Source organism: Grimontia sp. THUN1695, assembly GCF_059704325.2.
The window spans coordinates 2,595,216-2,710,558 of record NZ_AP046577.1 but is presented as its reverse complement, the minus strand read 5'-3'; the positions used below and the strand labels follow the sequence as shown (position 1 = coordinate 2,710,558).

Here is a 115,343-nt window from a genome sequence, read left to right as displayed (position 1 = left end):
GAAGATGGGGGCGGCTAACAACACTAAACCGAAGAACGTTTTAACCTTGTTCATCCAGGCTCCCGCCTTTGGCAGCAACCGGTTGCCAAACATTGCCGCGATAATCAGTGGAATACCCATCCCCAGTGCCAGTGCATAGAGGGTCACTGCTCCGGTTATAAGATCGCCACTTTGTGCCACATACAAAAGTGCGCCAGATAGCGGCGCTGTAGTACAGGGTGAGCAAATCAGGCCTGAAATCGCCCCCATGGTGAACACGCCAAGGTTGCTGCCCCCTTTCTGCTGGTTGCTGATTTCACTCAGCCTGGTTTGCAGGTTTGCCGGTAGCTGGAGATTAAACGCGCCAAACATCGACAGCGCCAGCAACACAAACAGCGCACTCAGGCCAATCAGCACATAAGGGTGTTGGAAGGCTGCCTGAAACTGCAAACCGGCTGACGCCACCACCAGCCCCAGCAGGGTGTAAGTCAGCGCCATGCCCTGCACGTAAAGCATGGAAAGGCGGAAGGTCTGGCTGTGGGTTTTCTTGCCCCCACCCAGCACAATACCGGTCAGGATCGGATACATTGGCAGCACACACGGTGTAAAAGCAAGGCCAATGCCCAGCCCTAAAAATAATAAGGGTTGCCACCAGTTTTCAGCAAGGCTGCCAACCTTGGTTGAGCTGCTGTTGCTGCCGGAAGACGGGGTCTTTACCGGCTCTGTAGAGGCAGGCAATGCAGGCGTTGACTGGCTTGGCGCGATTGCGGTGGCAGAGCCCTCTGACACTGCAATTAAAGGAACCGTAACCGTTTCCGGTGGATAACAAAACCCTGCTTCTGCGCAGCCTTGATAAGTCACCCTCAGGATAGACGCATCGGTTGCTGCAAGAATCGGTACTGTCACGGTCAGTGGCTTTTTGAAAATTGAAACCTGACCAAAAAATTCATCGTTATAAGGCTGTCCCCGGCGCATTTCCAATGCACCGATTTTTGCGTCATCACTGGGCACCACCTCAATCTTGTCTTCATAGAGGTAGTAGCCCGGTGTCACCTGCCAATCGAGATAAACCCGGTTACCTTGTTGGGTGAAATTAAACGGAAATGCTTGATCGACGGGAACAAACGCCGGGGCATTACCTGCTGCCGGAACCGGGGAATTGAAAAGGGTGAATTCTGCCTTGGCGGGCAGGGCGCTCATCAGCGCCAAGGTAAAAACCGTAAAAAGTCGTGAGCCTATATTCAACATGGCCTTCATCAATCAGGTGGATTTGTGAACAATATTCGAACTATACCACTGAGACTGGGAAAGCCGGAATTCGTTTCAAAAACAAAAAGGGGCGCCGAAGCGCCCCAGTCGTTAATTCAATGGCTTACAGCACAATGCCGCCAACCACAAAACCCAGTGCAACCGAAGTGAAGATGGTCACTACACCTGGGATAAAGAAGGGGTGGTTGAATACCAGGTTACCGATGCGGGTTGAACCGGTATCGTCCATTTCCACGGCTGCCAGCAGTGTTGGATACGTTGGCAGGACAAACAGTGCACTGACAGCAGCAAAAGAGGCAATCGCGGTCAGCGGTGCAACACCAATTGCCAGCGCTGCCGGCATCAGTGCTACTGTGGTTGCGCCTTGTGAGTAAAGCAGCATAGAGGCAAAGAAGAGTACCAATGCTAGCATCCATGGATAGTCTGACAGCAGGGTGCCCGCTACTTCCTTGATGCCTTCAACGTGCGCGTTAACGAAGGTAGAACCTAACCAGGCTACACCCAGCACACATACACACGCTGTCATGCCTGAGCGGAACGTCGGTGCTGACGGGATTTTGGATGCGTCGATTTTGGTGGTTGCCACAATCAATGCCGCTGCCGCCAGCATAAAGGTCATGATCGCTTCGTTACGGCCAAGGGCTGGATTTTCAATCAGGCCAATAGAGCCAGAGATTGCCGCTGCGTAGGCCACCACCAGTAAAATTGCTCCGAGGAAAATGTAGGTGGCGGTTTTCGCTGTTGGCGCGATTTCGCGTTTTTCTGTGCCTTTCAGCTTGATCAGACCTTTTGCTAAACGTTCCTGGTAAATTGGGTCATCTTTCAGTTCACAACCCATGAAATTAGCGATAAATGCACCGATCATACAGGCTGTAAACGTGGTTGGGATACAGATTGCCAGCAGGGTCAGATAGCCAATGCCCAAGGGTTCGAGGATACCGGAGAAGAACACCACCGCCGCAGAGATTGGTGACGCTGTGATTGCAATTTGGGATGCAACTACCGCGATAGAGAGTGGGCGTGATGGGCGGATGCCTTGCTCCTTCGCCACTTCTGCAATCACCGGCAGGGTTGAGAATGCGGTGTGACCCGTACCCGCCATCAGGGTCATCAGGTAGGTAACAATAGGGGCATAGAATGTAATTTGCTTCGGATTTTTACGTAGAAAGTCTTCGGCTTTTTCAACCAACCAGTCCATACCACCTGCCACTTGCATGGCAGCGATGGCGGTGATCACAGACATGATGATAAGGATCACGTCGATAGGGATGTAACTTTGGTTGGTGGGCATGCCCAAAAACAATGAAAGGGCGATTACGCCCGCACCACCGGCTAAGCCGATACCAATACCGCCAATCCGTGCGCCCAGATAGATAAACGCAAGAACGACGAACAACTCTACTGCTACCATGGGTAACTCCTGTTCTCAAGACTCATTTCAAAAAACCAAACGGAGTCACTGTCTCGATGTGCTTATTACCTTTTCAAACAGGGCATTAAGGCGCAGTGAGTGGTGAAAAAGTCCCTTCGTTTGGGCTTTAAAGACCAGATGTGGAAAACATCCAGGTAAAAACCAGAAAAGGGTACCCTAACGGGTACCCATTCTGACGGATCAGTTATAGCGTTTTGCTTTGTATTGTGGGTGCATCAGGTTTTCGACAGAGAAAATATCGTCGAGCTGCTCTTCGGTCAGCAAACCACGCTCCAGCACAACTTCACGCACGCTCTTGCCGGTTTCTGCACAAATCTTACCAACGATGTCACCTTCGTGGTGGCCGATGAACGGGTTCAGGTAGGTCACGATACCGATAGAGTTGTAAACGAACGCTTCACAGATTTCTTTGTTCACAGTGATGCCGTTCACGCACTTCTCGCCCAGATTCACACAGGCGTTAGACAGGATTTCGATAGACTCGAACAGCGCCTGACCAATCACTGGCTCCATCACGTTCAGCTGCAGCTGGCCTGCTTCTGCTGCGAAAGTCACAGTGGTGTCGTTACCGATGACTTTAAAGCACACCTGGTTCACCACTTCTGGAATTACCGGGTTAACTTTTGCTGGCATGATAGAAGAACCCGCTTGCATTTCTGGCAGGTTGATTTCGTTCAGACCTGCACGAGGGCCGGATGACAGCAGGCGCAGGTCGTTACAGATCTTAGACAGTTTCACTGCCAGACGTTTCAGGGCGCCGTGAACCATCACGTATGCACCGCAGTCAGAAGTCGCTTCGATCAGGTCTTCAGCTGGGGTGCAGTTCAGGCCAGTGACTTCTGCCAGACGTTGTACTGCCAGTTGCTGGTAGCCTGCCGCTGCGTTCAGGCCAGTACCGATCGCGGTCGCGCCCAAGTTCACTTCCAGCAACAGTTCAGAGGTGTATTTCAGGTTTTTGATTTCTTCTTTCAGCAGCACAGCGAACGCATGGAATTCCTGACCCACAGTCATTGGTACTGCGTCCTGAAGCTGGGTACGGCCCATTTTCAGAATGCCTTTGAACTCGGTCGCTTTCGCGTCAAATTCGTTTTGCAGGTACTCGATAGACTCGATCAGCTTCATGATGCTGTTGTATACCGCAATACGGAAACCGGTTGGGTATGCACAGTTGGTGGACTGGCTCTTGTTCACGTGGTCGTTCGGGTTGATAACGTCGTATTCACCCTTTTCTTTACCCATCAGTTCCAGTGCCAGGTTCGCGATCACTTCGTTCGCGTTCATGTTCACAGAAGTGCCTGCACCGCCCTGATAAACGTCAGACGGGAACTGGTCCATGCATTTGCCGGTTTCCAGAATCACATCACACGCTTTGATGATGTAATCACCGATTTCCGCTGGAATGACCCCCAGTTCTTTGTTCGCCATTGCTGCTGCTTTTTTGGTAAACACCATGCCGCGAACAAACTCTGGCACATCGGAAATCGTGGTACGGGAGATATTGAAGTTTTCGATCGCACGAAGAGTATGAATGCCGTAATACGCGTCAGCCGGCACCTGGCGTTGGCCAAGCAGATCTTCTTCGATACGGGTTGCTAGATGAGAGGTAGTCAAGTTATTTTCTAAATCAATCGTCTGAGACATGATTTGGCCCTAAATGAAATATGCATTGGTTATTCTGTAGCCAATAATTTCGCTGTAGAGTCCATTCATCAGAGATTATGGCTGGGTGAGTGGTGTTTTACACCCTGTTTATGCTGAATGATTTTACCCGTCCTCTCTGGCAAAAACATGAGAAAGATCACCAATCAAAGCAAAGGGGGACGATTTGCATAAAACTGTGATAAGGATCGTCAGAGTTCTTATTTGTCTTTGTTTCTTATTGGGTTAATCAGCCAGGTTACTTGAGTATCTATCTTCCTGCGCGTTAACGAAGGGAAATACCCACCCTGTCGAGCGCATCGTATACCAGAAGTGTTACCATGTTACTTCGACACCACTATGAGGTTTTGTTGTGTTTCCAATCTTGTTGTTGATGTTCATTACCGTGCCCGTTATCGAAATCGCCCTGTTTATCCAGGTGGGTGGTGTATTGGGGCTTTGGCCGACGGTGGCATTGATTATATTAACTGCTGTGATCGGGGCGTCACTGGTGCGCAGCCAGGGCTTGCAGACCCTGTTGACCGTGCAACAGCGATTGAATCAGGGAGAATTGCCAGCACAACAAATCATTGAAGGGGTGATGTTGGCGGTGGCGGGTGTCCTTCTGTTAACGCCGGGTTTTATGACCGATGCCATGGGCATGATGGTGCTTCTGCCCTGGTCGCGTGCGTGGCTGGCCAAACAGTTTATGGGCCGGATTAAAGTGAGTGGATTCCGGCGCGGGTTTGGTGGTCAGCAAGGCCCATTCGGGCAAGACCCGTTCAACCGCGGCCCACACCAAGGATCGGGTGACAGTGGAAATACCTTTGAAGGGGAATTCCAGCGTAAAGATGAAGACCGCGATCGCCTGAACTGAGTCATACATCACCAAACGCCATCCACTGGGGTGGCGTTTGGCATTCTGTGCCCGGGGTTATTCCTGAAGCTCGGGGCGTGCTTTGTATTGTTCCAGCGAGCCAGGATTATCCAACGTACTGAGCTGGGCGACGGCCCGGCCATGCACCACATCACGCACGGCCAGCTCTGCCAGTTTTCCGGATTTGGTGCGTGGTATGTCGGTGACACGCAGGATCTTTGCTGGCACGTGGCGAGGGGTGCAGCTGGTACGGATAGTATTGCGGATTTTCCGCGCCAGATTATCGGTAAGCTCGACGTCTGGCCTGAGTTTCACAAACAGCACGACACGCACATCGTTTAGCCATTCTTGCCCTATTACCACCGCATCGAGCACGTCATCCATCTGGTTAACATGACGATATATTTCTGCCGTGCCAATGCGCACCCCTCCCGGGTTTAGAATGGCATCTGATCGCCCGAAGAAGATCATGCCACCTTCAGGCGTGAGTTCGACATAGTCGCCGTGGAACCAGATATCCTCAATCTTGTCCCAGTAGGCTTTGTAGTAGCGGGTGCCATCAGCATCATTCCAAAATCCGGCTGGCTGGTTTGGGAAACTGTTGCAACAGACCAGTTCACCTTTCTCTTCCTGTACCGGATGGCCCTGATTGTCGAACACGTTCACATCCATACCCAATCCACGGACCTGACTCTGAGCGCGATAGACTGGCGAGATGGGACTGCCCAGCACAAAGCAGCCACAGATGTCAGTACCGCCGGCAATGGAACTGAGTTGCATGTCCTGTTTTATATGGTTGTAGACCCAGTCGAACTGTTCTGGCGCCAGTACTGAACCGGTCGAGCAGAGTGCGCGGAGTGACGACAGGTTGTGGGTGTCCATTGGGCTGTATTGGTGTTTTTCCAGAGCTTCAATATATTTGGCGGACGTGCCAAACAGTGTGACCTGCTGTGCATCCGTTAAACGCCAGAGCACACCGGCATCCGGGTAAAACGGTGAGCCATCAAACAGCACCAGCGTTGCGCCGCTCAGCAGGCCACTGACAAGCCAGTTCCACATCATCCAGCCACAGGTAGTGAAATAGAACATGCGGTCACCACATTTCACATCAGAATGTAGCTGGTGCTCTTTAAGGTGATTCAGCAGCATACCGCCGACACTGTGGATAATGCATTTGGGTTTGCCTGTGGTGCCGGAAGAGTAAAGCACGTACATGGGGTCGTTAAACCTGACACGGGTAAAGGTCAGGGGCTCAGCCGGTCTGGAAATGATGGCATTCCAGCAGGTTTCATCACTGTTTGGTGCGATGCCACCCACATAAGGGATCACCACCATATGAGTGATGTTTTCCACGCCGTCACGTATCGCACGCGCTTTGGTGAGGTTGTCGTGAGTTTTGCCGTTATAGCGGTAACCGTCTGTGGTGAAGAGCACTTTCGGTTGGGTCTGACCGAAGCGGTCAAGTACGCTGTCGATCCCGAAATCTGGCGAGGTGGACGTCCATATTGCGCCAAGTGACGATGTGGCGAGCATGGCGATCACGGTTTCTGCGATGTTGGGCAAGTAACCTGCCACCACATCGCCTTTTTTAACTCCACACGCTTTCAGGTACGCGGAGATGGCACTGACTTGACGCTCGAGCTCCCCCCAGGACAGATGGGTGGCGGATTCCTCTTCGCCGGAAAACACGATGGCGTCCTGGCACTGCATTTCTTTCGCCCATCGCATCACGTTTTCGGCAAAGTTGATGCTGGCATCCGGGAACCAGACACTGTTTTTGTTAGGTTCTCGCTCTGGACGGGCGATCATGCGGTTTCCTCGCTCACCAACCACAGAGGAAAAATCCCACAGGGCCTCCCAGAATGCCTCCGAGTGTTTTACTGACCAGTCATAAAGCTGGCTGTAATCGGTTAGGTTTAGCGCATATTGCTGGTTCACTTTTTTGATGAAGTGGGTGAGGTTGGCGTTGGCGATGCGTGATGCGCTGGGTTGCCAAAGAAGATGCTGCGACATACTGTCTCCTACACATTGTCCGGGTGCGCGCGCTCGAAGGCAGGTAATGCCTGACAGCGCTGTTCTATTTCTGTCAGTGTGGGGTAAGGCGTCAGATCGAGTGAAAAGCGGCGGGCGTTAAACAACTGGGGGACCAGACAAATATCGGCAAGGGTGGGGGTGCTGTCACAACAAAAAGCGGTGTGTCCGCTTACCAGTTTTTTTTCGAGCGACGCCAACCCGGTTTTCAGCCAGTGCAGGTACCACGCCAGTTTTTCATCCTCACTGTGGCTCAGGGAGCCGGTGAGGTGTTTGAGTACCCGCAGGTTGTTGAGCGGGTGGATGTCGCAGGCGATGTCGAGGGCAAGTGCACGGCATGTTGCCCGGGCCACGTGGCTGGCAGGTAAGAGTGCCGGAGAAGGATAAACCTCCTCCAGATACTCGATGATAGCCAGCGACTGGGTCAGGACCTTACCGTTATCAATCAGCGTGGGAACCAGTCCTGTTGGGTTCAGGACCAGGTACGCGTCATCACGTTGATCGCCATCCAGCAAGGAGATGGCATGCGACTGATACGCCAGCCCCTTGAGGTTCAGCGCAATGCGCACACGGTACGACGCCGAAGATTTACTGTAGTCATAGAGCTTCACAGCACATGCTTCCTTCATTTCCGATACGGGACAACCCGCTGGTCAATCCTGCCAAAGATTGACCGACCTTCCTTGTCATGCATCTCGATACTGACCCTATCACCATAGAGCAGAAACGGGGTTTTCGGTGCCCCAAGATCCAGAATTTCCAACATTCGTCTCTCAGCGATGCAGCACGAGCCCTTGGAACGGTCGAGGTTTGATACTGTGCCGGAGCCGATAATGGTGCCTGCGCCTAAATGGCGGCTTTTGGCCGCATGAGCGACCAGCGCGGCAAAATCAAACGTCATGTCGACGCCTGCGTTTGGGGCGCCGAACTGTTCGTTGTTTAAGAAGACGGTAAGTGGCAGGTGCACTTTGTGGTCCTGCCAGCTGTCACCGAGTTCGTCAGGTGTGACGGCAACTGGGGAAAAAGAAGAGGCCGGTTTGGACTGGAAGAAACCAAAGCCTTTGGCCAGCTCATCCGGAATGAGGTTTCTCAGCGAGACATCGTTGACCAGCATCAGCAGTTTGATATGGCTGCCGGCGCACTCACTGGGGGTGGCCATGGCAACATCGTCGGTGATGACGGCAACTTCGGCCTCAAAATCACAGCCCCAGGCTTCGTCGCAAAGCGCGATGTCTTCGTAAGGGCCGATAAAATTGTCTGAAACGCCCTGATACATCAGGGGATCGGTCCAGAAACTTTCCGGCATCTCAGCCCCGCGCGCTTTGCGCACCAGTTCGACATGATTGACATAAGCACTGCCATCTGCCCATTGGAAAGCGCGTGGCAACGGCGATTCACACTCTGCCGGGTTAAAGGCAAAACGCCCGGCAACACTGTCTTCATTCAGTGCCGTATAACGGGCATCCAACAGTGGCGAAAGCGTGTTCCAGTCATCCAGTGCATCCTGCAGGGAAGGGGCAATATCTGAGGCGTCCACCGCCTGTCTGAGATCGCGTGAGACCAGAATCAGTTTGCCGTCGCGGCGGTGTTTCAGGGAAGCCAGTTTCATCATTTTCTCCTTGTGGTGTTATCCGCGCGGCGGGGTGCGCCAGGATTGTACGTAGTCATCCAGCTCTGTCTGTTTGGCCGCTTCGCCCAAATCCAGTGGCATGCGGGTATCAATCATCACCGCCACTTCATCGGTTTCAGCTCTGGCAGCCTTTTCCCCCGTTGTAAATGCTTTCGGATGCGGGCCATGGGGAAAGCCGCAAGGGTGCAGCGTCACCATACCGGGGTGGATATTGTCGCGACTGAAGAACTCACCCCGGTGATAGAAGATCACTTCATCATAGTCGTCATTGTTGTGATAGAAGGGCACCTTGAGCGCACCGGGATCGGACTCAATCGGACGGGGAACAAAGGTGCAAATCACAAAGCCATTGGCAACAAAGGTTATGTGCGCCGAAGGTGGCAGGTGATAGCGATGGCTCATCAATGGGCGGATATCACGCCAGTTCAGACGGAAAACGGTGAGATTGCCTTTCCAGCCCACTGCATCCAGCGGATTGAACGGGTAGGAAATGCGGTTTAATGCATCACGTGATTTAAGGTAAACCTGCCACGGTTTATCTCCTGTTTGTTGTGCCGTAAATGCATCATCGATCTTCGGATATTCCAATACCGCCGGATCGAAGATGGCGTGATCGCCGACGATCCCGCGCTTGGCCGACATGTAGGAGCCATAAGTCGCTTCGATCATCAACATCGTGACCGGGGAATCCTGTTCGATGCGCCAGTTGGTGGACCGGGGCAGGATCAGGTAATCCCCGTCACGGAAGCGAAGATGACCGTAATCACAGTAAAGGGAACCGGATCCCTGATGGATAAACAGGCATTCGTCACCATCGCCGTTCCTGACCAGATATTCCATCGCAGCATCGCAGCGCCACAAGCGGACTTTGACATTGGCGTTAGACATCAACAACGGGGCCGTTAACGGATTATCCCCAACGGCCGTAATTTTATTGGTATCAAAAGCATGGGGACGAAGGTCACCTTCCCAATCTGTCCAGCCGGTCGGGGCATGCCGGTGGTACATATGGGTGGCTGGGCCGAAAAAGCCTTCCTTACCACATTCACGCTCGTACGTGCCCTCGGGCAAATCACAGTGTGCCTGCCTTGAGGCTTTCCCTTCGATGATGGGAAATGAAAACCACTTACGCATAACTTACTCCTGAGTATGGGATGAATCGAAATGCCAGTTTGTTTCAAATGAAACCATATTGTGGTTTTTAGTATCGCCATAATTACCCGCATTGCAACAATAATTTTGCGTTAATGTTAAAAATATGCTGCCGGCAGTGTGTCTTTGTGCTTCTATTTCAAAGGTGCACGGCGTTCGAATGCATTGAAGAAAGGACACGTCAATGCAACTTTTTGGTTGCATGTGAAACAAATATGGAGTCGTTAACATGCGGAAATGTGAAGCAATTTTCTGGTCTCTGGCCGCTGCCGTTTTTAGCTTTTCCCTCACTCTTCAGGCTGCCGAGACAACCCTTCGTATCAGCTCTTGGGCCTCGCCAAATCACGGTATTAACGCGATGGTCTGGCCGACGTGGGGCCAATGGGTTGAAGAAGCCACCGATGGAAGGGTGGACGTCAAGGTGGAATACAATATGGGACCGCCACCGGCTCAGGCTGATCTGGTTTTGGATGGTGTGGCAGATGTCACCTGGTTCTTTCATGGTTTTAAGCCAGGCCGTTTTGCGCTCACTAAACTCCCTGAGATCCCAACGTTTGACAATACGCTGTCGTCAGAAGAGGCGTCAGTGGCTTACTGGCGTACATTCGATAAACACCTGAAAAAAGGCAAGGAACATAGAGGACTGGAGGTGTTGGCGGTGGGTGTGCATGGCCCCGGAGCCATTATATCCCGCGTGCCCATTCACAGCTTTGCTGATCTTAAAGGAAAAAAAATGCGGGTCGCCGGGGATGTGATGACTACACTGGCCGAGCGCATGGGCGTTGTGCCAGTCGCATTGCCACCCAACAAGGTTTATGAAGCACTGTCGCAAGGGGTTGTTGACGGTGCTTTCTTTACGCTCGAGACGCTGAAAAGCTTTCGCCTCAATGAAGTGGCACCTTACACCGTCACGTTTCCGGGCGGCTTATACCGCGGCAGTTTCAGTATTTTGATGAACCGGGACACTTTGGATGGATTGTCTGAGCAAGACAGGGAAGCCATTCTGGACGTATCTGGAGAAAAACTCTCCCGGCTGTTTGGTCAGATGATGGACGATGCCGATGCCGCCGGTGTTGCCGATAACCTCGCCAAAGGCACTCCTGTGGTTGATGCTGACATACAAATGGTGTCTGATGCCAAAGCACTGGCTGTCGGCATTGAAGCGCAATGGCTGAAACAGGCGGAAGACCGTATCAAGGATCCCGGTGCTGCTCTTGACTATTACCGCGAACAAGTCGCGGCATTTAGCGGGCAGTGATCGTTATGGCTGTCGGGTGGACGACACTTGTTGCCAAGTGTCGTCTCCCTAAGAACCGTACGTGCAACTTTCACTGCATACGGCTCAAGCCTCCACAAAGGCATCGTTTGATACCCAGCAACTTATAACGCAGCCAGAGCAGGATCGTTCCAAGTGTTGCGAACTAGCCTTTTGGACTTTCTCTTTGCCAAGTATTCTTGGTATTCAGGGTCAAAAGGTGTTGCTGCACTTCGGATTTTCACATGTCTCTCGATAGGCACTTTGGCTATTTGGAAGAGATTGAACTGGCAATCCATACCTGAGATCTTCTGCCAACCGTGAAATTGCCACTGGCCTTTCCGATTGATGAAGTATTTAAGCGCGATCCACGTTTTAGATTTTGTTGGATGACGCCTTTTTGCCCAGTGCCATAGCGCATGGAATAGTTTACAGCCTACATATCCGAACACCTGTTTCGCGACGCAGTGCCGATAGTAATTCGACCACCCCCTGAGCTTCGGATTTATCAGTTTGATAAGATTATTCACAGGTAGAGTTACGTGCGTTTTGATGAGTTCGCGCAGATTACTTAAGAACAACAGCGTATTGGATTTGCTCGGTTTAATGAGCAGTTTTCCTTTGTACTTCCGATGGTTAAAACCCAAGAAGTCAAAGCCATCGTTGATGTGAGTGATGTGCGTTTTCTCTTCGGATAGCGTTAAGCCCCTTGCCGCCAAGAAGTCAGCAATCAACGGTTTTATATCGTTCTCCAGCACTTCCTTTGAAGCGCAAGTGACGACAAAATCGTCGGCGTACCCAATAAAGTTGGCTCTAGCTCCCCTTTTAAGGGCAGTGGATTTGATGAGCTGCTCAAGACCTGCGAGCGTCATTAACATCAGGGTGGGGGAGATGATCCCGCCTTGCGGTGTGCCCTCGTCGGTACGATAAAACAGCCCTTTATCCATAAAGCCAGACTTTAGCCATTGTTCCAACATCCGCTTGTCTACGGCGATGTTATCAAGAAGCCACTGATGACCGATTTTGTCAAAACAGGCTTTGATATCGCCTTCGAGCACCCATTGGGCTGATCTCTTTAGCGCCAGACACTTGAAGCACTGATCGACAGCGTCAGTCGTGCTGCGGTTTGGTCTAAATCCATAGCTGTTGGGGTCGGCAAGTGTTTCTGACACGGGCTCCAGTGCAAGTAGGTGGAGTGCTTGCTGCGCTCTGTCTATCACCAGCGGTCGAAGTTTACCGTTCTTTTTGGGGATGTAGATACGCTTGAGCGGCTTAGCTGTGTATGCCTTTCTGCTTAACTGATTGACGGCTTTCATGCGGCGAGCATCTGTGTTCCAGATGATGCCGTCTATTCCAGGCGTTTTGCTGCCTTTGTTTTTCGACACTCTTTTCACAGCAAGGAGTTTTGCTGAACGAGAGTGCGTCAGTAACCATTGCAGGGCTTTCGCCTTGCCGTGCTTACCTTCCCTCATTGCCTTTGCAATACGCATCTGAAGCTTTAATACGTGCGCTTCAACGGATTTCCAGTCGATTGACTGCCATTGAGCACTGTCAGGAGAGGCACTAATCTCTTTTGAAATCATCATTTGCGTTTCTCCTTGAATAAAGTTCTTCGAATTCTCTCGCAACGGGAGACCAGTCGGAAGTGGGCGCACTTTCGTGCTCAGACATGAGTCTGTATCTGCATCATTACAATGCAGCTTTGGCTTTTTCCGACCTCCTCTACCTGCATCACTATCGGCTATGTAGGCTTTCCCAGAGGGAGTGATACAGGCTTACCGTGTTCCGTATGTCGCGCAATGTCAGGTTAGATGCCCGCTATAGTGCGGAGAGTGCAATGATCACGAAAGAGCATGGGGCAATCTCTTTCCGACTCTCGTGCCTTTTGGCTACAGCGTGTTAACCACTTCCGCTGTTTCATCGAATAACGCACCTTGCGCGGATTCACTTACATTCATCATACTGACTACCTAGCACTCACCCAATTTGTGGTTATCAGGAGGATCATCCCCTCGCGGTTCCTATCCCGATTGGTCTATGACCACTCTTCGTTACATTGTCAGAGCCGCTACTTTATTCAGGCTCCTAGGTTCATCTGGTGATACAGATGGTTCACTCGTTAAGCGGTGAACAGCGCTTCATACGACTTCACGTCGCACGCCCTGTTTCAAATTAGTGGCCGTGTGCTGGAAGGCATCGTGGCGTTGTCGCTGATGTTGATGATGACCGTTACGACAGTCGACGTTGTCGGTCGTTATTTTTTTAATGCCCCACTCAGTGGCGGGATTGAAATCATAGAGTTGACGCTGGCAGTGGTTGTGTTTGGTGCCTACCCTCTTGTGACCTGGCGCCGGGCACATATTTGTGTTGACCTGCTTGACGATCATGTGCCGGTGTCATGGGTTCACCTGAGAGAAATAGTGATTAATCTCGTCAGCGCTTCAGCACTTGGGCTGGTGGCGCATAAAGTGTGGCAACTGGCGGAGCGTGCACTGAGCTACGGTGATGAAACCGATGTGTTGGCCATGCCCACTGCTTACCTTGTTTATTTCGTTTCAGTCATGAGCTGGCTGTCTATGGCTGCGGCATTGGGGCTGGTTGTCGCCTTGCTGTTTCGCCATCCTGCTATTTCCCCTTCACCTTCGGAGCATCACTGATGATGGAAACCCTGATTGGATTTGCAGTCCTGCTTTTATTGGTGCTTGTGCGGGTTCCACTTGCCTACAGTATGGGGATCGTAGGGTTTGTCGGTTTCGCGTGGCTGATTGATTTTAACTGGAACGCCACGTTATCTATGGCTGCACGCCGTATTGTGGATACCGGGCAGGACTATAGCCTGTCAGTGATCCCACTTTTCATCCTGATGGGGAATCTGGTGAACAAGGCGGGGATCTCCAGTGAGCTCTACCGGGCATCCAATGCGTTTGTAGGGCATCGCAAGGGGGGCTTATCAATGGCGACTATCCTTGCATGTGGCGGTTTTTCTGCGATTTGCGGTTCCAGCCTTGCAACGGCGGCCACGATGTCAAAAGTGGCGATGCCGCCGATGCGTCAATACGGTTACCGTGATTCTCTGGCTTCGGCTTCCATTGCAGCGGGCGGCACGCTGGGTATCCTCATTCCCCCGAGTGTGATGCTGGTGGTGTATGGGCTGTTAACGGAAAGCAGTATCCGCGAGCTCTTTGCTGCTGGTTTAATTCCGGGATTGCTTGGTGTGATCCTTTATTTGCTGGCGGTGCGGTGGGCGGTATCCCGCGATCCGGAAAGTGCACCGCCATTACAGGCATTGAGCTGGCCGGAGCGATTTGATGCACTCAAAGGTGTGTTATCTACACTGGCGTTGTTTGTTCTGGTGATGGGCGGTATCTATGCCGGTGTTTTTACGCCGACAGAAGCGGCGGGAATTGGTGCGGCGGGGGCGTTTGTGATTGCCTTGTTCAAACGCCAGCTCAGCATGCCAGTTCTGAAAGAAGTATTGGTAGAGACCGCAATCACATCTTCCGTGCTGTTCAGTGTGGTGATTTCGGCGCTGATATTCTCCAATTTTATCAACCGTGCCGGGTTTACGGATGCACTCTTGATGTGGGTAACCGGCATGGCGCTTTCCCCGCTTGCCGTGATGGCGATCATTGTGCTGGTTTATTTGTTGCTGGGCTGTGTGTTTGAAAGTATGTCAATGTTATTGCTCACCGTGCCTATTTTCTTTCCCTTGGTGCAAAGCCTTGGTTTTGATCTGATTTGGTTTGGCATTCTGGTGGTCGTGGTGACGGAAATCAGCCTTATTACCCCGCCGGTAGGCATGAATGTGTTTGTGCTCTCAGGGGTGATAAAGGATATCAATACGAAAACCGTCTTTCGTGGTATCGTCCCATTTTGGGTTGCGGACATGGTGCGGCTGGCGCTCATCGCCTTTATTCCGGCCATTTCGCTGGCACTTCCGCACTGGCTTTATGCCTGACGAAGCATTTATGCAGTAAAAGGATTCTCAATTTACATGGTTAGGCCTGATCTCTCTCTCGACAACTTCCTCCCTTATAAGTTAGTGCAAACCGCGGAAAAAGTGGCGGACAGTATGGCGGCAATCTATGAAAACGCGTTTGGTATCTCGCGGCCGGAATGGCGCATTATTGCGTCGCTGGGGGCCCGCGATGGTGTGATGTCGAGAGATCTGGCCCGTGAAACCAGTCTGGATAAGGTCAAAGTTTCCCGTATTTTGTCCAAGCTGGAAGCGCGTGGCTGGGTAGTACGTGTCGCCCATGCCACTGATCAGCGTGCCGCACTGGTCAGGTTGACTGACGATGGCAAGGCGCTTTATGACAGCATTGTACCGCGGGTACTGGAATGGGAGCGTGCCATGCTGGATGGCCTGACAGGATCCCAATACCGCGATTTGTATCAGGCTCTTGATGCACTTCAGCAACGAACCCGCGAGTTAGCAGATCTGGGCGAGGATGGCTGAAGCGGCTATTGGGCAGGGAGCGGAATGCTGCGTCGTAGGAAAAGGGCATACAGATAAGCCAGCACTCCCGCGATGCTGTTTGCAACGGCAATACCGATAAACAGGCCTTCTGCACCGTCAAAGTAACGGCCAATCCAGGCCATGGGCAGCAGTAGTACAAAAAGGCGTACCATGTTGATGGCAAATGCCTGTATCGGCTTTTTCATCGCATTTAATGCGCTGACCAGCATCATCATGACACCTTGCATGCCATAACTGGCTGGCACGACAATCAGGTAGTGCCACAGTTTATCCTGCACTGCAGGTTCCTGGCTGAACAAGGCGGCAATGGGCAGGCTGAGCGGCACCATAGCGATAAACACCATGAACTGAAATAAGATAGAAAAGCGCATCGCCCGAAACAGTGCTTCAAAGGAACGGGCAGGGTGATTGGCTCCGAAATTCTGCGCCATCAATGGTGTCAGTGCGGATGTCAGCGCCATCATCACAATCAGCAGTAACGACTCCACACGCTGCGCCGCACCGTAGGCTGCGACGGCTGCCGTGCCCTGTGTGGCAAGCATTGCCATGAGTATTGCACCGGAAATCGGGTTTAAGGCATTGGACAGTGCCGCTGGCGTGCCGATAGCGAGGATATCTTTCCAGTCCTGCCACAGCTTGGCGGGTGACGGCCAGGCAAGCAGCTTCTCCCTTTTTATCAGCACATAGAGTGCGCAGACCAATGCGCCAGCCCAGCTGATTGCACTCGCGATAGCAGCCCCTTTGACACCCAGCGCAGGTAAAGGTCCAAGGCCAAAAATCAACAGCGGGTCGAGCAGGCCATTAATAAAGCCAGCCACAATCATGATTTTTGCCGGGGTTTTGGTATCGCCGGTTGCACGGATAGCAGAATTTCCTGCCATGGGAATCACAAGCAGCGGAATAGTGAGATACCACACCGACATATAGTCGTTTATCAGCGGCAATAAACTCTCATGTGCACCTAATGCACGAAACAGGGGATGGATGGTGGAAAGCCCCACAGCACTTGCTGCCATCACCAATATTACTGCTAGGGTCAGGCCGTGCCCGGAAAGCCTGGCGGCATCGGTCTGGGCGTTTCGTCCCAGCAAACGGGCCACCCCGGTTGAAATCCCTACCCCGATGCCCATGGTGATGCAGTTCACTCCAAACGTGATTGGGAATGTAAAACTTACTGCTGCCAGGGCGTCTGTCCCCAACAGGGAAATAAAGAGGGTATCAACAAGGTTAAATGCCAGGATCGCCACCAGCCCAAACACCATAGGAATGGTCATATTTTTCAGGGTTTGGTCGATGGGGCCGGAAAGCAGGCCGTGTTTATCCTTCATGCCAATCTCTGCTATGCCAAATCGGGACAAGGCCAATGGATAAGGTTGCGTATTGCTTTTTCGGTATCGTATGGAAAAAGCAGGGCTACCCTAATAGATAGAATGTGATGGAGCAAAGGGTATTGAGTAAAAAACAAAAAAAATTGCATTTTGCCCCTTGGGATCGATGTTACCCATCCCCACTCTTATATACGAACCAACTTGAGCCTTGATGCGACCTGTGTCCATCAGGGATCGACAATCGGAACCTGCATTGTGTGGCAGTTTCCTATTCCCTAATCACATGGATCACTACATTTATTCAGGAGACGACCGATGAACATTCGTCCACTACATGATCGAGTAATCGTTGAACGCCAGGAAGTTGAATCAAAATCTGCTGGTGGCATCGTTTTGACGGGTTCAGCTGCAGAAAAATCTACCCGTGGTGTTGTGCTGGCGGTAGGCAAAGGCCGTATTCTTGAAAACGGCAACGTGCAGCCACTGGACGTTAAAGTTGGCGACACTGTTATCTTCTCAGAACCTTACGGCACTAAAACCGAAAAAATTGATGGTAAAGAAGTCCTGATCCTGTCTGAAAACGACATCATGGCTATCGTTGAGTAATGACTATTTCACTGAAGAAAATACGATAAAGGAAGAGAGAAATGGCAGCTAAAGACGTAAAATTTGGCAATGATGCACGCACTAAAATGCTGGAAGGTGTGAACGTTCTGGCAAACGCGGTAAAAGTGACTCTGGGCCCTAAAGGCCGTAATGTGGTTCTGGACAAATCTTTCGGTGCACCAACCATCACCAAAGATGGTGTATCTGTTGCGCGTGAAATTGAGCTGGAAGACAAATTCCAGAACATGGGCGCACAAATGGTGAAAGAAGTTGCGTCTAAAGCAAATGACGCAGCGGGTGATGGTACGACAACCGCAACTGTACTGGCACAGGCTATCGTAAGCGAAGGTCTGAAAGCGGTTGCTGCCGGCATGAACCCAATGGACCTGAAGCGTGGTATTGATAAAGCGGTTGCTGCTGCTGTTGAGCAACTGAAAACGCTGTCTGTTGAGTGTAATGACACCAAAGCGATTGCTCAGGTAGGTACTATTTCTGCAAACTCTGATGAAACCGTAGGTAACATCATTGCAGAAGCGATGGAAAAAGTAGGCCGCGACGGTGTTATCACTGTTGAAGAAGGTCAGTCTCTGCAAGATGAGCTGGATGTGGTTGAAGGTATGCAGTTTGACCGCGGCTACCTGTCTCCATACTTCATCAACAACCAAGAGTCTGGTTCAGTTGATCTGGAAAACCCATTCATCCTGCTGGTTGACAAAAAAGTATCAAACATCCGCGAACTGCTACCTACTCTGGAAGCTGTCGCGAAATCTTCACGTCCACTGCTGATCATCGCTGAAGACGTAGAAGGTGAAGCACTGGCAACGCTGGTTGTAAACAACATGCGTGGCATCGTAAAAGTGGCTGCAGTTAAAGCCCCAGGCTTTGGCGACCGTCGTAAAGCAATGCTGCAAGACATCGCAACCCTGACAGCAGGTACCGTTATCTCAGAAGAGATTGGTATGGAGCTGGAAAAAGTGACCCTGGAAGATCTGGGCCAGGCGAAGCGTGTTGCGATTACAAAAGAAAACACCACTATCATTGATGGCGCAGGTGACGAAGCGTCTATCCAAGGCCGCGTTGCTCAAATCCGTCAGCAAATCGAAGATGCAACTTCAGACTACGACAAAGAGAAACTGCAAGAGCGCGTTGCGAAACTGGCAGGCGGTGTTGCAGTCATCAAAGTTGGCGCAGCAACTGAAGTTGAAATGAAAGAGAAGAAAGATCGCGTAGAAGATGCACTGCACGCGACCCGCGCAGCTGTTGAAGAAGGCGTGGTTGCAGGTGGTGGTGTCGCACTGATCCGCGCAGCAAGCAAAGTGGCTGACCTGAAAGGTGACAACGAAGAACAAAACGTGGGTATCCGTGTTGCACTGCGTGCAATGGAAGCGCCTATCCGTCAAATCGCCCTGAACGCAGGCGATGAAGACTCAGTCGTTGCGAACCAGGTTAAATCTGGTGAAGGTAACTATGGCTACAACGCAGCAACCGGTGAATACGGCGACATGATTGAAATGGGTATCTTGGATCCAACCAAAGTGACCCGTTCAGCACTTCAGTTTGCAGCATCTGTAGCTGGTCTGATGATCACCACTGAAGCAATGGTTACTGAACTGCCAAAACAAGATGGCCCTGCAATGCCTGACATGGGCGGCATGGGTGGCATGGGTATGATGTAATCATCCCGTTTCCATGTGAAACAGAATAAAGCCCGCGAAAGCGGGCTTTTTTATGCCTAAAGAAACTTTTAACACATTCTACGTTTTGTCTGACCTTCTGATAGCTGGCATAACGGAGCAAAAGAAGCGTGAGGATATGCCAAAATACGCTTTACTCTATAGCCTTGCAGTAGGCATACAGTCATCAGAACGATATATTGTCTCGAAATAGGGATACTAGCCTCTAATCCAGAGCATCAAAGGAAAGACCAGTGAATGACTGTATTTATTTTAATCAAAATGGTTGTTTTTGGGCGATATTTGGACATTTGAGCGCGAGAGTGTGATTTTTTTCAAAAAAGTACTTGCGATAAAATTCTAATTCCCTATACTGCGCCACATCGACACGGCAAGCGGCTAATAAAGCAGGTAAGTCGGTCAACGTTCTTTAACAATTTGACCTATGCAATCTGTGTGGGCACTCGTCATTGATAGACAAAAGATTTATCGATGAAACTGAGTGACCAAAACGAAAGCTCTTCGGGGTTATCGGCACAGTCAATTTATACAGTATTTCATCGAGCCGCCTTTGTTCACTTTTTCAAAGTGAGGAAGGGCAGAAAAGATTCTAATTGAAGAGTTTGATCATGGCTCAGATTGAACGCTGGCGGCAGGCCTAACACATGCAAGTCGAGCGGCAGCGACAATAAAGATTCTTCGGATGATTTATTGGGCGGCGAGCGGCGGACGGGTGAGTAAAGGCTGGGAACCTGCCCTGACGAGGGGGATAACCACTGGAAACGGTGGCTAATACCGCATAATGTCTTCGGACCAAAGAGGGGGACCTTCGGGCCTCTCGCGTCAGGATGGGCCCAGTTGGGATTAGCTGGTTGGTGAGGTAAAGGCTCACCAAGGCGACGATCCCTAGCTGGTTTGAGAGGATGATCAGCCACACTGGAACTGAGACACGGTCCAGACTCCTACGGGAGGCAGCAGTGGGGAATATTGCACAATGGGCGCAAGCCTGATGCAGCCATGCCGCGTGTGTGAAGAAGGCCTTCGGGTTGTAAAGCACTTTCAGCCGTGAGGAAGGTTACGTAGTTAATAGCTGCGTAATTTGACGTTAGCGGCAGAAGAAGCACCGGCTAACTCCGTGCCAGCAGCCGCGGTAATACGGAGGGTGCGAGCGTTAATCGGAATTACTGGGCGTAAAGCGCATGCAGGCGGTCTGTTAAGCAAGATGTGAAAGCCCCGGGCTTAACCTGGGAGTGGCATTTTGAACTGGCAGGCTAGAGTCTTGTAGAGGGGGGTAGAATTTCAGGTGTAGCGGTGAAATGCGTAGAGATCTGAAGGAATACCGGTGGCGAAGGCGGCCCCCTGGACAAAGACTGACGCTCAGATGCGAAAGCGTGGGGAGCAAACAGGATTAGATACCCTGGTAGTCCACGCTGTAAACGATGTCTACTTGGAGGCTGTTGTCTAGAACAGTGGCTTTCGGAGCTAACGCGTTAAGTAGACCGCCTGGGGAGTACGGTCGCAAGATTAAAACTCAAATGAATTGACGGGGGCCCGCACAAGCGGTGGAGCATGTGGTTTAATTCGATGCAACGCGAAGAACCTTACCTACTCTTGACATCCAGAGAACTTTCCAGAGATGGATTGGTGCCTTCGGGAGCTCTGAGACAGGTGCTGCATGGCTGTCGTCAGCTCGTGTTGTGAAATGTTGGGTTAAGTCCCGCAACGAGCGCAACCCTTATCCTTGTTTGCCAGCACTTCGGGTGGGAACTCCAGGGAGACTGCCGGTGATAAACCGGAGGAAGGTGGGGACGACGTCAAGTCATCATGGCCCTTACGAGTAGGGCTACACACGTGCTACAATGGTGCATACAGAGGGCAGCGAGACCGCGAGGTGGAGCGAATCCCAGAAAGTGCATCGTAGTCCGGATTGGAGTCTGCAACTCGACTCCATGAAGTCGGAATCGCTAGTAATCGTGGATCAGAATGCCACGGTGAATACGTTCCCGGGCCTTGTACACACCGCCCGTCACACCATGGGAGTGGGCTGCACCAGAAGTAGATAGCTTAACCTTCGGGAGGGCGTTTACCACGGTGTGGTTCATGACTGGGGTGAAGTCGTAACAAGGTAGCCCTAGGGGAACCTGGGGCTGGATCACCTCCTTAACGATACTATGAATGTGAGTGTCCACACAGATTGCTGCGGTCAAATATGTAAAAGACAGATGTGTCCCATTCGTCTAGAGGCCTAGGACATCGCCCTTTCACGGCGGTAACAGGGGTTCGACTCCCCTATGGGACGCCATTTTTAATCGCACTTTAGAGTGTTGTTAGAAATGGTGCTTCGAAAGAACATCAATGCTCTTTAACAATCTGGAAAGCTGACTAAACAACTTTGTTTCGAAAGAGATAAAGCTTGTTTGTAAAAGTTCTCAAATGTTGACTCTTAAGAGTTAACACCAAACACATTCAAGTGTTCTTGGAATTTGAGTCCGGCGAAATCGTCATCGAACGATGACAAACCTTGGTTGTTTAAAGCTACGAAACCTCTTGGGGTTGTAGGGTTAAGTGACTAAGCGTACACGGTGGATGCCTAGGCAGTCAGAGGCGAAGAAGGACGTGCTAACCTGCGATAAGCCGAGAGAAGACGGTAAGAGTCACGATACTCTCGGATTTCCGAATGGGGAAACCCACTGGCATAAGCCAGTATCATTAACTGAATCCATAGGTTAATGAGGCGAACTCGGGGAACTGAAACATCTAAGTACCCGAAGGAAAAGAAATCAATTGAGATTCCGGCAGTAGCGGCGAGCGACCCCGGACCAGCCCTTAAGCTGATTGTGCGTTAGTGGAAGCCTCTGGAAAGTGGCGCGATACAGGGTGATAGCCCCGTACACGACAACGCACAGTGAGTGAAAACGAGTAAGACGGGACACGTGTTATCTTGTCTGAAGATGGGGGGACCATCCTCCAAGGCTAAATACTCCTGACTGACCGATAGTGAACCAGTACCGTGAGGGAAAGGCGAAAAGAACCCCTGTGAGGGGAGTGAAATAGAACCTGAAACCGTGTACGTACAAGCAGTGGGAGCCCCATCACTAAGTTACTGAGACTTAGTGGTCCAGGTACCTTACTTGAAAGGCGGTTAACAACGCGACGCGTTGGTCAACCTCCCCAATCAAGCAGAGGTGGCTTAGTGATGGGGTGACTGCGTACCTTTTGTATAATGGGTCAGCGACTTACGTTATGTAGCAAGGTTAACCGTATAGGGGAGCCGTAGGGAAACCGAGTCTTAACTGGGCGTTCAGTTGCATGACGTAGACCCGAAACCGGGTGATCTAGCCATGGGCAGGTTGAAGATTGAGTAACATCAATTGGAGGACCGAACCGACTAATGTTGAAAAATTAGCGGATGACTTGTGGCTAGGGGTGAAAGGCCAATCAAACCCGGAGATAGCTGGTTCTCCCCGAAAGCTATTTAGGTAGCGCCTCGGACGAATACTACTGGGGGTAGAGCACTGTTAAGGCTAGGGGGTCATCCCGACTTACCAACCCTTTGCAAACTCCGAATACCAGTAAGTAGTATCCGGGAGACACACGGCGGGTGCTAACGTCCGTCGTGGAGAGGGAAACAACCCAGACCGCCAGCTAAGGTCCCCAAGTTATCGCTAAGTGGGAAACGATGTGGGAAGGCTCAGACAGCCAGGATGTTGGCTTAGAAGCAGCCATCATTTAAAGAAAGCGTAATAGCTCACTGGTCGAGTCGGCCTGCGCGGAAGATGTAACGGGGCTAAGCGATACACCGAAGCTGCGGCAGTGTGTTTAGGCACATTGGGTAGGGGAGCGTTCTGTAAGCGGTTGAAGGTGTGCTGTAAGGCATGCTGGACGTATCAGAAGTGCGAATGCTGACATGAGTAACGATAAAGGGGGTGAAAAACCTCCTCGCCGGAAGACCAAGGGTTCCTGTCCAACGTTAATCGGGGCAGGGTAAGTCGGCCCCTAAGGCGAGGCCGAAAGGCGTAGTCGATGGGAAACGGGTTAATATTCCCGTACTGCTGATAACTGCGATGGGGGGACGGAGAAGGCTAGGTGGGCCAGGCGACGGTTGTCCTGGTTCAAGTGCGTAGGTGGGCGAGTTAGGCAAATCCGGCTTGCTATACACTGAGACACGATGTCGAGCTACTACGGTAGTGAAGTCATTGATGCCCTGCTTCCGGGAAAAGCCTCTAAGCTTCAGGTTATCAGTAACCGTACCCCAAACCGACACAGGTGGTCGGGTAGAGAATACCAAGGCGCTTGAGAGAACTCGGGTGAAGGAACTAGGCAAAATGGTACCGTAACTTCGGGAGAAGGTACGCTGCCCGCGGTGAAGTCCCTGGCGGATGGAGCTATGGGCAGTCGCAGATACCAGGTGGCTGCAACTGTTTATTAAAAACATAGCACTGTGCAAACTCGAAAGAGGACGTATACGGTGTGACGCCTGCCCGGTGCTGGAAGGTTAATTGATGGGGTTATCCTTAGGGAGAAGCTCTTGATCGAAGCCCCAGTAAACGGCGGCCGTAACTATAACGGTCCTAAGGTAGCGAAATTCCTTGTCGGGTAAGTTCCGACCTGCACGAATGGCGTAATGATGGCCACGCTGTCTCCACCCGAGACTCAGTGAAATTGAAATCGCAGTGAAGATGCTGTGTACCCGCGGCTAGACGGAAAGACCCCGTGAACCTTTACTACAGCTTGGCACTGAACATTGAGCCTACATGTGTAGGATAGGTGGGAGGCTAAGAAGCGGTGACGCCAGTTGCCGTGGAGCCATCCTTGAAATACCACCCTTGTATGTTTGATGTTCTAACTTGGCCCCATAATCTGGGGTGAGGACAGTGTCTGGTGGGTAGTTTGACTGGGGCGGTCTCCTCCCAAAGCGTAACGGAGGAGCACGAAGGTGGGCTAATCACGGTCGGACATCGTGAGGTTAGTGCAATGGCAAAAGCCCGCTTGACTGCGAGAATGACGGTTCGAGCAGGTGCGAAAGCAGGTCATAGTGATCCGGTGGTTCTGAATGGAAGGGCCATCGCTCAACGGATAAAAGGTACTCCGGGGATAACAGGCTGATACCGCCCAAGAGTTCATATCGACGGCGGTGTTTGGCACCTCGATGTCGGCTCATCACATCCTGGGGCTGAAGTCGGTCCCAAGGGTATGGCTGTTCGCCATTTAAAGTGGTACGCGAGCTGGGTTTAGAACGTCGTGAGACAGTTCGGTCCCTATCTGCCGTGGGCGTTGGAGAATTGAGAGGGGCTGCTCCTAGTACGAGAGGACCGGAGTGGACGAACCTCTGGTGTTCGGGTTGTCACGCCAGTGGCATTGCCCGGTAGCTAAGTTCGGAATTGATAACCGCTGAAAGCATCTAAGCGGGAAGCGAGCCTCGAGATGAGTTCTCCCTGATACTTAAAGTATCCTGAAGGGTTGTTGGAGACGACGACGTAGATAGGCAGGGTGTGTAAGCGCTGTGAGGCGTTGAGCTAACCTGTACTAATTGCCCGAGAGGCTTAACCCTACAACACCCAAGGGGTTTTGGCGGACTCAAACAGAACATTGAATGTGTTGAGAACAGACAGCTTTCCAAGATTTTAATGGGTGTTCCCAGGGCCGAGTTACCCAGGACCGAGAACCCCAATAAAGAATTTGCTTGGCGACCATAGCGTTATGGACCCACCTGACTCCATGCCGAACTCAGAAGTGAAACGTAACAGCGCCGATGGTAGTGTGGGGTCTCCCCATGTGAGAGTAGGACATCGCCAGGCTTCCAATACTGTCAAAAAGGCCATCCGTAAGGATGGCTTTTTTGCGTTTCTGTCATCCTAAGTTTACCTTCGTTCCTGTTTTTGAATCTCTGGCACCGACAACCGGAGCACTCGCTTATACACTGTTAGCTACGGGTTAACAGACAGGAGTCAAAACCATGCCATCACAGCGTTCTAAACGATTGAGAAAAAAGCTCTATTTGGATGAATTTGCGGTATTTGGCTTTGTAGTTACGCTTAAACTGAACACAGAAAGCGATGAAGCATTGGATGCTTTCATCGAATCGTTGGCTGATTTTGCAGAATCCCGTCATTTACTCGTTGGTGGCGGTGGCTTGAACAACATTGAGCTCGTGATTGGTTCAGCGACAGAGAAGGACAGAGAATCAATCAGAACTTGGATTGAAGAGCGCAATGAAGTGGAATTATTAGAGCTAGGCCCGCTTATTGATTTGCACCAACTGGAATTTAGCCACTAACAAATAAAAGATCCATTCGCCGGATCTTTTATTTTTAATATTTAGTGCCTAAACGCTTAGCGGACAATAATGCCAAGTAAAATGCCTGCTACATCAAAATCCTGGTTATTGAAGTCAATGAACTTATCCCGGATGCGATTGACTTGAATAGATTGAGGCAGCCCGAGCTTGATGCGCTGGTCTGCAGCCATGAAAGTATTGCGCTTGGAGTATTGTTTGAATGTCATAAATAAGTGGTGAGAGTGCCACATGCACTGGCAGTGAGCTGTCTGGATGGAAGCGAGTCTTGTCAAGAGTGTTACCCGTCATTGACATCTATTAACGTGGATTACACCGAGATGGGAAAGAAAGCGGCTCATTTGTTGTTAGCTAGATTAAGTGGCCAGCCACTCGACGATGAGCACGAAACGCTTACTTTCACCCTCATCGCCAGAAACAGCAGTTAATCAGATTTTCATCATTGCCTGCAACCGATTGTCAAGCAAGCAGTTTTTTGTTGGTGATTTCTTACTCAAGATGAAGGTCGAGTGGCGTTTTGCTATCACGCCCGCCAATTTCCCGGGTAAGGCGGGGAACCAGATAGCCGGAAACTTCTTTAATGAGCCCAGACATCAGGTTTCTTGCGGTTTCATCATCCACCAGAAAGTGCGCCGCTCCTTTCACCTTATCCAGAACATGCAGATAATACGGCAGGATACCGGCATCAAACAGACGGTTGCTCAGGTTTTTCAGCGCTTCGACAGAATCATTCACACCGCGAAGCAGCACACCTTGGTTCAAGAGGGTGACACCGGCACGTTTCAGGGTTGCCATTGCTGCCCGCAATTCGTCGTCAATTTCGTTGGCGTGGTTGATATGGGTAACCAGTACGATACTCAATATCGATGCTTCGAGCATATTCGCCAGTGCTAACGTCACCCGTGAAGGGATCACAACAGGTAAGCGGGTGTGGATACGAAGGCGTTTGATGTGCGGCACTGATTCGATCGCTTCAATCAGCCACTGCAGTTCGTGGTCTTTTGCCATCAGGGGATCGCCTCCGGATAAGATAACTTCATCCACTTCAGGATGCTGTTGCAAGTAAGCGATCGCTTCGCGCCAGGTGCTTTTCCCACCTTTGTTGTCCTGGTATGGGAAGTGGCGGCGGAAACAATACCTGCAGTTGATCGCGCAGCCGCCTTTAACAATCATCAATACCCGGTTTTTGTATTTGTGCAGCAGGCCGGGAACGTCATTGCCTTGCTCTTCAAGGGGATCAGTGGAGAAACCGGGTACCTCATCAAACTCTTCGATCACCGGCAGCACCTGACGCAACAGTGGATCGTCCGGGTTGCCTTTTTCCATACGCTTGATAAAGCTCTTTGGCACGCGCTGTGCGAACAGGTTGCGTGCAGAAAAGCCAGACGTCCACGAGGAAGGGTCGATATCAAGCTGTTGCAGCAGAATTTGAGGATCTGAGACAGCATTTGCCAGCTCTTTAAGCCAGTTTTGCTCAACAGATGGCGCTTTTCGGGTTATTATGTCCGGCATTTATGACAACTTCGAAGATGTTAAGAGGATAGACATGGCGTCTTTTAGCACCAATGAATTCCGCGGCGGAATGAAAATTATGCTCGATAACGAGCCTTGTGTCATTATCGAAAACGAGTTCGTGAAGCCAGGTAAAGGCCAGGCGTTCAACCGCGTGAAAATCCGTAAACTGCTTTCAGGCAAAGTGCTGGAGAAGACTTTCAAATCCGGTGACACTGTTGAAGCTGCTGACGTAATCGATATGGAGCTGGACTACCTGTACACCGACGGTGAATTCTGGCATTTCATGAACGCAGAAACCTTTGAGCAGATCGCAGCAGACGAAAAAGCCGTTGCTGACAACATCAAGTGGCTGAAAGAGAACGATCGCTGCACTCTGACTCTGTGGAACGGTAACCCAATTGCGGTGACACCACCAAACTTTGTTGAGCTGGAAGTGACAGAAACTGACCCTGGCCTGAAAGGTGATACCCAAGGCACAGGCGGTAAACCTGCAACCCTGAGTACAGGCGCTGTAGTGCGTGTACCTCTGTTCATCCAAATCGGTGAAGTGATCAAAGTAGACACCCGCTCAGGTGAATACGTAAGCCGCGTGAAGTAATTCGATACTTCCCACGAGTAGAGCGCCCTTCGGGGCGCTTTTGCGTTATGCCGCCAGAAACCAAAAAAGCACCCGAAGGTGCTTTTTTGAACGCTTGCTGTGATTAGATCATGAAAATGAAAATCACAGACAGGGCAGTTACCAGAAAGGCTGTCGCATAACACGCCACTTTACCTGCGGTGCCCGTGTGGAATTTCAGGTCATGCATACCGTGGTGAAGACGGTGCATGGCATGCCACATTGGCAGGGAAAGGGTACCGATAGTGAACAGCGCACCGATAAAGCTGGTAACAAAGCCGGTTACGCGCTCATAGCTCAGTGCTTCTGCATCCAGCATGCCCAATGGTGCCATGATACCCAGAACCAGAATGGTTACTGGAGTGATCATTGCAAACCATGAGCCACCTGCACCAAACAGACCCCACCATACCGGTTCGTCAGAACGTTTTGGATTCAAATCGACCACGTTAAATCTCCTCAGATGTCGGGGTTAAACCAGAAACAGGATTACAGCAGAAATCACTGCGACAGCAGCCCACTGCGCCAAGACAACGACTTTCTTGTCCAGCAACTTGCCACCGATGCGAATAGGCATCACCTGCGGCATCATGCTGAAGAACGTTTGTGCGTGGAACAGGCTACCTGCCAGTGCAACGATGTTGATTGCGATAACGACAGGGTTTGCCATGAACGACAGCCAGCTATTCCAAGCGGCTTCGCCGAGCACCAGGCTACCTAAACCGAAAGTCAGGCACAGGGTGAAGAAAATCAGCGGAAGCACAGTGGCTTCACGCACCATGTACATGCGGTAGAAAGGATGGTCTTTCCACCAGGTACGTTTCATTTCGCGAACGTAAGGTTTACGGTTAGACATCCTTAAGCCTCCACTTTCTTAGAGCCATCTGGCTTGAGCATTGCGATCACGAAGTCCTGGGACGATGCAATCTTGCCCTGGTTAACGGCTGCAGCCGGATCAACATTCTTCGGACACACTTCAGAACAGTAACCCACGAAGGTACAACCCCATGCGCCGTTTTCACCGTTGATAAGCTTCATACGCTCTTCAGCGCCGTTGTCACGGCTGTCGAGGTTATAACGGTGTGCCAGCGTCAGTGCTGCCGGGCCAATAAATTCAGGGTTCAGGCCAAACTGTGGGCATGCGGCATAGCAAAGACCACAGTTGATGCAACCTGCGAATTGCTTGTAGCGTGCCAGCTGTTCTGGCGTTTGGTTGTTCGGACCATCTTCCGGTGTACGGTCATTGCCAATGATATAAGGCTTGATGGCTTCCAGACGCTCGATAAATGGCGTCATGTCGACAATCAGGTCTTTCTCGATTGGGAAGTTCGCCAGTGGCTCAATGGTGACGCCATCCGGGTAATCACGCAGGAAAGCTTTACAGGCCAGCTTTGGCACCTTGTTGACCATGATGCCGCACGAACCACAGATCGCCATGCGGCAAGACCAGCGGTAAGAGAGATCCTTGTCCAGATGATCTTTGATGTAACCCAGTGCATCAAGGACAGACATGGTTTCATCAAACGGCACGTCAAACGTTTGTAGATGTGGCTCGTCATCTTTCGATGGGTCATAGCGAAGAATGCTGACTTTCTGAATGCGGTTTGCTGACATTATGCCTGCTCCTTCTGTGCTTTCTTAGCCGCTGCCTCTGCTTCTTCTGCAGCAGCACCGTAAAGACGTGCTTTAGGCTGAGACTTGGTAATCTTCACGTCACTGTACTTGATGGTTGGTGCACCTTCAGGGTTGTAGAACGCCAGTGAGTGCTTCAGGAAGTTCTCATCATCACGCTCGGTACAGCCTTCATCCAGACGCTGGTGAGCACCGCGTGATTCGCGACGCAGGATTGCTGAGTGCGCCATAGCTTCCGCAACATCCAGACCTGAACCCACTTCAATGGCGTACAGCAGGTCAGTGTTAAATACTTTACCTTTGTCTTTAATGCTGATGCGCTTGTAACGCTCTTTCAGCTCAGCCAGTTTGTCGATGGTGGTTTGCATCAAATCTTCACGGCGGTAGATACCACAGCCTGCTTCCATGGTATGACCCATTTCGGTACGGATATCTGCCCAGTTTTCATCACCCTCCTGAGACATCAGGGTAGCAATACGGTTTTCAACCGCTTTGACTTGACGGTCGATTTCAGCATCGTTCCAGCCCGTGAATTCTGCTGCGCGTTCAGCCGCACCTTCACCTGCTACGCGGCCGAAGACCACCAGTTCTGCCAGAGAGTTAGAACCCAGACGGTTCGCACCATGCAGGCCGACAGATGAACATTCACCCACTGCAAACAGGCCTTTGATGCTGGTTTCAGTACGCGCGTTCGTTTCAATACCACCCATGGTGTAGTGTACGGTTGGACGGATTGGGATTGGCTCTTTCGCTGGGTCTACGTTCACGTAGGCTTTTGCCAGCTCACAGATAAATGGCAGGCGCTCTTTGAGGTATTCTTCACCCAAATGGCGAAGGTCAAGGTGAACCACATCGCCCAGAGGGTGCTTGATAGTGTTGCCTTTTTGCTGCTCGTGCCAGAATGCCTGGGACACTTTGTCTCGTGGGCCCAGTTCCATGTATTTGTTCTTTGGCTTGCCAACGGGCGTTTCCGGACCCATGCCGTAATCTTGCAGGTAGCGGTAACCGTGCTTGTTAACAATGATACCGCCTTCGCCACGGCAACCTTCTGTCATCAGGATACCGGTGCCTGGCAGACCGGTTGGGTGATACTGAACGAACTCCATGTCGCGCAGTGCCACACCGTGGCGGAATGCCATCGCCATGCCGTCGCCGGTCACGATACCGCCGTTGGTGTTGCAGTTATATACGCGACCAGCACCACCGGTTGCCAGTACCACAGATTTTGCTTTAATGCAGACCAGTTCGCCTTCTGCCATATGAATGGCAATCAGACCCTGGACCTGGTTATCGACAACCAGCAGGTCTACAACAAAGTACTCGTCGAGACGTTTGATTTGTGGGTATTTGATTGATGTCTGGAACAGGGTATGCAGCATGTGGAAGCCGGTTTTGTCTGCAGCAAACCAAGTACGTTCTACTTTCATACCCCCGAAGCGGCGTACGTTGACATCACCGTTTTCCTTGCGGCTCCAAGGACAACCCCATTGTTCCAACTGGATCATTTCGCGGGTTGCGTTCTCGACAAAGTATTCAACAACATCCTGTTCACATAGCCAGTCACCACCGCCAACGGTATCGTTGAAATGGTTATCAAGACTATCCTCATCCTTGATGACAGCGGCGGAGCCACCTTCTGCGGCCACCGTGTGGGAGCGCATAGGGTAGACTTTGGAAACCAGCGCGATTTCCAGTTTTGGGTTTGCTTCAGCAGCAGCAATTGCAGTGCGAAGACCTGCACCGCCCGCGCCAATAACAGCGATATCTGTGGTAATGGTTTTCACAGCTATCCTCCGGAGGATTGTTAAAAATTTAAAGATGCCAATTGCGCATCTGACTCAAAAACTGCCTCCATCTTAGTAAAGTTAAATCCCGTAAAATTTGACCTGAGAGGGTATTTTTTCCGAGTTTTTGCCTGTTGGTGCATCAGAACAGTAGATTTGTGATCTATGTCTTGAGGCGGTAAGGAATCACCTTGTTAATCAGAGGTTGCAAGTCTCTTTTCTTTGTTTCTAACACGTAAAATTTGCCCAATAACAGTATATGCTAACTTACTATTTTAAATGACTTTTCTATGAAAATGAGAATGATTAACAATAAATCATTTTGTGGTTTTATTGCGTTACTTCATATGATTGAGCCAATGGGATAAAAAGACATGTCTCTTATCCGGTAGAGGCTGGGTTTCTATCACTCTGCCTCAAGGTTAAAATATTGCCAATCCATCCAACACTTGAGTAACCGTAATGACCCTTGAATGGCGCCCTACCGCTGAGATTGAAACCCTGAAGGCACGGGCCAGATTGGTTAATGATATTCGCCGTTTTTTTGCCGAACGGGATGTATGGGAAGTGGATACACCGGCAATGAGCCAGGCAACGGTAACGGATGTACATCTGCACACGTTTCAAACCGATTTTGTTGGCCCAGGCTTTGCTAAAGGGATCCCTTTGTACATGATGACCAGTCCGGAGTTTCACATGAAACGCCTGTTAGCGGCAGGCAGCGGTGCCATCTACCAAATCAACAAGGCCTTTCGCAATGAGGAAGCAGGACGCAATCACAACCCGGAATTCACCATGCTGGAATGGTACCGTCCGGGCTTCGACCACCATGCACTGATGGATGAAATGGACGCGTTATTGCAACGTGTTCTCGGTGTCGAAAACGCAGAGCGAATGACCTATCAGGAAGCGTTTATCAAGGTGTTAGGCGTTTGTCCGCTCGAAGGCTCGATGGATGAACTAAAAGCGGCTGCTGCACCGCTTGGTCTGTCTGATATTGCTGAGCAGGAAGAGGATCGCGATACCCTGTTGCAATTGCTGTTCAGTGTCGGGGTGGAAGCACAGATTGGTCAAACCGTTCCAGCCTTTGTTTACAACTTCCCGGTGTCACAGGCGGCGTTGGCAAGAGTGTGCGAAAACGATAACCGCGTCGCAGCGCGCTTTGAGGTGTATTTTAAAGGAATTGAACTCGCAAACGGCTTTTATGAACTTGATGATGCGGACGAGCAACGGGCGCGCTTTGAAGAAGATAACCGCAAGCGTGAAAAAATGGGACTGCAACCCCAACCGATAGACCATCATCTGATTGACGCCCTGCGCCATGGGCTGCCGGAGTGTGCCGGTGTTGCGCTGGGGGTCGATCGCCTGATCATGCTGGCGCTGGATAAAGCGCACATTGATGATGTGATTGCCTTCCCGGTAGGGCGTGCGTAACCCTGTTGAAATAACAATGCCGCTCAGGAGAAGCGGCATTTTTTTACGGTGGAATGCGTCAGTTGCTGGTCACGATAAGGCCAGCGCCAATCACTGCCAGCGCAGCACCCAGCCAGGCACTGGGGGCAGGGCGCACTTTGGTAAACAGCCAAATCAAAGGCAGGATCATCACCGGCGTTGTCGATGACAACAAGGCCACCATGCCCACGTCACCCCATTGCAGCGCGTACATAATCAGGGTCATGCCGACGGCCATTGCCAGAAAGCCATTCACCACCACCATGCCGAAAATTCGCCAGTTAATCGGGTTAACCGGTTTTGCTGCCCGCACCTGCAGGAAAATCAGGGCACCATGGGCAAGGAATGCCGTAATCATCCGGATTGCAGATGCCGCGATAGGATCAACGCCCTGGTTCAGTACAGGTTTAGCAATCACCCCGCCCAGAGACTGGCAAAGTGCCGCTGTCAGGCCAAGGCCAACGGCCACCCAAATATTGCCTTTGGTGTCTTCCCATTGGTGCGCGTTGCTGCTTTGGCGGAAGAAGACGGCAATCATCACACCGGAGAATACCAACATGGCACCGAGCAGGCGGAGGCCTTCCAGCGTTTCTCCAAATAGCCAGATACCGAGCAGCGAAGAAAAGGCGGCATGACAGGAATACAAAAGGCCAGAGCGGCGTGGACCAATTCGGTTCATGCAGCCAAACAGGGCCGTATCGCCGATAAAAATGCCGACAAGGCCAGACAGTGCCATCGGCCAGAGAATATCTGATGAGATGGTGGCCCAGCCACCGGTGAACAGTGCCAGTGATGTCAGCATCACCGACACGCAGGCCATCCGCCAGCGGCTATAGGCAAAACTGCCCAGGTGGCGTGCAGGCGTGACAGAAATCAGGCTGGAAATACCCCACAGGAAGGCAGCACCAAGTGCGAGCCATTCGTAACCCAAAATGACACCTTTTATTGAAAAAACGGAATGGACCGCGAGTGTATCTGCTCAACGATGACGGGGAAAGCGTCCAAGACACTTTCCCCGTCAATATGTCCAAACTGGCAGTACCTTTCGATTGTTCTGGTATCAGTTCAGGATCACAAGGGCACTATAGACAATCGTAAGGCCGACCAGACCGACGATAATCCCAGTTTTGGCCATATCTTTACTTTCAATCAGGCCGGTGGAATAGGCCAGACTGTTTGGTGGGGTAGAGACGGGCAGGATCATACCCAGTGACGCTGAGAACGCCACAACCACCAGAAGCCCCTGGATCCCGCCTACAGCCGCAAGGCTTTCCATCGACATAGCCACGGCGGCAGCAATAGGCATTAACAGGTTGGCCGTAGCCGTGTTGGACATAAAATTCGCCATCAGCCAGCAAATCAAGGACAGGGTCAGAACAACCGAAAGTGGGGTGAGGGCGTCGTAATCGACCGCATGGGCCAGCGAGACAGCAAGTCCGGTTTTATCCAGTGCCAGACCAATAGCGATCCCTCCCGCGACCAGCCAGAGCACATCCCAGTTAATCAGCCTGATCTCCTCTTTGCCCATGATACCTGTCAGGGTAAACACAGCCAGTGGAAGAATGGCAACCACATAGGTGTTCATGCCATGTAGGCTGGTGGTCATCCAAAGTAGGATGGTGGCAGCAAACGTGACATAAACGGTATAGGCTTGCCAGCTTTTCTGGAAATGGCCATTGAGCTTCAGCTTCATTTCCTGTTGCTGGGTTGGGAAAAGCCGTTGTAACAGCCACCAGGCGAAAGTGAGTTGTACCATCACAAACGGAAGCCCCATGGCCATCCATTCCAGAAAACTGATGGCGTTTTCACCGGTGAGGTATTGCAGCGCAATCGCGTTGGGTGGGGTACCAATCGGGGTCGCAATACCACCGGTATTGGCCGCGATCGGAATGCACAGCACCAGCGCCTTAATACCGTTGTCTCCCTTTGGCACAGAGGCGACTATCGGGGCCAGCAACGCCAGCATCATGACGGTTGTTGCGGTGTTGGACATAAACATCGAAAACACCGCTGTGATCAGCATCAGCCCCAGCATGATAAAGCGTGGTTGGGTACCAAAAGGCCTGAGCAGGACGCGAGCAAGGTTGTTATCGAGCTCGTATTTGGAGGCGGCGATGGCCAGCGCAAAGCCGCCCATAAACAGGATAATGATCGGCGATGAGAACGCACTGAATATGTCGGTGTATTTGAGCAGTTCTCCAAAATGCTGCTCTGTCGTGGCATTACGAAATAGCGACAGGCCTTTATCGGAGATCATGATGAGTTCAAGGGCAATGATCAGGATTGAGGTGGCAAACACTGGAACAGGTTCAAGCACCCACAGCAGGGCAGCCAGCAGGAAGATGGCAAGCAGTCGATGCTGGATCACCGTAAGATCATCCAGCGGGATCCAGTCAATGGGCATCATCAATACGCCCAAAGGCACGCCAAGCGCCACTAAAAACTTGATGATATTGGCACGGGAAAGGTTTGGCATACAGCAGAGTTCCATTTACAGAAAATATAAAACAGAAAAGAGCAGCCAATCATTTATTTGATAATTCATTATCTTGGCTACTCAGTACGGCCTACAGCATACGGTCTTAAAAAGAAAATACTCTGTGCTTGTCTAAATTTCGGAGACAAAAAAAGGGCATTGCTGCCCTTTTTGCTACAGGTCACAGTTTGTTTATTCTGAGTCCTGTGTCTCATTGGATTCTGTTTCGACAGGGGCTGGCACGCCATTCTGGCGGGCATACACATCCCCCATGCGGGTCGGTTTGCCGGGGATAATGGCCTCATCAAACGTGATTGCGCCTTTCGGGAACAGGTTGATCACAGTAGACCCCAGCTTGAAGCGGCCCATCTCTTGGCCTTTTTTCAGACGGATAGCCTGCTCACCTTTTGTCGGGTAATCCCAGCGACGGATACTTTGACCGGTAGGTGGCGTAACCGTGCCGGACCACACGGTTTCAATGCTGCCAACAATAGTTGCGCCTACCAGAATGTGTGCCATAGGGCCGAAAGCGGTCTCGAAAATACACACCACACGTTCATTACGCGCGAACAGGTTTGGCACGTTTTCAGCAGTCAGTGGGTTTACCGAAAACAGATCGCCTGGCACATAAATCATCTGGCGCAGTGTGCCGTCACAGGGCATGTGTACGCGGTGATAATCACGTGGTGACAGGTAAAGGGTGGCAAAGTCACCACCGGCAAATTCCTCAGCCAGTTTGGCATCGCCGCCGAGCAGCTCGCAGGCATCAAAAGTATGGCCTTTGGCCTGGATCAGACGGCCTTTTTCAATGGGGCCCGCCTGGCTGACGCAGGCATCGGCCGGATGGGCGATCACGTTTGCGTCATCATTGACTGGACGCGCGCCTTCTTTCAATTCACGTACAAAGAAGTCGTTAAAGGTTGGATAGCTTTTCGGATCCGGATTTTTCGCTTCGCCCATTTCCACCTTGTATTGGCGGATAAACCATTTGATCACAGCCGTGGTCAGAAAGCCGGCTTTCGCCGCGGCCAGTTTGCCAACCAGACGGGTTAGCAGGTGTTTTGGCATGCAATATTGCAGGCCAATTTTTAAATCGTTAGACACGGTTATTTTCCTAACTCGTATGCGCCCGAAAGCGGGCCTGGAATTTTAAAAAACGGCTCAGTTTACAAAATTAACAGGCCGCTAACCAGTTAGTGCCCAGTGAGAGTCGTTGTCAGTTCTCTTTATTGCGGGAGAACTGACGGTTAGCTTTCACTTCAGACATGCTGTCGATAATTTTGTGGTAACTCTCGAAACGCTCAATGCTTATCTTGCCATCTTCCACAGCCTCCCGTAGCAAGCAACCGGGATCGTCTTTGTGTTTGCAGTCGCGGAACTTGCAACCACCAAGGTAGTCACGGAATTCCTTAAAGCCTTGGGTGACCTCTTCAGGCTCAAGGTGCCACAAACCGAACTCTCGCACCCCTGGGCTGTCAATCAGATCGCCGCCATCGGGGAAATGATACAAGCGTGCTGTCGTCGTCGTGTGCTGGCCAAGACCTGAGTTTTCAGAGACCTCCCCGGTATCAGCATTAACTTCAGGAAGCAGCGCATTCACCAGACTGGACTTACCGACACCTGACTGGCCAACAAAAATGCTGGTACTGCCAGCAAGGTATGCCTTGAGATCGTCAATCCCTTCACCGGTCTTCTGGCTCACCATCAAGACGTCATAGCCAATATCGGTATACAAAGAGAGAATATCTTTAACCCTTTCAATGCCTTCATCATCCAACAAATCAATCTTGTTGATGACGATAAGCGGTTTGAAGCCAACCTGTTCGGTGGCGATCAGGTAACGGTCTATAATGTTTGTAGACAATTCGGGTAATATTGCGGAAACGATCACCACCTGATCCACATTGGCTGCGACCGGTTTGACGCCGTCGTAATAGTCTGGACGGGTAAGCACAGAGTGGCGTTCATGCACAGCTTCAACAACGCCTGCAATGCCTTGTAGTGACTCTACGCCAGGACGCCAGACGACGTTGTCTCCGGTCACCAAACTTTCGATAGAGCGGCGAAGGTTGCAGCGGTGAATGACACCGGTTTGGCTGTCTTCGATATCAGCATGCTGGCCAAATCGGGTGATCACAACCCCTTCACGGGCGGCTTCAAGCAGGGAGTCGTCCCAGTGGACGTCTTGCTGTTGGCGATTGATTCGTTTTTTCTGGTTTGTTCGTACTCGGCGCAACTGGCCTTTTGTGAGCTTTTTCTTTTTTGCCACGAGAATGTCGCTAGTTTAGTTGGCTTTCATGTCAGGCTAAGTATGATACATGGTTTACTTGTAAAATAGGCAATTTGGATGTCTTTCAGCGATAAGAATTTAATCTGGATTGATCTTGAAATGACTGGGCTAGACCCGGAAGTGCATAAAGTCATTGAGATCGCGACCATAGTGACAGATGCTGAACTGAAGGTGTTGGCTGAAGGGCCTGTTTTAGCCATTCACCAGTCAGACGAAGAACTGGCGAAAATGGATGAGTGGTGCACGAAGACCCACACCCGCAGCGGGCTGGTGGAACGTGTGAAAGCAAGTACCATTAACGAAGCGCAAGCGGTCAAAGAAACGATCGCGTTTTTGCAAGAGTGGGTACCTGCGGGTGTATCACCGATCTGCGGCAACAGTGTTGGGCAGGATCGTCGATTCCTGTACAAACATATGCCTGATCTGGAGCGTTTTTTCCATTATCGCACGGTGGATGTCAGCACGATCAAAGAGTTGGTTCGCCGTTGGCAGCCTGATGTTCTGTCAGGGTTCAAAAAACAAGGGGCGCATTTGGCGCTGGATGATATCCGGGAGTCAATTGAGGAACTGCGCTATTACCGGAGTAAGATCTTCACGATCTGACGGCAAAATAATCAATGCGAAGAAAAATCAAAAATTATGGATTTAGAGTCTTGCATCCCGGATTTTTCTTCGTATAATTCGCAGCCCTGACAGAGACAAATGTCTTTGATAAAGCGACACTAGCTCAGCTGGTAGAGCGCAACCTTGCCAAGGTTGAGGTCACGGGTTCGAACCCCGTGTGTCGCTCCAAAATTCAGTATGATCCGATGGATTGTCGGGTGATCATGCGACATTAGCTCAGCTGGTAGAGCGCAACCTTGCCAAGGTTGAGGTCACGAGTTCGAACCTCGTATGTCGCTCCAAATTAGTTTCTCCTTTTGAGAAACGCGAGTACAAGGAACCTTACCAAGGTTGAGGTCACGCCTAAGCCTTGAAGATCGGGAACCTCGTATATCGCTACAAAATTTAAAAAGTCCGGTTTTATCCGGTACTGTGATGCGACACTAGCTCAGCTGGTAGAGCGCAACCTTGCCAAGGTTGAGGTCACGGGTTCGAACCCCGTGTGTCGCTCCAAAAAATACAAAATTTCTGATGAATGTCAGGAAAAAGAATGCGACATTAGCTCAGCTGGTAGAGCGCAACCTTGCCAAGGTTGAGGTCACGAGTTCGAACCTCGTATGTCGCTCCAAATTAATTTCTCTTTTTGAGAAATGCGAATGCAAGGAATCTTGCCAAGGTTGAGGTCACGCCTAAGCCTTGGAGATCGGGAACCTCGTATATCGCTCCAAATTTTTCCGAAGTTTTTCGGACGCTCTTTGAATGCGACACTAGCTCAGCTGGTAGAGCGCAACCTTGCCAAGGTTGAGGTCACGGGTTCGAACCCCGTGTGTCGCTCCAAGTTTCTTACAGAATGTCATCTGTAAGCACCAACACTCCGCAAAGCATGTATCAAGCAGTAATGGATGCAGCGGATCGTTGTCTTTAATGCTGTGAAGCATTATCTCCGGGCATGCTCTAGCCCAAACACAATCAGAACATTGTTTGCACTTATTACGTAATTGCAGTAGCTTTAACGCTATTTTTTGGTGTTTTTCAACAGAGTTATCCACAAAGTATTGCTTGTGGGTAAAGCCGTTGATGAATATCAGAAGATGTGATGTTACTCAGAGTTATTTGTGCGGATGTTGCTCAGTGGAAAACTCATGCTTGTGCATGAATCTTTTCTCAATTAATTGTTTTTAATTGCATTTTTCTTTGTGAAAGTTGTCTTTTCAAACGTTTATCCCCAGCTTTATCACCTTTCGTGATTTCTATCTGAATTTATTCACAGAGTGTGTTTAACTTTGTGTGTGTGCACTGTTTTATGGCGTACTGAAAAGGTTTTCCACATTTCGCAGCAGAAGTGAATCTAGGTCTTGTTTTTGCATGTATTTAGCGCCGGTTAGAGGGTGGTAGTGCACAGTACCGGTTGCTAAGCATCCCGGGGTAACCCTTTTTTCACGATTCTCACCAGTCGTTTTGTCGATGCAGGCAAGACATCTACTGCGTTTTCATTGCGGCGCTTGATTTGTTGCTCCAGTGCCCAGTCAAGATGCTGATCAAGCATAGCAGAGAATCCTTTGGCCGATTCAAGAAGTTCAACAATTTCAGGGTCATAAGGAGCATTACCCATTGCCACCGATAGGTTTCTGCGCCATTTTTCATGGCCTATGCGGCGAATCGCTGACCCTTCAGTCTCTTGTAAAAAAGTGGTTTCATCCCAACTAAACAACACTTTTAAAGGTTTCTGGACCAGACTGTTCCGGCTATAGAAATCAGGTTCAGTGGTGAGTTCTGCTTCCCTGTTGTAAGGACAAACTAACTGGCAATCGTCACACCCATAGATGCGGTTGCCTATGGCTTTGCGAAATGCTTCTGGTATTTCCCCATCCAGTTCTATCGTCAGGTAAGAGATGCAACGTCTTGCGTCGACAACGGTTTCATTCACAATGGCGCCGGTTGGACAGGAGGTCATGCAGGCGACACATTTACCGCAATCGCCCTGAGAGGGTTTATCGATAGGCAGGGGAAGATCAATCAGTAGCTCACCGAGGAAAAACCAGGAGCCGACGTCTTGGCTTAAAAGCAGAGAATGCTTGCCTGTCCAGCCAAGCCCGGCTTTTTCTGCCAATGGGCGCTCCAGCACAGGAGCAGAGTCGACAAACGGGCGATAACCAAATTTCCCCACTTCCTCTTCGATGCGCTGTGCCAGCTTTTTCAGCCGGTTGCGGATGAGCTTATGGTAGTCGCGTCCCAGGGCGTAACGACTGATATAGGCAAGGGAAGGGTTGTCCAGTGTTTTGGCAAATCCGGCATCTGGTGGCAGGTAATTCATCCGTGCGCTGATCACGCGCACAGTGCCTTCTACCAGTTCCTGAGGACGTGCGCGCATCATACCATGGCGTGCCATCCAATCCATTTCGCCGTGATAGCCGTTATCCAGCCAGCGTTGTAATTGTGCTTCGTGCTGACGAAGATCGACATCGGTGATCCCAATATGCTGAAATCCTAGTTCACGTCCCCATTGCCTGATATTTTCAGCAAGTTGGGCTAAATTGATCGACGATAAAGATCGAGATTCAGGCATAAGATCACAAGAGAAACCGAAGATGAGCGCAAGTCTACCACACTCGCTTTACCGATCGGATCAGGTCAGAAATGGAGAGCGCAAGATCGCAGCGGATCTTGGTGTTGAAATGTACAGCCTGATGGAGCAGGCGGGTCAGGCGGCGTTTAATGCATTGCGAACCCGATATCCTGATGACAAAAATATCCTGGTTTGTTGTGGCAGTGGTAACAATGGCGGGGATGGGTATGTGATGGCGAGGTTGGCAAAAGAGGCGGGTTTATCCGTCACGCTTTGGTCGCTGACCGATCCATCTGCACTGCAGGGAGATGCCCGGACCGCGCAGCAGGCATTCATTGATGCGGGTGGCGTGATCCATCAAGGTGCATGGCCAGACGGAGCGTTTGATATTGTCATTGATGCCTTGCTGGGTACCGGACTCAGTCGTGAGGTGTCCGGGAGATACCTCACGGCTATAAAGGCCATTAACCGTGCGCATTGTCCGGTGATCGCTGTCGATCTTCCCAGTGGCCTTAATGCTGATACCGGGCGCATTTGGGGTGATGCGATTGTGGCAGATCTTACAGTCAGTTTTGTAGCACTCAAACAGGGGCTTTTCACCGGTAAGGCACGCGATTGTTGTGGTGATATTCTCTATGATGGGCTTGGTATTGGTGAAGAATTTGCCGTGCATATCCCATGTTCCGCTAAACTGCTGGATAGCCAACGTGCGGCAATGCTTGAACCGGTAAGAGGGCGAAGCGCACATAAAGGCAATGCTGGCAGGGTGCTTTGTATTGGCGGCCAGCGTGGTATGGGCGGAGCCATTATCCTTTGTAGCCAGGCCACCTTGCGGGTAGGTGCTGGTCTGGTGGCGGTTTTGACCGATGAGAGTCATGTGTCTGCCCTGCTGTCCCGACAACCCGAGTTAATGACCCGTTGGTGGCAGGAAAGCGAAGGGCGGGCTTCCCTGAATACGCAGTGTGAATGGGCGGATGTGATTGCTGTCGGACCGGGGTTGGGGTCATCCAGTTGGGCCAGACAACTCTTTGAGCAAGCGGTGATATCAGCTAAACCCCTGGTGGTTGATGCCGATGCGTTGAATGTATTGGCGGAAAGCCCTGCGTACTCTGACAATTGGATTTTGACGCCGCATCCGGGAGAGGCTGCAAATTTATTGTGTTGTTGTGTAACAGAAATTGAACGTGATCGTTTTTCTGCCGTCAAAGAGATACAGAAACGTTATGGTGGCGTGGTGGTGCTTAAAGGTGCGGGTACAATCGTTTATGATGGCAGCGAAGTAAATATTGTGGCAGCAGGCAATCCTGGTATGGCGAGTGGAGGCATGGGGGATGTGTTGACCGGCGTGATTGCAGGGTGCGTGGCACAGACCCGGTCGCTGACACAAGCCGCTAATTTTGGCGCGTATTTACATAGTGCTGCGGCCGACGTTGCCGCACGGCAAGGAGAGCGTGGCCTGTTGGCCAGTGATTTGCTTCCTTGGCTTGGAAAAACAATAAAACAAATGCAGCAGTGAAGACTGAGTGCTTCCGCAGATAAAGCAGTGAGAAACATGACACAGACTTTTATGACTGAGCTTGCTGACGAGCAGGCAACAGTCGCCTTCGGCGCGGCTATTGCAGCGGCATGTGCGCAGCAAACCACCATTTATCTTCATGGCGATTTGGGCGCCGGGAAGACCACGTTTTCACGCGGCTTTATTCAATCTTTGGGTCATCGGGGAAACGTAAAAAGCCCCACCTACACCTTGGTCGAACCCTATCAGTTAGAGAGCTGGCAGGTTTACCACTTTGATTTATATCGACTTGCCGATCCGGAAGAGTTGGAATTTATGGGAATCCGGGATTACTTCACGCCTGACGCGCTTTGTATGGTGGAATGGCCCGAGAAAGGGAAAGGCCTGTTGCCGCAGCCAGATATCAGTATCACACTGACATACAACGATAAACAACGCTCAGTGCAGGTCAATGCCAACACACCTGTTGGTGAAGCGCTGCTTGCAAAACTGGAGTGGAAATAACCTATGCTTTGGCGAGGCGTGTTATTAGGGGTGATAGGGTGGCTTGGGACGGCGTTTTCTGCATGGGCTAATGTACTGGAGAATATGCGTATCTGGCCAGCGCCGCATGAAACGCGGGTAGTGATGGATCTGGCTGAAGCGCCTTCTTATACCTATTTCACGCTGACCAAGCCTGATCGTTTGGTGGTGGATTTGAAGAACACCACCACGGCGATAACACTGCCAAAAAATGTCAGTGACAGCAAAATACTGACTAAGATCCGCAACAGTAATCCACCCGACAACAAGACATCCCGTCTGGTATTTGAGCTGAAAGACAAAAGTGTTCCTCGCCTGTTTCCCCTTGCACCCAGTGAAGAGTATGGCCACCGACTGGTGATCGATATTCCGCACAGCGATACTGCTGCGACCACGACACCGGTTAAGCCTGCGGCAGCAACAGAAGCGCAGGCTGCATTGCCGTTTGGAACCGATGACATCATCATTGCAATCGATCCTGGTCACGGTGGTAATGATCCCGGTGCAGTTGGCCCCCGGCGGAAGTATGAGAAACATGTGACATTGGCGATTTCCCGTCAGGTTGCCGCCAAGATTAATGCAATACCGGGTATGAAAGCGGTACTGACACGTAACGGTGATTACTTTGTCGACCTTAACAAGCGTTCTGAGATTGCGAGAAAGCAAGGTGCGCATCTGCTGGTGTCTATCCATGCCGATGGTTTCCACAAGCCGCAACCACGCGGTGCATCAGTTTGGGTGTTGTCCCGCCGTCGTGCCAATAGTGAAATAGGCCGCTGGATTGAGAGACACGAAGAGCAATCCAACCTGCTGGGTGGCGGGGCGCTGCTTAACGATAACCGGGACGAATACCTGAGCCGTGCCGTGCTGGATCTCCAGTTCAGCAACTCCCAGAAAGAAGGTTATGATGTTGCTGTCCGCGTGCTGAAAGAAATCGGCAAAGTCACCAAACTTCATAAATCCAGCCCTGAACATGCCAGTTTGGCGGTGCTGAAATCACCGGATATTCCTTCTTTGTTGGTCGAAGCCGGCTTTATTACCAACCCTCAGGAAGAGAAATTGCTGCTGAGCACCAGCCACCAGAACAAGATTGCTAACGCGGTTTACAAAGGTGTGTTGAGCTATTTTGAAGCGTTTCCGCCGGATGGTACTTTGATGGCCGCCCGTAAAAACGGCATTAAGCACAAGGTGACATCCGGTCAGTCGTTGTCCGTCATCGCGAAAAAATATGGCAGCTCAATCTCCGCCATCAAAGCGGCAAATGGCCTGAAGTCAGACACATTAAACGTGGGGCAGGTGCTGACTGTACCGAATGTCAATGTCGGCGCCCTGGTGTCCACATCACCGGGTAGCCGTTCAATACCTGCCAGTGCAGGCGAGACAGTAACGCACACCGTGAAGCGCGGTGAGTTTCTTGGCAAGATTGCCCAGAAGTATGATGTGTCTGTGTCGAGTATCCGAAGCGCCAACAAACTGCGTTCGGATGAGCTTGCGATTGGCCAGAAACTGAAAATTGTGGGTGTGAAACCCAAGGACAAGCAACACAAAGTGAAACGCGGAGAATATCTGGGTAAAATCGCCAGCAATTATGGTGTCTCTGTCGACAGTATCCGTCGTGCCAATAAATTGCGTTCAGATGAACTGGCTATTGGCCAGACCTTGATCATTCCCGGGAGCTAAGCATGGCAATTCAAATCTTACCTGCCCGTCTGGCAAACCAGATTGCGGCGGGCGAAGTGGTTGAAAGGCCGGCATCTGTGGTCAAAGAGCTTGTTGAAAACAGCATTGATGCGGGGGCGACCCGCATTGATGTTGATATCGAAAAAGGCGGCAGCAAACTTATCCGCATCCGGGATAACGGCTCGGGCATTGCCAAAGAAGAGCTTGAGCTGGCACTCAGCCGGCATGCGACCTCCAAAATTACCTGTCTGGATGACCTGGAAGCGATCATCAGCCTTGGCTTTCGGGGCGAAGCGCTGGCGAGTATCAGCTCGGTCTCGCGCCTGACTCTGACATCCCGCACAGTCACCCAGTCCGAAGCCTGGTCAGCCTATGCTGAAGGGCGAGATATGGCGGTGAAGGTCAAGCCTGCGGCGCATCCGGTTGGTACCACCGTTGAGGTGGTGGACTTATTTTTTAATACACCTGCCCGACGCAAGTTCCTGCGCACGGATAAAACCGAATTTGGCCATATTGATGAGCTGCTCAAACGCATTGCACTCAGCCGTTTTGATGTCGCCATTACCCTTCGCCACAATGGCACCATTGTCCGCCAGTACCGGGCGGCAACTAACGATGTACAGCGTGAAAAGCGTTTGGCAGCGGTGTGTGGCCCCCAGTTTGTCAAAACCGCGGTGGAAGTCAGCCTTGAGCACCAGGGTTTAACCCTGCAAGGCTGGATCTGTACTCCGGAAGGGGCGCGGGCGCAAAACGATATCCAGCACTGCTTTGTGAACAAGCGGATGATGAAGGACAAGCTCATCAATCACGCTATCCGCCAGGGGTATGAAGCTTCCCTTCGTCCTGATCAGTTTGCTGCTTATGTGCTGTATATTGATATTGACCCACACCAGGTCGATGTGAATGTGCACCCCGCCAAGCACGAAGTGCGTTTTCATCAGGCGCGTCTGGTACATGATTTTATCTATCAGGCCGTCGCTGATGCTCTTATGCAGGTTGTGGCGGAGCATACTCCCATGCTGGACTTTGTCGATAATGAAAACGACAACGAGACCACAGGCAACCCAGCCCTGCAGGGTGTTGAAAAAAAGGACAAGGGCGTCAAAGCCTCTGCCTATTCCAATTATCCCGGGCAAGCGGAATACTCAGAGTGGCGGCCGCAAGCGTCCGGGCAGCCATCCCGGGCATCCGGCTTTAGTCAGTCGTCAGCGGGTCGATCAAGTGGTGGCAGTAGTGGGCAGCATCGTGACTTCCTGGGTAACAGCGCCCCGTCCCGTCGCGAGAAAAACGTGTATCAGGCATTGATGACAACGCCAGTCGAGCCTGATCCTGTCAGAGAGATTGCGGAAGCGTCAGCTGTCTTCACACCTTCCGCGCCCCAAGCGTCGGTGTCGACAGGCCATGCTGCACAGGGACTCGGCAAGGCGTTAACGGTCGTGAACGCGAAATACCTGTTGTTGCAACGTGAAGAAGGCATTGCCTTACTGGATCTTGATGCGGCCGCGTATCTGGCGGTTTTGGGGAAGTTTCGCCAGGCAGGGCTGGAAGAAGGCTTGAAAGCCCAACCCCTGTTAATCCCTCAGGCATTGCCCGCATCAGCTGAAGAGCTGGAACTGGTTGCCTTGTATGAACCGTTGCTTCAGCAATTTGGGATTTTGCTTCGCAAGAAATCAGCGTCCCAAGTGATGGTGATGGCAGTCTGTCAACCTTTCCGTCATCACAACTTGCAGCAATTCATTCCGGCATTAATGGCTTTTTTAACCCGTTCAGGGAAGAAGCTTGATATGTCCTCGCTTTCAACATGGCTGACAGGACAGGCAGTGCAAAAAACCGATGCCTACAGCTTGTCGCAATCCGTTACACTGCTCACTGAGTTAGAAAATTGCTGGCAGGGTGCGCTGGCAGAACATTATTCCGTCTTGCTGCGTCCGGTTGACGTGGCGGCGGCTATAGAAGCGTTTAATCATGATTAAGCCATTGCCCAAGGCAATATTTTTAATGGGGCCGACAGCCTCAGGGAAAACCGACTTGGCGATTGCGCTGAGAAAACAATTTCCCGTTGATATAATCAGTGTGGACAGCGCGTTGATCTATCGGGGCATGGATATCGGCACAGCCAAGCCGACAACGGAAGAGCTGGCGCTGGCGCCACACCGGTTAATTGATATCCGTGATCCGTCAGAAGCCTATTCGGCGGCGGATTTTCGCGCTGATGCGTTACGCGAAATGGAACAGATCGTTGCAAAAGGGAGAATCCCCCTTTTGGTGGGTGGTACCATGCTTTATTTCAAAGCATTATTGGAAGGCCTGTCGCCATTGCCACCCGCGGATCCAGTGATCCGCGCTAAAATTGAGCAGGAAGCAAAGGAGCATGGTTGGCAGGCGCTGCACGAAGCGTTGTGCAAAGTAGACCCTGTCGCAGGAGCGAGGATTCACCCGAATGATCCTCAACGATTGTCGAGAGCGCTGGAAGTTTTTCGTATTTCGGGTAAAACTCTCACTGAGTTGACCGAAACCAAAGGTGAACCCTTGCCATATGAGGTTCATCAGTTTGCTATAGCCCCTAAGGAAAGGGGAGATCTGCATCGCCGAATCGAGTTACGTTTCCACAAAATGATGGAAGCCGGCTTCGAGAAGGAGGTCCGTGCATTGTTTGATCGTGGCGATCTGAACCCGGATATGCCATCGATACGTTGCGTCGGGTACCGACAGATGTGGGATTATTTGGCGGGTAGCTGCTCGCTTGACGATGCAGTTTATCGCGGTGTGTGCGCAACCCGTCAGTTGGCCAAACGTCAGATCACCTGGCTTCGCAGCTGGGATAATCTGACGTGGCTTGATAGCGACGATGCCGGGCTATCGTTACAAACAGTCACAAAGTGTCTGATCTGATCCGGGAAGAGACAGGTATACTCTGTGCTGTTGTAAGCGGCGTTGTTGATCTTTTTGTTGCTACTACAACTACAAACCAATAAGGAAAATTAAAAATGGCTAAGGGGCAATCTCTACAAGACCCATTTCTGAATGCACTGCGTCGTGAACGTGTACCGGTTTCTATTTATTTGGTAAACGGTATTAAACTTCAGGGCCAGATTGAGTCTTTTGATCAGTTTGTGATCCTGTTGAAAAACACGGTCAACCAAATGGTTTATAAGCACGCGATTTCTACTGTGGTGCCCGCGCGTCCAGTGAACCACCATCACACCAGCTCTGAGCGTTCGCCTACCGAACGTCAGCAAGAAAAAACTGAGGAGTAACAATCCCTTGGTAAGGAGTTGATCGCTTGTTTGACCGTTACGAAGCCGGTGAACAGGCTGTTTTAGTTCATATCAACTTTACCCAGGAAGGCGAATGGGAAGATCTCAGCGAATTTGAAATGCTGGTATCGTCAGCGGGGGTTAGCAGGCTGCAAACTATTACAGGCAGCAGGCAAGCCCCGCATTCCAAATACTTCGTCGGTGAAGGTAAAGCCCTCGAGATTGCAGATGTCGTCCAGATGACCGGGGCAGATATTGTGATCTTCAACCATGCGCTGTCTCCTGCGCAGGAACGAAACCTCGAGCGTTTAGTCAAATGCCGGGTGCTCGATCGCACCGGTCTGATCCTGGATATCTTTGCCCAACGGGCCCGTACCCATGAAGGTAAATTACAGGTCGAGTTGGCGCAGCTCCGCCACCTTTCAACCCGACTCGTTCGTGGTTGGACGCACTTAGAGCGTCAGAAGGGCGGGATTGGTCTGCGTGGTCCGGGTGAAACCCAGCTGGAAACAGACCGTCGTTTATTGCGTGATCGTGTTAAAGCTATTCTGCGTAGACTTGAGAAAGTCTCCAAACAACGGGAACAGGGCCGACGGGCACGAAGCCGTGCTGAAGTTCCTACTGTGTCATTGGTAGGATACACCAATGCCGGAAAGTCCACGCTCTTCAACCGCATTACTGAAGCGGGGGTGTACGCTGCAGACCAGTTGTTTGCAACACTGGATCCGACGCTGCGCAAGATTGAGGTCGAGGACGTAGGTGACACTATCCTGGCCGATACGGTCGGTTTTATCCGTCATCTGCCACATGACTTGGTTGCTGCATTTAAGGCAACGTTGCAGGAGACGCAGGAAGCAACGTTACTGTTGCATGTGGTGGACGCCAGTGATGACCGTTTCCGTGAGAACATTGACGCGGTCAATGTGGTGCTGGAAGAGATCGACGCGCATGAAGTACCGATGCTGCTGGTGATGAACAAAATCGACAATATGGAAGATACTGTTCCGCGTATCGAACGTGATGAAGACGGACTTCCTCGTATTGTCTGGGTGTCAGCACTTGCAGATCAGGGCATAGATCTTCTTTTTGAGGCACTGACCGAGAGGCTGGCAGGGACTATGGTAAGCTACCGCTTACGTATTCCGCCTGCGGCTATTGGCAGAATGCACAGTAAATTCTGTCAGTTGCGGTGTATCACGCACGAAGAATACGAGCAGGATGGACATTTGCTGGTCGATGTGCGGCTGCCTCAAACTGACTGGTTGAGGTTGAAAAAACGGGAAGGCAGTGAGTTGGGTGACTTTATCGTCAACTGACAGACTGTTACAGTATAAAAACTATCGTCATATCATACTGATGGAGTGCTCTAATGGCGTGGAATGAGCCAGGAAATAATGGCGGTCAGGACAAAGACCCGTGGGGGAACCGCGGGGGTCGTGACCAAGGGCCGCCAGACCTCGACGAGGTGTTTGGCAAGCTGAGCCGCAAACTGAGCGGATTATTTGGCGGCAAAGGGCCGTCTTTTGGTGGCGGCAGTGCCGCTGGTTTGGGCATCATTGCCGTTGTGGGTGCAGTTATCTGGGGTGTATCAGGCTTTTACACTATCGGTGAAGCGGAGCGTGGTGTTGTATTGCGTTTCGGTGAATATGACCGTATCGTCCAACCTGGCCTGAACTGGAAACCGACGTTTATCGATGAGGTGACACCGGTAAACGTGCAGGCAATCCGTTCGTTGCGTGGCTCCGGCGATATGCTGACCAAAGATGAAAACGTCGTGCGCGTTGAAATGGACGTGCAATATCGCGTGGCTGATCCGGCGAAATATCTGTTCTCGGTCACTAACGCGGATGACAGTCTGCGTCAGGCCACGGACTCCGCATTGCGTGCGGTGATCGGTGATGCAGTGATGGACCAAATCCTGACTTCGGGCCGTCAGGAAATCCGTGAACGCACGGAAGTGGAAATCAACCGCATCGTGGATCGTTACGACATGGGCCTGTTGGTGGTCGATGTAAACTTTGACACTGCCCGTCCGCCGGAGCAGGTGAAAGATGCATTCGATGACGCCATCGCAGCTCGGGAGGATGAAGAGCGTTTCATCCGTGAAGCGGAAGCCTATCGTAATGACATCTTGCCCAAAGCAACCGGTCGTGCTGAGCGTCTGAAAAAAGAAGCCTTGGGTTATAAAGAGAAAACAGTTAATGAGGCACAAGGTGACGTTGCACAGTTTGAGAAACTGTTACCGGAGTATTTAGCTGCGCCGGAAGTTACGCGTAACCGATTGTATCTTGAGACGATGGAAAAGGTGTTCGGCAATACCAGTAAGGTGTTGATTGATTCTCAGGAAGGGAGCAACAACTTGCTTTACTTGCCTTTGGATAAACTGATGAGCCAGTCTCCAGCACAGCGCAATGTTTCATCGGACAGCAACAGTGCCGCAGGCTATGGCATTGAGTTGGAGCGTGCTACCCAGCCCGCCTTACCGAACGTCAATACCCGTCAGTCGACCACACGTCAGGGGAGATATTAATTATGCGTAAATTATTAATTCCTCTCATCATCGTATCGATCGTTGTCGGCCTGATGTCTGTCTTCGTGGTGAAAGAAGGTGAGCGTGGTATTGTGATCCGCTTCGGCCGGGTTTTGAAAACCGATGACGATATGGCGCGTATTTATGGGCCGGGCCTGCAATTCAAAGTGCCACTGTTTGATCGTGTTAAGTTACTGGATGCACGTATCCAGACCATGGATGATCAGTCAGATCGCTTCGTCACGTCTGAGAAAAAAGACGTCATCATTGACTCTTACGTGAAATGGCGCATTAAAGACTTCGGACAGTACTACCTCACCACCGGTGGCGGTAACCGTTTAACTGCTGAAGCGCTGTTGCAGCGTAAAGTGGCGGATGGCCTGCGTGCAGAAATCGGTTCAAAGACCATCAAAGAGATTGTGTCTGAGAAGCGTGAACAGGTGATGGCTGATGTTCTGTCTGAACTTCAGGAAGGCGCGAACGATATTGGTATCGAAGTGATTGACCTTCGTATCAAGAAGATCAACCTGCCGGATGAGATCAGTGAGTCGATTTATGCACGTATGCGTGCAGAACGTGAAACTGTCGCTCGTCGTCACCGTTCACAAGGTCGTGAGAAAGCGGAAGTTATCCGTGCCCAGGCTGAGCTGGAAGTGGCTACTGTGCTGGCGGAAGCAGAAAAAACCGCGCGTGTGACGCGTGGTGAAGCGGACGCTGAAGTGGCAAAAATCTATGCTGACACCTTCAACAAAGCGCCAGAGTTTTATCACTTCCTGCGCTCGTTGCAAGCGTATGAGAAAAGCTTCAACAATAAGGGTGATATCATGGTGGTTGACCCGAACAGTGAGTTCTTCCAGTACATGAAAGAGCCAAAACTGAAGGTTAACTGATCCTGATTTGATGGCAGAATGGAAAAGACAAGGCACGCTGCCTTGTCTTTTTTTATCCAAACAAAATGAGAGAAAAAATGGGTAAGTCGATATGGCTCGCTATCGGGCTGGTATTGGTTGTTGAGGGACTGGGACCGATGCTGGTGCCACAAAAATGGCGGGAGATGGTAAAAGAAATGAGTTTGTTACCCGATAGTACCCTGCGTCGGGTAGGTGGATGTTTAGTTGTCGCAGGCGCAGTGATCGCCTATATGATGTGGCCGGCCAAGTAAATTGAAAAGGCAAAAAATTGTGACACCCCATTAGCCATAAACAGGACGGCGCTCAAAAAATGACTGCATCCTTCAAACGATGGTGCTAGAATCCCGTTTTAATCATCAACTGACTGGAAAAGATGAGTAATAACGTAGTCGTTCTTGGCACCCAGTGGGGTGACGAAGGTAAGGGTAAAATCGTCGATTTGTTGACTGAAGACGCTCAGTACGTCGTCCGTTACCAAGGTGGTCACAACGCAGGTCACACCCTTGTCATTGACGGTGAGAAAACCGTTCTGCACTTGATTCCTTCTGGTATTCTTCGCAACAACGTGAAATGTATCATCGGCAACGGTGTCGTGCTTTCCCCAGATGCCCTGATGAAAGAAATGGGTGAACTGGAAGCACGGGGCATTCCTGTTCGTGAGCGTCTGTTCCTGTCAGAAGCTTGTCCGCTAATTCTTCCTTATCATATCGCACTGGATATGGTGCGTGAGAAAGCGCGCGGCGCGAAAGCTATCGGTACTACCGGTCGCGGCATTGGTCCTGCGTATGAAGACAAAGTCGCCCGTCGCGGTCTGCGTGTTGGTGACCTATTTGATAAAGAAGCGTTTGCCGAGAAGCTTAAAGAAGTGATGGAGCTGCACAACTTCCAGTTGGAGCATTTCTACAAAGCTGAGCCAGTAAGCTATGAAGAGACGCTGGCAAAAGTGATGGAGCAAGCGGACATCCTGACCAGCATGGTTATCGATGTCACTCAGGAGCTGGATGATGCACGTCAGCGTGGTGACAAGATCATGTTTGAAGGTGCGCAAGGCACGCTGCTGGATATCGACCACGGCACTTACCCATACGTGACCTCCTCGAACACCACTGCTGGTGGCGTTGCAGTAGGATCTGGTTTTGGTCCTCGCCATCTGGGTTACATTCTGGGCATTGCGAAAGCTTACTGCACCCGTGTGGGTTCCGGTCCTTTCCCGACTGAGCTGTACGACGGTAAGGACAAGCAGGATCCTGTGGGTAAACACCTTGGTGAGGTGGGCCATGAGTTTGGAGCGACCACTGGACGCCTGCGCCGTACCGGCTGGTTTGATGCCGTGGCGATGCGTCGTGCAATCCAGATCAACTCTATTTCTGGTTTCTGTCTGACCAAGCTGGATGTGCTGGATGGTCTGGAAGAAATCAAGATCTGTACTGGCTATCAGAAAGCAGACGGTACCATCCTGACTGTTTCGCCAATGGCTGCAGACGATTACGAAAACATCACGCCAATCTATGAGACTGTGCCGGGTTGGAGTGAAAACACCTTCGGTGCCAAGTCGATTGAAGAGTTGCCTCAGGCAGCGTTGGACTACATCAAGCGCATCGAAGAGTTGACTGGCGTGCCTGTAGACATTATTTCTACCGGCCCAGATCGTAATGAAACCATCATTAAGGTGCACCCTTTCGCATCTTAACCGGTTATTGGTGAGAAGAAACCAGCCTTCATCAGGGCTGGTTTTTTTTTGCCCGATTGCACTTATACTGAGGATATCAGGTAAGGGAAATTTTTCGCCGGGAAAAGATAAAGTTCGGCAAATCCTTGCCGATATAAGTTAGGCAAACACACAGGCTCAGATAACCCTTGAATAGTAGGAAGGCATGAAGCTGCGTACTTTATTTATATCCATGATGCTAGCCAGCCCTTTTGCGAAAGCCGAAATTGGCCCGGCTCTTCCTGTGTATGAAGAGTCGCAATTGATCCGCCTGTTTGAGACCAATCGCCACCTTAACAAAGTTAAAGAAGATGATTGCCAGCTTCTGCAGGATATCGAAGCCCGTGCTATCCGCGTCGAATCCCCGGCTTATCAGTTTCTTTATGGTGATATGCTGGCATGGGGCGTGTGTGTCGACAGAGATGTCGAGACCGGGGTGTATTATATGCAAATTGCCGCGCAGCAAGGATTGCCTGCGGCGTTGGAACAGCTTGGGCGTTACTATGCGAAAGGCACTTTGGTGCAGCAGGATAAAGAGCGTGCGATCCCGTATCTTCGGGAGGCGGCTTCACTGGGGAATACCCGTGCACGGTTACAGCTGGCAGAGTTGTTGGTGGCAGATCACGGTAGCCCACTTGACTATGAAGATGCCTACCGCTGGTTATATCACACCATCACCTCAGACCCATCGACCCATAACCGTATTGCTTTATTACGCCAGGCGCTTGAAAACAAAATGCCGCGCAATGTTATTGCACGTGCCAAGCGGCGTGATACTTATTGGTAGTATACTGCTTTCGATAACATCAAAAATGCCCGCATTTCGCGGGCATTTTGCATGAAAGGGAAGGCAATTAAATCACCTTATGTGGGCCAAAGCACTCGTAGAAAATACGGTCTTTGTCTACGCCTGCATCAATCAACTGTTTGGCGACAAACTGCATGAAGCCAACAGGGCCGCACAGGTAGAATTCGCGGGTTGCATCTTCGGTTAGTCCTTCTACTTTGCTCACGTCTAGCAGGCCGGTATGGTCAAACTGTTCACCTGGCAAGTCAGTGCTTGAAGGTTCGCGGTACCATACGTCACGGCGCGCATTGCCATGTGCTTTAAGCAGTGAATCAATGTGCTCACCAAACGCGTGGTGGCTGGCGTTTTCAGCAGCATGTAACCAGTTGATCTGTGCACCGTGCTGACCAGACACAGATTCCAGCATTGATAGCATAGGTGTTAAGCCTACACCGGCAGAAATCAGCGCAATCGGTGTGTTCTTCTCTGATTTGAAGAAGAAGTCGCCGGTTGGTGGTGCCAGTTCGACGGTGTCACCCACATTCAGGTGATCGTGCAGGTAGTTGGATACCGTGCCCTGAGGTTCACGTTTCACAGAGATACGGTAGGTTTTGCCGTTTGGTGCAGCAGACAGGCTGTACTGACGGATCTCCTGGTTCTCGAATTGTTCAGGTTTGAGGTAGATACCGATATATTGTCCAGGCTCGAAACCTGTCACTGGTTTACCATCAACGGGTTCGAAGATAAAGCTGGTAATCACCTCGCTTTCAGGTGTTTTGCTGATCAGCTTAAAGGTGCGGGTGCCACGCCATCCGCCTTCTGATGTTTCGTTTTGATGATAGATTTCTTCTTCACGGTTGATGAAAACCTGCGCCAGCACACCATAGGCTTCAGCCCATGCATCCAGCACTTCCTGACCGGGTGAAAACAGCTCGTCTATCGTCGCCAGTAAATGACCACCGACGATAGAGTACATGTCCGCTGTGATATTAAAACTTGCGTGTTTCTGCGCGATTTTTTCCACAACAGGCAGCAAAGCCGGCAAGTTATCAATGTTTGCCGCATAGCCATAAACGGCATTAAACAGCGCTTCACGTTGTGCCCCCGTAAACTGGTTGCTCATATTAAAGATGTCTTTCAGTTCGGGGTTGTGGCTGAACATACGAGTATAAAAATGCTCGGTCAGTTTAGTGCCTGTCTCAGCAAGTAATGGTGCCGTAGATTTTACAATTTCAATGGTTTTTTCGTTGAGCATAGTGTGACCTAATTATGATTTTAAAGTGATATCTAAAATGCATGTTATAAGTTGTATCTGAAATGAATGTTTAGATCAACCCCTATTTGCTTGCTGGATCGCTTAAAGGGGAATACGCAAAACAGAAACAAAAGAAAATCAGAGAGTACGCGCCTTTTGTCTCAGATAAAGGTACAATACGCGCAAGGAGATTTGAAAACGTGCAATTAACCAGCTTTACGGATTATGGCCTTCGGGCGCTCATGTATCTGGCTATGCTGCCTCCCGGAGAATTGACCAGCATTACGGTGGTCACTGAGAAGTATGGGGTTTCCCGCAATCATATGGTCAAAATAATACACCGTATGAGTCAGGCCGGCTTTGTAGAAGCCGTACGGGGAAAAAACGGGGGGATCCGACTCGGCAAGCCAGCGGAATTGATAGTCATTGGCGATGTGATACGTTCACTGGAGCCATTGCAACTTGTCAACTGCGCACCACAAAACTGCCATATCACGCCTGCCTGTCGACTGAAAACTGCGATTGCGAAAGCGTTGACGGCATTTCTTGCCGAGATGGATAAATACACACTTCATGACCTGGTGTCAGGCAATGATGACCTGCAGCACCTTCTCATCCCTGTTCGTCCGCACTGATTTTCACCATGTGAGATAGCTTGCTAATTTTTACTGGCAATGCTTGCGGACACCCAATTTCTTTATATTTAAGCGATATACTTGATAAGCCAATGTCGCTAACGGGAACCTTATATGTCTCAAGACAAACACCTACACAGCAACGACCCTTTTCTGGGGCGTGAAGCAGAAAAATATGACAATCCTGTGCCGAGCCGTGAACATCTTCTCACTGTGATTAAAGGCTTTACCACACCGGTTAGCCGTGACCAGCTCTTTGAAGTGCTGGGCCTGCGCAGCGATGAAGAATACGAAGGCTTGCGTCGCCGCCTGCGTGCGATGGAGCGCGATGGCCAGCTGATTTTCACCCGTCGTCAGTGCTATGCCCTGCCAGAACGTCTGGATTTGGTGAAAGGCACCGTGATTGGCCACCGTGACGGTTTTGGCTTCCTGCGTCCGGAAGGTAAAGGGAACCGGGAAGACTGGCTGCTGCCACACCATCAGATGAAACAGGTCATGCACGGTGACTTCATTCTGGCCCAACCTGCCGGTACCGATAAACGTGGCCGCAAAGAGGCCCGCGTTGTGCGTGTATTGGAAGAGCGCAAAGGGCAGATTGTTGGCCGTTATTTTGTGGAAAACGGCATGGGTTTTGTGGTGCCGGATGACTCCCGCCTTGGTCAGGACATTGTGATTCCGCAGGACGAGCGAAAAGGCGCGCGTATGGGCAATGTGGTGGTGGTTGAGATCCTCCAGCGCCCGACCCGTCAATACAACCCGGTTGGCCGCGTGGTGGAAGTGCTGGGTGAAAACATGGCGCCGGGCATGGAAATTGAAATCGCCTTGCGCACCCACAATATCCCACACGTGTGGCCGCAGGACGTAGAAAAGCAAGTCAAAAGCTTTACCGACCAGGTGCCGGAAGAAGCCAAAAAAGGGCGGGTCGATTTGCGTGACCTGCCATTGGTCACCATTGACGGCGAAGATGCCCGCGACTTTGATGATGCGGTTTTCTGTGAGAAGAAAAAGTCCGGCGGCTGGCGTCTTTATGTCGCGATTGCGGACGTCAGTTACTATGTCCGTCCGGATTCAGCGCTCGATAAAGAAGCGGTAAACCGTGGTAATTCAGTTTACTTCCCTTCGCAGGTCATCCCCATGCTGCCGGAGGTGCTGTCGAATGGCTTGTGTTCACTGAATCCGCAGGTCGATCGCCTGTGCATGGTGTGTGAGATGACCATCTCTGAATCGGGCAAGCTGTCTGGCTACAAACATTATGAAGCGGTAATGAACTCCCATGCTCGCCTGACGTACACCAAAGTGGCAGCGATGCTGGAAGGTGATGAAGCGCTTCGTGAGCGTTATGCGCCGCTGGTAACACACATTGAAGAGCTAAACCGCATGTACAAAGCACTCAAAGCCGCGCGTGAGCAGCGTGGTGCGATTGAGTTCGAAACAGTGGAAACCAAGTTCATCTTCAATGCCATGCGCAAGATTGAGCGCATTGTGCCGGTTGAGCGTAACGATGCCCACAAGATCATCGAAGAATGTATGATTCTGGCGAACATCGCCTCTGCCCGTTTTGTCGAAAAAGCCAAAGAGCCTGCACTTTACCGGGTACACGAAGCGCCGGGCGAAGAGCGCCTGACCGGTTTTAAAGATTTTCTCGGTGAGCTCGGGCTGACGCTGGAAGGCGGTCTTGAGCCATCCCCGACCGATTACGCCAAACTGGCGCATGCAATTGCCGGACGCCCGGATCAGGAACTGATCCAGACCATGCTGCTGCGTTCCATGAAGCAGGCAGTGTACCAGGCTGACAACGCTGGGCACTTTGGTCTGGCGCTGAAACAGTATGCCCACTTTACTTCGCCAATCCGCCGTTATCCGGATTTGTTGCTGCACCGTGCCATCAAATACCTGATTGCCAAACAGGAAGGGCGCAATACTGATCGCTGGACTCCGACCGGTGGCTATCACTACTCCTTTGACGACATGGACGTGATGGGCGAGCAATGCTCGATGACGGAGCGCCGTGCTGATGATGCGACCCGCGATGTGTCAGACTGGCTCAAATGTGAATACATGCAGGATCACGTCGGTGATGTTATGGAAGGCACCATTGCCAACGTGACCGGTTTTGGGTTCTTTGTCCGCCTCAATGATTTGCACATCGATGGGTTGGTACATATCTCAAACCTTGACAACGATTATTACAACTACGACATGGTGCAGCAAAAGCTGGTGGGTGAAAGCTCTGGCCGTGTATTCCGGCTTGGCGATCAGGTGACGGTCAAAGTATTATCCGTCAACCTTGATGAAAGGATGATCGATTTCGAACTGGAAGGTACGACACGTAAAGCACGTGGTGCCGGTAAAACCGCTCGCAATAAAGCTAAGAAAGGCCGTGCGGAGTCAGGTAAGAACCCTGAGGCAAGACAAGAGCGTATGTCTGTCCGCCAGCAACTGAAACGTGGCGCCATTCCAAAAGCGGAGGGCGACAAAGCGCCAACGGGTAAGCGTGGCGGCAAAAGCGACAATCCGGCGAGAAAGAAAACCAAGGCGGAAAAGGCGCGCAAGAAAAAAGCGCAGAAAAGCAAACCGGCAAGAACAGGCAAGAAAAATAAGTAACCCATGAGCAATGAAATGATTTACGGCATTCATGCCGTCAAAGCCGTGCTGGATTCAGATCCATCGCGCTTTATTGAGGTCTTCGTACTGAAAGGCCGCCAGGACGAACGCATGTTGCCTGTGCTGAATGAATTGACCCGTCTGGGCGTTACCCTACAGGAAATGAGCCGTAAAGCGCTGGACGACAAAGCCAAAGGGGCGTCGCATCAGGGCTTGATTGCCCGGGTGAAACCTGGCCGTCAATACAATGAAAACGATCTTGATGCCATTCTGGATGGCAAAGAGAACCCATTGTTACTGGTACTCGATGGTGTGACCGACCCCCACAATCTGGGAGCGTGTTTGCGTAACGCCGATGCCGCGGGCGTGTGCGCGGTTATTGTACCGAAAGACAAATCAGCACAATTGAATGCCACCGCACGCAAAGTGGCGGTAGGCGCTGCGGAAGTGGTGCCTTTGGTCCGCGTGACCAACCTCGCACGCACCATGCGCGCACTGCAGGAAAAGGGCATCTGGTTTGTCGGCACGGCGGGAGAAGCGACCCATGACGTGTATGACGCCAAATTAACCGGCCCGTTGGCGATTGTGATGGGCGCAGAAGGTGATGGTATGCGCCGCCTGACGCGCGAGACCTGTGATGATCTGATCAGCATCCCAATGGCAGGCAGTGTTTCCAGTCTGAACGTGTCGGTGGCAACCGGTATCTGCCTGTTTGAAGCAGTGCGCCAGCGTCGCGGGTAACAACGCGAAAATACAAGGTTTTCAACCTGAGCAGCGCCCGGTGAATTATTTCTCCGGGCGTTGTGCTTTTTGTTGCTATTAGCGGCGCAATTCTGTACTATCCTGCCTCCAAATTCCCGGTCTTTTACTTTCGTTCCTTGCTTCCGCTGGATGACTGGGCCAAGCGTGGAAGCTGAATAATCCGTAAGGAGCAACCAATGCGTCATTACGAAATCGTATTCATGGTGCACCCTGATCAAAGCGAGCAAGTTGCTGGCATGATCGAGCGTTACACTGGTTCTATCAAAGAGTCAGGTGGTCAGATCCACCGTCTGGAAGACTGGGGTCGCCGTCAACTGGCTTACCCAATCAACAAGCTGCACAAAGCACACTATGTTCTGATGAACGTAGAAGCAGAGCAGTCAGTGATTGACGAGCTGGAAACTGCGTTCCGCTTCAACGATGCAGTGATCCGTAACATGATCATGCGTACCAAAGGCGCTATCACTGAGCCATCTGTAATGATGAAGGCTAAAGAAGAGCGCGCACCACGTCGTGAAGAGCGTGCAGAAGTATCTGTACAATCTGAAGAAGACGAAGCAGCAGCTGAGTAATTGGATTTGATGACCAATCGGATTGAGCTTGCAGGCGTGATTGCCCAAGGCCCAGTTCGGAAACAGAGTCCTGCCGGCATTCCTCATTGTCACTTTGTGATTGAGCACCGTTCGGAACAACAGGAAGCTGGATTGCCAAGGCAAGTCTACTGCCGGTTACCGGTAGTCGTGAGCGGGCAAGGGTCGCAAAGCCAAACACAGCGTTTAGCTTTAGGCAGTAACATTAAGGTGAGTGGGTTTCTTGCTTACCAGACCAGCCGAAACGGCACCGGTAAATTAGTGTTGCATGCCGACAACATTATAGACATTTAGATCAGGAGATAAGCCCATGGCACGTTTCTTCCGTCGTCGTAAATTCTGCCGTTTCACTGCAGAAGGCGTACAAGAGATCGACTACAAAGATGTAGCGACTCTGAAAAACTACATCACTGAAGCTGGTAAAATCGTACCTAGCCGTATCACTGGTACCCGTGCTAAGTACCAGCGCCAGCTGGCACGCGCTATCAAGCGTTCACGTTACCTGGCTCTGCTGCCATACACTGACAAGCATCAGTAATCGGCCACTGTCCAAGTTAATAGAGGAATAGATAATGCAAGTTATTCTGCTTGATAAAATCGCTAACCTGGGTGGTCTGGGTGATCAGGTAACAGTTAAGTCTGGTTACGCGCGTAACTTCCTTATCCCACAAGGTAAGGCAGTAATGGCAACGAAAGCTAACATCGAGCACTTCGAAGCGCGTCGTGCAGATCTGGAAGCGAAAGTTGCTGAAGCACTGGCTGCTGCACAAGCACGTGCAGAGAAAGTCGCTGCTCTGGAAGTGGTAGAAATCATTTCTAAAGCGGGTGACGAAGGTAAACTGTTCGGTTCTATCGGTACCCGTGACATCGCTGACGCTGTAACTGCAGCGGGCGTTGAAGTAGCGAAGAGCGAAGTTCGCCTGCCTGCAGGTGCACTGCGTAACACTGGTGAATACGAAATCAGCCTGCAACTGCACTCTGAAGTATTCGCGACTGTTAAGCTGAACGTTGTTGCTGAGTAATTCAGACACACCGTCGCTTTGAAGAAACCGGCCTTTTGGCCGGTTTTTTGTGCGTGGAATTCCTAAGAGCACCCAGCACCTAGAACTTATAGAGCATATTCACGGTAAAAATTGAATCAAGGTTCTTAAGGCCTGGCGGTACTTCACTGATGTACTTTTTTGTGGTGGAAAGCTTGATCGCAAGGTCATCTATCAAGCTGGTGGACACCGATGCGCGTGCTTCAAAACTGGTATTACTTGGGCCACTGATGGCGGTAATACGCCCTTCAAACAATGCGGACTTCGTCATTTGCCAAGACAACTCGGCTTGACCACGAAGGATCGCTTCCTTTACGTCATAGGGCAGGATCAGATCCGTACTTTTTATTTTGTCAAGGTTAGGTGTCTGGTAGCGGTAACCTGGGCCGATTTCGAGCAACAAGGATAAGTCTTCCTGCCAGATAGCTTGGTAACCCAACCCGGCTGCCATCGTCAAATCCTTGAAATAAGGACCGTATTTGTCGTCCAGAAAGCTGACGTTACCCCATATATAGCGCGTGGGGTCAAATTTGTAGTTGGCCTGACTTTCGAACTCACTCTTGCGCTTATCCTCTACACCGCCTTTTTCAACCAGCAAGAACTTGGCGTCGGACGAGTGCCGATAACGCCCTTCCGTATAGTTGATACCCAATCGGCTATTGATGGTCATTGAATCTGAGTTGCCTGAAAGCGCCTGAAAGCCGAGCTCAACTTCTGATTGCCAAGGATCAGACGTGTCAGCGCTTGCACAAAGGGGGAGTGCCATCAGATAAAAAAGAGACGGTTTCAGTAGTGATGACGCCATTGAGATTACCATTGCCACATCAGAGGTAACATTTTATCTGAATCTTCCCGCCTTTCGTCAGCAAGACGTGAAATTATCAAACAAAAGGTTAACAAGACCCTACCGATAGTTATTCTCCAGATGTTCTGGGTATAATGTCGGTTGAATCGACAAGGTAATAGGTAATATGGCAGAGCAACGCAGCAAGCAATTCAACTCCAGCAAACCCAAAGATCGTCAAGTGGATGCCCTGAAAGTGCCACCGCATTCTCTGGAGGCTGAGCAGTCTGTATTGGGCGGCCTGATGCTCGACAACGAGCGTTGGGACAGCGTAGCGGAAAAAGTGGTCGCTGCTGATTTTTACAGTCGTCCCCACCGCCTGATTTTTGAAAGCTCCAAGCAGCTGTTGGATGCGGGCATGCCACTCGACCTGATTACCCTTTCAGAGCACCTTGAAAAGCACAGCCAGCTTGAGGATGTGGGTGGCTTTGCGTATCTGGCAGAGCTGGCGAAAAACACCCCCAGTGCAGCGAATATTGTCGCGTATGCGGATATCGTTCGTGAGCGTGCGATGGTGCGTAACCTTATAAGCGTGGCAAACGAAATTGCTGATGCAGGGTATGAACCGGATGGCCGCACCTCTGAAGACTTGCTCGACATGGCAGAAAGTAAAGTCTTTGCTATCGCCGAATCACGGACCTCTGAAAATGAAGGGCCACAAAGCATCGACAATGTATTGTCGAAAACCCTTGAGCGTATCGAGCTCCTGTTTCAGTCACCACAAGATGGTGTAACCGGTGTGTCGACCGGTTTTACTGACCTGAACAAGAAGACAGCTGGCCTGCAAGGCTCAGACCTCATCATCGTCGCTGCCCGTCCTTCCATGGGTAAAACCACGTTTGCGATGAACCTGTGTGAAAACGCTGCCATGGATCAGGAAAAGCCCGTACTGATCTTCTCGTTGGAGATGCCTGCTGAACAATTGATGATGCGTATGCTGGCGTCGCTTTCCCGCGTTGACCAGACTAAGATCCGTACGGGTCAGCTGGATGACGAAGACTGGGCACGCATTTCGTCGACCATGGGGATTCTGATGCAGAAGAAGAACATGTACATCGACGACAGCTCAGGCCTGACGCCAACCGAAGTTCGCTCCCGTGCCCGGCGCGTCGCACGTGAACACGGTGGGCTTTCTATGATTATGGTCGACTACCTCCAGCTGATGCGTGTGCCTGGCTTGCAGGATAACCGTACTCTTGAGATCGCCGAAATTAGCCGCTCGCTCAAGGCGCTGGCAAAAGAATTGAATGTGCCTGTTGTGGCACTGTCGCAGCTTAACCGTTCGTTGGAGCAACGCGCTGATAAACGTCCGGTTAACTCTGACTTACGTGAATCAGGCGCCATCGAGCAGGACGCTGACCTTATCATGTTTATTTATCGTGATGAGGTGTACAACCCAGAAAGCCCGTTGAAAGGAATCGCGGAAATCATCATTGGTAAGCAGCGTAACGGCCCGATCGGCAGTGTACGCCTGACCTTCCAGGGACAATATTCTCGCTTCGACAACTACGCGGGCCCCGCATTTGATGAAGAATAACCGCGAGGTGTTATGAAAGCGGCAACTGCAGTCATCCATATGGCTGCCTTAAACCACAATATTGAGATTATCCGCGCGATGGCGCCCAACAGCCGGACTTGGGCGGCGATCAAAGCCAATGGGTATGGACATGGGCTTCTGCCGGTGGCAAAAGCGCTTTCTACCCAGACGGATGGCTTTGGCGTTGCCCGTCTGGAAGAAGCGGTCAGCCTCCGTAAAGGTGGGATTGAGAATCCTATCCTATTGCTGGAAGGTTTTTTCTCGCGGGCAGATTTGCCAGCTCTGGAAGCGCATAACCTGCAAACCGCAGTGCATTGTATTGAGCAACTGGAAGCTCTGGAAAAAGCGACTCTCAGGCAGCCATTACATGTGTGGCTGAAAATTGACACCGGTATGCACCGGTTGGGGGTGCGCCCGGAACATGTCTCAGAGTTTATAGAACGCCTGAATGCCAGCCCTAATGTTGCCAAGCCGCTGAATTTCATGAGTCATTTTGGCTGTGCCGATGAATTGGACAAACCAGTGACCCCGCAGCAAATTGCATTGTTTAATGAACTCACCGTTGGTCAGCCGGGGTATAAATCCCTAGCCGCCTCTTCCGGTAGTCTGATGTGGCCGGATAGCCATTTTGATTTCGTTCGCCCAGGTATCAGCTTGTATGGGATTTCCCCTGTGGCGGAGCGTTGCGGTCAAGACTTTGGCTTGAAACCTGCGATGACGATGACGTCCAGCCTGATTGCGGTGCGGGAGGTCAAAAAAGGCGAAGCCGTGGGTTATGGTGGCCGTTGGGTAGCAGAGCGCGATACCCAACTGGGCGTAGTGGCAATCGGCTATGGTGATGGCTATCCTCGTGTTGCGCCGGATGGCACACCTGTACTGGTGAATGGCCGGCGGGTACCGTTGGCAGGCCGTGTGTCGATGGACATGATCACAGTCGACCTGGGGCCCGATTCAACAGATCGCGTTGGTGATGAAGTGATCATGTGGGGGAAAGGGCTTCCGGTTGAAGAAATTGCCCGTCATGTCGGTACCATTGGCTATGAGCTTGTCACTAACCTCACACCCCGTGTCCACATTGTTTATCAATAATGAAACTGAAAGCCGCAACCCAGGTTGCGGCTTTGCTGATTTTATTCCCCTTGAATGGTCACAACGACCCGACGTGATCCACCATGATCGCGGTGTTCACCGAGATAAATACCTTGCCAGGTGCCGAGCGCCAACCGGCCCTTGCTGATAGGGATTGTCAAACTGGCACCCAACAATGATGCCTTGATATGTGCAGGCATATCGTCGTCACCTTCATAGGTATGGCGGTAATACGGGGCGCACTCCGGCACAAACTGGTTGAAATGGGCTTCCATATCACTGCGCACGGTCGGATCAGCGTTTTCATTCAATGTCAGGCTTGCCGAAGTATGTTGGATAAACAGGTTCATCAGTCCCACATCCAAGCGTTGAATCTCAGGTAATTGCTGAACCACTTCATCCGTAATGAGATGAAAACCCCGGGCACGGGAGCGAAGGCTAATGGTTTTTTGTATCCACATTTAAAACAACCTGCATTGTCATTATTGAGTAGAGTGCGTATTGCTGTGATTTCTGTCGGTTAAAAGAGGGGTACTGACCTGACGCAACATTGCCGCCATCTTTACGTGGCAAACTGTCACGTCATTCAAGTCCTTTCTCTGTCAGCAACCACTGTTCGCAGTGAAGAGTATACAGGACTTGGATGGGATGTCGGTGATGTGTTGAACACTGACATACCATGGCCTACACCTTCAAGGTTTTTGGGTATACCATAGTGCCATTCTGTAGGCTGCCATTCGTCGGCAGCCTACTTCTGTCTCGTGGGAAGGCGTACCCGCGTAAACAGGCTCAGTCAACAAAGGAACAAGAATTATGTTGAAGTCCATCAATCCGACGCAAACCGCCGCGTGGAAAGCGCTGACGGCCCACTTTGAAGATGCACAGGATTTGACCCTTACCTCGCTTTTTGCCAACGATCCAAATCGTTTCGATAAGTTCTCTGTGCAATTCGGCAATGACATCCTGCTGGATTACTCCAAGAACCTGATCAGTGAACAAACGCTTGACAAGCTGTTTGCACTGGCAGACGAAACCGACGTGAAGAGCGCGATTGACGCGATGTTCCGCGGTGACAAAATTAACCACACCGAAGGGCGTTCAGTGCTGCACGTTGCCCTGCGTAACCGCAGCAACACCCCTATCATGGTGGATGGCGAAGACGTGATGCCAGCGGTGAATGCCGTGCTGGAGAAGATGAAAAGCTTCTCAGAGCGTGTGATCAGCGGTGAGTGGAAAGGCTACACCGGTAAAGAAATTACCGACATCGTGAACATCGGTATTGGCGGTTCGGACCTCGGCCCTTACATGGTAAGTGAAGCGCTGGCGGCGTACAAAACCCGTCTGAACATGCACTTCGTCTCCAACGTGGATGGCACCCACATTGCAGAAACCCTGAAAGGCCTGAATCCGGAAACCACTCTGTTCCTGATTGCCTCCAAGACGTTCACCACCCAGGAAACCATGACTAACGCACTGTCTGCGCGTGACTGGTTCCTGGCGGCAGCAGGCAATGAAGAACATATCGCGAAGCACTTCGCGGCGCTGTCTACCAATGCGAAGGCGGTGTCAGAGTTCGGCATCGATACCGACAATATGTTTGAGTTCTGGGACTGGGTGGGCGGTCGCTACTCACTGTGGTCAGCCATTGGCCTGTCTATCTGTTTGGCCATCGGTTATGACAACTTTGTTGAGCTGCTGGCAGGCGCACACGACATGGATAAGCACTTCCAGAACACGCCATTTACTGAAAACCTGCCAGTACTACTGGCACTGATTGGCATCTGGTACAACAACTTCCATGGTGCAGAATCAGAAGCGATCCTGCCTTACGACCAATATCTGCACCGCTTTGCGGCTTACTTCCAGCAAGGCAATATGGAGTCTAACGGCAAGTATGTTGATCGTGACGGTAAGCCTGTAGACTACCAGACCGGCCCCATTATCTGGGGTGAGCCGGGCACTAACGGCCAGCATGCGTTCTATCAGCTTATCCACCAGGGCACCAAACTGATCCCTTGCGACTTCATTGCACCGGCAATCAGCCACAATCCGCTGAGTGATCACCATCCGAAACTGATGGCAAACTTCTTTGCCCAAACCGAAGCGTTGGCGTTTGGTAAGACTCGCGAGCAGGTCGAGGCGGAGTTTGCTGCGGCCGGTAAATCGGCAGAAGAGGTGGCGGAGCTGGTACCGTTTAAAGTGTTTGAGGGTAACCGTCCGACCAACTCAATTCTGGTGAAACAAATCACGCCGCGGACTCTGGGCGCATTGATTGCGATGTACGAACACAAGATCTTCGTTCAGGGCGTCGTTTGGAATATCTACAGTTTCGATCAGTGGGGTGTAGAGCTGGGTAAACAACTGGCAAACCAAATCCTGCCTGAACTGGCCGATCAAAATGAAGTGACCAGCCATGATAGCTCAACCAATGGCCTGATCAACACTTTCAAACAGTGGCGCGCCTAAGCGCCGGTTGCTCGTTGCTAAGAGCAAAAACGCCGCAATCGCGGCGTTTTTACGGACACTTGCTTAATCGAAGCAAATTTCGATGTAGGCACGGCCGAATTCTGATTCGAAAGGCATGATAATGATTTGCCCCTCGCTTTTGTGGGCGATGGTATGATCACGGCCAGAAACTACGATCGGGGTCGCCATATCAAAATCGAAGCCTTTTTCTGCTAGAAGGCGCTTGGCACCGCCGGTCACCATGTTGGTGATCTCACCAACCATGTCGGTCACATCCGCATCGATCGTTGTTGGGCGTTCGTCCAGCATCCGACTCATGATCTCCAGTGCCAGTGGCTCTTCAAAGGTGACAGAAAACGAGCCTTTGGTTTTCGGGCCAACCATACCAATCAGGCCTGACACATCGCCTTTTGCCACTTCTGATTTCTTCAGCTGAGGTTTTTTGGGCGTCACTTCCAGTTGCGCCATGGTGGTCAGCACGTTCACTAATGAAGACAAAAAAGGGTTTACAAATTCAGCGCGCATAACTGTTATTTACCGTCCTACTGCATTTTTCGTGTCGCCACCTGGCAGGTGTGACAGATTCCATGTGTTTCAACTACGTGATGATTCACCGCAAAGCCGACCTGATGGGCTTTGGCCTGAAGAGCTACCGACAACGCATCGGCATGACACTCTTCAACGGCGCCACAAGAATCACAGATCAATAGCTGTGAACAATGTTGTTCGTGGCCCGGTAAGCAGCAAGCAATAAAGCTGTTAGTTGATTCCACTTTGTGCACAAAACCTTGCGAAAGCAAAAAATCAAGCGCCCGATAAACCGTGGGCGGCTTCGCTTGCGGCTCGGTCTCGCGCAATATATCCAGCAAATCATATGCACTGATCGCCCGTTTGCTCTGGACAATAATCTCATATACCCGCTTTCGCTGTGCGGTCAGTCGGACACCGCGCTGTTCACAAAGTGATTGGGCCCGGGCAATTAATTGTGAAAGATTGGCCATACGACCTCAAAAATCAGGCTGAGGCCTTCATTCTAACACAGCCACCGATTCACGCATCCATGATGCCGTGACCGTGGTTTGCCTTTCAGTAATTGTAGCTCCTTTTCGCCATTGTCGCTGATATTTGGCAACCAACTGCATGTAACATAGCGAGTTTTGATATACCTGACTTATCTGCCATGTTTACTGTTCCCAGCTCTCAAAGGCTCTCTTGAACTGTTGGTTATATTCCTTTCCATAATCTATACTAAATGCGCATCAATAATGCGCACAGGATTATTTCATGAGAAATACATATAATGCACAAGCACCCAAAAAGGCTACAAACTTAAGCTTAAACAGTGAGTTACTCGCTGAAGCTAAGCGCTTAAACATAAACCTTTCCGCAACAATGGAAAAGGCACTTGAAAAAGAAGTGAGTCAACGCCTAAAAGCTGAATGGTTAGAGCAAAATGCTGATGCCATTAATGCTTGTAACGAGCTAACTGAAAACCACGGGCTATTTTCCGATTCTTACCGAATATTCTAATGTCACAATTTTCACTATACAAAAACAACGATAAGCGCACTGCAACTGCATACCCATACAGGGCAAGATCATGAATATTTTTTGTCCAATTCGAGGTCAAAATTGACCTGACGAGTCGACTGTGATCTTATGCTCCTCTTTTGAGGAGAAGCCATGAATTTAGATACCATCAAAGCGTATTTCAGCATCATCCGTGACGAGCGGCAAAGCGCAAAAGTAGACTACCCACTGTTTGATATTCTATTTGGTTCAATCTGTGCCGTTATCGCTGGAGGCCAAGGCTGGACTGATATTCGCGAGTACGTTCTTGGTCACCATGAGTGGTTCCTTAAACAGGGCTTGTTTGAAAAAGGGGTGCCCGTTGATGATACCTTTGCTCGTCTGATTTCAAATATTGATCCCGCTGAATTCCGCGATTGCTTTCTAGCCTGGATGAAAGCCGTTCACAAGCTAACCTGTGGTGAAGTGGTCGCCATTGATGGCAAGACCTTACGCGGCTCTTATGACAGAAACGACAGGCAAAGCACCATCCATATGGTGAGTGCCTATGCCAGCGCCAACCAACTCGTATTGGGCCAGCTTAAAACCGATACTAAGAGCAATGAAATCACCGCGATACCCGCATTGATCCAGATGCTCGACTTGCGAGGCGCCATCGTGACGATTGATGCGATGGCCTGCCAGACCAAGATAGCCAAGGCTATCACGCGCAAAGGCGGCGATTATTTATTGGCGGTTAAGGGCAATCAAGGCAAGTTAGCGGCAGCGGTACAGGCCGCTTTCAGTCCACATCGACGCGCTCCGATTGACAGAGGCACATGTCAAATTGAGAAGCAGAAAGGCCGGATTGAAGCGCGTACTTGTCATGTCCTGAGTGCATGTGAGTTGGACGGTGACTTCTCCATCTGGAATGGGCTAACCAGTATTGTGATGGTCGAAAACTACCGGGCAGCAAAAGGCAAAGAGCCAGAGTTGGAGTATCGCTACTACATCAGTTCAGCCGAGCTGACCCCAGAGCAGGCAGGAGATGCAATCCGGGCTCACTGGGGCATTGAGTCCATGCATTGGATTTTAGATGTCAGTATGCGGGAAGATGCTTGCCAGATTTACCGAGCAAACGCCGCTGAAAACTTGGCAGGGTTAAGGCACATGGCACTTAACATGCTCAGGGCAGAACCCACCAAGATTAGCGTACCGATGAAACAGAAACGTTGCATGATGAAACCCGCCTTCTTGGAGCAGGTCCTTATGGCCGGATTGACGTCAATGGCTAAATCCTAACCATTCATGCGGACGCCCTGGCAAGTTCCCCGATCCAAGTTCTGTCAATCTGGAATCACTCACCGGATTTGGCAGTGATTTCAATATCGATGGTGGTCGTCTGAATACAGAGGAAAGAACGTTGAATCGCCTGAATGGAATTGATGTTGATGCTAAACGCAGAGAGGCGGCGCAGAAGGTTTTTCCGGATTGGAAGGGGGAGTGATGTGTATCTCGTCCTCAATATACAGAGTAACAACAAGCGAAAACGATAAGAGCCACGGGAATGGCTCTATCACACGCTACCTGCGGTCAATACTCTATGAGCGGAAGAGAACTGGGCAGTTTAAATTCATCTGTCTACGAGTGGAGCTGAAGCCGCGTTTTTCATAGCAAACATCTGTAGTATATTCTTGGAACCTGTGAGTTCAAGTCCGGCTATTGAAACGGACAACTGCTGACAAGCTTCTGCCCCTTTCCGCTTTTAAGAAAGAAAACCTCATCAATCTCACTTCAAGAGTTTCCTATAGATTTCCTAATGCTAACTGAGAGGTGTGTAGAAAACACCATTGCTAGTAGGTTTTAAATGGAACGTGAGGGTTTGATTGTTTTGCTCTGTGTGAATGGCTTCAAAGCTTTCCCACAGCTCAAAAGGAAAGGTAAGCTGCGACATTGATAACGGCTGTGCTAAGTTAGTGTTGTTGTTTGGCGACTAAACAATAAATTCACAGCCGTTTTCATTTCCAGTTCACGCTAATCCGCGATGAACCATATAAAAGCGGGGGAGTATACTTTTCATGCTCCTAAAATTTTATCTCTCAGTTCATTTCAAAGTTATACATCACCCTCTATTAATTACCGAGAAAAAATAAATAAATTCAAATATAAAATTTACATTGCAATATGTCATTTATGTATCACACTGGTAAATTTCATATTACGATCATTGTACCTTTGCACCAAAAACCCCGCCCCAGGATTCATTATCAGAAGACATTATCGTCCCTGCTGCAACCTCACCATTTTTACCATAAAAGGCCCCATTCAAGACCCCTTGCATTGAGCCTTGTGATGGTTCGGTAAGTGGAGCAATAAACGTTCCATCCTCAAAAACATTATTTGATTTTTGATCATTATTTATGAGAAAATTAAAGTCACGCTGGCTATCACCAGTAATTGTACCTGTCAACATGGATTTATTACTATCATAGAACAAGTCAATATTAGCTTTTTGTCCAACAGCTCCATCACGATCATAAAAAACATCTCCATGGTATTGCGCACTTGCAGTTGGCTTATTTATTTCACTTTCATTCATCGCCAAAATATAGTCTGAACGATGATACTTTTCATTTTGTCCAAGAATTTCTCTGTCAGCATAACTTAGCACATAACCATAGTATCCTAGCAGCTTATCATCTGATGACAATGACTGTAATTGATGCCCCGTTATATGTTCATTTTCACTAGTATTTGGTGTAATGACTGGAGTGCCTGTGTCTACCGAAATAGTATAAATTCCACTATCACCATTAAATCCATCACTTATTAATTTATTTCCATTTACATATGAATCACGAGTAATTATTCTTCCAGTATAAACATCCGGCTGCTCAGGCGCTGGTTGCTCAGGCGCTGGCTGCTCAGGCGCTGGTTGCTCAGGCGCTGGCTGCTCAGGCGCTGGTTGCTCAGGCGCTGGTTGCTCAGGCGCTGGTTGCTCAGGCGCTGGTTGCTCAGGCGCTGGTTGCTCAGGCGCTGGCTGCTCAAGCGCTGGTTGCCCAGGTGATGCCCCCTTCCCCCCTGAACTACACCCCCACAATATTACGCTCAGTACAAGGATAGATAATTTAAAGTTCATATTACATAGCCTCTATATTGCTTTAGATAAAAAAACAGAATATGTCAGTTTATGAAAATCATATAATGGATGATCACTATTACTATCTAAAAATGATATTTTTAATCTTGGTGCCAATCCCCAAAAAGAAAGGTTTCGATACCAAAGCGTAATATCAGGCTCAATCTCAACAGCCCTAGGTTCAACACCAAATATATCCCTATAATTTCCATATTGATAAGATACCGCTCCCCCAATAACAGTTGATATGCCGTTATCCCAGTCATATCCCCAATGAAAATTTAAAAAATCTTTATTTATTGTAAATCTACCGACGTCCTCTAATCTAAAACCGATGGATGAATATACATAATTCCACGGGGAAAAAAAATGGAGATATCCTAAATTACTCAATAGTTCTTTATGCCTTTCTTCACCAAACTTCGCCTCAACAAAAAAACTCAATTTCTTATTCTTTCCAGTAATATTTGATGCATAAGCAGATAATATAAATTTATTTTCATTTACTTTTGCATCATGTCTTTCTCCTCCAAGCTGAGCATAAATAACTGAATTAGTAGTATTGTAAATCGGTCCAACCTTAAGTACGTAAACGTTTTTATTAAACTCACTCTCTTTTCTGTATTTTTTTCCATAGAGAGTACTATCAAAACGAATACCAAAACCATTAAACATAGGAAGAGTATTTGTTGTAGAAAGGTAATAATTTATGTAGTTATCTTTTTTAGGTGCCTGAAATCGCCACCCACCAAAATTTTTCCTTGGCACCCCATTTACATTATCATCGGTTTCATAAGACAAGTGTATGTTGTATGATGTTTTTTTGGCTCCTCTTATTGCATCAATATAACCATCAATTTTTGATAATATATATTTATTCTTCTCAGCTGCCCTAACTCTAAGTAATTGTTTTAATGAGTCATTAAATTCATTGTCTTTAAATAAAGAAATGGCAAGCTGTAGCCGTAATACATTATTCTTAGGGTACTTAGCTACACTATATCTTAGAATTTTGATAGCTTCTTTCCATTGATTATCTTGCATTTTATCCTGGGCAAGAACAATCAATTCATAATCATCATATTTCTCAAGCGAGTTAATATTAGCAAAGCAAGCGTAAGATGGAAAATAAAAGAAAAACATCAATGCAGATATTAACCTTTTTTTCATTTTTCTTTATATTACACCTCATAGTATGCTTACCGCTCTCTTCATTATTATTAATGATAACAATTCTAATAGAACAGTAAAAATAAACGTTTTTATATCAAATCAATTATTAAAAATCTATACCCGTGATCATTGAAGATGCTTGGTTTTCAATGATCACGGTATAGCTTCAAATTAATGAGGTGATCCAGAATACAGAGCTATCTAATGGAGCGATATGGATTCTCCCGTTCGTCAAACATCCACCTTTAGGCTTTTTATAGGCTTTGTTAATCAAATCAGCCCCTAACGCACTGATCCAATTAAGATTACAACTGCTACTCAATTCGGTAACTCGCAGGCATACCTAGTCTTGTGACTTTGTTCATCGCTTTAACGTTCGTCAATGCTTCGCCGACTTGTGCATCGTAATCACGCAATGCCAGTTGTGGGCTGAGTAACTTTTTATATCGATACATCCCAGTTTCTGAAAGGGAGCGTTGATGATATCCTGCTTCTCGCTTCCATTCTTCTAAGTGACCTGATTTCAAAGCAATCACGGCTTCATTCCGAGGATGTCCGTCCTCCCAAAAGCCTGCATTACTGCGCGGTGGAATGGTCGGCTTTATGCCTTTTTTCCTCAGCACTTGATGACAGGCTTTTGTATCATAGGCAACGTCTGCACTGACTTGTGTGATTTTGCGGCGTAACGGATTGAGCAACGTTGGCATCGCTTCATTGTCGCCCACTGATTCTAAGCTGACGACAGCAGAAATAACTTCGTGTGTACTTGCATCAATCGCAAGGTGCACTATCCGACCGAAATTAGATAGATTTCTCAGCCTTTCCCAACAATCCCCCTTTGCCGTTGAAGCAAATTAAACTTCTCATGCACCCGATTCGGATAAAGCTCTGTATAAATTAGCCATAATGTATTGAGGTTACGATGGCCAGTAACCTGGGCGACTTCTTCAATCGAAAAGCCTTGTTCAAATAGGCGGCTGGCACCTTCACGGCGCAGGTCATGGTATTTCAGATCATGGATGCCGAGTTTACTCCGGACACGTTGGAAACCGGCAGAAACGCTTTTGCTATTGTAAGGGAATATGCATGTTGATGTTTTTGGCTGGCGTTGTAGAATGTCCCAGGCATCACCAAGCAGTGGTACCCACATATGATTGCCTTCTTTTTTACGTGGATCTTTTCTGTCCCGAACCTTCACAGCCTTGCTTTTTTCGTCGACATCTTCCCACAGAATTTTGCACACTTCACCGATACGCATACAGCTTAAAATCGAGAACTCCAGAATATCAAGATACGGAATATGGGCCGCACGGTGCTCCTGCCTGTTCAATAGTTCGGCTCTGATGCGATCCAGCTCATCACCAACTGGCCGACGGCTGCGGCGTTCTGATTTGGCAATCAGGTTCAACTGATAAAGCGTGTAGTAAGCGTCACGAATCACCGAGTCATCCACATCAATACTGAAGATAGGCCGGGCGGATTTGAAAACACTGCGGAGATAGGAAATATCACCGCCAATGGTTTGTGGCTTCACGCCGGAAGATTTGCGATCTTTACAATAGGCGACTAAATCGGAGACGGTGAGTTTATCTACCCGGATTTTGGCAAGATCAGTATCAACCAGCATATTCAGTCCGTATTGCTTTGAACGGCCAATTTTCTCTGCGGTCAGTGAGTCATTCAGATAAAGCAGTATCAATTCCCTGATGGTCGGTTTTTCAGTCCTTCCCGGTAAACCATGAGTATCCAGCTTGGAAACCAATAGCGTGCCCCATTCTTTTGCGTCGGATCGTTTTCCGAAAGTACGGGATTCACGGTATACTACGTCATTTCCTTTTTTGACCCGAACTGTGCAGCGGAAGCGAATGATGCCTTTACTGGTTTTGCGTTTTTCTATCGTAAAGCTGGCCATTACTTTAAAATCAGGAAATTTAAATTACGTGCCCCACATATTAAGGGGCATATATGGGGCACGCAATAGTAAAAAATAGTTGAGATTAGTTAAGAATGAGCCAGAAACAGAATGCAGATAAATCTTTGCAAGACAGTGGGTTATCTAGTAATATTGATGTGTCATTAAGTCATAGCTTCAGCGTGGCCCCCATGCTCGATTGGACCGATCGCCATTGCCGCTATTTCCACCGTATCCTGTCTAAGAATGCTTTGCTCTATACCGAGATGGTGACAACAGGGGCGATTATTCACGGGAAAGGGGATTTTCTGGCGTTTAACGAGGAAGAACACCCTGTCGCGTTGCAACTTGGTGGCTCAAACCCGGCAGATTTGGCAACCTGTGCCAAGCTGGCGGCCGAACGTGGTTATGATGAAATCAACCTCAATGTCGGCTGCCCGTCTGACCGTGTACAAAATGGCCGGTTTGGCGCGTGCTTGATGGGCGAGGCGGAGCTGGTGGCGCAGTGCGTTGCCGCGATGAAAGAGGTGGTCGATATTCCTGTGACGGTGAAAACTCGCATTGGTATCGACGAACAGGACAGTTACGAATTTCTGGTCGACTTTGTGCGCACTGTGAGCGAAAAGGGGGGCTGTGACAACTTCACTATCCATGCACGCAAAGCCTGGCTGTCGGGCCTGAGTCCGAAAGAAAACCGCGAAATCCCGCCACTGGATTACCCGCGGGTATACCAGCTGAAAAAAGATTTCCCGCACCTGACTATGGCTATCAATGGTGGCATCAAATCGCTGGAAGAAGCCGAAGCGCACCTAAAATTTATGGATGGCGTGATGATTGGCCGTGAGGCTTACCAAAGCCCTTATCTGTTAGCAGATGTAGATCGCCGTCTGTTTGGCTGCGATGCGCCGGTGATCAAGCGCAGCGACGCCGTCAAAGCTATGTTCCCATATATTGAGGCGGAGCTGAGCAAAGGCACGTACCTCAACCACATCAGCCGTCATATGCTGGGTTTGTTCCAAAACATGCCCGGTGCGCGCCAATGGCGTCGATACATCAGTGAAAACGCCCATAAGCCGGGGGCAGGTATAGAGGTGTTAGAAGCGGCACTGGCGAAAATCCCCACTCACTTGGATGTGTGATTCATCTGGCTAAGTTTTCCGCAATAATCGGTAAAATTTACCAAGTATTGAAAAGGCGCCGCGGCAATATTGAGGCGCTTTTTCTTTATCTTATTGTTTTAAAAGAAATGATGAAGTTGGCCTGTTTCGTGCAATGTTCATGCAATAGATCGATACATAAAACAAACGTCACTGACCGGGAGGATATGATGGTTGAGTTTCTGTTTATTGTGGGATTTACCATCGCATTGTTAGCAACGGGTATCAGCTTTCTTGGCATTCTTGCTGCGATGGCGGTGGGTTTTATCGTGATGGCGCTGGCTGGCATGATTGGGCTGGTGTTTAAAATGCTGCCATGGATCATCTTGGCTGCTGTGATTGTCTGGTTGCTCAAAGGTCGCGATAAAGTAGCAATGCAGACGCGTGATTATTGCTACGAATGTTCGCGTCGTTACCAGCGTACACGTCGCTATTAAGCGGTGCTTTGATTGAATTGGCTTCAGCTTGGGATAAGGATTTCGCATAAAAAGTCGGCGGTTTGTGCGGAATCTTTGTCTTGGTTTTGCTATAGTGCTCGCAAACCATAAACATGAAAAATGTAAGGCGGAGCCCTTCCAATGAAAAAACTAAACCTTTCTCTTGCTGCGCTGGCAGTGGCTGGTGCGATTTCAATGCCTGCGCAAGCAGCAGTACTGTTAGGGGCTAAAGTAGGTGCAGATGCATGGTATGCCGATGCGAAGATCAATAACGTACGTGCCAATGATGCCAGTGTTCAACCTTCTTACTACGCCGCTTTTGAACACTTTATCCCTTTGGTGCCTAACGCGAAAATCCGTTACACCAGCATCGATTCAATAAAATTCAACACCGATTTTACCCAGTATGATCTGATTGCATACTACGAAATTTTGGATAATGACCTGATCTCCTTCGATATCGGTTTGAACCTGCAAAAGTTTGATGGGCGTTTTAATGGACGTGTCTTCGATGAGTGGCAGCCAAACGTGTACTCAGACGTGCGTTTGGGCATTCCATCAACGCCTGTTTCCCTGTTTGGTACCTTCAGTTTTGGTAGCTACAACGACACCAGCACGGTAGATGCAGAAGCGGGTGTGCTGTTTACGCTGGGTCTGGTTGCCGCTGATCTGAACGTCAAAGCGGGTTACCGTGTTCAGGACTATGACTTTAACTACTTTGGCCTGAACCAGGGTAAGTTTTATAATGATGGTGTCTTCGGTGGTATAGAATTAAATTTCTAACCAATTTAAACAATTAAAGAAAACCGCGCGATGGCGCGGTTTTTTTGTGCCCGGTGTTTAGGGGAGGGGCGGTCTCCTTTGATCTTTGACTGGTTGGAAACCGGCAACAGCGAGAATCACAAACGCCAGCGTGCAGCCTGAAACCACCAACAGGGCCGTGACATTCAGTTGTTGATAAAGCGCGAAGCGGATCAACTCGACACCAAAAGTGAACGGGTTAAAGCGGCAGATTTCATACAGCCAGACACTGGCTTCCTGCATTTTCCACAGCGGATACAGTGCGGAAGAGAGGAAAAACATCGGGAAAATGACAAAGTTCATCACCCCAGCAAAATTCTCCAGTTGCTTAATCCGGGAGGCAATCACAATGCCAAGGGCACTTAACATTAAGGCGACCAGAAAAAGTGCGGGAATAACTAACACATAGCCCATCGGAGTCAGTGGCCTGTCATACAGCGCGGCAATCACTAAAAATGCACCGACCTGAAGCACGCTGACCAAGGCACTGGCAATTTGTTTGGACAGCAGCAAAAACGGGCGGGATAAAGGGCTGGTCAGCAGCACTTTGATGCTGCCCATTTCCCGATCATAGACAATCGACAACGAGCTTTGCATGCCGTTAAACAACAAAATCATGGCGCAAAGGCCTGGCAGGATATACTCCTCGTAATTGATGTAGGTGGCGTAAGGCGCCATGATCGCAATACCCAATGCTGCCCTGAAACCTGCGGCAAATACCACCAGCCAGAGCAATGGCCTGACCAAGCTTGCGGCAAACCGTGCCCGTTGCGAGAAAAAGCGCAGCCACTCGCGATAACAAATCCCGATAAACGCATACCAATACCCCATCAATCATCCCCCGTGTTGTCTGATGTCAGGGTGGCAAAGACCCCGGCGAGTGTCGAATGCCGGTACTCAGCCCGCAGTTCACTCGCGGTATTGTGTGCCCGTAACCTGCCGCGGTGGAGGATCAGCACGTTATCGTGATCATCCACTTCCTCGATCAGGTGAGTCGCCCAGAGCACACAAAGGGGCTGCTGGGCACAAAGGCTTCTCACCGCTTCAGACAGGGAAACCCGTGCTTTGGGGTCGAGCCCACTGGTGGGTTCATCCAGCAGTAAAATCGAGGGTGCGTGCATCAGGGCACGTACCAGTTCAGTGCGGCGACGGTGCCCACCGTTCAGGGTGCGGACGGTGTCATTCAGCCTGTCAGTCAGCGAAAAGTGGGTCAGCAGTGGGGCCGCTTTTTTAAGGCTCTGTGTTTTGCTGTAACCATGTAGGGCGCCGTAATAACTGAGGTTTTGCCCGACGGTCAGATCCATATCGAGGGTACTTTGCTGGAACACCATGCCGAGTCTGGCCATGGTTTGCCGTGAAGGTGGTTCACCGAACAACCTGATATCGCCCTGTTGAACCGGAGTGAGCCGTGCCAGCAAGGAAAACAGGGTGCTTTTGCCTGCCCCGTTCGGCCCGAGCAACATGTGGAGGCCTCGCCCCAGTGTCAGGGTGAGATCGCTCAGGGCACAGCGCGGACCATAGTGGTGAGACAGTCCATCAATATCAATCATGTCAGTAGGTTATAGCCTCGCTATTCCACTTGCTGTACTGCCACTCCCCAAGGGTAGCGACCGACTTTCACCGTTTTCACCACCTTGCGGTTCGGCACATCGATAATAGAAACATCACCACTTACGCCATTGGTCGCCAGCAACCTGTCCTGCTGGGTGTTAAATGCCATTTGCCACACGCGGCGACCGACCAGCAGGTAATCTTCCACTTCCAGGGTGTCTGTGTTGACCACGGCCACATGGTTAGCAGGCCCCAGAGCGACAAAGGCGGTTTTTCCATCGGCAGCAATTTTTACGCCCACCGGCTGTACTTTGTCTTTATGAACCCCTTTGGGCGCAAAGCCGATTTTTTTGATGATTTCTTTGCTGTCGGTATCGATTACTGCCACCGTGCCGCCAATTTCAGCACTGACCCAAAGCTGTTTACCATCAGGGGTAAACTCCGCGTAGCGTGGGCGGGCATCAACCAGGGTGTTATGCACCATCTGGTTGGACTCGGTATCAATCCAGTGCGCCATGTTGGAGGTTTCTGAGGTGATGATGGCGATTTTTCCATCCGGGCTGACCGCCACCCCTTCCGGCTCTACGCCTACTTCCACTTGGGCTACTACGCTGGCGCTCGGAATATCTACCACTGTCATCAGTGCATCGTCTTCGTTAGCGATATAAAGGCGTTTGCCGTCAGGGTGCAGCGCAAACAGCTCCGGGTCTTCGCCGGAAGGCAGGTTGCCGATAATGCTGTTGGTGGCCAAATCGAGGATCTGCACCGTGTTAGACTCACTGGCACAGATATAGAGCTTGGTACCGTCTTTGCTGAGCTCGACACCCCGGGGGCGGTCACCAACGCTAATGGTGTCAATGACAGCCATGGTGTCCATGTCAATTACACTGACGGTGTCGTCTTTTTCATTTGCCACATAGGCCAGCTCTTTTGCCGCCACACTGTATGAGACAAGCGGTGCAACCAACAGTGCCGCGAAGGTCGTGGCGAGAAGCGGTTTGGGAAAATCCATGATGATGTCCTTTTGGTTTGCTCTCTTTTGTTGAAACAGGGTTAAAACTGGTGACATTGGCTTTGCGCTTCATCAATGCCGAGCGAATCAAGCTCGTTACGGGGATGAAGAAAGCCCTCAAACGGGGCGCTGGCCACCAGTGCTTGTGAATCAAACAACGGCACGGTTTGGCGGAGTTGACCGTTCCATGGCCGATAGGTCAGTTTGCGGCCTTTGTAGGCTGCCAACTGGAATTTATCGCTCATGATGAAAGGCAAAACTGTCTCTACATCGCCTTTGTTGAGCACGGTGACTGCTTCGTTGATGGAACGTACCGCTACCCAGGCGGCGTAATCACGGGCTGTCATAGGGCGATCAAACAGCGTGGTAAAGCGGTTTTGAAGCTGAAGCGCCGCCCACTGCTCAATCACGTAATGCCAGCCGTCGGCACGCAGGCCGTGTGTGCCGATCACCGGACGGGGCAGCCAGGTGTTATAGGGAAGGTGTTGACCAAACAGGTTGCTTTCATCGACAACCAGCACCACATCGTAGTCACTGGCCTGGGTAAACAGGGGAAGTTCGGCGGATGCGGTGCGGCGAAGATCAGTGTCGAAATTCCAGACTTTCTCTTGCACTATCTTCAGGTTGTATTTCTTAAGTGTGCGCTTTATTGCGTCCAGATAGGCGTTGTCGGCCCCGGACTCCCCGTAAACCAAAAAGGCGTTATCGAGCCGGCGTACCCGCATCCACTGGGCAAGGGCGTCAGCACGCATGCTGTGACTGAGGGCGGTATGTAGGGTGTTTGGCAGGCAAAGGGTACGTCTCAGATCATCATCCTGATTGCCGACGTTAAACAGCAGCGCGTCATCCGGTAGGGCGTTTCGCAGCGCCTGAAGGGTAGGGGTATCAAGATCTACCAGGAAGTAACGTACTCCTTCGCCATACCAGTTTTTTGCGGTGGTATTGAGCACTGCACTGTCGCTGTTGGTTTCTATCCTGAGTGCGTATTTCTGGCCGAGAAACTTCCCGGTTCCGTTAGCGTCATTGACTGCCAGTTCTGCACCGGCTTCTCCGTTATTTTCGGGTTGTGCAAGGTACGCCGGTACTGCGGTGGTTGTTTCAACCGGGAAGCGCAGCAACCCCATTTCTACCTCGACGTCAGCACGCAGGGAGAAAGAGAAAACCAGTAACCCCGTACAGAGTCTGGCGATGTAATGGTTTATTTTGTGGTGGGTTGACGCTTTTTCCATAGCGAATGCCGCTCCGTATTGGCTTACATTTCACTGTATGCGGGGGCAGCCAATTTGCCAAAACCAAGGATTGGATTTCCTGAAAAATCATCCCAAAGAATGAGGAATATCCCCGCTTTTGTACCATGTCTTCAACCAGCCGACGCTCCTACACTTTTTCCAACGCTGACCAATTAAGGAGTCGAGAGACATGGAAAAGGTTGAACGTAATATCTGTATTCTGGCTGCTGCATGGGTGGCGGTACTTGGCTCCCAACTGGCATTTGCACACGGTGATGTGACGCCGCAATCCATCGATACCTCTTCCATTCCCACTCTCGGTGAGGAGTGGGCTGAAACCAATCCTTACCGAGAACTGGACGGTGAAGTAAAAACGGAAATCGTGCGCCTCGGTGCGTCTGCCTACAACCAGAACTGTGCCCGCTGCCATGGTCTCGAAGGCATTTCAGGCGGCATTGCCCCGGATTTGCGCATGCTGGAAGCGGATTACGACGGTGATGAATGGTACGTCTACCGTGTCCAGAATGGTGCCGTACGCAATGGGGCGGTTTATATGCCCAAAATGACCGAGCACCTCAATCAGGAAGCGCTTTGGGCGATAAGAACCTGGCTTGAATCTGTGGCACCGGAAAATGGTTAATAGGGGGCGCAAGGATGAGGTTTGCTATTGTGGTTCGGACGCTTTCCTTGCTGCTGTGTGTGGTGCTGTCGGCACCGTCCCAGGCGCTTTCCTATGACGATATTCAGGTGCGCGGCGTCATTGCCATCGCGGTCTACAAGGATTTCCCGCCGTACTCGTACACAGATGGTGAGGGAAACCCGGCAGGCATTGATGTAGAGCTTGCCAGCGCACTTGCCAAAGGGCTGGGTGTGAAACTCGATCTTCGCTGGATGACCCCGGATGAAACGGTCGAGGATGACATGCGTAATTACCTGTGGAAGGGGATAAACCTGACCAGTGAAGATGGCCAGCGCGTGAAAGCAGATGTGATGCTGCGTGTGCCGTATGACCGCGAATTTGCGATGAAACGTGACGATGTCGGCCATCCTGCCCACGAACTGGTACACATGTTTGCGCCGTATCAACAGGAGCGTTGGCTGATGGCTTATGACACCGCCAAGCTCGACAGACCGCAAACCGCCGCCCGGTTTATGTATCACCCGGTGGGGGTAGAAGTGGACACCGTCCCCCAGTTTTATGTTACCACCGCCTTTGGTGGCCGTTTCCGAGATAAAAGCCGCACCTATTCTTCGACACCGGATGCCTTTCAGGCGCTCAATGACGGTGAGGTTGCTATCGTAATGGGCACCGCGTCGCAGCTGGAATGGCTGCACTACAACAAAAAGCCGCAAGCGAATGAGCAACTGGCAGAACTTGCGTTTCCGCTTCTCGGACGCAGTGAATGGGAGCTCGGTATGGCTGTGCATTCAAACTACCGCCAATTGGCTTACGCACTGGAAGACATCGTGATGACCCATATCAATAACGGCGACTTCATTCGCTGGGGTGAAAAATACGGGGTCGACTACCAACTCCCTGAACGTTTCCGGCCTGCGCCGGACGCTGCCGAAGAGAAGACTGTCGTACAGACACAATCATTCAGCCAACAATGAGGTACCCTATGACAATGACGTCATTTAAATGTTGCGGCTTCTACACCGCACTCTCGCTCGCTGTGACGGTATCGCCCGTCTACGCGGGTGTCACGGACAAAGACATCCTCGCTGATCAGGAGACCATAGAGGACGTGGTGACTTATGGTCTTGGGTTGCGAGGCCAGCGTTACAGCCCGATGGATACCATCAACCGCGAGACAGTGAAAGACATCCGTCCTGTGTGGGCCTTCTCATTGGGGGGGGAAAAACAACGTGGCCAGGAAAGCCAGCCGATGGTGAAAGACGGGGTCATGTATGTCACCGGCTCTTATTCCCGCGTATTCGCGATTGACGCCAAAACCGGTGAAGAGCTATGGCAATACGACGCCCGCTTGCCTGATGGCATTATGCCCTGTTGTGATGTGATAAACCGTGGCGTGGCGCTGTATGATGACCTGGTGATCTTTGGCACCCTGGACGCGAAACTGGTCGCGTTGGATGCAAAAACCGGGAAAACTCGCTGGAAGAAAACTGTCGATAACTATCAAGATGGTTACTCCATCACGGCGGCACCGATTGTGGTGAATGGCAAGGTGATCACCGGCGTCTCCGGGGGGGAGTTTGGTATCGTCGGTAAAGTGCGTGCCTATGATGCGAAAACCGGCAAGCTGGTGTGGGAGCGCCCGACAGTCGAAGGTCACATGGGATATGTATGGAAAGACGGCAAAAAAATAGAGAATGGCATTTCCGGTGGTGCACCGGGCAAAACCTGGCCGGCTGACCTATGGAAAAGCGGGGGGGCTGCGCCCTGGTTGGGGGGGACTTATGATGCCGACACCGATCTGCTGTTTTTTGGCACCGGTAACCCGGCGCCCTGGAATTCACACATGCGGCCCGGCGATAACCTCTTCTCCTCTTCCCGTCTTGCGATTGATCCGGATGACGGCAAAATTGTCTGGCATTTCCAGACCACCCCACATGATGGCTGGGACTTTGATGGTGTGAACGAACTGATTTCGTTTGATTACACCGAAAACGGCAAGACAGTAAAAGCGGCGGCGACGGCTGACCGTAACGGCTTCTTTTACGTGCTTAACCGCACCAATGGTAAGTTCATTCGTGGCTTCCCGTTTGTGAATGAAATCAGCTGGGCGACCGGGCTTGATGACAATGGCCGTCCGCTTTATGTCAATGACAATCGCCCGGGCGACCCTTCCGGTGACAAACAAGGTAAAACCGTGGTTTCTGCGCCTTCATTCCTGGGCGGTAAAAACTGGATGCCAATGGCATACAGCCCGGATACCGGCCTGTTCTATGTGCCGGCGAATGAATGGAAAATGGATATCTGGAATGAACCTGTGGCCTACAAAAAAGGCGCGGCCTATCTCGGTGCCGGTTTTACCATCCGAACCATCAATGACGATTACATCGGTACCCTGCGTGCTTACGATCCGAAAACCGGTAAACGTGTCTGGGAATACAAAAATTATGCGCCATTGTGGGGCGGTGTCATGACCACGGCAGGTGGGCTGGTTTTCACTGGTAATCCGGAAGGTTACCTGATGGCCTTTGATGACAAAACCGGCGAGCTGCTTTACAGGTTCAATACCGGTTCTGGCATCGTGGGTAGCCCGGTAACCTGGGAAATGGATGGCGAACAGTATGTTTCCGTGCTTTCCGGCTGGGGGGGCGCAGTGCCGCTTTGGGGTGGCGATGTAGCAAAACGGGTGAAAGACTTCAATCAGGGGGGAACGGTCTGGACCTTCAAGCTACCGAAAGGTTGAGACGACAGTTTTTTCCGGTAAATGTAGCAAGGCTGGGTTATCCCCGGCCTTGTTTTCGTTTGGGTGTTTTGCAACAGAGCTTTCCTCCCCATTGTCTCCCTCCAAAGTATGAGATATTGCCAACCAAGGGGCGATGGAGAGATTTACTGGTCATCCCATACTGGTATTACAACAACGCCTGACGCCGTTTCGCCGGCCTGTCAGGGATGACACAGGGAATCTCACCAACATACAGGGGTGGACAATGATTTACGCAAAACCAAATACCGATGGCGCCGTTGTTAATTTTAAATCGCGTTATGCAAACTACATCGGCGGTGATTGGGTCCCGCCAATCAAGGGACAGTACTTCACGGACACCTCGCCTTGCACCGGTGATCCAATCGCGGAAATCCCACGTTCAACCGCAGAAGATATCGAGCTTGCGCTGGACGCTGCCCACGCAGCCAAAGCCAGCTGGGGGGCAACCTCTGCAACTGAACGTGCCAACATCCTGCTCAAAATCGCCGATCGTATTGAAGCCAATCTCGAATATCTGGCGGTTGCAGAAACCTGGGAAAACGGTAAGGCAGTGCGCGAAACGCTTGCGGCTGACATCCCGCTCAGTGTCGATCATTTCCGCTATTTTGCTGGCGCGATCCGTGCGCAAGAGGGCTCTGCGGCAGAAATTGATGCCAAAACCGTGGCCTATCACATCCATGAACCTCTGGGTGTTGTCGGTCAAATTATTCCGTGGAACTTCCCTCTGTTGATGGCAGCATGGAAACTGGCACCGGCACTGGCGGCAGGCAACTGTGTTGTCCTGAAGCCGGCGGAGCAGACGCCAACCACCATCCTGTTGCTGATGGAAATCATCGGTGATCTGCTGCCACCGGGTGTGCTGAATGTCGTCAACGGCATGGGGCCGGAAGCAGGACAGGCGCTGGCAACCTCAGAACGCATTGCAAAAATAGCGTTCACCGGCTCTACCGCGATTGGTAACCATGTCCTTCGCTGTGCGGCTGACAACCTGATCCCATCGACCGTTGAGCTGGGCGGTAAATCGCCAAACATCTATTTCGAAGACGTGATGCAGCAGGAAGACGAGTTTATCAGCAAAGCCGTTGAAGGCTGCGTGCTGGCATTTTTCAACCAGGGGGAGGTGTGTACCTGTCCGTCACGCCTGCTGGTTCAGGAAAGCATCTATGATGACTTCATCGCCAGGGTGATTGAGCGTGCGAAATCCATCAAGCACGGCAACCCGCTGGATACTGAAACCCAGGTCGGTGCGCAGGCCTCCAACGAGCAGTTTGACAAGATCAAAGGCTACTTCGATATCGGCCGAGCGGAAGGTGCGGAAGTGCTGCTGGGCGGTGAAGCCGCAGACTTTGGTGGCGGTTACTACATCCAGCCAACCATCCTGAAAGGTGACAACCACATGCGGGTGTTCCAGGAGGAGATCTTTGGGCCGGTAGTGAGCGTGGTGACCTTTAAAGATGAAGCGGAAGCGCTGGCGATTGCCAACGATACCGAATACGGTCTGGGGGCGGGCCTTTGGACCCGTGATATCAACCGTGCGTACCGTGTTGGCCGTGCGATTGAAGCGGGCCGTGTCTGGACCAACTGTTACCACCTCTACCCGGCACATGCCGCATTCGGGGGGTACAAGAAATCCGGTATCGGCCGTGAAAACCATAAGATGATGCTCAACCACTACCAGCAGACCAAAAACCTGTTGGTGAGCTACGACATCAATCCGTTAGGTTTCTTCTAACCAGACGCGACGTCCGCTTGTCCGATGGCAGCTGCCCTCCGGTGCTGCCAGAGGCAGGAACATTGCGGGGCAGCAGCCCCGCTTTTTTCACCTGCATAACATAAAAAAATGAAGGTGTATCATGCGTTGGCGTAGTGCCCTGACACTGTGGTTGCTTCTCATGTTATTGCCCTTTCTTGTTGCCGCATCTCACTGGCTGGAAGTGAATGAAGAAGCTGCTGCACTCTTTCCCAGTGCGACCCGGATGAAAGCGTCGCAAGACGCCTTGCCTGTCACTGACATCTACCAACTCGACCAGCCGATCGGTTATCTGTTTGAAACTGACAACCTCACTAATTTCCCCGGTTTTTCCGGTGACACCATTAACCTGCGGGTTGGTCTCGACACCGAAGGACGGATTGTGGGACTGATGCTGCTGGGACACCATGAACCGATTTTCCTGCATGGCCTTGGCGAGAAGCCACTGGTTGATTTTATCCGTCAGTATCAGGGGTTGTCGCTCAAACAGCAGGTACTGGTGGGAAGCAATCAACAGCGGATCGCGAGCGATGACATCGTCTATTTTGATGGTGTCACCAAGGCCACGGTGTCGGTGATGGTGGTGCATGACACCATTATTGCGGCTGCGCGTAAGGTGGCGCAGTCACGGCTTTCCGGGTTTGGCTCAGCCACGCAAGCCATCCTGAATACCGAAGATTCCAGTCCGAGAACGCTCGATGCACTTCGCAGCGAAGGGTTGCTGTTTCACTGGCAACTCAGCGATGAAGAAGCAGAAAGCGCGCTGGACACCACGCCTGAGCGGATTGCCCAAGCCCGTGAAGCGTCAGCCAGCGATGAGGTGCCATTTCTGGATTTAACCCTCGCGGTACTGAACCCGCCAATGGTGGGAAAAAACCTGCTCGGTGAAAGGGAATACACCCGCATCATGGATACACTGGAGCCGGGCGAAATTGCGGTGCTGGTGGGTTCACGGGGTGGCTATCACCATGTAGCGGAAGATTTTGTCGCCGGCACGATTCCCCAGCGGCTGACACTCAAACAGGAAGCCAGCCCGCTGGCACTCCGTGACGCTGATCTTTACCATGCCCAGCCGCCGGTGCTTGCTGTTGATCTGGCCCCCTTTGAACGTACCCATATTTTCACTTTTTCTGATCAGAGCGGCTTTGACCCGTCACTGCCAATCACGGTCGGGATGAATGTTCAGGTGAAAAAGAATTTTCTGGAATCAGAAACCATCGCTGTTTCTACCCGTTACACACTGCCCGAAGCCGTGTTAACCCCGGTTGAGCCGTTATCGAAGCCTCTGCCTCTCTGGCAGCGGATTTGGCTGGACAGAAGCTTGGAAATCAGCGTATTAGCCCTTTATCTCGTTCTGCTGACCGGCGTGTTTGTATTTCAGCACCGGCTGGCGGTGTTTGGCCAGTTCCTTACACCGGTAAGGTTGTTGTCCCTTTGTTTTATCATTCTTTTTATCGGCTTTTACGCTCAGGGGCAACTCTCCGTTGTCAATATCTACACCTTGTTGCTGTCGCTGTGGCAAGGATTTGATATTCAGGTTTTTTTGCTCGATCCCGTCCTATTCATCCTCTGGAGCTACGTGTTTATCAGCCTTTTTTTGTGGGGAAGGGGACTTTTCTGCGGCTGGCTGTGCCCATTTGGTGCGATGCAGGAGTTGGTAGCTGTTGCCGCCGAGAAGCTTCGTATCCGGCAATGGAAGGTCAGTGACCTGCTGCACAGCCGCCTGATTTATATGAAATATGCCGTGCTTTTTGTGTTGGTGATAACGGCGTTTTACAGCCTGTCCCTTGCCGAGACCCTGGCGGAAATCGAGCCGTTCAAAACTGCGGTGACCCTGGTATTTGTGCGAAGTGCACCGTTCGTCATTTACGCCGTTTTACTGCTCTTTATCAGTGCCAAAATCCACAAAGCCTATTGCCGGTATTTGTGCCCGTTGGGCGCCGGATTGGCGGTGCTTGGCAGGTTTCGGCTTTTTAGTTGGCTGACGCGTAGGAAGGAGTGTGGCAGCCCCTGCCAACTTTGTGAAAAGCACTGTGGGATCAATGCCATCCACAAAGATGGCACCATTGATTACAACGAGTGCGTGCAGTGTTTTGCCTGCCTGACCATCATCCATGACAACACCCGCTGTGTGGCGGAAAAATACGGGAAACGGCGGCGTAAAAACGGTGCTGTTGGTAAGGCGATTCCGGTAACCATCGCTGAGTCGGCTGTGGAGACAACGCCGCGCCGCTCAGGGAGATAAAATCCGTGTCTTAGATGAGAGAAATCATCACAAAGTAGGATTGGTCATTTTTGTTCATGTGCATAGGCTAAATCAGGAGGCAAGTTGTGTCTCGATATATTGGTACAAGGAGCGACAATATGTGGAAGAAGCCTAGCTACACAGAACTCAGACTCGGTTTTGAAGTCACGCTTTACATCAGTAACCGCTAAGTAGCTGATAAACGGGATGCACCTTTCTATAGGGTCAACAGACCCCGGGGGCATCCCGTTTCTATTTTCCCTTTCCACACGGTGACAGGCAGCGAGGTGAATGGATGCAGATCTTGGTGTTAGGCTCAGCCGCGGGTGGCGGGTTCCCACAGTGGAATTGTCACTGCCGAATGTGCCGTTCGGTGCGGCACGGCACCAGCCGTGCCATGCCACGTACGCAATCTTCCATCGCGGTAAGCGATGACGGTGACAACTGGGTAGTGATTAACGCCTCCCCGGATATTCGCCAGCAAATCAACGCGTCACCCCAGCTTACCAACGCGGAGGGAGCACGCGGTTCGGCTATCGGCGCGGTGGTGGTGACTGATGCGCAAATTGACCACACGACCGGGCTTTTGGTCTTGCGTGAAGGGCTGCCGCTTGCGCTTTACTGCACACCGGAAGTAGCAGAAGAGCTGAGTACCAGCTATCCCATCCTGTCGATGATGAAGCACTGGGAAGGCGGCTATGAGACCCACACAGTCGATATCCATTCCCCCGAAGGCTGGCGCATTCCGGCCGTGCCACACCTTGCTTTTCATCCTGTCTCCCTTTCTTCCAACGCGCCGCCGTTTTCGCCTTACCGCAACCGTCCGCGTCCGGGTGATAACATCGGGCTCAAGATTATTGATACCCGCAGCGGGGCGACCCTGTTTTATGCGCCTGGACTCGGCGCACCGGAAGCGTCTGTGCTTGCGGCGATGGAGGAGGCGGATTGCGTGATGATGGATGGCACACTCTGGACCGATGATGAAATGATCCGTGAAGGCGTCGGCACCTCGCTGGGCTCAGAAATGGGCCACCTGTCGGTGTCGGGGGATGACGGTATGCTGGCGCTGATGGAAGGTTTCACCAAGCCGCGTAAGGTGCTCATTCATATCAATAACACCAACCCCATTCTGGATCCAGACTCGCCACAGCATCAGGCGGTACTTGATGCCGGGGTAGAGATTGCCTTCGACGGCATGACGATTGAAATTTGACGCAGGGAGGCGCCATGGCAACGGCAATGACGCGAGAGGAATTCCAGCAGGCGCTGCTGGCAAAAGGACAGTACTACCACATTCACCATCCCTTTCATCAAGCCATGTATGCTGGGAAATGCAGTAAAGCGCAAATCCGTGCCTGGGTGGCAAACCGTTTCTATTACCAGACATCAATTCCGGTCAAGGATGCCGCTATCATGGCGAATTGCCGGGACCCGGAAATCCGCCGTGAATGGGTACAGCGCATTCTTGACCATGACGGCCACAAGAGCCTTGATTGCAAATGGGGAGGCATCGAGGCCTGGCTACGTCTGGCGGAAGCTGTAGGCCTCAACCGCCAGGATGTGATTGATGAAAAATGGGTGTTGCCCGGTGTGCGTTTTGCGGTGGATGCCTATGTGAATTTTGCCCGCCGCGCCACCTGGCAGGAAGCAGCGTGCTCGTCGCTGACGGAGCTGTTCGCACCGGAAATCCACCAGTCACGCCTCGATTCCTGGCCCTGTCATTACACCTGGATTGACCCGGAAGGGCTGACCTATTTCCGCCAGCGTCTCAGTCAGGCGCGTCGTGATGTTGAGCATGGCCTGTCAATCACGCTTGACCATTTCCGGACGGCGGAACAGCAGGCGCAAGCGCTCAACATCCTGCAATTTAAGCTCGATATCCTTTGGTCACTGCTCGATGCCATCAGCATGGCATACGAATTTGACCGACCGCCTTATGTCGGCATCACTGACAAACCGGTCTGGCACCACGCACTTGACCGGTAACCAGAAACGTACAGGGAGGCGACATGAACAGTGACACGGTTTATCAGCGTAACAGCATGTTCCGTATGCAGTTTGAAAAAGCGCAGGACTGCCATGTCCTGCTTTACCCGGAAGGGATGGTCAAACTGAGCGAAAGCGCCGCTGAAATCTTGATACAGTTTGATACGCCAAGCTCAGTCACTGCGGCGATCGCACGTCTGGAAGAAAAATTTCCCGGTGTGGATTTGGCCGGGGATGTGCACGAGTTCGTGGAGGTCGCCTGTGACAAAAAATGGCTCGAAACCTGTTAACCCGCCGCTTTGGCTGCTGGCAGAGCTCACTTACCGCTGTCCGCTGCATTGTGCCTATTGCGCCAACCCATTAAACCTTGGCGACCCGGACGACGAGCTTTCCACCGAAGAGTGGTGCCGGGTGCTGGAAGAGGGGCGGGAGCTCGGTGCCGTGCAACTTGGCTTTTCCGGTGGCGAACCCTTGATGCGCCGCGATCTGGAGCAACTGGTTGCCCACGCCAACGCACTTGGCTATTACACCAACCTCATCACGTCTGCCGTAGGGCTGAATGAAAAACGCATTCTGGCGCTGAAGGAGGCCGGGCTTGACCATATTCAAATCAGTTTCCAGTCGGCTGAGCCGGATTTAAGCGATGCCATCGCCGGAAAGCGCCATGCCTTTGAGCATAAAAAAGCCATGTTCAAGGCGGTGAAAGATGCAGGGTTTCCTATGGTGATGAATGTCGTGATCACCCGCCAGAACATTGAATCCATCGAGGCAATCATGGCGCTTGCGATTGAACTTGACGCAGATTTCGTGGAGCTTGCCACCTCACAATATTACGGCTGGGCGCTGCACAACCGTGACGCGCTCTTGCCGTCGCAACGCCAGATTGAAAACGCTGAAGCCAAGGTAAACGCACTTCGTGACAGCCAGAACGGTGCCGGGCCCAAATTTATCTTCGTTACCCCTGATTATCATGAAACCCGCCCCAAGCCTTGTATGAGCGGCTGGGGGAACCTTTTCATCAATATCGCCCCGGATGGCAAAGCCCTGCCTTGTCACAGCGCCGCCATGTTGGATTTGCCCCATCCCAACGTGAAAAACCATTCTCTCAGCCATATCTGGCATGACTCTGAAAGCTTTAATCGTTTCCGCGGATTTGACTGGATGCGGGAACCTTGCCGAAGCTGTAATGAGAAGGCGAACGACTTCGGTGGTTGTCGCTGTCAGGCGATGCTGCTGACCGGCGATCCGGCGAATGCCGATCCGGTGTGCAGCAAATCCCCGCATCATCATGTGATTGAAGAGGCGGTGACAAAAGCCAATCAGGGTTGCCACAGTGCGGCACTGGCAAGAACGGTAAAAAACAGCCAAATGATCCTCAGTGTGAAGCCTTAAGGCCAACAGACCCAGGGCGTCGTCAAGTGTAAGGAGCCGCAATGGCGAAACTGCATCCTGCTGCACCGGACTGGTTGCTGTTGCCACCGGACGAACAGCAAATGGACACCGGCTGGGTGGGGTATCGCCATGTCAGTGGTGCCATGCACTGGCACTACGCGGCGTCTGAAGAAGAGAGGCTTAGTGCCGCTATTGTGATCCCCACCCCGGTGGAGGACGACAGCGGCATTACCCACGCCCTCGAACATATGGTGCTGCGCGGCTCCACCCGTTATCCAGAGCCGGACACCTTTCTTTCCCTGCGCGCAGAACTGGCATTGCTGGAATTTAATGCCACCACCCAAAAAGAAAGTACCCGTTTTCATCTGACCGGGTATGACCCGGCTTCTGCACTGCGTGGTATCGGGTTTATGGCCGATTGTGTGTTTGCTCCTCAACTGACCGGGGAAGACTTTGATCAGGAAATTGTGCGGAAAAACGGGGCCGGTTATGACGGCGCACTTTACCGGGAACTGGACGAGTACATGCGTCATACCGGTTTCCGGGAAGCCACTGAACAGGCATTGTTAAGCCTGCCCCGTGCGCCGCTTTATGGTGGAATGCCGCAAACCTTGCCCTTGCTGAATATCACCGCACTTCGCCGTTATCACAGCCACTACTACCGGCCTGAGTCCATGATACTGCTGACATCCGGCAGCTGGCCGATGGTGGCGTTGTGGCGTCAGTTGTCCAAATCGCTCAATAACGTGGGAAGCGCCTTACCTGTCGAGGTGCCGGAGCTAGGTAAACACACAGATAAACCTGAGCCAGCAGGACGGATTGAAACCCTGACATTGTCGCCACACTGGGCGGCAGCGCTTCATCCCACATTGTGCTCTCCGGAAGGCCAGCAAGCACTTAAGGTATTGGACGTACACCTTCTGCCGCTGACAACTGACTTTCAACCTGTCCCGGCGCTCCGGTTTCGGTTGGGCAATAACACGGATGCTGAAGCGTTGCAGCGTCATGTTGATGATGTCGCCAGATGCATGCCATCACGCCGTGTCAGTTGGCAATCGGGCTATTTTTCTTTGCAGCAGGGACGGGACATGGCCCGGCGCTGGGGGGACGGTTTGCAACGGCTCTACCATGATTTTTCCATCACGCCGTTTGCGCCGTCTTTCCTGAAAGGGCATACCCACGATCCGCTACTGGATGTACCTTATCGGGCGGCTGGAACCGAATGGATTTCTCCTTGTCAGCCGTTAACCCGTCTGGCGATCCTCTGTCGTTGTAATGCACGAGATGACAGCACTAAAGCCACATTGGAGCGCTGGCTGACCCTTTGCCAGCAACGTACCCTGCGCTGGGCGTGGATGCGGGGAAAGCCCGTGCTCGGCAGTATGGGAGAGTGGCGCTGTGCCAACACCCTGATACTGGGCTTCACCGCCGATTTGCCCCTTGATGAGGCCAGGGCGTTGCGCTATTTCTGGCACAATCACTTAAGTGCTGATGAAATCAGTGCGCTGGCCGGCGAGTGGCACCATACATCCAATGGTATTGAGTTTTATGTTGCCGCCAGCGCCCCGGTATTCCGGGCTGGAAGTGTCATGGCAAGCTACCGGGATGACGATGGTGCGATGCATGTGATGCTGTCGTTTCCTCATACCGTCGATGCCGGGGATATTGCCACACTGGGACAAGCGGTGATGGCCAATGACAGGGTGAAAAAACGCCGTCTTGCTGGACGCTGTTACAGCGTTGCGGTGTCGATAGATTTGATAACCTATGAACTGGCGTTTGATTCGGTGGCAGACAGTGATCCGAGTGTCAGCTTTGTGGCCTTGCTCAATGCGATTGAAACGCTGACGAGGCCGATGGAGCATGCAGTATTGGAGAAATGCTGTCTGGGGGGACTGGGGCTGGTTTCTGCCCGTTACCGAAAATCCCATGCCTGTTTTAACCGCGCATTGCTTGGCACCGTAGGCCAATCTGCCGCTGTGGACTTTTCGTCAGTCACGCCGTCAAGCCTGGCGACACTGGCCGCTAAAGTGCTCGTTGCACTTAAACACCCCACCGTCCATTAATGGCTGCAAGCCTAACGCTTCAGGTAGCGGTCAAAGTCAATATTGGTCACCCCTACAACTGCTTGAATGCGGTTATGTACCCCCAGTTTTTTTAAAATGGCGGAAACGTGAGATTTCACGGTGGTTTCTGAGATGTTGAGATCATAAGCAATTTGCTTGTTGGCGGCGCCTTGTGCCATAGATTTCAGCACCAGTAACTGACGGCGGGTCAGGGTGTGCAGCATTTCTGGGGAAAACTTAGGATCTTCTTTACGGCGCTGTGATGTCTCACCCTCTCCCTCAGCACGGATAATATCTGCGGGCAGGTAAACGTGCCCATCAAGGATTTGTTCAAACGCATCGCGCATCCTTTCCTTCGGGGCACTTTTGGCGATAAAGCCGACCGCACCGTAAGCAATGGTTTGGAGGATGATCTGTTTGTTGGTTTCGGCGGAAATGATAGCGACGGGAATGGTTGGGTATTGGTTGCGCAGTTCGAGAAGTCCTTTCAGGCCTGCCATGCCGGGCATATTCAGGTCGAGGAGGATAAGATCAAGATCCGGATTTTCCCCGGCAACGTCCAGCGTGCGCTCAATATTTTCGGATTGCAGAATATCGCATTCCTCGAAGCGTCCATGGATGACTGCTATCAGGGCATCGCGAAACAGAGGATGATCATCTGCAACGAGAAATTTGTACATAATTCAATCCTTTTTGATACTGCAAACACCGTTTTTCCAACGGAGATTGACATAAAAATCCCCCAATAAAAGGCTTAAAAACGCATACTCACCGGATGTTTGAATGTGTTATTCAGTGTAGTGACCCTTATTCCATTTGTAGTGGATGTTGCGTCACAATATTGACATTTTTGATCTGTAAATTTTGCATTTTTGTAAAATTCATTCCTAAGTATGACGTTGTTGTCCCCTGCTAGCGATTAAACTTAAGTCATATGCCCATTGATTCGGTGGCATGCTACGTTGTCTAAAAGTGAGCAGGAGAGCCCATGGCAACACGTCAACCTTTTACGCAGCCACGTGCGGTATTCAGCGCCGTGACCTACCAGTTGGATGCCGCGAAAGCCGCACGGGAACTGGCAATGCAGCTCGATGACGAAGATGTCGGCTTTGTGCTTTTTTTCTGTTCGGCGGCGTATGATCTGGATGCGCTGGGGCGCGAGATGGGACAGGCGTTTTCCCGTTGTGAAGTGATGGGATGTACCACGGCGGGGGAGCTGACGCCGTCTGGCTACGCCAAAAGCAGTATCAGTGCGCTGGGCTTTTCTCGTCGGGATTTCAAGATCAGCGGGCAACGGGTCTCGCTCGATGACTTTGATCTCCAATCTGCCCAGCTGTGCGTCAGCCATTTGATGGATGCCTGCCGACAGGATCTTAAGGCACCAATCAACAGCAATACGTTTGTCCTAACTCTGATTGACGGGCTGTCACCCAACGAAGAACGTTTTCTGGTGACGCTGGATACGGCCCTTGGTCGCTTGCCTCATTTTGGTGGCTCCGCCGGGGATGATGTGAACCTTGCCAACACTCACGTTTACAGTGAAGGCGCGTTTCACAGCGAGTCGGCGATTGTGGTGATGTTCAATACCCGCTGCCCGTTTGAGGTGTTCACGACCCACCATATTGAAAGCCTTGATAGCAAGCTGGTGGTTACCGATGCAGACTGTACTCTCAGACGGGTGTACGAGTTCAATGCTGAGCCGGCGGCAGAGGTCTATGCGCGTGAAGCTGGCATTGCATTGGAAGACCTGCGCCCGGAGATTTATGCCCTGCATCCGCTTGCGGTGCTGATTGGTGATCAGTATTTCATCCGCTCTATCCAGAAAGTGAATGACGATTTGAGTCTCGATTTTTATTGTGCGGTGGATGACGGCATTGTGGTGACCGCCATGCGCCCCGGCAATTTGTTTGCCGATATGGAGGCCAAGCTCAGTGCTATCCAGTCGCGCATTGGTGAACCTGAATTGACCCTGTCCTGTGACTGTTTTCTCCGTCGGCTTGAAATTGAGCAAACCATGACGCGTGACAAAGCTAAACAGATGTTCAGTCGGTTCAACATGGTCGGTTTCAATACCTATGGTGAACAGCTTAACGGCATTCATATGAACCAGACCCTCACCGGGGTGATGATCGGTAAACCTTCTCAATCGCCTCCTGGCTACCTTATTGACTTGGCACGCAAGGCGGGCTAACCGTTGAGTAACAGGGAAGCCGAACTGGCTCAACACATTGAAGCACTAAAGGAAGAAAACGCACGCCAGAAGAAGATGATTGACGCTTTGGTAAAACGCGTGGAGCAGGGCGGCAGTGGGCAGGTTGATGCCTGGGGAGCGTTTCAGCATTCCGTGGTGCTGGCCGATCAGGTGCGTGAGAAAACCGAAGAGCTTAACCATGCACTGCACTCTATTGAATCGGCTAACCGCCAGTTAACCCAGGCCAAATTGCAGGCGGAAAAAGCCCACCAGCACTTTATTGATGCCATTGAATCGATTTCTGATGGCTTTGCCCTTTACGATCCCAACCGTGAGTTAGTGTATTCCAACAGCCGCTTCCAGCGTTACTGGCAGGACAATGCCATTTCCCTCAATACCCCGTCACTGACGCCGGAGAAAATCCGCCAACTCGCCAAAGAGCGTGGCCTTATCGTGCAGGAGATTCCGGGCAACCGCAACGGTCAGACCCTGAAACTGCAAAACGGACGCTGGCTGCAAATCAAGGAGCGGGAAACCAGTGATGGAGGGGTGGTGATGCTCTACTCTGATATCACCCAGCTTAAACAGGCTGAAACCGCCCGCTTTGAGGCGGCAATGGCAGAAAAAAGCCGCATTTTGCAGAACATGGTCGATAACCTGTCCCAGGGCGTGCTGATGGTCAGTAAAATCGGCGATGTGCTGGTATTTAACCAACGCTTCCTTGATATGAGTGGTTTTGACCAATCCCACCTGATGGGGGCTCAGATAGCGCTTCTGGCGGAAGTTTCTCCGCTTACCCTCTGGCGAGTTGGGGGATGTGGAAGCCGTCCGCCGGAAGGAGTACGGGTGCAGCCCCTGAATGATGGCCGGGTTATCGAGGTGCGAAGCCATGCCATGGACGATCAGGGTTACGTGAATACCTACACCGACATTACCCAGCGGTATCTGGATGCCAAGGAACTTCGCGAAACGGAGCAGTGGCTGCGTTTGATCACCGATAATGTGCCTGCCCTTATCGCGTATGTCGGTGATGATCTCCGTTACCAGTTTACCAACCGTGTTTATGATGAATGGTATGGTTTCCCGCATGGCGAGCTGATTGGCAAACACATTTCGGTCTCCCGCCGCTCGTCGACATTTGAAGCAATGAGGCCTTATGTAGAGCGGGCGCTGGATGGGGAGTCTGTGGTGTTTGAAATTGAAGAGTTCAACGCGCAGGGGGAGGCGCGCTACGTAGTGAAAAGCTATGTACCCAACCAGGCCGTTAACGGCAAAATCACAGGTTTTTTTGTGCTCAACTGGGACATCACTGAACGCAGGCAGAATGCCGAGGAGCTTGAGCAGGCCTACCAGACCATGGAGCTTCGGGTTCAGGAACGGACGGCGCAGCTGCAGACACTCAATAACCAGCTTCAGGATGAAGTGGAAGAGCGCCGGATGATCCAGGAGCGTTTGCTGGAAACTAAAAAGGACGCCGAACGGGCCAATCTTTCCAAAACCAAATTCCTCGCCGCTATCAGCCACGATCTGTTGCAGCCTCTCAATGCCGCCCAACTCTATCTGGGGTCCCTGCTGAGCCACCGTATGTCGCCAGCAGCGAGAAAGCTGGTCAGCTCACTGGCGCATTCGCTTGAAGATGTGGAATCTTTGATCACGACACTGGTGGATATCTCCAAACTGGATGCCGGGGTGGTGCGGGCCGATAAACAATCTTTTCCGATCAGTGACCTGCTCGATAACATCGCCGATGATTTTAGCCATGCCGCCGAAGGGACCCGTGTGGAAGTGCGCTATGTGCACAGTTCCTCTTATGTGTATACCGACTCCCAACTGCTGGCACGTATTGTCCGTAACCTGATGACCAACGCCCTCCGCTACACCCCGGGTGGAAAAATCCTGCTCGGCAGTCGCCGGTGCCGTGAAGGGCTGCGTATCGAAGTATTGGACACTGGGGTAGGGATCCCGGAAGACAAGAAAAACGAAATCTTCCAGGAATTTAAACGCCTGACCGCCGAGCAGGATAAAAGCCACACCCAGCTTGGGTTGGGATTGGCGATTGTCGATAAGATTGCCAGCGTGTTAGGGCATGCTATTACCGTCGACTCTGTGCCCGGTGTGGGCTCACGCTTTTCAGTGCTGGTGCCCTACGGCACACCGGAAAGGCAAACGCTTCGCAACGTGGAATCACTGGTCACTGACAACAGTGTGGTGCTTCAGGGCGCGCGGGTGTGGGTGATAGACAATGATCCGAACATCTGCCGTGCTATGGAAGAGCTGTTGGTGCGCTGGGGGTGTGAAGTGACATGTGCCGGATCTCTGGACGCGTTGCAAATCAGTTGTGATACCGTGCAGGCACCGGTTGAGCTGTTGATTGCAGACTACCATCTCGACAATGACATCAATGGCCTGACACTGGCCAAAAGTATCAACCAGCAGCGGTTACAGCCTGTCCCGACGGTGATCGTGACGGCCAACCGCAGTGAAGCATTGCAGCATAAGGCCCGGGACTGTGGATTTCTGGTGATGCATAAACCGGTTTCCCCTATGCGGCTGAAAATGACCATGGTGCACTTGCTCCGTGGGGATAAAGAGCCGGTCGCGGCCCGTGTTGTATCGTCTCACAATTGATAAGACATGCTGTGGCACATACCCGGTGCCCAGTCTATGCTTTTCCTAACCAAACATGTGGGTATAAACCCCCTTTGTTTTGGCTTAGCCGCAGGAAAATGCAATGACAAAATCCGAACTCAGGATCCTCTACAGGCAACGTTTGTTGGTGGAAGCGGTGGTTGAACCATCACTGTCCAGTGACGGGTGGATTGTTGAGTTTCGCCATACCCGTGGTGGATTGGTACCACTGACCGATGGTAATGGCATTGAACAGTGTTTTGGTGATGTCGACATGGCGACGGAAAATGCCCTCGATATCGGTTTTCATCAGGTAAGAATCGTCGAGGCCTGACCCTTTAACTTTCTCCATTCACCCAATGTGTTCCCTTTTTCTTTAGAAGCCCTCTCTCTTTGAACAATACATGACCTCTGTGATCTAACGCAGGGTTATAAAACATGCGTTTCTATTCTTTCTAGTTATTACGCCGAGTGGCTACTCTATGCTCACGCAATAATAAAGGAATGTCGTGTCATGTTACTCAAGGAACTTTCTGCGCTGGCAAGTCCACTCAATGACCAGCAGATCGGCCAGCTGCAACAGGCGGTGGCAGAGTTGTCGCCACAACAGCTGGCCTGGATCAGCGGTTACTTCTGGGGATTAAGCCAAACGTCCTCGGTGGCAGGTGCTACCCCTCAACCTCTTGCCCAGGCGGTTGCCACTGCGGTAAAACCGGCGGGTAAACTGACCATTATTTATGCTTCCCAGACGGGCAATGCCAAAGGGGTGGCAGAAGCATTGGCAGCAAAAGCCAAGGCAGACGGCGTAGAGGTTTCCCTGTATTCGGCCGACGATTACAAACCGCGGGATCTGGCGAAAGAAACGCACCTTATCATCGTGGCGTCGACCAACGGTGAAGGCGAGCCGCCAGATAATGCGATTTCTTTGCACGAGTTTCTGCAATCGAAGAAAGCACCAACACTCGACAAACTGCAATACGCGGTGTTGGGTTTGGGTGATTCAAGCTACGAATTCTTCTGCCAGACCGGTAAAGACTTCGACGCTTACCTGTCTAAGCTTGGCGCGACAGCGATTGCACCACGTGTCGATTGCGACGTGGATTACGACGCAGAAGCCGAAAGCTGGAGCAGTGACGTGCTGGCGAAAGTGAAAGAGACCCTGGTTAGCTCAGCGACGGGCGGTGATGAAGTGGTGGTGCCACTGCACGCAGCGACCACAGCAGGTGCGGCGTCTGCCTATAACAAGCAAAACCCTTATGCGGCAGAGTTGGTGGCAAACCAGAAAATCACTGGCCGTGATTCAGGTAAAGACGTTCGCCATATCGAAATCGATTTAGGCGACTCGGGCCTGACTTACCAACCGGGCGATGCCTTGGGTGTGTACTACACCAACAGCCCTGAGCTTGCAGACGAGATTCTGGCGAAAGTGGGCCTGACGGGCGATGAAACGGTTGAAGTGGCGGGTGAATCCCTGCCACTGCGTCAGGCATTGATTGAGAAGTTTGAGATCACCGCGTCTAACCCACAGCAGGTGGCCGCGATTGCCGAACTTTCCGGCAGTAAGAAGCTGCAAAAACTCGCGGAAGATAAAGACAAGCTGCGCCAGTATGCCAACCGCACCCAGGTGGCGGATGTGTTGGGCGAGAAGAAAATCGCCCTGTCGGCAGAGCAATTGGTTGGCCTGCTTCGTAAACTGACCCCGCGTTTGTACTCGATTGCCTCGAGTCAGCAAGAGGTCGGTGAGGAAGTGCACCTGACCGTGGGTCTGGTGGAATTTGAAAACGGTGACAACACCCGCTTTGGTGGTGCGTCCAGCTTCCTTGCCCAGCGTGCTGAAGAGGCAGGCGCTGTGAAGGTGTTTATTGAACACAACAACAACTTCAAGCTGCCTGCGGACGATAACGCGCCTGTCATCATGGTCGGCCCCGGTACTGGTATTGCCCCTTTCCGCGCCTTTATGCAAGAGCGTGATGCCCGCGGTGCAGAAGGAAAGAACTGGTTGTTCTTTGGTGACCGCACCTTTACGCAGGACTTTCTGTATCAGGTTGAGTGGCAGAAATTCCTCAAAGATGGCCTTTTAACCTACATCGACCTCGCCTTTAGCCGCGATCAGGCAGAGAAAGTGTATGTCCAGCATAAGATTGTCGAGCAAGGCAAAGAAGTGTGGCAATGGTTACAAGATGGCGCGTACCTCTATATCTGTGGTGATGCGACTCACATGGCCAAAGACGTTCATGAAGCATTGATTAAGGTCGCCGAAGAGCACGGCGGCAAGAGCCGGGAAGACGCAGAAAATTATTTGAACGAGCTGCGTAAGGCGAAGCGCTATCAAAAGGATGTGTACTAATGAGTGACAAGCAAGTCGTATTGGGCCAAGAGCTGGGCCCATTGTCAGACAACGAACGTCTGAAGCGTGAAAGTAATTTCCTTCGCGGTACGATCGAACAGGATCTGCGAGATCCAGTGACCGGTGGCTTTACGGCGGATAATTTCCAGTTGATCCGCTTCCACGGTATGTACCAGCAGGACGACCGTGATATCCGTGCTGAGCGTCAAAAGCAAAAGCTGGAGCCGCTGCACAATGTGATGCTGCGTGCCCGTATGCCGGGGGGCATCATCACCCCGAAACAGTGGTTGGCGATCGATGAGTTCGCGACCGAGCACACCCTGTACGGCAGTATCCGTCTGACCACGCGCCAGACATTCCAGTTCCACGGTGTACTGAAGCCAAACATCAAGCTGATGCACCAGACGCTGAACAAAATCGGCATTGATTCCATTGCCACAGCGGGTGACGTAAACCGTAATGTGTTGTGTACCACGAACCCTGTGGAATCTGAGCTGCATCAGGAAGCCTACGAGTGGGCCGCCAAGATCAGTGAACACCTGCTGCCGAAAACCCGCGCCTACGCGGAAATCTGGCTGGACGGTGAGAAGGTAGAAGGCCATCAGGATGAAGAGCCGATCCTGGGTTCTAACTACCTGCCACGTAAATTTAAAACCACGGTTGTTATTCCACCGCAAAATGATGTGGATGTGCATGCAAACGACCTGAACTTCGTGGCGATTGCAGACAACGGCAAGCTGGTTGGCTTTAACGTACTGGTCGGTGGCGGTCTTGCAATGACTCACGGCGACACCAGCACTTACCCACGTAAAGCGGACGATCTGGGCTTTATCCCACTCGAGAAAACGCTGGATGTCGCGGCGGCGGTGGTGACCACACAGCGCGATTGGGGTAACCGTTCTAACCGTAAGAACGCCAAGACCAAATATACACTGGATCGCGTGGGCACTGACGTGTTTAAAGCGGAAGTCGAAAAGCGTGCAGACGTGAAGTTCGAAGCGAGCCGTCCGTACGAGTTTACCAGTCGTGGTGACCGTATTGGTTGGGTTGAAGGCATTGATGGTAAACATCACCTGACCCTGTTTATCGAAAACGGCCGTCTGCTGGATTACCCAGGCAAGCCATTGAAAACCGGTGTGGCGGAAATTGCGAAAATCCACAAAGGTGATTTCCGCATGACCGCAAACCAGAATCTGGTTGTGGCAGGTGTGTCGAAGACTAACAAAGCGAAAATTGAGAAAATTGCGCGCGAGCACGGTCTGATCGATGATGGCGTGAGCGAGCAGCGCAAGAACTCGATGGCATGTGTGGCGTTTCCAACCTGTCCGCTGGCGATGGCGGAAGCAGAGCGCTTCCTGCCGGGCTTTGTGACCGAGCTTGAAGGCGTGCTGGAAAAGCACGGCGTAGGAGATGATCACATCATCTTCCGTGTGACGGGCTGTCCAAACGGTTGTGGCCGCGCTATGTTGGCGGAAATTGGCTTGGTAGGTAAAGCGCCAGGTCGATACAACCTTCACCTGGGTGGTAACCGTGAAGGTACCCGCGTGCCCAAAATGTATAAAGAGAACATTACCGACGCACAGATCCTGGAAGAGATCGATGCACTGGTTGGCCGTTGGGCAACCGAGCGTAACGATGGCGAAGGCTTCGGTGATTTTGTTATCCGCGCTGGCATTATTGCGGAAGTGAAAGTCTCTAAGAGGGATTTCTATGCCTAAATTTCAACTGTCCGATCTGCTTGGCCGTACCAAGGCTGAGCAAATCTTAGAACTGGCGCCAATCAATGCTGAGCTTGAAAGCCTTTCAGCGCAGGAGCGGGTTCGCTGGGCGTTGGAAAACCTGCAGGGCGAGTTCGCCCTGTCATCAAGCTTCGGTATTCAGGCGGCGGTGATGCTGCATCTGGTGACGAAAGAAAAGCCGGACACCCCGGTGATTCTGACAGACACTGGCTACCTGTTTCCGGAAACCTATCAGTTTATTGATGAACTGACAGAGCGCCTAAAACTGGACCTTCGCGTCTACCGTGCAGAGCAAAGCTCGGCATGGCAAGAAGCGCAGTACGGTAAACTTTGGGAGCAGGGGGTGGAAGGCATTGAGCGCTACAACCGCCTCAACAAGGTGGAACCGATGCGCCGCGCGCTGGATGAACTGAATGTCGGCACCTGGTTCTCAGGCCTTCGCCGCGATCAGTCGAGCTCACGCCAGACACTGCCCATTCTCGGTATCCAGAACGGGGTGTTTAAGTTCCTGCCGGTCATCGACTGGACGAACAAAGACGTGCATTACTACCTGAAAGATAACGATCTGCCGTACCACCCACTGTGGGATCAAGGCTATGTGTCGGTCGGTGATGTGCACACCACCCGTAAGCTGGAAGATGGCATGACAGAAGAAGAAACCCGCTTCTTCGGTCTGAAACGCGAATGTGGTCTTCATGAAGACGCCGTGTCCGGGGATGGTGAGGGTATTTAACGCCCTAATAGCTTGCAGAAAAGCGGTGCTTCGGCATCGCTTTTTTATGTTGTAGTTGGTCCTAATTGTTGGTGGTTGCAGCGCCTGAAAACGCAGTGATTTGATTTGCGATTTTACCTGCCAGTTTTTTCAGTCCCCGCTGGTTCATCTTTTCCTGTTGCCCTTTGATTTCAACAATTAACTCGGGATAGGCCAGTCCGGTTTTTACATTCACAACTTGGGTTATCAGGTAGGAAAACAAAAAGCTTGGCTTGTGTAGTCGGTTAATCACCACCCACTCAGCGCCTAAATTCTGTCCCAATTGTGCTGCTGCGTCGGCATGGTCAAACAAATAGCCGAAGCCCTGATTGGCGTTTTGATAGGCCTCAGCAGGGATCGCGATTGAAACGTATCCGTGGGTATTGGTGAGTATATCGCGCAGCATGGGGGCGAGGCTCGCTGTGCGCTTGACCTCATCACTGTTGTCTGCGACACGGGTTAAGTCGTTGAGCTCAAAGTCGAGCACTGCGATATCGCCAGCCCAAAGGGGTGGGCTGATCAATAGCACACTCCCAGTCAACAAATATAAAGCCATGAAAAAACGGGCGACAGCGCCCGTTTTACGATTAGTCATCGTCATCATCTCGCCGTGGGGCAGAAGAAGCCTCAACAATGGGTACCCCGTACTCTTGCAATATCATCGCAATTTGCGGCGCATTGGCTTCCATTGCCATTTCCACGGTTTCCTTCCACGGTCTTTCTCCGTAACGAATGCCCATTGAAATGGCGAAGTCGAATATCTCACTGCCTTCGGACGTCATAGGAATCACTGCCAAGTCGGGGTGGCCTTTGGCAAAGTAGCCGGCAATGGGCCCCCAAATCACCAGTGCATCAAACTCGCCATCGGCAACACGGTTAACCATCTTTCCCGGGTAATCCTCTGGGTCGCCATTCATGATGCGGAAGAACTCAGTGTTATCTTTAAACCCATTGGCACGAAGCCAACCGACCGCGGGTGATGGGCTGAATGCGGCAATTTTAATGCCTCTTTTTGTCTCATCTGGCAATGCTTTAAACGCGTCCTGACTGTCTATGTCGGCCAACGCGCCTTGTTTGCGAACAAGCAGGGAATAGGCTGAGCGGTAGTAGGGCTTGGTCGTGGCTGCAATATCGAATTGCGCGGGGACGCCAATCACTAAATCACAGGCAAAGCGACCATCATCGTCAGACCAGTTTTTCAGGGTATTTCGGATAAAACCCATGCGTTGCGGAAACCAGACGTACTCTACATCCAGTCCGAAATACTCGCCAAGCTGCTCGGCAATCTTGTTCTCGAACCCTTCCTGTGCTCGGTTTGAGTAGGGCAGGTTATTCGGATCTGCACAGACGCGGAGTTTGTCTGGTAGCGGAGCGGGGAATGCTTTCTCAGTTGCCAATGTAAAACCTGAAAAAACGAGGATAAAAATCACTGAAAGGAGTGAAAATAAAGACTTCATCGTGCTCTCCTACTGGCTTGCTGCTGTCACATTTGGACTGACAAAACATTCTTGTTCTGCACTGTCGCGAATATCGAGCAGTTCGCCTCTGGCAGAACGGCTGTCTTTAGATGAACGGAAATAGCCGCCTCTCTCCCCACGCATATTGCGTAGCCTGACGAATGCATCCCCCCGAACATACTCATCGAAGGTCAGTTGTGCTGCGATTTTATCTATCACGCAGCTGCAACCGTACATGTTGACGTAAGAAGGGCCCCCTTTCAGCGCCATGCATTCCTGAACAAACTTGACCCTCTCTAAGGTTGGAAAGTCGTTGGCATGGGTGGAAAAGGGAAGCAGTAATGCCAAGCTAAAGAGCAAGGTAAATCTCGATATCAGTTTTTTCATAGCAACCTCCCGCGACTACAAAATGCCTTCTTGTTGCAGATGCTTCTTAAATTTCTTCAGTAATCCTTTGGCGGGGAGCAAGGACTTGTCGTTCTCAATTTCCGCCATGTAAGCATCGATGGTTCCCTCTATGCCGGAGGGGTTGCCGACAAGCAAAACGCCGCCCATTCTGGTACCCCAGTGTGGGGTGCATTTGTAGACATAAATACCTTCATTTTCAAACACGAAGCTTACGTCGACGCCGAGCTCAGTCAGTATTTTCTCTGTGCCGTCTGGCACCATGACATCAATGGTTTCAATGAGATGTGCTGGCATGTTGGTCCAGCTTACCCTGTCACCCGGCTGGAGAATGACGATCATAGGGTCGAATTTCACGCCCACGGCGCGTACAACGTGTTCTTCTGCAAACGCGTTACTTACCAGTCCCACAAACAATAAGAGTGATCCGATTAACTTCTTAGTCATACGCATTTTCCTTTTGCTGTTCGTTCAGTGTAGATGCCGTACAGACAACTCAACCTGATGCTGTGCATCAGAGCTGAGAAAGGGGAGTCGATACTCCCCTTTCTCGTTGTTTTATTTTTAGTTTGGCAGTGCGAAGACCGTCAGCACACCACCCAATTGGGTATAGTCAGAGAGTTTGCGGTAAGCCCCTACTGCACCCAAGCCATCGGTGTCACCTTCCAGGCCGGCAGCCATACCAATACCTGCCCAGCCACCGATGCCAGAGAGCACGGCGACATACTGTTTGCCATCATGCATGTAGGTATTCACGTTGCCGATAATGCCGGATGGGGTTTTGAAGCGGTAAAGCTCTTTACCTGTCTTCTCATCCACAGCTTTCAGGTAGCCTTCGAGCGTGCCATAGAACACCACGCCACCGCCTGTTGCCAGCGCGCCGCTCCAGACGGAGAAAGGCTCAGGCAGTGACCAGACGATTTCACCTTTCTCGGCATCCCAGGCAATAAAGTTACCCAAACCGCCATGGCTGTCTGGTGCGGGGAACATGGAAAGTGTTGCACCCACATAAGGTTGGCCTGCGGTGTAAGCGACTTCGAACGGTTCGTAGTCCATACAAACATGGTTAGTGGGGACGTAGAACAAGCCAGTGCGAGGACTGTAGGTCGCAGGTTGCTGGTCTTTTGACCCTAACGCAGCAGGGCAGATACCTTTGGTGTTGACGTCTTCACCGTTTTGAGCCGTAGAGTATTTGGCAACAACTTGCGGACGACCTGTCTCCATGTCCACATGGGTTGCCCAGTTCACGGCTGGATCAAACTTCTCAGCCACCAAAAGTTCGCCGGTGACGCGATCCAAGGTGTAACCAAAGCCGTTCCGGTCAAAGTGCACCAAAAGCTTGCGGTCTTTGCCGTTGAACTTCTTATCAACCAGGATCATCTCGTTAACGCCGTCATAATCCCACTCATCGTGTGGCGTCATCTGGTAGAGCCATTTCGCCATACCTGTGTCCGCATCACGTGCCATGATGGTCATGGAGTACTTGTTGTCGCCCGGGCGTTGGGATGGGTTCCACGTACTTGGATTACCGGTTCCGTAGTAAATCAGGTTCAGCTCAGGGTCGTAAGTAAACCAACCCCAGGTAGTACCGCCACCGATTTTCCACTGATCGCCTTCCCAGGTTTTCAGGCTGGAATCTTTGCCAATGGGTTTGAGCATTTCAGTGGTTTTTTCAGGGTCAACCAGCATTTCTTCATCTGGACCTGTGCTGTATGCACGCCAGGCAACGCTGCCATCTTTGATGTTGTAGGCGGTGAGATACCCACGGACACCGAATTCACCCCCACTGATCCCTGTGATGATTTTGTCTTTCACCACCAGTGGTGCGTTGGTGTTGGTGGCGCCGACTTTTGGATCGCCGTTCACGACTTTCCACACAACCTTACCGGTGTTCTGATCCAATGCGACCAGCGTGGTGTCGGCTTGTTGCAAGAAAATCTTGCCGTCAGCGTATGCAAGACCGCGGTTTACGGTGTCACAACACATTACTGCGATGACTGAGGCGTCTTGCTTTGGTTCATACTCCCATTTCAGTGCTTTGCTTTTTAAATCAATGGCGAACACTTTGTTGGGAAAAGGCGTATGGATGTACATGGTATCACCCAAAACCAATGGACCGCCTTCATGACCGCGCAGCACGCCAGTAGAGAATGTCCAGGCAACTTGAAGATCTTTGGCGTTTTTGGCATTGATTTGATCAAGCGGGCTGTAGCGTGTGCCTGAATAATCACCGCCCCACATCACCCATTGATTGGGGTCTTCTTGCAACGTTATCAGCTCGTCATTGGCGTGCGACGTTGCGGGAAACAGCAGTGCAAGGGAAAGGATTGCGGCTGTTGTGATGCAGAGTGTTAACCTTACAGCACCTATCATGTTGATCTCCTCCGTGACAGCGTGTGTTGTCGATACCAGTGATACCTGAACAACACCCGGCTTTTTTACTCAATAATGTAGGGGCGTAATCCGCAGGGTTGTGAGACGCATATTGACCAATTTTCGCTCTGTCAGCTTCCTTCGTTGGCGGTCTGGCGACATCAGCGATCGACAACGTCAGCGGTTTCGCGTTTCTTAAATGTTTTCAAAGACTATTTCGCTTCAACAGAAACAGCGCCAAAGAAAAGGGGGCCATACGTTGAATACAAAACGTCGTGAATTGAGTGTATGGCAGCTTTGGTGGTTGTGTGAGAAGGAAACGGACATAACACTTTTGTCCGCGGGCAATAATGTCCAAATTGCGGGAAGCTATAGATAACTCCTTGAAAATGTTGATTTTAAAGCTGTCTTGTTTTAGCGAAAGAGAGGAGAAAGCGGCATAAGCCACTGATGCCATATCCTTTAACATCATCAGGATACAGCATCAGGCGCTGGCCGCTTTTGGGTGATATTTTACGCAATAGGTGTCAGATGTCCCACTCTTTGGTAAACACACGCCCCGTGGAATCTTTCACATCGGCTTTCAACTTGCCGCTTTTTCCTTTATCGAGATGAAAGGTAAAGGTAGGATTTTCACTTATCGAGATCCCCCCGTTAAAACGCATGATAGGTTCTCCCTCCAGTGTGATATTCACATCACTGACATAATCGGAGGGGATCCAGTGGCGGGTGATCTGGTCGATTTGCAGACCGCTGTAATTAGGATGACTGATCAAAAGCTGTAGCATGCGTGAGTCATCGCCCGGCAGATCGTTGAGTTTCATTCTGCCCATCCGTTGGCGTGCCAGTGTGTCATCCGCGCCGGCTGGCGCAGAGCAACCACCGGAGGCTTTAACGAATTGGCTGTGCATATAAAGTTTCCCATCGGTGGTCTGGGCAATCACCCTTACCGGGCTGTAGGCATTGACCCTGACCCGGGTGGCAATATTGGCAATGCCATTATTCGGGCTCATGTCAAAACGGCCAACAATGGGAGACGGGTTGTTGTCGACGATAAGATAGAGCCGCGCAATGGGATTGGGAGCGTTCTGTCGGACATGTACGGTAACGCCGAGCGGCACCAGCGCTGCATCAACGGCCCGTCTGGGTGCTGAAAGCGTCACAATATGGTCTCCTTCTGTGATCTCGGGGGCGCCGGGAAATAGGCTGTCACGAATGACGGGCCAGGCTGCACTGTCCGTTTCAGGTTGCGCATGGCTTGGCAGGGATAACGCGGTAAGCAGTGCCGACAACAGCAGGGTGGTGATTTTCATAGCAGGTACCTCTTATCATTCCCATTCCAGCTCCTTGTAAGCCTGGATCACATTGCGTGGGTGAAACGTTGTGTAAAGTTTCCAGTCTCCCGGAGATGGCATGACTGTGGTGCTGGCCGTGTTGATATCGATGTGGTTGTTGATGGCGGCACGAACAGCCTGAGCCAGTGAAAAGAGATAGCGCGTTTGCCTGTCAAAGGCGTGTTGTGACTGTTGTATGGGGCCGTGTCCGGGAATAACCTGTTTGAAAGGCATGGCTTCAAGCCGTTTGGTTTCTGCCAGCCAGCCTTTCAGGCTGCCATCGAGTGTTGGTAGATGATCGACAAACAACAGATCGCCCGCGATCAGCGTGCTGGAGGTTTGATCAAATACCGACAGATCGTGGCGGGTGTGTGCCCGCCTATGTGGAGTCAGGGTCAGCATCCGGTTGCCAAGATCAAGTTCGGTTACCTCACTGACGACACGGGTCGCGCCGATAGGTTTGGTACCGTCAAACCAGGGCTTGGTCAGCCTTTGCTGGTAATAGCCTGATTTGGCATTAAAATCACTGGGATAACGGGCGTGGGCGATAAATTCAGGCTTTTCGCCGACGAAAGCGACATTGCCGAAGTGGTGATCTGGATGGACGTGTGTGTTGATCACATACCGGACAGGCAGGTCAGTGCGTTGTCGAATTGCCCGGAGAATCCCCTCACCGGCCCGTTTACTGCCGCCGGTATCCACGACAGCTACCGCTTCATTTCCCACGATGAATGTGATGTTGGCAACCGGATCGCTGTCGACGGTAAACAGATCGGCGATTTTACCCTGATGCATGAATATCCCAGGGGCTACTTCATCAAAAGAAAGTACGAGCGCAGCCTGCACAGAAAATGGCAGCATCAGAAACCACAGTGCCAACCCGAGTTTCATGGCCTGACCGGGTGTTGCGTTTCAAGTGCCAACCCTGCGGCCTTCCAGCCAGTAACGCCTGCGCGATACCAATATACCTCTTTTGCGCCTAACTCGATGGCCCGTTTCCCTGCATTCCATGAGTGCCAGCAATTGGGCTCACAAAACACCACTACCGGCGAGTTATCCGGTAGCCGGCTTTTCAGTAATTGGATGAGTGGCGCGGGTGCGATGCCGTGGCCGACATTGGCCAGCCAAAGTGCACCGGGTAATGTTTCACGGGTGGGTTCAATCCAGAGTGTTTCTGGTGTGAGGTTGTCGGGCTTATGCGGCGCAGGATAAACATCTATCAAAACAGGATGGCTGCGGTTTATCAGCGTCACCAGTTGTTGGGGCGTATCGAGCACCCGACCTCCCTGTAGGGTAGCGGGCACGTCTGCACGGTAATTTTCCGTGCGGTAGTCAACAGGTTCAGGCACTGTTTCAGCACTGAGGGTAGTGACTTGAATACCACACAATATCGCACATATAAAACTGATTTTGTTGGATAAATTAAGAATACGCATACTACTTTATTCTGATAATGCTCATACCTTAGTAGGAGTCGGGAAGAGTGCCAGACAATATGGGTTAACATTAGAATAACAATTTGACCGTCAAGGGGCGGGTTTTATTGTTGCAGCCATCAATAAACTTCTTTTCAGTGGGGCAAAGATGAACCGTTGGAGTGGTGTTGAAGAATTTGTTGAAGTTGTCAACAGTGGCAGTTTTACCGCCGCCGCACGCAAGCTGGGTGTGTCGACTTCCCATGTCAGCCGTCGTATTGATGCGCTGGAATGTCGGCTCAGTACCCGCTTGCTCTACCGTACAACGCGACAAATTACGCTGACGGAAGTCGGCAAAATGTACTTTGAGCAGTGTAACGATCTTATCGAGAAGTTTGCCGAAGTGGAGGCGCTGGTTACCCAGATGCAGACCGAGCCGGTCGGTACCCTGAAAATCACCGCGCCTTCGGTATTTGGGGAGAAGTTTATTGCGCCGCTGGTGAACGATTTTATCGACGTGCACCCCAGACTCAGTGTGGAGTTTCACTTTACCAATGACGTGATAGATCTGGTGCATGACGGCTACGATCTGGCGATTCGTACCGGGGATCTGAAAGACAGTACCCTGATGGCGAAAAAGCTGGCTCCCCGGAAGTTATATGTTTGTGCGTCACCAGCCTATCTCAGAGAATTTGGGGCACCGGTAAACCTCGATGACTTGCAAAACCACAATTGCCTGATTGGGTTGGTGGACTCATGGTCGTTTCAGGATGGTGGAACGACAGTCACCATCAAGCCTCGGGGACGCTGGCACGGTAACAGTGGCAGTGCGGTGCTGGATGCGGCGTTGCACGGCTTGGGGATTGCCCAGTTGCCGGACTATTACGTCAGCCAGAAAATTCTGAGCGGTGAGCTGGTGGAAGTGCTGGCAGACTACCAGGCGCCGGATTCTGCAGTATGGGCGGTCTATCCGTTTAACCGGAATCTGTCTGCCAAGGTGCGGCAGTTTGTGGACTTCCTGTCAGATCATTTCCAGCACCACCTGCCTTGGCGAATAGAAGCGCAGCGTGACGATGACAGTCACAATCACCGGGAAGTGGCAGGTTAGGACGAGAGAATAACAGGCGTAAAAAAGCCAGCATCTGTCGCGCTGGCTTTGCTTTTCTGAATCAGAACTTACAGGATATCCAGCAGCTCGACTTCAAATACCAGTGCTGCAAAAGGCGGAATTGCTGCACCCGCACCGCGCTCACCGTATGCCAGATCTTGTGGGATGTACAGTTTCCACTTCGAGCCAACAGGCATCATTTGCAGGGCTTCTACCCAGCCTTTGATCACGCCGGTCACCGGGAATTCAGCGGGCTGGCCGCGCTCAACAGAGCTGTCAAACTTGGTGCCGTCAATCAGGGTACCGTGGTAGTGAACGCGCACTTTCTTGTCAGATGTTGGGATTTCGCCGTTACCTTCAACCAGCACTTCGTATTGCAGGCCAGATTCGGTCACGGTCACTTCATCACGCTTGGCGTTTTCCGCCAGGAACGCTTCGCCTTCAGCGGCAGCTTCTTTTGCTGCTGCCTTGCGCACTTCTTCTGCTTTCATGTGCAGTTCACGCAGTGCGTTGTTGATCTCGTCAATGTCGATCTCAGGCATGTTACCTGCCAGTGCGGTTGCGATACCTTTCGCGATGGCATCTACATTCAGACCTTCCAGACCAGAACCTGCCAGTTGCTGACCCATTTGCAGACCGATGCCGTAGCTTGCTTTTTGTTCTACGGTTTCCAGTTTTACATCAGACATGTCGTCTCTCTTTATTTACGGGTTTAAAGTGGGCAAGGATAACAGTTACCCGCCATACGGGACAAATCGACTTTCAGGTTGTAATTCCGCGGGAATTCTTTGACAGTACAAATGTCAGACGATCGGAAGAAGTCTGACATTTTGCTGATATTGCCGATCTAATATTTAGCGCTAAGGCATTCACTGAGATACTGAAAGAGGAAATTGGGAGAGGTAATGACCTTGAAAGGAAAGCGCGAAAAAGGAACAGCACCCGCCACGCCCCCTTTGGGCGAGGCCATTAAAAGCGCGTTGGAAAAAGCGAAAGCCGCGCTGTCTCCCTGGGTTAAACGCATTCAACCCTACTGGCAATCCCTGCCGAAACTTCACCGTACCGGCATTTCTGTGCTGGCTGCCCTGCTGGTGGTATTGTTACTCTGGCCATCCAGTGATGGTGAAGCGCCAGAAGTGACAGCCAGTGGTGAAAGGGTCTCTGTCCCGCTGACTGTGGGGCAATCACAAGTAAATGGCAATCAGGAGGCTGGACAGGGCGCACCACGGTCTGTGCCAACCCAGACTGTGGGTACGGATTGGGTTAACTACGAAGTGCAGCGTGGCGATACGCTGTCAAATATCTTCCGGGCTCAGGCGTTGCCATTGCCTGATCTTTATGCAATTTCGGCCATTGAAGGGGATGATAAGCCCCTGAGCCAGATCCAGCCCGGCCAGCTGCTCCGCTTTAAGCGCAATGCCGAAGGCTCACTGGACATGCTGCAAATTGAAACCGCCGGCGCATCAGTGATTTTCTTCAGGCTGTCAGACGGCAGCTTTGCCCGCCGAAAGTAACCGCAAACAGGATTCAGGCTGCCAGCAGGCAGCCTTTTTTATCCCCGCTATTCAGGCAGCGCGGCGCATGTCTATATGAGGGATACCGTCTTCCAGGTACTGTTCTGAAATCTCCTCAAACCCGTGGCGACGGTAAAACTCACGTAAATGGTATTGGGCGCCGATAGTGATGGGGGCATCAGGCCACACACTGTGCGCCTGAATGATGGCCTGTCTGACCAGCTCATTCCCACACCCATTTCCCCGCTCGGTGCGGGCAGTAACGACACGGCCAATACTGATGTCCGGGTAGGTGAGGCCTGCCGGTAAAATCCGGGCATACGCAGTCATTTTGTCATCCCGGTAACCCAGCAGGTGGTGGGTGTCGGGATGGGTATCGTGGCCGTCCAGTTCCGGATAGGGGCAGTGTTGCTCTACGACGAAGACGTCGGTACGCAGTTTTAACAGGTCATAGAGTTGCCGGGTCGACAGTTGACCAAAAGTCAGGGTGATCCATTGCATTATTGTTATTCCTGATTTTTTTAAATCTCTTGGGTTAACGTTGTAATAGCCCATTTCTCCCAAATCAGTTTGATAACCTATAAAAAAACCGCGATTAGAACCGCGGTTTTTTTTGTACCAATCGTTATTTTTTCATTAATTAAACACAATGATAACCTATTGTTAATTATTTCTTCAGGTCAATGCGGTACTTGGCGAAGCCGACATCGTCTGTGCCCACTTTCACCATCGGATACTGGCCTTTGGCCTGAATGAAACTCGCTGCTTTCTCGCTCGGCGATGTTTCAAATACTACGTTCAGATTGGCATCAGTCTTGATAGGCGCGAAAGACCAGTTGTTGTCCGCCGTTGGCGTGACTTCGCCTTTTTCTTTGGTGACAGCACTGATGTAATTTGCAACCACGGTGCGGTTTTCATCCGGCGAGGCGAAGGCAATAAAGTCGTTACCTGTACCCGGGAATTTGTTTGAATACGCACGGTAGTTGTTGGTCGCAATCAGGAAAGGTTGGGCCATATCAATCGGTTTGCCGTTGAATGTCAGGTTCTGGATCCGCTCTGCATCGGCATTGACCAGTTTGCAGTCGCCGTCGTAACGGGCTGGCTGGGTAATATCGACCTGATAATTTACGCCATCAATCACATCGAAGTTGTAGGTACGGAAACCGTCCCAGTTGATCAGGGATTGCTCTGCGCTGGAATTGGGATCGATTTGGTTGAACTGTCCCGCGCTGCACTCCAGCCATTCTTTCACTTCTTTACCGGTCACTTTCAGGGTGACCAGGGTATTGGGGTAGAGATAAAGATCGGCCGCATTGCGGAAAGTCAGCTCGCCAGATTCCACTTCCGTGAAGTTGGCCGGGTCATTTTTACGGCCTCCGGCTTTGAACGGTGCAGCGGCTGACAACACAGGAATGCCGTCCAGATCCGGATCGCCCTGAATAAAGCGCTCGACATAATCTTTCTGCGCCAGGTTGACGATTTGCACCGTCGGGTCGTCCTGCACCAGCGACAGGAAGCTGTACATCACGTCATTGGCTTTGCCGATAGGCTGGTTAACAAACGCCCGGGTCGCGTGGTGGTCATCTTCCAGGGCGTTACGTATCTCGGTATTTGGCGCTGCCAGTGACTTGCCATCAAAGATTGGACGAGCCTCACTTTGTACCGGCGTGACGATCCACTTGTCGCCCTGCTTGTCCAGTTGCAGGTCCATGATACCGACATGGCTGCCCCAGCGGCCCGGCATCACTGCAGCTACACCTTTGATGGTGCCTTTCTGGTTGTCGACCCCTTTGATGTTGTCAAAGCCTTTGCCTGGGAACACCGCGTGGGAGTGACCGAAGGCAATGGCATCAATGCCGTCCACATCAGCAAGGTAGTAGACCGAGTTTTCTGCCATGGCTTGATATTCATCCTGCGACAGGCCGGAGTGCGGCACGGCGACAATCACGTCTGCGCCTTTGGCTTTCATCTCAGGCACCAGCTTTTCTGCACTGGCCTTGATGTCTTCGGCAATCACCTTGCCTTCCAGGTTCTTTTTGTCCCACACCATGATTTGTGGCGGCACAAAACCGATATAACCTACTTTCACCTGATGGGCATTGCCATCGGTGTCTTTGAAAGTGTGCTCTTTGATGATGTAAGGGGTGAAGTAGTGGTCACCCGTGGTGGCATCTATCACGTTGGCAGATACGTAGGGGAATTTGGCACCTTCCAGCGTGATGTCCAAAAAGTCGAGGCCATAGTTGAACTCATGGTTACCGATGTTACCCACATCGTAATCCAGCAGGTTCATTGCCTTGTAAACGGGGTGAATTTCCCCTTTTTTGATGCCTTTAGCGGCCATGTAATCGCCCATCGGGCTGCCCTGAATAAGGTCACCGTTATCAACCAGAACGCTGTTCTCCACTTCATCCTGCGCCGCTTTCACCAAGGTGGCGGTGCGTACCAGACCGATTTTTTCACTCGGCGCGTCTTTGTAATAGTCGTAATCCATCACATTGGTGTGAATGTCGGTGGTTTCGATGATGCGCAGCTTGATGGTATCTGCCATTGTTGGGCCTGCCATAGTGAGCATACCTGTCAACACCGCGATGGATAGCGGTTTGGCTGAAAGTGTCATGACTCTCTCCGAATGTTCATGGACTGAAAAGTATGACTATTTTGCATTGTGGTGACCTGAAATGGTTACATTTCATTTGTAAGTGTGATCAATGGATTGAATTAACTGGAATGTAATCAAAAGCATTTAAGACAGGATGTTAGGAAGGTTTGGCCGATCAATCAATGTGACGGAGAAACGATGTAATACTCATAACGTTATAAAAAATGAATTTTTAGAATTTCAAGTAATAACACCAACTCTCTATAGTGACCTCAATGGATAAAAAGTGACCCCAATGGATAAAAAGGGCTCTCAAGATGGATTACTTGCCAATTTTCGCAAAGCTGGAAGGACGTGCTTGTCTGGTTGTCGGTGGCGGTGAAGTCGCATGGCGCAAATCGCGCATG

The 115,343-nt window shown here is 51.1% G+C and carries 103 protein-coding genes, 6 tRNA genes, 3 rRNA genes and 1 pseudogene (2 of these 113 cut by a window edge); 68 read left to right on the top strand and 45 right to left on the bottom strand.

The window, feature by feature from the left end; translation table 11 throughout:
• The 3 genes from AC6IB1_RS15760 to aspA form a co-directional block, all read right to left on the bottom strand.
• Window positions 1–1,236: the 5' portion of a protein-disulfide reductase DsbD gene (locus AC6IB1_RS15760; RefSeq protein ID WP_497567432.1), read on the bottom strand. It extends 597 nt beyond the left edge of the window; 1,236 of the gene's 1,833 nt are visible here — the first part of the coding sequence; its start codon is at window positions 1,234–1,236; its stop codon lies off the left edge, out of view.
• Between the two features lie 115 nt (window positions 1,237–1,351).
• A complete protein-coding gene (locus tag AC6IB1_RS15755) occupies window positions 1,352–2,659 on the bottom strand; it encodes an anaerobic C4-dicarboxylate transporter (protein ID WP_497567431.1) in 1,308 nt (435 codons plus the stop codon).
• 201 nt (window positions 2,660–2,860) lie between these two features.
• Window positions 2,861–4,321 (bottom strand): aspartate ammonia-lyase, encoded by a 1,461-nt coding sequence (gene aspA, locus AC6IB1_RS15750; protein WP_497567430.1) that lies wholly within the window; start codon window positions 4,319–4,321, stop codon window positions 2,861–2,863.
• A gap of 370 nt (window positions 4,322–4,691) precedes the next feature.
• Between aspA and AC6IB1_RS15745 the strand changes: the two genes are divergently transcribed.
• Window positions 4,692–5,195, top strand: a complete 504-nt coding sequence (locus AC6IB1_RS15745; RefSeq protein WP_497567429.1) for an FxsA family protein — start codon at window positions 4,692–4,694, stop codon at window positions 5,193–5,195.
• A 57-nt stretch (window positions 5,196–5,252) separates the two neighbouring features.
• Here the strand turns inward: AC6IB1_RS15745 and AC6IB1_RS15740 are convergent, their stop codons facing one another.
• The 4 genes from AC6IB1_RS15740 to AC6IB1_RS15725 are packed head-to-tail and all read right to left on the bottom strand — an operon-like array spanning window position 5,253 to window position 9,990.
• Complete coding sequence (locus tag AC6IB1_RS15740) at window positions 5,253–7,208, bottom strand: acetoacetate--CoA ligase (RefSeq protein WP_497567428.1); 1,956 nt, start codon at window positions 7,206–7,208, stop codon at window positions 5,253–5,255.
• Window positions 7,209–7,216: 8 nt separating this feature from the next.
• Window positions 7,217–7,837, bottom strand: coding sequence for a maleylacetoacetate isomerase (maiA, locus tag AC6IB1_RS15735; RefSeq protein ID WP_497567427.1), 621 nt, complete (start codon window positions 7,835–7,837; stop codon window positions 7,217–7,219).
• 14 nt (window positions 7,838–7,851) lie between these two features.
• A complete protein-coding gene (locus AC6IB1_RS15730; RefSeq protein WP_497569158.1) occupies window positions 7,852–8,835 on the bottom strand; it encodes a fumarylacetoacetate hydrolase family protein in 984 nt (327 codons plus the stop codon).
• A gap of 18 nt (window positions 8,836–8,853) precedes the next feature.
• Window positions 8,854–9,990 carry a homogentisate 1,2-dioxygenase gene (locus AC6IB1_RS15725; protein ID WP_497567426.1) on the bottom strand — a complete coding sequence of 379 codons (1,137 nt, stop codon included), beginning with the start codon at window positions 9,988–9,990 and terminating at the stop codon, window positions 8,854–8,856.
• 247 nt (window positions 9,991–10,237) lie between these two features.
• Between AC6IB1_RS15725 and AC6IB1_RS15720 the strand changes: the two genes are divergently transcribed.
• On the top strand, window positions 10,238–11,266 hold the full coding sequence (locus tag AC6IB1_RS15720) for a TRAP transporter substrate-binding protein (RefSeq protein WP_497567425.1): 1,029 nt from the start codon (window positions 10,238–10,240) through the stop codon (window positions 11,264–11,266).
• A 122-nt stretch (window positions 11,267–11,388) separates the two neighbouring features.
• Here the strand turns inward: AC6IB1_RS15720 and ltrA are convergent, their stop codons facing one another.
• Window positions 11,389–12,849 (bottom strand): group II intron reverse transcriptase/maturase, encoded by a 1,461-nt coding sequence (ltrA, locus tag AC6IB1_RS15715; RefSeq protein WP_497567424.1) that lies wholly within the window; start codon window positions 12,847–12,849, stop codon window positions 11,389–11,391.
• A gap of 540 nt (window positions 12,850–13,389) precedes the next feature.
• Here ltrA and AC6IB1_RS15710 point away from each other — a divergent pair.
• The 3 genes from AC6IB1_RS15710 to AC6IB1_RS15700 are packed head-to-tail and all read left to right on the top strand — an operon-like array spanning window position 13,390 to window position 15,722.
• The gene (locus tag AC6IB1_RS15710) at window positions 13,390–13,920 is read left to right on the top strand and encodes a TRAP transporter small permease subunit (protein WP_497567423.1); all 531 of its coding nucleotides are present in this window, start codon (window positions 13,390–13,392) and stop codon (window positions 13,918–13,920) included.
• Window positions 13,920–15,221 (top strand): TRAP transporter large permease, encoded by a 1,302-nt coding sequence (locus tag AC6IB1_RS15705; protein WP_497567422.1) that lies wholly within the window; start codon window positions 13,920–13,922, stop codon window positions 15,219–15,221. The genes AC6IB1_RS15710 and AC6IB1_RS15705 overlap by 1 nt, the downstream gene beginning before the upstream one ends.
• Window positions 15,222–15,257: 36 nt before the next feature.
• Window positions 15,258–15,722, top strand: coding sequence for a MarR family winged helix-turn-helix transcriptional regulator (locus tag AC6IB1_RS15700; RefSeq protein WP_497567421.1), 465 nt, complete (start codon window positions 15,258–15,260; stop codon window positions 15,720–15,722).
• 5 nt (window positions 15,723–15,727) lie between these two features.
• Here the strand turns inward: AC6IB1_RS15700 and AC6IB1_RS15695 are convergent, their stop codons facing one another.
• On the bottom strand, window positions 15,728–17,071 hold the full coding sequence (locus tag AC6IB1_RS15695; RefSeq protein ID WP_497567420.1) for an MATE family efflux transporter: 1,344 nt from the start codon (window positions 17,069–17,071) through the stop codon (window positions 15,728–15,730).
• A gap of 315 nt (window positions 17,072–17,386) precedes the next feature.
• On the opposite strand from AC6IB1_RS15695, the gene AC6IB1_RS15690 reads away from it, so the two are divergent.
• From AC6IB1_RS15690 to AC6IB1_RS15660, 7 genes are all read left to right on the top strand, one after another.
• The gene (locus AC6IB1_RS15690; RefSeq protein WP_497567419.1) at window positions 17,387–17,677 is read left to right on the top strand and encodes a co-chaperone GroES; all 291 of its coding nucleotides are present in this window, start codon (window positions 17,387–17,389) and stop codon (window positions 17,675–17,677) included.
• Window positions 17,678–17,718: 41 nt separating this feature from the next.
• Window positions 17,719–19,353: a chaperonin GroEL gene (gene groL / locus AC6IB1_RS15685; RefSeq protein WP_497567418.1), complete on the top strand. Its 1,635-nt coding sequence runs from the start codon at window positions 17,719–17,721 to the stop codon at window positions 19,351–19,353.
• Between the two features lie 608 nt (window positions 19,354–19,961).
• Window positions 19,962–21,513, top strand: a 16S ribosomal RNA gene (locus tag AC6IB1_RS15680).
• A gap of 63 nt (window positions 21,514–21,576) precedes the next feature.
• A tRNA-Glu gene (locus tag AC6IB1_RS15675) sits at window positions 21,577–21,652 on the top strand.
• A 257-nt stretch (window positions 21,653–21,909) separates the two neighbouring features.
• Window positions 21,910–24,901 (top strand): 23S ribosomal RNA (locus AC6IB1_RS15670).
• Between the two features lie 131 nt (window positions 24,902–25,032).
• Window positions 25,033–25,148: ribosomal RNA gene (gene rrf / locus AC6IB1_RS15665) — 5S ribosomal RNA — on the top strand.
• The 16S, 23S and 5S rRNA genes sit together here with 1 tRNA gene alongside, the layout of an rRNA operon.
• Window positions 25,149–25,306: 158 nt before the next feature.
• Entirely contained in the window at window positions 25,307–25,627 is a 321-nt protein-coding gene (locus AC6IB1_RS15660; RefSeq protein ID WP_497567417.1) for a 50S ribosome-binding protein YggL, read from the top strand.
• A gap of 56 nt (window positions 25,628–25,683) precedes the next feature.
• On the opposite strand, the gene AC6IB1_RS15655 is transcribed toward AC6IB1_RS15660, so the two are convergent.
• Window positions 25,684–25,818 carry a hypothetical protein gene (locus AC6IB1_RS15655; RefSeq protein WP_497567416.1) on the bottom strand — a complete coding sequence of 45 codons (135 nt, stop codon included), beginning with the start codon at window positions 25,816–25,818 and terminating at the stop codon, window positions 25,684–25,686.
• A gap of 42 nt (window positions 25,819–25,860) precedes the next feature.
• Here AC6IB1_RS15655 and AC6IB1_RS15650 point away from each other — a divergent pair, with 42 nt between their 5' ends.
• A complete protein-coding gene (locus AC6IB1_RS15650) occupies window positions 25,861–26,073 on the top strand; it encodes a substrate-binding domain-containing protein (protein ID WP_497567415.1) in 213 nt (70 codons plus the stop codon).
• Between the two features lie 61 nt (window positions 26,074–26,134).
• Here the strand turns inward: AC6IB1_RS15650 and epmB are convergent, their stop codons facing one another.
• Window positions 26,135–27,157 carry an EF-P beta-lysylation protein EpmB gene (gene epmB, locus AC6IB1_RS15645; protein ID WP_497567414.1) on the bottom strand — a complete coding sequence of 341 codons (1,023 nt, stop codon included), beginning with the start codon at window positions 27,155–27,157 and terminating at the stop codon, window positions 26,135–26,137.
• 34 nt (window positions 27,158–27,191) lie between these two features.
• Here epmB and efp point away from each other — a divergent pair, with 34 nt between their 5' ends.
• Window positions 27,192–27,758 (top strand): elongation factor P, encoded by a 567-nt coding sequence (gene efp, locus AC6IB1_RS15640; protein WP_005500606.1) that lies wholly within the window; start codon window positions 27,192–27,194, stop codon window positions 27,756–27,758.
• Window positions 27,759–27,861: 103 nt separating this feature from the next.
• On the opposite strand, the gene frdD is transcribed toward efp, so the two are convergent.
• From frdD to frdA, 4 genes are read right to left on the bottom strand one after another with little or no spacing between them, the layout of a single operon-like run.
• Window positions 27,862–28,224, bottom strand: a complete 363-nt coding sequence (frdD, locus tag AC6IB1_RS15635; RefSeq protein ID WP_497567413.1) for a fumarate reductase subunit FrdD — start codon at window positions 28,222–28,224, stop codon at window positions 27,862–27,864.
• 24 nt (window positions 28,225–28,248) lie between these two features.
• On the bottom strand, window positions 28,249–28,632 hold the full coding sequence (gene frdC / locus AC6IB1_RS15630; RefSeq protein WP_497567412.1) for a fumarate reductase subunit FrdC: 384 nt from the start codon (window positions 28,630–28,632) through the stop codon (window positions 28,249–28,251).
• Between the two features lie 2 nt (window positions 28,633–28,634).
• Complete coding sequence (locus AC6IB1_RS15625; protein WP_497567411.1) at window positions 28,635–29,390, bottom strand: succinate dehydrogenase/fumarate reductase iron-sulfur subunit; 756 nt, start codon at window positions 29,388–29,390, stop codon at window positions 28,635–28,637.
• Window positions 29,390–31,192 carry a fumarate reductase (quinol) flavoprotein subunit gene (frdA, locus tag AC6IB1_RS15620; protein ID WP_497567410.1) on the bottom strand — a complete coding sequence of 601 codons (1,803 nt, stop codon included), beginning with the start codon at window positions 31,190–31,192 and terminating at the stop codon, window positions 29,390–29,392. The genes AC6IB1_RS15625 and frdA overlap by 1 nt, the downstream gene beginning before the upstream one ends.
• A gap of 462 nt (window positions 31,193–31,654) precedes the next feature.
• On the opposite strand from frdA, the gene epmA reads away from it, so the two are divergent.
• Window positions 31,655–32,626, top strand: coding sequence for an elongation factor P--(R)-beta-lysine ligase (gene epmA / locus AC6IB1_RS15615; protein WP_497567409.1), 972 nt, complete (start codon window positions 31,655–31,657; stop codon window positions 32,624–32,626).
• A gap of 58 nt (window positions 32,627–32,684) precedes the next feature.
• Here epmA and AC6IB1_RS15610 read toward each other — a convergent pair whose 3' ends face one another.
• The 4 genes from AC6IB1_RS15610 to rsgA form a co-directional block, all read right to left on the bottom strand.
• Window positions 32,685–33,575, bottom strand: a complete 891-nt coding sequence (locus AC6IB1_RS15610; protein ID WP_497567408.1) for a DMT family transporter — start codon at window positions 33,573–33,575, stop codon at window positions 32,685–32,687.
• A 129-nt stretch (window positions 33,576–33,704) separates the two neighbouring features.
• Window positions 33,705–35,120, bottom strand: coding sequence for an SLC13 family permease (locus AC6IB1_RS15605; protein WP_497567407.1), 1,416 nt, complete (start codon window positions 35,118–35,120; stop codon window positions 33,705–33,707).
• Window positions 35,121–35,312: 192 nt separating this feature from the next.
• The gene (gene asd / locus AC6IB1_RS15600; protein WP_497567406.1) at window positions 35,313–36,224 is read right to left on the bottom strand and encodes an archaetidylserine decarboxylase; all 912 of its coding nucleotides are present in this window, start codon (window positions 36,222–36,224) and stop codon (window positions 35,313–35,315) included.
• 112 nt (window positions 36,225–36,336) lie between these two features.
• Window positions 36,337–37,389 carry a small ribosomal subunit biogenesis GTPase RsgA gene (rsgA, locus tag AC6IB1_RS15595; protein ID WP_497567405.1) on the bottom strand — a complete coding sequence of 351 codons (1,053 nt, stop codon included), beginning with the start codon at window positions 37,387–37,389 and terminating at the stop codon, window positions 36,337–36,339.
• A 78-nt stretch (window positions 37,390–37,467) separates the two neighbouring features.
• Between rsgA and orn the strand changes: the two genes are divergently transcribed.
• The 6 genes from orn (at window position 37,468) to AC6IB1_RS15565 (ending at window position 38,850) form a co-directional block, all read left to right on the top strand.
• Window positions 37,468–38,013 (top strand): oligoribonuclease, encoded by a 546-nt coding sequence (orn, locus tag AC6IB1_RS15590; protein ID WP_497567404.1) that lies wholly within the window; start codon window positions 37,468–37,470, stop codon window positions 38,011–38,013.
• A gap of 113 nt (window positions 38,014–38,126) precedes the next feature.
• Window positions 38,127–38,202 (top strand) — tRNA-Gly (locus AC6IB1_RS15585).
• Window positions 38,203–38,239: 37 nt separating this feature from the next.
• Window positions 38,240–38,315 (top strand) — tRNA-Gly (locus AC6IB1_RS15580).
• Window positions 38,316–38,450: 135 nt separating this feature from the next.
• Window positions 38,451–38,526 (top strand) — tRNA-Gly (locus AC6IB1_RS15575).
• 39 nt (window positions 38,527–38,565) lie between these two features.
• Window positions 38,566–38,641, top strand: a tRNA-Gly gene (locus AC6IB1_RS15570).
• Window positions 38,642–38,774: 133 nt separating this feature from the next.
• A tRNA-Gly gene (locus AC6IB1_RS15565) sits at window positions 38,775–38,850 on the top strand.
• Window positions 38,851–39,424: 574 nt separating this feature from the next.
• Here AC6IB1_RS15565 and queG read toward each other — a convergent pair.
• On the bottom strand, window positions 39,425–40,552 hold the full coding sequence (gene queG, locus AC6IB1_RS15560) for a tRNA epoxyqueuosine(34) reductase QueG (protein WP_497569157.1): 1,128 nt from the start codon (window positions 40,550–40,552) through the stop codon (window positions 39,425–39,427).
• 49 nt (window positions 40,553–40,601) lie between these two features.
• Between queG and AC6IB1_RS15555 the strand changes: the two genes are divergently transcribed.
• From AC6IB1_RS15555 to motX, 12 genes are all read left to right on the top strand, one after another.
• Window positions 40,602–42,095 carry an NAD(P)H-hydrate dehydratase gene (locus tag AC6IB1_RS15555; RefSeq protein ID WP_497567403.1) on the top strand — a complete coding sequence of 498 codons (1,494 nt, stop codon included), beginning with the start codon at window positions 40,602–40,604 and terminating at the stop codon, window positions 42,093–42,095.
• Between the two features lie 36 nt (window positions 42,096–42,131).
• Window positions 42,132–42,599, top strand: coding sequence for a tRNA (adenosine(37)-N6)-threonylcarbamoyltransferase complex ATPase subunit type 1 TsaE (tsaE, locus tag AC6IB1_RS15550; RefSeq protein ID WP_497567402.1), 468 nt, complete (start codon window positions 42,132–42,134; stop codon window positions 42,597–42,599).
• Between the two features lie 3 nt (window positions 42,600–42,602).
• Entirely contained in the window at window positions 42,603–44,297 is a 1,695-nt protein-coding gene (locus AC6IB1_RS15545) for an N-acetylmuramoyl-L-alanine amidase (protein ID WP_497567401.1), read from the top strand.
• 2 nt (window positions 44,298–44,299) lie between these two features.
• Window positions 44,300–46,270 (top strand): DNA mismatch repair endonuclease MutL, encoded by a 1,971-nt coding sequence (gene mutL, locus AC6IB1_RS15540; protein ID WP_497567400.1) that lies wholly within the window; start codon window positions 44,300–44,302, stop codon window positions 46,268–46,270.
• Complete coding sequence (gene miaA, locus AC6IB1_RS15535) at window positions 46,263–47,189, top strand: tRNA (adenosine(37)-N6)-dimethylallyltransferase MiaA (protein WP_497567399.1); 927 nt, start codon at window positions 46,263–46,265, stop codon at window positions 47,187–47,189. Before mutL ends, miaA begins: the two co-directional genes overlap by 8 nt.
• A 95-nt stretch (window positions 47,190–47,284) precedes the next feature.
• Window positions 47,285–47,554: an RNA chaperone Hfq gene (hfq, locus tag AC6IB1_RS15530; protein ID WP_005504257.1), complete on the top strand. Its 270-nt coding sequence runs from the start codon at window positions 47,285–47,287 to the stop codon at window positions 47,552–47,554.
• Between the two features lie 26 nt (window positions 47,555–47,580).
• Complete coding sequence (hflX, locus tag AC6IB1_RS15525; RefSeq protein WP_497567398.1) at window positions 47,581–48,870, top strand: ribosome rescue GTPase HflX; 1,290 nt, start codon at window positions 47,581–47,583, stop codon at window positions 48,868–48,870.
• Window positions 48,871–48,923: 53 nt separating this feature from the next.
• Entirely contained in the window at window positions 48,924–50,084 is a 1,161-nt protein-coding gene (hflK, locus tag AC6IB1_RS15520; protein ID WP_497567397.1) for an FtsH protease activity modulator HflK, read from the top strand.
• A gap of 2 nt (window positions 50,085–50,086) precedes the next feature.
• A complete protein-coding gene (gene hflC, locus AC6IB1_RS15515) occupies window positions 50,087–50,974 on the top strand; it encodes a protease modulator HflC (protein WP_497567396.1) in 888 nt (295 codons plus the stop codon).
• A gap of 77 nt (window positions 50,975–51,051) precedes the next feature.
• Entirely contained in the window at window positions 51,052–51,246 is a 195-nt protein-coding gene (locus AC6IB1_RS15510) for a DUF2065 domain-containing protein (protein ID WP_497567395.1), read from the top strand.
• A 122-nt stretch (window positions 51,247–51,368) separates the two neighbouring features.
• A complete protein-coding gene (locus tag AC6IB1_RS15505) occupies window positions 51,369–52,685 on the top strand; it encodes an adenylosuccinate synthase (RefSeq protein ID WP_497567394.1) in 1,317 nt (438 codons plus the stop codon).
• Window positions 52,686–52,869: 184 nt separating this feature from the next.
• Complete coding sequence (motX, locus tag AC6IB1_RS15500; protein ID WP_497567393.1) at window positions 52,870–53,490, top strand: flagellar protein MotX; 621 nt, start codon at window positions 52,870–52,872, stop codon at window positions 53,488–53,490.
• Window positions 53,491–53,557: 67 nt separating this feature from the next.
• Here motX and hmpA read toward each other — a convergent pair whose 3' ends face one another.
• Window positions 53,558–54,745, bottom strand: a complete 1,188-nt coding sequence (hmpA, locus tag AC6IB1_RS15495; protein WP_497567392.1) for an NO-inducible flavohemoprotein — start codon at window positions 54,743–54,745, stop codon at window positions 53,558–53,560.
• A 200-nt stretch (window positions 54,746–54,945) separates the two neighbouring features.
• Between hmpA and nsrR the strand changes: the two genes are divergently transcribed.
• From nsrR to rplI, 7 genes are all read left to right on the top strand, one after another.
• Window positions 54,946–55,380 carry a nitric oxide-sensing transcriptional repressor NsrR gene (nsrR, locus tag AC6IB1_RS15490; protein WP_497567391.1) on the top strand — a complete coding sequence of 145 codons (435 nt, stop codon included), beginning with the start codon at window positions 54,946–54,948 and terminating at the stop codon, window positions 55,378–55,380.
• Between the two features lie 114 nt (window positions 55,381–55,494).
• Window positions 55,495–57,984 (top strand): ribonuclease R, encoded by a 2,490-nt coding sequence (rnr, locus tag AC6IB1_RS15485; RefSeq protein ID WP_497567390.1) that lies wholly within the window; start codon window positions 55,495–55,497, stop codon window positions 57,982–57,984.
• A gap of 3 nt (window positions 57,985–57,987) precedes the next feature.
• Window positions 57,988–58,725 carry a 23S rRNA (guanosine(2251)-2'-O)-methyltransferase RlmB gene (gene rlmB, locus AC6IB1_RS15480; RefSeq protein WP_497567389.1) on the top strand — a complete coding sequence of 246 codons (738 nt, stop codon included), beginning with the start codon at window positions 57,988–57,990 and terminating at the stop codon, window positions 58,723–58,725.
• Between the two features lie 197 nt (window positions 58,726–58,922).
• Window positions 58,923–59,318, top strand: a complete 396-nt coding sequence (rpsF, locus tag AC6IB1_RS15475) for a 30S ribosomal protein S6 (RefSeq protein WP_005504231.1) — start codon at window positions 58,923–58,925, stop codon at window positions 59,316–59,318.
• A 9-nt stretch (window positions 59,319–59,327) separates the two neighbouring features.
• Complete coding sequence (priB, locus tag AC6IB1_RS15470; protein ID WP_005504229.1) at window positions 59,328–59,630, top strand: primosomal replication protein N; 303 nt, start codon at window positions 59,328–59,330, stop codon at window positions 59,628–59,630.
• Window positions 59,631–59,646: 16 nt separating this feature from the next.
• Window positions 59,647–59,874, top strand: a complete 228-nt coding sequence (rpsR, locus tag AC6IB1_RS15465) for a 30S ribosomal protein S18 (protein ID WP_002539422.1) — start codon at window positions 59,647–59,649, stop codon at window positions 59,872–59,874.
• Between the two features lie 34 nt (window positions 59,875–59,908).
• Entirely contained in the window at window positions 59,909–60,358 is a 450-nt protein-coding gene (gene rplI / locus AC6IB1_RS15460; protein WP_497567388.1) for a 50S ribosomal protein L9, read from the top strand.
• A gap of 79 nt (window positions 60,359–60,437) precedes the next feature.
• Here the strand turns inward: rplI and AC6IB1_RS15455 are convergent, their stop codons facing one another.
• Window positions 60,438–61,181 (bottom strand): DUF481 domain-containing protein, encoded by a 744-nt coding sequence (locus AC6IB1_RS15455; RefSeq protein WP_497567387.1) that lies wholly within the window; start codon window positions 61,179–61,181, stop codon window positions 60,438–60,440.
• Window positions 61,182–61,347: 166 nt separating this feature from the next.
• Between AC6IB1_RS15455 and AC6IB1_RS15450 the strand changes: the two genes are divergently transcribed.
• Together AC6IB1_RS15450 and alr are read left to right on the top strand one after the other, a co-directional pair.
• Window positions 61,348–62,757 (top strand): replicative DNA helicase, encoded by a 1,410-nt coding sequence (locus tag AC6IB1_RS15450; protein WP_497567386.1) that lies wholly within the window; start codon window positions 61,348–61,350, stop codon window positions 62,755–62,757.
• Window positions 62,758–62,769: 12 nt separating this feature from the next.
• The gene (alr, locus tag AC6IB1_RS15445; RefSeq protein ID WP_497567385.1) at window positions 62,770–63,846 is read left to right on the top strand and encodes an alanine racemase; all 1,077 of its coding nucleotides are present in this window, start codon (window positions 62,770–62,772) and stop codon (window positions 63,844–63,846) included.
• A 41-nt stretch (window positions 63,847–63,887) separates the two neighbouring features.
• On the opposite strand, the gene AC6IB1_RS15440 is transcribed toward alr, so the two are convergent.
• Complete coding sequence (locus AC6IB1_RS15440) at window positions 63,888–64,307, bottom strand: secondary thiamine-phosphate synthase enzyme YjbQ (RefSeq protein ID WP_497567384.1); 420 nt, start codon at window positions 64,305–64,307, stop codon at window positions 63,888–63,890.
• A 352-nt stretch (window positions 64,308–64,659) separates the two neighbouring features.
• On the opposite strand from AC6IB1_RS15440, the gene pgi reads away from it, so the two are divergent.
• Window positions 64,660–66,312: a glucose-6-phosphate isomerase gene (gene pgi / locus AC6IB1_RS15435; RefSeq protein WP_497567383.1), complete on the top strand. Its 1,653-nt coding sequence runs from the start codon at window positions 64,660–64,662 to the stop codon at window positions 66,310–66,312.
• 63 nt (window positions 66,313–66,375) lie between these two features.
• Here pgi and AC6IB1_RS15430 read toward each other — a convergent pair whose 3' ends face one another.
• A complete protein-coding gene (locus AC6IB1_RS15430; RefSeq protein ID WP_497567382.1) occupies window positions 66,376–66,837 on the bottom strand; it encodes a chemotaxis protein CheX in 462 nt (153 codons plus the stop codon).
• Between the two features lie 17 nt (window positions 66,838–66,854).
• On the bottom strand, window positions 66,855–67,313 hold the full coding sequence (zur, locus tag AC6IB1_RS15425) for a zinc uptake transcriptional repressor Zur (RefSeq protein ID WP_497567381.1): 459 nt from the start codon (window positions 67,311–67,313) through the stop codon (window positions 66,855–66,857).
• Between the two features lie 283 nt (window positions 67,314–67,596).
• Between zur and AC6IB1_RS15420 the strand changes: the two genes are divergently transcribed.
• Together AC6IB1_RS15420 and AC6IB1_RS15415 are read left to right on the top strand one after the other, a co-directional pair.
• Complete coding sequence (locus AC6IB1_RS15420) at window positions 67,597–67,842, top strand: type II toxin-antitoxin system CcdA family antitoxin (RefSeq protein ID WP_497567380.1); 246 nt, start codon at window positions 67,597–67,599, stop codon at window positions 67,840–67,842.
• Window positions 67,843–67,995: 153 nt separating this feature from the next.
• Window positions 67,996–69,123 (top strand): ISAs1 family transposase, encoded by a 1,128-nt coding sequence (locus AC6IB1_RS15415; protein WP_497566782.1) that lies wholly within the window; start codon window positions 67,996–67,998, stop codon window positions 69,121–69,123.
• 922 nt (window positions 69,124–70,045) lie between these two features.
• Here AC6IB1_RS15415 and AC6IB1_RS15405 read toward each other — a convergent pair.
• The 4 genes and pseudogenes from AC6IB1_RS15405 to AC6IB1_RS15390 all read right to left on the bottom strand — a co-directional run bounded on the left by AC6IB1_RS15405 (window position 70,046) and on the right by AC6IB1_RS15390 (window position 74,045).
• Entirely contained in the window at window positions 70,046–70,960 is a 915-nt protein-coding gene (locus AC6IB1_RS15405; protein WP_497567379.1) for a HupA family protein, read from the bottom strand.
• A 12-nt stretch (window positions 70,961–70,972) separates the two neighbouring features.
• Window positions 70,973–72,130 carry a surface lipoprotein assembly modifier gene (locus tag AC6IB1_RS15400; protein ID WP_497567378.1) on the bottom strand — a complete coding sequence of 386 codons (1,158 nt, stop codon included), beginning with the start codon at window positions 72,128–72,130 and terminating at the stop codon, window positions 70,973–70,975.
• Between the two features lie 317 nt (window positions 72,131–72,447).
• Window positions 72,448–72,927: pseudogene (locus AC6IB1_RS15395) on the bottom strand (IS5 family transposase); the annotation flags it as partial.
• A gap of 20 nt (window positions 72,928–72,947) precedes the next feature.
• Window positions 72,948–74,045, bottom strand: coding sequence for a tyrosine-type recombinase/integrase (locus tag AC6IB1_RS15390; RefSeq protein WP_497567377.1), 1,098 nt, complete (start codon window positions 74,043–74,045; stop codon window positions 72,948–72,950).
• A gap of 95 nt (window positions 74,046–74,140) precedes the next feature.
• Between AC6IB1_RS15390 and dusA the strand changes: the two genes are divergently transcribed.
• The 3 genes from dusA to AC6IB1_RS15375 all read left to right on the top strand — a co-directional run bounded on the left by dusA (window position 74,141) and on the right by AC6IB1_RS15375 (window position 76,422).
• Window positions 74,141–75,184: a tRNA dihydrouridine(20/20a) synthase DusA gene (dusA, locus tag AC6IB1_RS15385; RefSeq protein WP_497567376.1), complete on the top strand. Its 1,044-nt coding sequence runs from the start codon at window positions 74,141–74,143 to the stop codon at window positions 75,182–75,184.
• Window positions 75,185–75,372: 188 nt separating this feature from the next.
• On the top strand, window positions 75,373–75,639 hold the full coding sequence (pspG, locus tag AC6IB1_RS15380) for an envelope stress response protein PspG (RefSeq protein ID WP_497569156.1): 267 nt from the start codon (window positions 75,373–75,375) through the stop codon (window positions 75,637–75,639).
• A 141-nt stretch (window positions 75,640–75,780) separates the two neighbouring features.
• Window positions 75,781–76,422, top strand: coding sequence for a TIGR04219 family outer membrane beta-barrel protein (locus tag AC6IB1_RS15375; protein WP_497567375.1), 642 nt, complete (start codon window positions 75,781–75,783; stop codon window positions 76,420–76,422).
• Between the two features lie 57 nt (window positions 76,423–76,479).
• Here AC6IB1_RS15375 and AC6IB1_RS15370 read toward each other — a convergent pair whose 3' ends face one another.
• From AC6IB1_RS15370 to AC6IB1_RS15355, 4 genes are read right to left on the bottom strand one after another with little or no spacing between them, the layout of a single operon-like run.
• Window positions 76,480–77,271 carry a lanthanide ABC transporter permease protein PedC gene (locus AC6IB1_RS15370; RefSeq protein ID WP_497567374.1) on the bottom strand — a complete coding sequence of 264 codons (792 nt, stop codon included), beginning with the start codon at window positions 77,269–77,271 and terminating at the stop codon, window positions 76,480–76,482.
• Complete coding sequence (locus AC6IB1_RS15365; RefSeq protein WP_497567373.1) at window positions 77,271–77,990, bottom strand: ATP-binding cassette domain-containing protein; 720 nt, start codon at window positions 77,988–77,990, stop codon at window positions 77,271–77,273. The genes AC6IB1_RS15370 and AC6IB1_RS15365 overlap by 1 nt, the downstream gene beginning before the upstream one ends.
• Before the next feature lie 20 nt (window positions 77,991–78,010).
• Window positions 78,011–79,003 carry a PQQ-dependent catabolism-associated beta-propeller protein gene (locus tag AC6IB1_RS15360; RefSeq protein ID WP_497567372.1) on the bottom strand — a complete coding sequence of 331 codons (993 nt, stop codon included), beginning with the start codon at window positions 79,001–79,003 and terminating at the stop codon, window positions 78,011–78,013.
• Window positions 79,004–79,044: 41 nt separating this feature from the next.
• Window positions 79,045–80,232, bottom strand: a complete 1,188-nt coding sequence (locus AC6IB1_RS15355; protein WP_497567371.1) for a lanthanide ABC transporter ABC transporter substrate-binding protein PedA1 — start codon at window positions 80,230–80,232, stop codon at window positions 79,045–79,047.
• Between the two features lie 190 nt (window positions 80,233–80,422).
• Between AC6IB1_RS15355 and pedF the strand changes: the two genes are divergently transcribed.
• From pedF to AC6IB1_RS15300, 11 genes are all read left to right on the top strand, one after another.
• The gene (gene pedF, locus AC6IB1_RS15350; RefSeq protein WP_005504186.1) at window positions 80,423–80,872 is read left to right on the top strand and encodes a cytochrome c-550 PedF; all 450 of its coding nucleotides are present in this window, start codon (window positions 80,423–80,425) and stop codon (window positions 80,870–80,872) included.
• A gap of 14 nt (window positions 80,873–80,886) precedes the next feature.
• Entirely contained in the window at window positions 80,887–81,846 is a 960-nt protein-coding gene (locus AC6IB1_RS15345) for a substrate-binding periplasmic protein (protein ID WP_497567370.1), read from the top strand.
• An 8-nt stretch (window positions 81,847–81,854) separates the two neighbouring features.
• A complete protein-coding gene (locus AC6IB1_RS15340; RefSeq protein WP_497567369.1) occupies window positions 81,855–83,612 on the top strand; it encodes a PQQ-dependent methanol/ethanol family dehydrogenase in 1,758 nt (585 codons plus the stop codon).
• Between the two features lie 244 nt (window positions 83,613–83,856).
• On the top strand, window positions 83,857–85,365 hold the full coding sequence (gene exaC / locus AC6IB1_RS15335; protein ID WP_497567368.1) for an acetaldehyde dehydrogenase ExaC: 1,509 nt from the start codon (window positions 83,857–83,859) through the stop codon (window positions 85,363–85,365).
• Window positions 85,366–85,486: 121 nt separating this feature from the next.
• Window positions 85,487–87,628: a 4Fe-4S binding protein gene (locus tag AC6IB1_RS15330; RefSeq protein WP_497567367.1), complete on the top strand. Its 2,142-nt coding sequence runs from the start codon at window positions 85,487–85,489 to the stop codon at window positions 87,626–87,628.
• Window positions 87,629–87,747: 119 nt separating this feature from the next.
• Window positions 87,748–87,819, top strand: a complete 72-nt coding sequence (gene pqqA / locus AC6IB1_RS15325) for a pyrroloquinoline quinone precursor peptide PqqA (RefSeq protein ID WP_081796241.1) — start codon at window positions 87,748–87,750, stop codon at window positions 87,817–87,819.
• Between the two features lie 104 nt (window positions 87,820–87,923).
• Window positions 87,924–88,841, top strand: a complete 918-nt coding sequence (gene pqqB / locus AC6IB1_RS15320) for a pyrroloquinoline quinone biosynthesis protein PqqB (RefSeq protein WP_497567366.1) — start codon at window positions 87,924–87,926, stop codon at window positions 88,839–88,841.
• 14 nt (window positions 88,842–88,855) lie between these two features.
• Window positions 88,856–89,614: a pyrroloquinoline-quinone synthase PqqC gene (pqqC, locus tag AC6IB1_RS15315; RefSeq protein WP_497567365.1), complete on the top strand. Its 759-nt coding sequence runs from the start codon at window positions 88,856–88,858 to the stop codon at window positions 89,612–89,614.
• Between the two features lie 23 nt (window positions 89,615–89,637).
• On the top strand, window positions 89,638–89,904 hold the full coding sequence (gene pqqD, locus AC6IB1_RS15310; protein WP_497567364.1) for a pyrroloquinoline quinone biosynthesis peptide chaperone PqqD: 267 nt from the start codon (window positions 89,638–89,640) through the stop codon (window positions 89,902–89,904).
• On the top strand, window positions 89,876–91,006 hold the full coding sequence (gene pqqE, locus AC6IB1_RS15305) for a pyrroloquinoline quinone biosynthesis protein PqqE (protein ID WP_497567363.1): 1,131 nt from the start codon (window positions 89,876–89,878) through the stop codon (window positions 91,004–91,006). Before pqqD ends, pqqE begins: the two co-directional genes overlap by 29 nt.
• Before the next feature lie 41 nt (window positions 91,007–91,047).
• Entirely contained in the window at window positions 91,048–93,072 is a 2,025-nt protein-coding gene (locus AC6IB1_RS15300; protein WP_497567362.1) for an insulinase family protein, read from the top strand.
• A gap of 11 nt (window positions 93,073–93,083) precedes the next feature.
• Here AC6IB1_RS15300 and AC6IB1_RS15295 read toward each other — a convergent pair whose 3' ends face one another.
• Window positions 93,084–93,752, bottom strand: coding sequence for a LuxR C-terminal-related transcriptional regulator (locus AC6IB1_RS15295; RefSeq protein WP_497567361.1), 669 nt, complete (start codon window positions 93,750–93,752; stop codon window positions 93,084–93,086).
• A gap of 308 nt (window positions 93,753–94,060) precedes the next feature.
• Between AC6IB1_RS15295 and nosP the strand changes: the two genes are divergently transcribed.
• The 6 genes from nosP to AC6IB1_RS15265 all read left to right on the top strand — a co-directional run bounded on the left by nosP (window position 94,061) and on the right by AC6IB1_RS15265 (window position 102,710).
• Window positions 94,061–95,263 (top strand): nitric oxide-sensing protein NosP, encoded by a 1,203-nt coding sequence (gene nosP, locus AC6IB1_RS15290; protein WP_497567360.1) that lies wholly within the window; start codon window positions 94,061–94,063, stop codon window positions 95,261–95,263.
• A 3-nt stretch (window positions 95,264–95,266) separates the two neighbouring features.
• Window positions 95,267–97,891 (top strand): NahK/ErcS family hybrid sensor histidine kinase/response regulator, encoded by a 2,625-nt coding sequence (locus AC6IB1_RS15285; RefSeq protein WP_497567359.1) that lies wholly within the window; start codon window positions 95,267–95,269, stop codon window positions 97,889–97,891.
• A gap of 103 nt (window positions 97,892–97,994) precedes the next feature.
• A complete protein-coding gene (locus AC6IB1_RS15280) occupies window positions 97,995–98,225 on the top strand; it encodes a thymidylate kinase (RefSeq protein WP_497567358.1) in 231 nt (76 codons plus the stop codon).
• A 180-nt stretch (window positions 98,226–98,405) separates the two neighbouring features.
• On the top strand, window positions 98,406–100,238 hold the full coding sequence (locus tag AC6IB1_RS15275) for an assimilatory sulfite reductase (NADPH) flavoprotein subunit (RefSeq protein ID WP_497567357.1): 1,833 nt from the start codon (window positions 98,406–98,408) through the stop codon (window positions 100,236–100,238).
• A complete protein-coding gene (gene cysI, locus AC6IB1_RS15270) occupies window positions 100,238–101,956 on the top strand; it encodes an assimilatory sulfite reductase (NADPH) hemoprotein subunit (RefSeq protein WP_497567356.1) in 1,719 nt (572 codons plus the stop codon). Before AC6IB1_RS15275 ends, cysI begins: the two co-directional genes overlap by 1 nt.
• Entirely contained in the window at window positions 101,949–102,710 is a 762-nt protein-coding gene (locus AC6IB1_RS15265) for a phosphoadenylyl-sulfate reductase (RefSeq protein ID WP_497567355.1), read from the top strand. The genes cysI and AC6IB1_RS15265 overlap by 8 nt, the downstream gene beginning before the upstream one ends.
• Window positions 102,711–102,771: 61 nt before the next feature.
• Here AC6IB1_RS15265 and AC6IB1_RS15260 read toward each other — a convergent pair whose 3' ends face one another.
• The 8 genes from AC6IB1_RS15260 to AC6IB1_RS15225 form a co-directional block, all read right to left on the bottom strand.
• Complete coding sequence (locus tag AC6IB1_RS15260; protein WP_497569155.1) at window positions 102,772–103,257, bottom strand: DUF2380 domain-containing protein; 486 nt, start codon at window positions 103,255–103,257, stop codon at window positions 102,772–102,774.
• A gap of 58 nt (window positions 103,258–103,315) precedes the next feature.
• The gene (locus tag AC6IB1_RS15255) at window positions 103,316–104,185 is read right to left on the bottom strand and encodes a quinoprotein dehydrogenase-associated putative ABC transporter substrate-binding protein (protein ID WP_497567354.1); all 870 of its coding nucleotides are present in this window, start codon (window positions 104,183–104,185) and stop codon (window positions 103,316–103,318) included.
• Window positions 104,186–104,194: 9 nt separating this feature from the next.
• Window positions 104,195–104,572, bottom strand: coding sequence for a hypothetical protein (locus tag AC6IB1_RS15250; protein WP_497567353.1), 378 nt, complete (start codon window positions 104,570–104,572; stop codon window positions 104,195–104,197).
• 15 nt (window positions 104,573–104,587) lie between these two features.
• Window positions 104,588–105,037, bottom strand: coding sequence for a plastocyanin/azurin family copper-binding protein (locus tag AC6IB1_RS15245; RefSeq protein WP_497567352.1), 450 nt, complete (start codon window positions 105,035–105,037; stop codon window positions 104,588–104,590).
• A gap of 117 nt (window positions 105,038–105,154) precedes the next feature.
• Window positions 105,155–106,963 carry a methanol/ethanol family PQQ-dependent dehydrogenase gene (locus AC6IB1_RS15240; protein ID WP_497567351.1) on the bottom strand — a complete coding sequence of 603 codons (1,809 nt, stop codon included), beginning with the start codon at window positions 106,961–106,963 and terminating at the stop codon, window positions 105,155–105,157.
• Window positions 106,964–107,490: 527 nt separating this feature from the next.
• The gene (locus tag AC6IB1_RS15235; RefSeq protein ID WP_497567350.1) at window positions 107,491–108,276 is read right to left on the bottom strand and encodes a quinoprotein dehydrogenase-associated SoxYZ-like carrier; all 786 of its coding nucleotides are present in this window, start codon (window positions 108,274–108,276) and stop codon (window positions 107,491–107,493) included.
• A gap of 15 nt (window positions 108,277–108,291) precedes the next feature.
• The gene (locus tag AC6IB1_RS15230) at window positions 108,292–109,188 is read right to left on the bottom strand and encodes a quinoprotein relay system zinc metallohydrolase 2 (RefSeq protein ID WP_497567349.1); all 897 of its coding nucleotides are present in this window, start codon (window positions 109,186–109,188) and stop codon (window positions 108,292–108,294) included.
• Window positions 109,185–109,733 (bottom strand): rhodanese-like domain-containing protein, encoded by a 549-nt coding sequence (locus AC6IB1_RS15225; RefSeq protein ID WP_497567348.1) that lies wholly within the window; start codon window positions 109,731–109,733, stop codon window positions 109,185–109,187. Before AC6IB1_RS15225 ends, AC6IB1_RS15230 begins: the two co-directional genes overlap by 4 nt.
• Window positions 109,734–109,881: 148 nt before the next feature.
• On the opposite strand from AC6IB1_RS15225, the gene AC6IB1_RS15220 reads away from it, so the two are divergent.
• Entirely contained in the window at window positions 109,882–110,820 is a 939-nt protein-coding gene (locus AC6IB1_RS15220) for a LysR family transcriptional regulator (protein WP_497567347.1), read from the top strand.
• A gap of 68 nt (window positions 110,821–110,888) precedes the next feature.
• On the opposite strand, the gene bamJ is transcribed toward AC6IB1_RS15220, so the two are convergent.
• Window positions 110,889–111,509: a BamJ family beta-barrel-assembly machinery protein gene (gene bamJ, locus AC6IB1_RS15215; protein WP_497567346.1), complete on the bottom strand. Its 621-nt coding sequence runs from the start codon at window positions 111,507–111,509 to the stop codon at window positions 110,889–110,891.
• 216 nt (window positions 111,510–111,725) lie between these two features.
• On the opposite strand from bamJ, the gene AC6IB1_RS15210 reads away from it, so the two are divergent.
• The gene (locus tag AC6IB1_RS15210; RefSeq protein WP_497567345.1) at window positions 111,726–112,334 is read left to right on the top strand and encodes a LysM-like peptidoglycan-binding domain-containing protein; all 609 of its coding nucleotides are present in this window, start codon (window positions 111,726–111,728) and stop codon (window positions 112,332–112,334) included.
• A 51-nt stretch (window positions 112,335–112,385) separates the two neighbouring features.
• On the opposite strand, the gene AC6IB1_RS15205 is transcribed toward AC6IB1_RS15210, so the two are convergent.
• Together AC6IB1_RS15205 and cpdB are read right to left on the bottom strand one after the other, a co-directional pair.
• Window positions 112,386–112,835 carry a GNAT family N-acetyltransferase gene (locus AC6IB1_RS15205; protein WP_497567344.1) on the bottom strand — a complete coding sequence of 150 codons (450 nt, stop codon included), beginning with the start codon at window positions 112,833–112,835 and terminating at the stop codon, window positions 112,386–112,388.
• 166 nt (window positions 112,836–113,001) lie between these two features.
• Complete coding sequence (gene cpdB, locus AC6IB1_RS15200) at window positions 113,002–114,954, bottom strand: 2',3'-cyclic-nucleotide 2'-phosphodiesterase (RefSeq protein ID WP_497567343.1); 1,953 nt, start codon at window positions 114,952–114,954, stop codon at window positions 113,002–113,004.
• A 299-nt stretch (window positions 114,955–115,253) separates the two neighbouring features.
• Here cpdB and cysG point away from each other — a divergent pair, with 299 nt between their 5' ends.
• Window positions 115,254–115,343: the 5' end (the start) of a siroheme synthase CysG gene (gene cysG / locus AC6IB1_RS15195; protein WP_497567342.1), read on the top strand. It continues 1,332 nt past the right edge of the window; the window shows 90 of its 1,422 coding nt (coding positions 1–90); its start codon is at window positions 115,254–115,256; its stop codon lies beyond the right edge, outside the window.

What these genes read in the sequence shown, in the direction of transcription:
- aspA (WP_497567430.1), bottom strand. Translation starts at nt 4,321, where the DNA reads ATGTCTCAGACGATTGATTTAGAAAATAACTTGACTACCTCTCATCTA.
- AC6IB1_RS15510 (WP_497567395.1), top strand. Translation starts at nt 51,052, where the DNA reads ATGGGTAAGTCGATATGGCTCGCTATCGGGCTGGTATTGGTTGTTGAG.
- AC6IB1_RS15220 (WP_497567347.1), top strand. Translation starts at nt 109,882, where the DNA reads ATGAACCGTTGGAGTGGTGTTGAAGAATTTGTTGAAGTTGTCAACAGT.
- pqqB (WP_497567366.1), top strand. Translation starts at nt 87,924, where the DNA reads ATGCAGATCTTGGTGTTAGGCTCAGCCGCGGGTGGCGGGTTCCCACAG.
- AC6IB1_RS15245 (WP_497567352.1), bottom strand. Translation starts at nt 105,037, where the DNA reads ATGACTAAGAAGTTAATCGGATCACTCTTATTGTTTGTGGGACTGGTA.
- hflK (WP_497567397.1), top strand. Translation starts at nt 48,924, where the DNA reads ATGGCGTGGAATGAGCCAGGAAATAATGGCGGTCAGGACAAAGACCCG.
- AC6IB1_RS15365 (WP_497567373.1), bottom strand. Translation starts at nt 77,990, where the DNA reads ATGATTGATATTGATGGACTGTCTCACCACTATGGTCCGCGCTGTGCC.
- AC6IB1_RS15690 (WP_497567419.1), top strand. Translation starts at nt 17,387, where the DNA reads ATGAACATTCGTCCACTACATGATCGAGTAATCGTTGAACGCCAGGAA.
- AC6IB1_RS15295 (WP_497567361.1), bottom strand. Translation starts at nt 93,752, where the DNA reads ATGTACAAATTTCTCGTTGCAGATGATCATCCTCTGTTTCGCGATGCC.
- priB (WP_005504229.1), top strand. Translation starts at nt 59,328, where the DNA reads ATGACCAATCGGATTGAGCTTGCAGGCGTGATTGCCCAAGGCCCAGTT.
- dusA (WP_497567376.1), top strand. Translation starts at nt 74,141, where the DNA reads ATGAGCCAGAAACAGAATGCAGATAAATCTTTGCAAGACAGTGGGTTA.
- cysI (WP_497567356.1), top strand. Translation starts at nt 100,238, where the DNA reads ATGAGTGACAAGCAAGTCGTATTGGGCCAAGAGCTGGGCCCATTGTCA.
- motX (WP_497567393.1), top strand. Translation starts at nt 52,870, where the DNA reads ATGAAGCTGCGTACTTTATTTATATCCATGATGCTAGCCAGCCCTTTT.
- AC6IB1_RS15430 (WP_497567382.1), bottom strand. Translation starts at nt 66,837, where the DNA reads ATGCGCGCTGAATTTGTAAACCCTTTTTTGTCTTCATTAGTGAACGTG.
- AC6IB1_RS15420 (WP_497567380.1), top strand. Translation starts at nt 67,597, where the DNA reads ATGAGAAATACATATAATGCACAAGCACCCAAAAAGGCTACAAACTTA.
- bamJ (WP_497567346.1), bottom strand. Translation starts at nt 111,509, where the DNA reads ATGTCTGATGTAAAACTGGAAACCGTAGAACAAAAAGCAAGCTACGGC.
- groL (WP_497567418.1), top strand. Translation starts at nt 17,719, where the DNA reads ATGGCAGCTAAAGACGTAAAATTTGGCAATGATGCACGCACTAAAATG.
- tsaE (WP_497567402.1), top strand. Translation starts at nt 42,132, where the DNA reads ATGACACAGACTTTTATGACTGAGCTTGCTGACGAGCAGGCAACAGTC.
- AC6IB1_RS15755 (WP_497567431.1), bottom strand. Translation starts at nt 2,659, where the DNA reads ATGGTAGCAGTAGAGTTGTTCGTCGTTCTTGCGTTTATCTATCTGGGC.
- AC6IB1_RS15740 (WP_497567428.1), bottom strand. Translation starts at nt 7,208, where the DNA reads ATGTCGCAGCATCTTCTTTGGCAACCCAGCGCATCACGCATCGCCAAC.
- AC6IB1_RS15655 (WP_497567416.1), bottom strand. Translation starts at nt 25,818, where the DNA reads ATGGCTGCAGACCAGCGCATCAAGCTCGGGCTGCCTCAATCTATTCAA.
- efp (WP_005500606.1), top strand. Translation starts at nt 27,192, where the DNA reads ATGGCGTCTTTTAGCACCAATGAATTCCGCGGCGGAATGAAAATTATG.
- hfq (WP_005504257.1), top strand. Translation starts at nt 47,285, where the DNA reads ATGGCTAAGGGGCAATCTCTACAAGACCCATTTCTGAATGCACTGCGT.
- AC6IB1_RS15375 (WP_497567375.1), top strand. Translation starts at nt 75,781, where the DNA reads ATGAAAAAACTAAACCTTTCTCTTGCTGCGCTGGCAGTGGCTGGTGCG.
- rpsR (WP_002539422.1), top strand. Translation starts at nt 59,647, where the DNA reads ATGGCACGTTTCTTCCGTCGTCGTAAATTCTGCCGTTTCACTGCAGAA.
- AC6IB1_RS15700 (WP_497567421.1), top strand. Translation starts at nt 15,258, where the DNA reads ATGGTTAGGCCTGATCTCTCTCTCGACAACTTCCTCCCTTATAAGTTA.
- AC6IB1_RS15210 (WP_497567345.1), top strand. Translation starts at nt 111,726, where the DNA reads ATGACCTTGAAAGGAAAGCGCGAAAAAGGAACAGCACCCGCCACGCCC.
- AC6IB1_RS15225 (WP_497567348.1), bottom strand. Translation starts at nt 109,733, where the DNA reads ATGCGTATTCTTAATTTATCCAACAAAATCAGTTTTATATGTGCGATA.
- frdC (WP_497567412.1), bottom strand. Translation starts at nt 28,632, where the DNA reads ATGTCTAACCGTAAACCTTACGTTCGCGAAATGAAACGTACCTGGTGG.
- miaA (WP_497567399.1), top strand. Translation starts at nt 46,263, where the DNA reads ATGATTAAGCCATTGCCCAAGGCAATATTTTTAATGGGGCCGACAGCC.
- exaC (WP_497567368.1), top strand. Translation starts at nt 83,857, where the DNA reads ATGATTTACGCAAAACCAAATACCGATGGCGCCGTTGTTAATTTTAAA.
- pgi (WP_497567383.1), top strand. Translation starts at nt 64,660, where the DNA reads ATGTTGAAGTCCATCAATCCGACGCAAACCGCCGCGTGGAAAGCGCTG.
- AC6IB1_RS15720 (WP_497567425.1), top strand. Translation starts at nt 10,238, where the DNA reads ATGCGGAAATGTGAAGCAATTTTCTGGTCTCTGGCCGCTGCCGTTTTT.
- AC6IB1_RS15725 (WP_497567426.1), bottom strand. Translation starts at nt 9,990, where the DNA reads ATGCGTAAGTGGTTTTCATTTCCCATCATCGAAGGGAAAGCCTCAAGG.
- epmB (WP_497567414.1), bottom strand. Translation starts at nt 27,157, where the DNA reads ATGCCGGACATAATAACCCGAAAAGCGCCATCTGTTGAGCAAAACTGG.
- AC6IB1_RS15330 (WP_497567367.1), top strand. Translation starts at nt 85,487, where the DNA reads ATGCGTTGGCGTAGTGCCCTGACACTGTGGTTGCTTCTCATGTTATTG.
- pqqC (WP_497567365.1), top strand. Translation starts at nt 88,856, where the DNA reads ATGGCAACGGCAATGACGCGAGAGGAATTCCAGCAGGCGCTGCTGGCA.
- mutL (WP_497567400.1), top strand. Translation starts at nt 44,300, where the DNA reads ATGGCAATTCAAATCTTACCTGCCCGTCTGGCAAACCAGATTGCGGCG.
- nosP (WP_497567360.1), top strand. Translation starts at nt 94,061, where the DNA reads ATGGCAACACGTCAACCTTTTACGCAGCCACGTGCGGTATTCAGCGCC.
- AC6IB1_RS15240 (WP_497567351.1), bottom strand. Translation starts at nt 106,963, where the DNA reads ATGATAGGTGCTGTAAGGTTAACACTCTGCATCACAACAGCCGCAATC.
- AC6IB1_RS15355 (WP_497567371.1), bottom strand. Translation starts at nt 80,232, where the DNA reads ATGGAAAAAGCGTCAACCCACCACAAAATAAACCATTACATCGCCAGA.
- AC6IB1_RS15255 (WP_497567354.1), bottom strand. Translation starts at nt 104,185, where the DNA reads ATGAAGTCTTTATTTTCACTCCTTTCAGTGATTTTTATCCTCGTTTTT.
- orn (WP_497567404.1), top strand. Translation starts at nt 37,468, where the DNA reads ATGTCTTTCAGCGATAAGAATTTAATCTGGATTGATCTTGAAATGACT.
- AC6IB1_RS15235 (WP_497567350.1), bottom strand. Translation starts at nt 108,276, where the DNA reads ATGAAAATCACCACCCTGCTGTTGTCGGCACTGCTTACCGCGTTATCC.
- rnr (WP_497567390.1), top strand. Translation starts at nt 55,495, where the DNA reads ATGTCTCAAGACAAACACCTACACAGCAACGACCCTTTTCTGGGGCGT.
- AC6IB1_RS15345 (WP_497567370.1), top strand. Translation starts at nt 80,887, where the DNA reads ATGAGGTTTGCTATTGTGGTTCGGACGCTTTCCTTGCTGCTGTGTGTG.
- AC6IB1_RS15415 (WP_497566782.1), top strand. Translation starts at nt 67,996, where the DNA reads ATGAATTTAGATACCATCAAAGCGTATTTCAGCATCATCCGTGACGAG.
- rlmB (WP_497567389.1), top strand. Translation starts at nt 57,988, where the DNA reads ATGAGCAATGAAATGATTTACGGCATTCATGCCGTCAAAGCCGTGCTG.
- AC6IB1_RS15250 (WP_497567353.1), bottom strand. Translation starts at nt 104,572, where the DNA reads ATGAAAAAACTGATATCGAGATTTACCTTGCTCTTTAGCTTGGCATTA.
- AC6IB1_RS15605 (WP_497567407.1), bottom strand. Translation starts at nt 35,120, where the DNA reads ATGCCAAACCTTTCCCGTGCCAATATCATCAAGTTTTTAGTGGCGCTT.
- AC6IB1_RS15205 (WP_497567344.1), bottom strand. Translation starts at nt 112,835, where the DNA reads ATGCAATGGATCACCCTGACTTTTGGTCAACTGTCGACCCGGCAACTC.
- rpsF (WP_005504231.1), top strand. Translation starts at nt 58,923, where the DNA reads ATGCGTCATTACGAAATCGTATTCATGGTGCACCCTGATCAAAGCGAG.
- pqqD (WP_497567364.1), top strand. Translation starts at nt 89,638, where the DNA reads ATGAACAGTGACACGGTTTATCAGCGTAACAGCATGTTCCGTATGCAG.
- pedF (WP_005504186.1), top strand. Translation starts at nt 80,423, where the DNA reads ATGGAAAAGGTTGAACGTAATATCTGTATTCTGGCTGCTGCATGGGTG.
- AC6IB1_RS15390 (WP_497567377.1), bottom strand. Translation starts at nt 74,045, where the DNA reads ATGGCCAGCTTTACGATAGAAAAACGCAAAACCAGTAAAGGCATCATT.
- alr (WP_497567385.1), top strand. Translation starts at nt 62,770, where the DNA reads ATGAAAGCGGCAACTGCAGTCATCCATATGGCTGCCTTAAACCACAAT.
- AC6IB1_RS15450 (WP_497567386.1), top strand. Translation starts at nt 61,348, where the DNA reads ATGGCAGAGCAACGCAGCAAGCAATTCAACTCCAGCAAACCCAAAGAT.
- AC6IB1_RS15340 (WP_497567369.1), top strand. Translation starts at nt 81,855, where the DNA reads ATGACAATGACGTCATTTAAATGTTGCGGCTTCTACACCGCACTCTCG.
- hflC (WP_497567396.1), top strand. Translation starts at nt 50,087, where the DNA reads ATGCGTAAATTATTAATTCCTCTCATCATCGTATCGATCGTTGTCGGC.
- AC6IB1_RS15370 (WP_497567374.1), bottom strand. Translation starts at nt 77,271, where the DNA reads ATGGGGTATTGGTATGCGTTTATCGGGATTTGTTATCGCGAGTGGCTG.
- AC6IB1_RS15555 (WP_497567403.1), top strand. Translation starts at nt 40,602, where the DNA reads ATGAGCGCAAGTCTACCACACTCGCTTTACCGATCGGATCAGGTCAGA.
- rplI (WP_497567388.1), top strand. Translation starts at nt 59,909, where the DNA reads ATGCAAGTTATTCTGCTTGATAAAATCGCTAACCTGGGTGGTCTGGGT.
- AC6IB1_RS15625 (WP_497567411.1), bottom strand. Translation starts at nt 29,390, where the DNA reads ATGTCAGCAAACCGCATTCAGAAAGTCAGCATTCTTCGCTATGACCCA.
- AC6IB1_RS15300 (WP_497567362.1), top strand. Translation starts at nt 91,048, where the DNA reads ATGGCGAAACTGCATCCTGCTGCACCGGACTGGTTGCTGTTGCCACCG.
- zur (WP_497567381.1), bottom strand. Translation starts at nt 67,313, where the DNA reads ATGGCCAATCTTTCACAATTAATTGCCCGGGCCCAATCACTTTGTGAA.
- AC6IB1_RS15265 (WP_497567355.1), top strand. Translation starts at nt 101,949, where the DNA reads ATGCCTAAATTTCAACTGTCCGATCTGCTTGGCCGTACCAAGGCTGAG.
- AC6IB1_RS15660 (WP_497567417.1), top strand. Translation starts at nt 25,307, where the DNA reads ATGCCATCACAGCGTTCTAAACGATTGAGAAAAAAGCTCTATTTGGAT.
- AC6IB1_RS15440 (WP_497567384.1), bottom strand. Translation starts at nt 64,307, where the DNA reads ATGTGGATACAAAAAACCATTAGCCTTCGCTCCCGTGCCCGGGGTTTT.
- AC6IB1_RS15230 (WP_497567349.1), bottom strand. Translation starts at nt 109,188, where the DNA reads ATGAAACTCGGGTTGGCACTGTGGTTTCTGATGCTGCCATTTTCTGTG.
- pspG (WP_497569156.1), top strand. Translation starts at nt 75,373, where the DNA reads ATGGTTGAGTTTCTGTTTATTGTGGGATTTACCATCGCATTGTTAGCA.
- AC6IB1_RS15545 (WP_497567401.1), top strand. Translation starts at nt 42,603, where the DNA reads ATGCTTTGGCGAGGCGTGTTATTAGGGGTGATAGGGTGGCTTGGGACG.
- ltrA (WP_497567424.1), bottom strand. Translation starts at nt 12,849, where the DNA reads ATGATGATTTCAAAAGAGATTAGTGCCTCTCCTGACAGTGCTCAATGG.
- AC6IB1_RS15405 (WP_497567379.1), bottom strand. Translation starts at nt 70,960, where the DNA reads ATGAACTTTAAATTATCTATCCTTGTACTGAGCGTAATATTGTGGGGG.
- AC6IB1_RS15505 (WP_497567394.1), top strand. Translation starts at nt 51,369, where the DNA reads ATGAGTAATAACGTAGTCGTTCTTGGCACCCAGTGGGGTGACGAAGGT.
- AC6IB1_RS15275 (WP_497567357.1), top strand. Translation starts at nt 98,406, where the DNA reads ATGTTACTCAAGGAACTTTCTGCGCTGGCAAGTCCACTCAATGACCAG.
- hmpA (WP_497567392.1), bottom strand. Translation starts at nt 54,745, where the DNA reads ATGCTCAACGAAAAAACCATTGAAATTGTAAAATCTACGGCACCATTA.
- AC6IB1_RS15360 (WP_497567372.1), bottom strand. Translation starts at nt 79,003, where the DNA reads ATGGATTTTCCCAAACCGCTTCTCGCCACGACCTTCGCGGCACTGTTG.
- AC6IB1_RS15455 (WP_497567387.1), bottom strand. Translation starts at nt 61,181, where the DNA reads ATGGCGTCATCACTACTGAAACCGTCTCTTTTTTATCTGATGGCACTC.
- epmA (WP_497567409.1), top strand. Translation starts at nt 31,655, where the DNA reads ATGACCCTTGAATGGCGCCCTACCGCTGAGATTGAAACCCTGAAGGCA.
- AC6IB1_RS15280 (WP_497567358.1), top strand. Translation starts at nt 97,995, where the DNA reads ATGACAAAATCCGAACTCAGGATCCTCTACAGGCAACGTTTGTTGGTG.
- AC6IB1_RS15400 (WP_497567378.1), bottom strand. Translation starts at nt 72,130, where the DNA reads ATGAAAAAAAGGTTAATATCTGCATTGATGTTTTTCTTTTATTTTCCA.
- AC6IB1_RS15705 (WP_497567422.1), top strand. Translation starts at nt 13,920, where the DNA reads ATGATGGAAACCCTGATTGGATTTGCAGTCCTGCTTTTATTGGTGCTT.
- AC6IB1_RS15695 (WP_497567420.1), bottom strand. Translation starts at nt 17,071, where the DNA reads ATGAAGGATAAACACGGCCTGCTTTCCGGCCCCATCGACCAAACCCTG.
- AC6IB1_RS15730 (WP_497569158.1), bottom strand. Translation starts at nt 8,835, where the DNA reads ATGAAACTGGCTTCCCTGAAACACCGCCGCGACGGCAAACTGATTCTG.
- cpdB (WP_497567343.1), bottom strand. Translation starts at nt 114,954, where the DNA reads ATGACACTTTCAGCCAAACCGCTATCCATCGCGGTGTTGACAGGTATG.